This window comes from Streptomyces sp. PR69, from assembly GCF_026420845.1.
GTDB lineage: Bacteria > Actinomycetota > Actinomycetes > Streptomycetales > Streptomycetaceae > Streptomyces.
Genome location: NZ_JAOWCB010000002.1, coordinates 1 through 115,343, shown reverse-complemented (window position 1 = coordinate 115,343; position 115,343 = coordinate 1). Strand labels below are relative to the sequence as shown.

Genomic DNA, 115,343 nt, shown 5'->3' with positions numbered 1-115,343 from the left:
CCCTGGCCGTACTCCGGCCGCGTCACCCAGACCGTCGAGCTGACCGAGCAGTCCCTGACGCTGGCCCTCGGCATCGAGACATACGACACCTCCTTCCCGGCCCAGGCGGGCTGGCACCCCTGGTTCCGGCGCAGGCTGGACGCCCAGGGCGAGGAGGCGCGGATCGACTTCACCCCCGCGTGGCAGGAGAAGCGCGGCAGCGACCAACTGCCGACCGGAGAGCGCATCGCACCTCTGCCCGGCCCCTGGGACGACTGCTTCGGCATGCCCGACGGTGTGGCGGTCACCCTCACCTGGCCGGGGCAGCTGGAGCTGACGGTCACCAGCCCCGCCCGCTGGGTCGTGATCTACGACGAGCAGGAGGAGGCGGTCTGCGTCGAGCCGCAGTCCGGTCCGCCGAACGGCCTCAACACCGACCCCCGGCTGGTCACCCCGCTGGAACCGCTGGAGCTCACCGCCACCTGGAGCTGGCGGCGCCTGTGAGGCGTCGCCCCGCAGCGGGGGCCGCTTAAGCTGGCCCGCATGAGTGATGTACGCGCTGACCTGCTCCAGCAGATCAAGGACAAGGCCGTGGTGCACGGCAAGGTGACCCTCTCCTCGGGTCTTGAGGCCGACTACTACGTGGACCTGCGCCGGATCACACTGGACGGCGCGGCCGCGCCGCTCGTCGGCCAGGTGATGCTGGATCTCACCGCCGGTCTGGACTTCGACTGCGTGGGCGGTCTCACGCTCGGCGCCGACCCGGTCGCCACCTCGATGCTGCACGCCTCCGCGGCCCGCGGACGCCGGCTCGACGCCTTCGTCGTACGCAAGGCGGCCAAGGCGCACGGCATGCAGCGCCAGGTCGAGGGCCCCGACATCACGGGCCGCCGCTGTCTGGTCGTCGAGGACACCTCCACCACGGGCGGCTCTCCGCTGACCGCCGTGGAGGCGGTGCGCGCCGCCGGCGGGGAGGTCGTCGCGGTGGCCACGATCGTGGACCGGGCGACCGGCGCGGGCGAGAAGATCAGCACTGCCGCGGGGGTGCCGTATCTGTACGCGTACGCGCTCGACGAGCTGGATCTTGCCTGATGAACCGGGTCTGACCTGGGCTGCCGCACGGGGCCGTGGTGTTTCACGTGAAACGCCACGGCCCCTGCGTCAATGGCCGGGACAGGCGGGGTGGAGCCTGCGTGAGAGTCTGCAAAGATAGGCCGCGACGATGACGTCGCCCACAGGTCAGGGCCAGCTCATATCGCACGTACCCGCACATCACAAGGAGCGGACAGATGCCCATCGCAACCCCCGAGGTCTACAACGAGATGCTCGACCGGGCGAAGGCAGGCAAGTTCGCCTACCCGGCCATCAATGTGACCTCGTCCCAGACCCTGCACGCGGCGCTGCGCGGCTTCGCAGAGGCCGAGAGCGACGGCATCATCCAGATTTCCACCGGCGGCGCCGAGTTCCTGGGCGGCCAGCACAGCAAGGACATGGTCACCGGCGCGGTGGCTCTGGCCGAGTTCGCGCACATCGTCGCCAAGAAGTACGACATCACCGTCGCGCTGCACACCGACCACTGCCCGAAGGACAAGCTGGACGGCTATGTCCGTCCGCTGCTCGACGTGTCCGCCGAGCGTGTGGCCCGCGGCGAGAACCCGCTCTTCCAGTCCCACATGTGGGACGGCTCCGCCGAGACCCTGGCCGACAACCTGGCCATCGGCCAGGAGCTGCTGGCGAAGGCCGCCGCCGCCAAGATCATCCTTGAGGTCGAGATCACCCCGACCGGCGGCGAGGAGGACGGCGTCAGCCACGAGATCAACGACGAGCTGTACACCACCGTCGACGACGCCATCCGCACCGCCGAGGCCCTCGGTCTGGGCGAGAAGGGCCGCTATCTGCTGGCCGCCTCCTTCGGCAATGTCCACGGCGTCTACAAGCCGGGCAATGTCGTGCTCCGCCCCGAGCTGCTCAAGGACCTCCAGGCGGGCGTCGCCGCGAAGTTCGGCAAGGCCGACCCGTTCGACTTCGTCTTCCACGGCGGCTCCGGCTCCACGGCCGAGGAGATCGCCACCGCGCTGGAGAACGGCGTGGTGAAGATGAACCTCGACACCGACACCCAGTACGCCTTCACCCGCCCCGTCGCGGACCATATGTTCAAGAACTACGACGGTGTGCTGAAGGTCGACGGCGAGGTCGGCTCCAAGAAGACCTACGACCCGCGCAGCTGGGGCAAGCTGGCCGAGGCCGGCATGGCCAAGCGTGTGGCCGAGGCCTGCGCCGCCCTGCGCTCCACCGGCACGAAGATCAAGTAAGCGTTGTCCGCCCGAGGGCCCGGCACCGATGGGATGGGTGCCGGGCCCTCGGCATGCCCTGGGGAGGGATACCGCATGGAGCACGACTTCGGCATGGAGCACGACTTCGGCTTCGACATCCCGGTGGACCGGCGCGGCACCTGGTCCGTCCAGTGGGACGGCGTCGCCGACCGCTTCGGAGCGGCCGGGCTGCTGCCGTTCACCATCTCCGACATGGACTTCGCCGCACCGCCCGCGGTGCTGGACGCCCTGCGCGAGCGGATCGCCCATGGCGTCTTCGGATACACGGACTGGCGGCTCGGCGGCTTCCGCGACGCCATCCGCCACTGGCATGCCACGCGCTATGGGACCGAGGCCGACCCGGAGCAGATCGTGTATGCCCCCTCCGTGCTCAGCCAGCTCTCCCAGCTGCTGCAGATGTGGACCGCGCCGGGCGACGGGGTGGTCGTCCACACCCCCACATACGACGGCTTCCGCAAGGCGGTCGACGGCCTCGGGCGTGAGCTGCTCGGGGCGCCCGTCGGGGACATGCGGCAGCTGGAGCGGCAGCTCGCCCGTCCGGAGGCGAAGGTGCTGATCCTCTGCTCCCCGCACAATCCGACGGGCCGGGTGTGGACGGAGCGCGAGCTGACCGAGACCGCGAAGCTGGCAGAGGCGTACGGAGTCGCGGTGATCAGCGACGAGATCCATGCGGACCTGGCGCACGAAGGGCACCGGCATCTCCCGTGGACGCGGTTCGCGGGCACGGGGGCGGGCGGGGGCGCGGGCGGAGGCCGGGGCGGGAGGTGGGCGCTGATCACATCCGGCTCGAAGGCGTTCAACTTCCCGGCGCTGAACGGCTCGTACGGCATCATCGCCGACCCGGAGGAACACGCGGCGTTCGTCCGCCGTATGGAGACCGGCGAGGGTCTCGCCTCGCCGTCCGTCCTCTCGCTCGCCGCCCATATCGCCGCGTACCGGGAGTCGGCGCCCTGGCTGGACGCGCTGCGCGGCTACGTCGCCGGCAATCTCGCGCTGGCCGCCGACCGGCTGAACGGGGCCTTCCCCGCGCTGGACTGGTCGCCGCCGCAGGCCGGGTATCTCGCCTGGATCGATCTGCGGCCGCTGGGCGTGGACGACGAGGCGCTCCAGCAGGAGCTGATCCAGCGGGAGCGGGTCGCGATCATGCGGGGTGCGGTGTACGGCTGCGAGGGCTTCGTACGCCTCAACCTCGGCTGCCCGCGGGCCAAGGCGGAGCGCGGGGTCGACGCTCTGGTGCGCGCCGTGCGCCGGCTGGCCGGGTGAGTCGGCCGCGGGGCATGATCCCGGTATGAGCGGTGCGCACGACGGTACGGACGGCGAGCCGGGTCCGGGGTCCGAGGCGGCCGGTCCTGGGGCCGGGCCGAGCGACGGCGACGCGTCGCCTGCCCGGCGTCCGGGTCCGGACGCCGGGGCCCACTGGCCGGACCCGCCCGCGCCGGGCGGGGGCGGTTATGAGGCCAGCCCCGGACTGGAGGCGGGCCGTACGGAGGCGGCGACCGGGCCGGAGGCCGACGCGGAGGCCGACGCGGAGGCCGATGCGGCGGCGGACCCGGCGGCGGACCCGGAGGCCGGGCCGGTGCCGGAGGGCGGGGCCGGGGGGCTCCGGCTGGCGTCGGCCGTCGGGCGCTGGGTGGTGCTCACGACCGTCCTCGGCTCCGCGATGGCGCTGCTGGACTCCACCGTCGTCACCGTCGCCCTGCCCCGCATCGGCGAGGACCTCGACGCCGACCTGGGCGCCCTCCAGTGGACCGTCAACGCCTATATGCTCACCCTCGCCTCGCTCATTCTGCTCGGCGGGGCGCTCGGTGACCGCTACGGACGGCGGAAGATCTTCGTCCTGGGGACGGTCTGGTTCGCCGTCGGCTCGCTGCTGTGCGGGCTGGCCCCGGACGAGTCGGTGCTCATCGCCGCCCGCGCCCTCCAGGGAATCGGGGGCGCGCTGCTGACGCCTGGCTCACTTGCGATCATCCAGGCGAGTTTCCACCCGGAGGACCGGGCGCGTGCCGTGGGGCTCTGGTCCGGCTTCGGCGGGGTGGGCGCGGCGGTCGGGCCGTTCGTGGGCGGCTGGCTGGTGGACGGGCCCGGCTGGCGCTGGGTGTTCCTGATCAATGTGCCGCTGGCGGCGCTGTGTGTGCCGGTGGCGCTCAGGCATGTGCCCGAGTCCCGCGACCCCCGGGCGCGCGGCCGTTTCGACGTCCTGGGCGCGGCGCTGGGGGCGCTGGCGCTTGGCCTGGTGACCTATGCGCTGATCGCGCCGGCGGTGTGGGCGGGAGCGGCGGGCGCCGCGGCGGGGGTGGCGTTCGTCCTTGTGGAGCGGCGGCGGCCGGAGCCGATGCTGCCGCCGTCGATTTTCGCGGTGCGGCAGTTCACCGTGGTCAACCTGGTGACGCTGTGCGTGTACGCGGCGTTCGGCGGGTTCTTCTTCCTGGCGGTGCTTCAGCTTCAGGTGGTGGCGGGGTACTCGGCGCTCGCGGCGGGCACCGCGCTGCTGCCCACCACGGTGCTGATGCTGCTGCTGTCCGCGAAGTCCGGCGAACTGGGCGACCGCATCGGGCCGCGCATCCCGCTGACCGTCGGCCCGCTGCTGTGCGCGACGGGGATGCTGCTGATGATGCGGGTGGGCGAGGACGCCTCGTACGCGGCCGATGTGCTGCCCGCGATGGCGGTGCTGGGCGCGGGGATGGTGACCCTGGTCGCGCCGCTGACCGCGACCGTGCTGGCGTCGGTCGACCCCGGACGGGCGGGCCTGGCCAGCGGCATCAACAACGCGGCGGCCCGCGCGGCGGGGCTTGTCGCGGTGGCCGCGCTGCCGCTGCTGGCGGGGATGGGCCCGGAGGCGTACCGCTCGGCGGCGGACTTCGGCGAGGCGTTCCGGCGGGCGATGCCGCTGCTCGCGGGGGTGCTGGCGGCGGGGGCGGCGATCGCGTGGTGGGCGGTGCGCCCGAAGGAGGCGGAGCTGGAGCGCTGCCACCCGGAGTGCCGTGTCAACTGCGGCGTCGCCGCGCCGCCCCTCGAACCCCCGGAGTCGGGCCGGGAGCCGTGACCCGGAAGCCCACGCTCCGGCGCGGTCGCGGTCGCGGTCGCGGTCGCGGTCGCCCGCCGACCGCCAGGCGTCATGGCGTCTCTCCCCGCGGAGGGCTGCCCGGCCCCGGCGGTGACCGGTGTGCAGGGCTGGGAGACTGGGGCCATGGCCATTCATGAGAATCTGCTCGGGGGCCCGCCCCCGACCCAGCTGCCCGACGACCCCGAGCCCCGCGAGCTCCTCGCCGGCGGCGCCGCACCGGCGGACGTCGCGGCGAAGTACCCCACCTCCTCGCTGGCCTGGGCGCAGCTCGCCGACGACGCGTTCGAGAACGGCCGGGTCGTCGAGTCGTACGCCTACGCCCGCACCGGCTACCACCGCGGCCTGGACGCGCTGCGCCGCAGCGGCTGGAAGGGCCACGGCCCCGTGCCGTGGGAGCACGAGCCGAACCGCGGCTTCCTGCGGGCCCTGCACGCACTGGCCCGCGCCGCGCAGGCGATCGGCGAGCAGGAGGAGTACGAGCGCTGCTCGACGTTCCTGCGCGACTCCTCCGAGACCGCGGCCGACACCCTGAGCTGACCCGCGGGCACGGCGCGCGGGCCGCAGCGGGGTCCGCGCGCCGAGCCCCGTACCCCCGTGCATCCGCCTGCGCGCGCCCGGCCGGTACGATCGAACGCGCTGCTGGAACACGCTGTCGAACAACACAGAAGCGCGCGGGGGGACTGTGCGCGACGGGGGATGAGGTCTGTCGTGGGCAAACGCGCTGCCCCTCGCCGAGGACGCTCCCGCGCCAGGACCCGCCGCCGTCCCCTCGCACCGACCGTGCCGACCGTGCTGTCCGGCGTCGCCCTCGCCGTGCTGTCCCTCGGAGGCGGGGCCGCCCTCGCCCACTGGCAGGGCACGGCCGGCACAGTGGGCGACGACGCTTCCCGTGCGGCGGCCCCGCAGGGCCCGCCCGGGGCGACCGCGTCCGCGGGGACCTCGCCGTCCGCGTCGTCCGGCAGCCCGGCCGCGTCCGGCCCGTCCGGCTACACGTCGGACCCGTCGGACCCGTCCGACCCGTCGAAGAGCCCGGACTCCCCGCCGCCCGCACACACGAGCAGCGAGCCGCCGCCCTCCGTACCCGACAAGGCGAAGGGCACCTTCACCACCGCGCGGTCGTCCGGCAGCCCCGCGGGCAAGGGCCCGCTGCGCCGCTACCGGGTGCTGGTCGAGGACGGTCTCGACCTCTCCGCCTCCCAGGCCGCCGCCGAGGTCGAGGCGATCCTCGCGCACCCCAGGGGCTGGGGCGCGAACGGCCGCGGCACTTTCCAGCTCGTCTCCGCGGGCGAGCCCGCCGACTTCGTCATAAAGATCGCCACCCCGGACACGGCCGACCGGCTCTGCCTCGCCGTGGGACTGGACACCGGCGGCGAGCTGAACTGCGAGACGGCCGAAGGCGTCGTGGTGAACCTCAAGCGCTGGCTGCTGGGCTCGCCGACGTTCTCCGGCACCCCCGCCGAGTACCGGCATCTGATCATCAACCATGAGGTCGGGCATGAGATCGGCATCCGGCAGCACCTGGGCTGCCCGGGTCCCCAAAAGCCCGCCCCGGTGATGATGCAGCAGATCAAGGGCCTCAACGGCTGTGTTTCCAACGCCTGGCCGTACGACGAGAATGGGACGTACATCACAGGCCCAACCGTCTGAGGACCCCGGCTTATGATGCCGGTGGGGACCGGGGCTCCCGTACCGGATCAGGAAGGAGCGGACCGCTACCCGGAGTGTCGAGGAGACAGCGATGTCACATGACGCCGCCCCGAATCTGGATTTCGCGGGCACCACTCCGTATGAGGACTACGTCCAGGCGGACGTCCTCACCCACCTCCAGCATCCCCGCTCGGAAGACCCCGGAGAGATGGTCTTCCTGGTCACCACCCAGGTGATGGAGCTGTGGTTCACGGTCATCGTCCATGAGTGGGAGACCGCGACGCGCGCCCTGCGCGAGGACCGGCTGCCCGTCGCGATGGACGCGCTCAAGCGGTCCATGCGGGAACTGGACGCGCTGAACGCCTCCTGGAGGCCGCTCGCCCAGCTGACGCCCGCTCAGTTCAACGCCTACCGCAGCGCCCTGGGCGAGGGCTCCGGCTTCCAGTCGGCCATGTACCGGCGTATGGAGTTCCTGCTCGGCGAGAAGTCGGCGTCGATGCTGGTGCCCCACCGGGGCGCGCCGCGCGTCCACGCCGAACTGGAGAAGGCCCTCCACGAGCCGAGCCTGTACGACGAGACCCTGCGGCTGCTCGCGCGGCGCGGGCTGCCCGTGCCGCAGGCCGTGCTGACCCGTGACGTGTCGCGGAAGTACGAGCCGTCGGCCGAGGTCGAGGCGGTCTGGGCGAGCCTGTACGAGGGCGACCAGCAGGGCGAACTCGTCCGGCTCGGCGAGGCGCTGACCGACGTCGGGGAACTGGTCTGGCGCTGGCGCAACGACCATCTCCTCGCCACCCGCCGCGCGATGGGCTCCAAGACCGGCACCGGCGGGTCCGCCGGCGTCGCCTGGCTGGAGAAGCGGGCCCAGAAGAACGTCTTCCCCGAGCTGTGGACGGCGCGCAGCCATGTCTGAAGCCATGTCTGAAGCCATGTTCGAGCAGCAGGCCGACAGGGCCGCGGCGCTGGACGCCGCAGACGAACTCGCCGGACGCCGCAAGCTGTTCGCGCTCGACGACGCCACCGTGTACCTGGACGGCAACTCGCTGGGCGCCCTGCCCGCGCATGTGCCCGGCCGGGTCGCCGACGTCGTACGGCGTGAATGGGGCGAGCTGCGCATCCGCTCATGGGACGAGAGCGGCTGGTGGACCGCGCCCGAGCGGATCGGCGACCGGATCGCCCCGCTGGTCGGGGCACGGGCCGGGCAGGTGGTGGTCGGCGACTCCACCAGCGTCAACGTCTTCAAGGCGGTGGTGGCCGCGGTGCGGCTGGCCGACCCGTCCCGTACGGAGATCGTCGTCGATGCGACGACCTTCCCCACCGACGGGTATATCGCCGAGTCCGCAGCCCGGATGACCGGGAAGCGGATCGTGCCCGTCGCCCCCGGCCAGCTGCCCGACGCGGTCGGCCCGGCCACGGCCGCGGCGCTGGTCAACCACGTCGACTACCGCACCGGGCGGCTCCACGACCTGCCGTCCCTGACCGCGGCGATCCACCGGGCGGGGGCGCTCGCCGTCTGGGACCTGTGCCACAGCGCGGGCGCGCTGCCGGTGGGCCTCGACGAACACCGGGTCGACCTGGCGGTCGGCTGCACCTACAAGTACCTCAACGGCGGGCCCGGCTCGCCCGCCTATCTGTACGTCGCCGAACGCCACCAAGCCGCCTTCGACTCCCCCCTGCCGGGGTGGAACTCCCACTCCGACCCCTTCGCCATGACCCCCGGCTACCGGCCCGCCGACGGCGCGGCACGCGGCCGCGTCGGAACCCCCGACATCCTGTCGATGCTCGCCCTTGAGGCCGCCCTCGACGTCTGGGACGGGGTCTCGCTCGCCGCCGTACGCGCCAAGAGCCTCGCGCTCACCGACTTCTTCCTTGAGTGCGTGGAGGCGTACGCGCCGCCCGGGCGGGTCGAGTGCCTCACCCCCCGCGAGCACGCGCGGCGCGGCAGCCAGATCGCACTGCGCTGCGAGGACGCGCCGCGGGTGATGTCCGCGCTGATCGCGGAGGGCGTCGTGGGGGATCTGCGGCGGCCGGACGTCCTGCGGTTCGGCTTCACGCCGCTGTACGTCTCCTTCGCGGACGCGGAACGCGCGGCGCGGGCGCTCTCCGCGGTCCTGGGGTGACCCCGGGGCGCGGGCGCCCTGCGGGGTGCGGGGGCCGGGGCCCTCGCCCGTGCGGGTCGCCCGCGGCCCGGGGAAACCCGCACGGCGCGCAGCGCCGCACGGGGTGCGAGGGGCGAAGCCCCCGCACGCGAGAGGGCTGGAGCCCCTACGCCCTCAGGGCGTAGGGGGAGGGTGGGAAAGAACCCGGAACCCCGCGGGAGGCGCCTGGTAGCGTCGCGGAATCGCAGCCAGAAGTCCCCTTGTCCCTGGGAGGTTTGGAAATGCCGGACCCCGTCGCCCGGGATGCCGCCGAAGCCAAGTCGCTGTTCTCGCATCCGGCCGTCGCGCCGGACGCGTCCGGCGCATACGGCGCGCACCCGGATCAGGTGGTCGACTTCTATGCGCCTCGGGACGGCCGCGAGTCCGCGCCGCTCGTCGTCGTGTTCCACGGCGGGGCCTGGCGGGCCCCGTACGACCGACGCCATGTGTCCCCGTTCGCGGACTATCTGGCGCGTACGGGCCTGGCCGTGGCCAGTGTGGAGTACCGCCGCGGGCGGGACATCCCGCATCAGGGGCGGCCGGAGGGCGGGGGCGGGGGGCCCGGCCCGGTCGCCGGCCGGTGGCCGGAGACGTTCGACGATGTCGCCGCCGCGCTGGACGCGCTGCCCGGCCTGGTCCGGGACGCACTGCCGCAGGCCGATCCGCGCCGCACGGTCCTCACCGGGCACTCGGCCGGAGGGCATCTCGCGCTGTGGGCGGCGGCCCGCCATGTGCTGCCCGCCGAGTCGCCCTGGCGGCTGGACGGCCCGCCCCCGCTCCGCGGCGTCGTCGCGCTCTCCCCGATCGCGGACTTCGAGCGCGCGGTCGAGCTTGACGTCTGCTCCGGCGCGGCGGTGCAGCTGCTCGGCGGGGAGGGCGAGTTCAAGGAGCGGCGCGTCCACGCGGACCCCGCCGTGCTGCTGCCCACCGGCATCGCGACGGCCGTCGTGCACGGCCGTACGGACATCGTCGTGCCGCCCGCCGTCGTCGAGGCGTTTGTGGAGGCGGCGGCCCGGGCGGGGGAGACGGTGGGGCTGACGTTCCTGGAGGACGTGGGGCACTTCCCGCTGGTGGACCCGGCGGCCGACGCCTGCGCCGTGGTCGCGGAGGAGATCGCCCAACTCGCCTGGTGAGCCCGTCTGGTGACCCCGCCTGGTGAACCCGCCCGGTGACCCCGCCCGGTGACCCCGTCTGGTGAATCACCCGCGGGCTTGCGGACGGGAACTGACCGCAATCCCCCCTAGCCTCGCCGCCATGGACACCACACAGACCATCCTTGTCACCGGGGCCACCGGCACCGTCGGCCGCCGCATCGCGGACGAGCTTGTGCGGCGCGGCCACCGGGTACGCGCCCTGACCCGCGACCCCGCGTCGGCCGCGGCCGCACGCCTGCCCGACGCCGTCGACGCCGTACGGGGCGATCTCACCGATCCGGCGGGCCTCGCCCCCGCCCTCGCCGGAGTCGACGCGCTGCATCTGATCACCTTCGGGGGCGAGATGTTCGCCCCGCTGCAGACCGGACCGGAGATCGTCGGCCTGGCGCGCGCCGCGGGCGTCCGGCGGATCACCGTGCTGCACGGCGGCGGGCCGAGCCCCCTGGAGACCGCCGTCCGGGACAGTGCCCTGGACTGGACCGTCGTCATGCCGGTGGAGTTCATGGCGAACGCCCTGGAGTGGGCCGAGCCGATCCGCACGGCGGACACCGTGGAGGAGCCGTTCACCGGGCGGCTCAGCGCGATGGTCCACGAGGCGGACATCGGCGCGGTGACCGCGGTCGCGCTCACCGAGGACGGCCATGCCGGCCGGGAGTATCTGATCACCGGGCCGCAGTCGCTCACCCTCCAGGACAAGGTCGACGCCCTCGCCGCGGCCCGCGGCCGGGCGATCCGGCTGGTGGAGCTGTCCGAGGAGGAGGCGCGCAAGCGCTGGGCGGCCGCGGGCCAGCCGCAGGAGGTGATCGACTTTCTGATCCAGGTGTACCGGGACACCCCGCCCGAGGGGAAGAACGTCACCGATGTCGTGGAGAAGGTCACCGGACGCCCCGCCCGCACCTTCACCGACTGGGCCCGGGAGCACGCGGCCGCGTTCCGCGTATGAGTGTGCGCGCCATGTAGTCCTCAAGGGGGACGCGGCAGGATCCGCATCGCTGGTGACGCCCGCGTCCCCTCGTGCCCGTACCGTTCGTGGGGTGACCGAGAAGACCCGCAGCACACGCGGCGCCAGAAGCCCCGAGTACGACCTGGTCAAGGGCGCGCTCGACGGGCTGCGCCAGGACCTGTTCCACGATGCCTTCGCCTACCGCCCGCTGCCGCCCCTGCCCGTAGACGGGCCCCTGATACGCCGGCTGCCTGAGCGGCTGCGGACGGCGGCGCGCTGGTTTCCGCACGCCGTCGTGGGCGCTCTCGCGGTGATCGTGCTGCTGATCGCGTTCGGCGAGGGCAGATACGGGCACTCGCTGTCCGTCGCCCTGACCGGGCTCATACCGGCGGCCGCGGTCATGATGACGCTGGTCAGGCCGGTGGGCGCCTGGTGGCTGTCCCTGGGCAGCGTGCCCGTCGTCAGCCTGCTCTCCGAATACGGCGGGGACTGGCCGTGGGCGCCCAGCTCACTGGCCGCGCATCTGGTGGTGATGACGGTGGTGGCGGCCAGGACCCGGCCGCGCATCGCCGGCTGGATGTGGGCGCTGACGGCCGTGTACGGACTGTTCGTGGAGGATTTCCTGGGCCGTGGCGCAGGCCGGGCGGCCACCGCCGAGGTGCTGTTCACCGCCGCGCTCGCGCTGCTTGTGGTCACGGTGTGGCAGGTGCGCAGGGACGCGCGGCAGGAGGTCGCCGCCCAGCAGACCGTCACCGCCGTCGAGCGGGACCGGCGCACGCTGCTGGAGGAGCGCACCACGATCGCCCGGGAGCTGCACGACGTGGTCGCTCACCATATGTCCGTGGTGGCGATCCAGGCGGAGGCCGCCCCGTACCGGGTGGAGAATCCGCCGCCCGAGCTGGAGCAGGCCTTCGCCACGATCCGGGAGAACGCGGTGGCGGCCCTCGCCGAGCTGCGCCGGGTCCTCGGTGTCGTACGGGCGGAGGACTACGAGGCCCCGGACGCGCCGCAGCCGGTGCTCGACGATGTCGACGGGCTGCTGTCGAACGTCCGGGACGCGGGTCTCGAAGTGGCGAAGACGGTCACGGGCGCGGTCCGCGAACTGCCGCAGGGCGTGGAGCTGTCCGCGTACCGGATCATTCAGGAGGCCCTCAGCAACACGCTGCGCCACGCTCCGGGGGCGACGGCGAAGGTGGAGATCAGCTATGTCCTCGGGGGGCTCGGCCTGCGGATCGCCAACACCGCGCCGCGGGGTCTGGTCAAGCCGTCGCCGGGCGCCGGGCACGGCATCACGGGCATGCGGGAGCGGGTGACCATGCTGAACGGCGAGATGACCGCGGAGCCGACGCGGGACGGCGGCTATGAGGTGACCGCCTTTATCCCCGTACCGGCGGACGGGCGTGAGGAGCGGCAGCGGTCATGACGATCCGGGTGCTGGTCGTCGACGACCAGATGATGGTGCGTGAGGGCTTCTCGGTCCTGCTGAACGCGATGCCGGACATCGAGGTCGTCGGCGAGGCGGTGAACGGCCGCGAGGCGGTCGCCAGGGTCGCCGAGCTGAGGCCCGACGTGGTGCTGATGGACATCCGCATGCCGGAGCTCAACGGCATCGAGGCCACCCGGGAGATCACGGCGCTGCACGCCGACTCCAAGGTGCTGGTGCTGACCACCTTCGATCTCGACGAGTATGTGTACCAGGCGCTGCGCGCCGGGGCGTCGGGCTTTCTGCTCAAGGACGCCTCGGCGCGCCAGCTCGCCGACGGGGTGCGGGTGGTGGCGGCGGGCGAGGCGCTGCTCGCCCCGACGGTCACCCGCCGTCTGATCACCGAGTTCTCCAAGCTGTCGCAGACGCCCAGACCGCCGGCGATGGCGCAGATCGGCGATCTGACGGAGCGTGAGACGGAGGTGCTGGTGCTGATCGCGCAGGGCCTGTCGAACGCGGAGATCGCGGAGCATCTGGTCGTCGCGGAGTCGACCATCAAGACGCATGTGAGCCGGGTGCTGGTGAAGCTGGGCCTGCGGGACCGCACCCAGGCGGCGGTGTTCGCGTACGAGGCCCGGCTGGTCACGCCGGGGTAGCGGGTCACGCCGGGGGCGGCCGTCACACCAGGCAGCGGGTCGCGCCGGGGTGACCGGCCACCCCGGGATGGCCCGTCACACCCGGCCGGCGGGTCACCTGGGGGGAGGTCACGTCCGGCTGGCGGGTCACCCGGGGGCGGGAGGTCACGTCTGGGACAGGGGGCTCCCGGCCGCCCCGTCCGCTCCGCTAGCGTCAGCCCATGGCAGACACGTTCGACCCGTGGTCACCGTCCTTCGTCGCCGACCCCTACCCCGCGTACGCCGCGCTACGCGCCCGCGGCCGGGTCCACCGCTTCGAGCCCACCGGGCAGTGGCTCGTGCCGCACCACGCCGACGTCTCCGCGCTGCTGCGCGACCGGCGGCTCGGGCGGACGTATCGGCACCGGTTCACCCACGAGGAGTTCGGGCGGACGCCGCCGCCCGCCGCGCACGAGCCGTTCCACACGCTCAACGACAACGGGCTGCTCGATCTGGAAGCGCCCGACCACACCCGTATCCGCCGTCTCGTGTCGAAGGCATTCACCCCGAAGACCGTGGAGGCGCTCGCGCCGACCGTGCACCCGCTGGCCGCTGAGCTGGTCGGCCGGATGGTCGACGCGGGCGGCGGCGATCTGCTCGCCGAGGTCGCCGAGCCGCTGCCGGTCGCGGTGATCGCCGAGATGCTGGGGGTGCCGGAGGCGGACCGGGGGCTGCTGCGGCCCTGGTCGGCCGCCATCTGCGGGATGTACGAGCTGAACCCCGGCGAGTCGGTCGCGGCCCGCGCCGTCGCGGCGTCCGCAGAGTTCAGCGCGTATCTGCGGGAGCTGATCGCCGAGCGCCGCGCCGCGCCCGGCGAGGACCTGATCTCCGGACTCATCGCCGCGTACGACGAGGGGGACCGGCTCTCCGAACAGGAGATGATCTCCACCTGTGTGCTGCTGCTGAACGCGGGGCACGAGGCGACCGTCAACACCGCCGCCAACGGCTGGCAGACCCTCTTCCGCCGCCCCGAGCAGCTGGCCGCCCTGCGCGCCGCAGGCCCCGAGGGTCCTCCGCAGGCGCTGTTGTCCACAGCTGTGGAAGAGCTGATGCGCTACGACACCCCGCTCCAGCTCTTCGAGCGCTGGGTGCTCGACGACATCGAGATCGACGGGACGGCGATTCCGCGCGGCAGCGAGCTCGCGCTGCTCTTCGGCTCCGCCAACCGCGACCCGGACCGCTTCGAGAACCCGGACGCCCTCGATCTGACCCGCGCGGACAACCCGCACATCAGCTTTGGCGCGGGCATCCACTACTGCCTCGGCGCACCGCTCGCCCGCGTCGAACTCGCCGCGTCCTTCGGCGAACTGCTGCGCCGGGCGCCGACGATGAAGCTCGCCGCCGAACCGGAGTGGAAGCCGGGCTTCGTCATCCGGGGGCTGCGCGAGCTGCTCGTCGAGCTCTGACCCCCAGAGTCCTAGAGCCCCAGCGGGTCTCCGCCCCCCCCATACCGCCCGTCTCCGCCCCGTACGCCGCCTTGGCTGTACGCCGTCTCCGCCGTGCGCCGTCTTGGCCGTACGCCGCTTCCGCCGTACCGCCGTCCCGGTCCGTCAGCGGCGGCGGCCCGCCCGGCGTCCGGGACATCCCAATCGGGGCGCGGCAGCCCGCCGGTCCGGGCGCGGCGGCCCGTCCCGGGCGTCCCGGGACCGTCCCAACCGGTGGTGGGACGCCGACCGGGCCGGAAACCATGACGGGGCGCCGCCGGGGACCCGCCGACCAGCCGCTCCCCGGCGCCGCCCGCCAGGCCCATGACCAGGGCCCGGCGGTCCACCGAAATCCGGGCCCGCCCGCCGACGCGGGACACGGCGGCCCGTGAACCGTGAGGAGCATTCGTGAACCGCATTCTCGGCAAGGCAGTCGCCACGCTCGGGGGCACGGCGCTGGCCGCCGGAGCCCTGCTCGCCACCGCCGCCCCGGCCAACGCGGCCTGGGACAACTGCCCGAAGGGCTACCTCTGCGCCTACCTGGGCATCAACGGCACCGGAGGCAACCCCGGCAAGGTGGAGGGGAACAACACCAACCTGACCCAGTACAACAAGTTCCGGAACGCCGACTCCATCTGGAACAACGGCAAGAGCTGCAACGTCCGCATCTACGGCAAGCGCAACTACACGGGCGCGTACTGGACGCTCAACCGCGGCGCCGGGGTGTACAACCTGAACACCGTCGGCAACGGCGGCCTGAAGAACGGCGTCCACTCCAACAAGTGGTGCGTCTGAGCCCAGGCGCCCCGCGTCCCGCCGCCCTGACCGGGCTGGCGCTGTGCCTGCTGGCGGTCGGCTGCTCCTCCCAGGGGGCGGCCGACCGCCTGCCGGACGGCCCCGAAGTGCGGCCGTGGTCCGGGGCCGCCCACTTCCCGGCCGCGGAGGCGACACGTCTGCACGACGCGGTGCAGCGGGCCGTGGCGGCGTGCATGGACGAGCGCGGGTTCGCCTACCGGCCGCAGCCCGCCGCCGACTCGCGCCGGGCCGCCGCCGCCAGCCCCTACGGTCTGCTGAGCCGGGCCTTGGCGAAGAGCGACGGATACGGCGTCGTCGGCGGGATGCTGGCCGGGGCGGGCGAGCCGCCTGCCGACGTCAACGCCGAGGCGGTGGCCGGACTGGGAGAGAAGCAGGGCGAGCGGTGGCGGGAAGCGCTCCTCGGCAGCCGGGACGACATGCGCGAGGTGACCGTGCCGGACGGGCCGTCCGTGCGGTACGACCCCGGCTCCTGCGAAGTACGCGGACGCGAGGCCGTGTACGGCAAGGGGTGGGACGAGGCTCTGCTGGCCGCCGAGACCGCTGTGAACCGCGTCATCGAGGCGGTTGAACAGGATGCCGGATACCGCGAGTCGGTGCGTGAGTGGTCGGCCTGTATGGCCGGGCACGGCTATGACTACGCGGATCTCCAGGCGCCGCGCGCCGCCCTGGCGGCCCGCGCGGAGCAGGCCGGCCAGGAGGCGTCGGCGCTGCGGGACGTGGGCGAGGAGGAGATCGAGATCGCGTCCCGGGACTGGCGGTGCGAACGCGAAGTGAAGCTGCACGAGGCCGCGGCCGACGCCCAGCGCCGGGTGGAGCGGGCCGAACTGCGCCGTGACCCGGAGCTGGCGCAGCGGCTGGACCGGATGCGCGCCATGAAGCGCCGTGCGCTCAGCGCCGCCAGCGCCAGCGCCAGCGCCAGCGCCGGTGCCGGTGCCGGTGCCAGCGCCGACGAGGCTGCCGGGACCGTCGCCGGGTCGCCGTCCGGGACCGGCTGAGCCCGGCTGAGCCCGGTGGGGCGGGCGTGGACGCCATGCCCGCCCCGCCACGGCACACGGGCTCCCCGCCTGTGTCCTCTGCTACTTCGTCTCCAGATCCCGCCTGCGGAACCCCGCGAGCCCCAGCCATGCCAGCCCGGCCGCCAGCAGCGTCAGCAGCGCCGGCGGCGTCCAGTCGAACTCCGCGGCCGGAGGCCGCGGGATGTGCCCGAACGGCGAGAGGTTGTTCATCCAGTCCGGGAACTGGAGCAACTGCCCCAGATAGCCCACGGCGAACGCGTACACCGGGCACGATCCACGCCGCCGCGGCCGCCTTCGGGAACCACCCGAAGAGCGCGAGCGCGACCCCGGCGGTGACCCACAGCGCCGGGGCGTACGCCAGGGCCGCGACGGTCAGCTTGCCGAAGAGCGCGCCGTCGCCGGTCGAGGCGGCCCCGACGCGCCGAAGCCGATCCCGGCCGCGAGCAGCAGCGCCGTGCCGCCGGCGGTCGCCACGGCGAGATGGCTGCCCGCCCGGCGGGCCCGGGACAGCCCGGTCGCCAGCAGCGGCTCGGCGCGCCCCGCGGTCTCCTCGGAACGCGGCCGCAGCGCCGCCATCACCACAAACACCGCCGCCACAACAGAGATCACGATCATCACGATCGAGGCGAGGGACTCCGCGACCGCTACCGGGTGCACAGCAACCAGTGGTACGAGGCCATGACCAACCGCGACCAGATCCTCAAGCGCTGGGAGGAGACCATGCGCGAGGGCGTCACCACGCTGGGGCCGGAGTCCGCCGCGGGCCGCCGGGTGGCCGAGACGCTGGGAGTTCCTCCAGTTCATGGAGCGCGAGATGGCGGCCCTCCGCGACCGCTGGCGCGAACACCGCGAGCGCCTCTTCAAACCCGGGTAGACGTCCAGGGGCTCCGCCCCCGGACCCCCTGTACGGCCTTCGGCCGTGCTGGAATTTAAAAGGCGCGCCGCAGGCGCCCTACGTCTCCGCCCCCGCCTCCGCCCGCTGCCGCGGCAACACCAGCGCCCACCCCTCCGCCCGCAGCGTCCACGTGCGCCGCCGCACCGGCCCGGTGATCTGCGTATCCGCGCGGTAGCGGAAGGCCGTCCCCGAGACCGTCACCGCCCGCGCCCGCACCCGCACCGGCTCGCCCTCCGCGCCACGGCACACGGTCACCTCGGCGTGTCCCTCGCCGGCCCGGACCCGTATGTCCTCCACCGGGTCGTGGAGATCGCTCAGCACCACCCCGTCCGCCTCCACCCGCAGCCGCGGGGCGGCACGCCTGGTGCCGCCTTCGGCCGGGGCCGGGGCCGGACGGACCAGGGTGCGCACCAGCGACCGGCAGGCATCCCAGACGGAGGGGCCCCCTCCGGCGGCGGCCGCGGCCCTCGCCGCGGCCGGGGTGGCCGCCCCGACGGATCCGGCGGCGCCGTCGGCCGCACACGCAGGCGCTGCGGGGATGCTCAGATCGCCCAGGACCACGCCGTCGCTGTCGTCGACGAGCAGATCGAGCCGGTGCGTGACCCCGTCCAGCGCGGCGCGCGCCGCCGCCACCGCGCCGGTCGGCACTCCGAGCGACCGCACAAGCTCCAACGAGGCCCCGGGCGCGCCGACGGGCACCACGGCCAGCGTCTGGTCCGCCAGCTCGCGCCCCCGGTGCAGCAGCGCCACCGTGCGCAGCAGCGCCCGGTCGTCCCCCACCACCACTGGCCTGCGTGAACCTTTCCGCGCCAGGGCCCGGGAAAACTCCTCGGGCCCCTCCGGCAGGCAGATCTTCGCCGCCGCGCCGGCGCACAGCACATCCTTCGCGATCCGTACGGACTCGCCGTCGATACGGCGGGCGACCGGGTCGATGACCACCAGGAGCTGGTCGTGAGCCGACACCTCGGTCCTTCCTCGGGTAGCATCTTTGTGCAAGAGCCCCTTGCGCTATTGCGCCAGGGGCTTCGTCTATTCCGGGGCACACCGGGTCACGGCCACAGGCCCCCTGACCTTGGTCTTGCCCCGCCCGGAAGGGGTGTACGCCTGTGCCCGCACTTGTGCTGCTCGGTGCTCAGTGGGGTGACGAGGGCAAGGGAAAGGCCACCGACCTCCTCGGTGGGTCCGTCGATTACGTGGTGCGTTACCAGGGCGGCAACAACGCCGGCCACACGGTCGTCGTCGGCGACCAGAAGTATGCGCTGCATCTCCTCCCCTCCGGAATCCTCTCACCGGGATGTACCCCGGTCATCGGCAACGGCGTCGTCGTCGACCCGGCCGTCCTGCTCTCCGAGCTGAGCGGGCTGAACGACCGCGGCGTCGACACCTCCAAGCTGCTGATCAGCGGTAACGCGCATCTGATCACCCCGTACAACGTCACCCTCGACAAGGTGACGGAACGGTTCCTCGGCAAGCGCAAGATCGGCACCACCGGCCGCGGCATCGGCCCCACCTACGCCGACAAGATCAACCGCGTGGGCATCCGCGTCCAGGATCTCTACGACGAGTCGATCCTGACCCAGAAGGTCGAGGCCGCGCTGGAGCAGAAGAACCAGCTCCTCGCCAAGGTCTTCAACCGCCGCGCGATCGAGGCCGACAAGATCGTCGAGGAGATGCTCGGCTACGCCGACCAGATCAGGCCGTACGTCGCCGACACCACCCTGATCCTCAACAACGCCATCGACGAGGGCAAGGTCGTCCTCTTCGAGGGCGGCCAGGGCACCCTCCTGGACGTCGACCACGGCACGTACCCCTTCGTCACCTCCTCCAACCCGACCTCCGGCGGTGCCTGCACCGGCGCCGGCGTCGGCCCGACGAAGATCAGCCGGGTCATCGGCATCCTCAAGGCCTACACCACCCGCGTCGGCGCGGGCCCGTTCCCCACGGAGCTCTTCGACAAGGACGGCGAGGCGCTGCGCACCATCGGCGGCGAGCGCGGTGTGACCACGGGCCGTGACCGCCGCTGCGGCTGGTTCGACGCGGTCATCGCCCGTTACGCGACCCGCGTCAACGGCCTGACCGACTTCTTCCTCACCAAGCTGGACGTGCTGACCGGCTGGGAGCAGATCCCGGTCTGCGTCGCGTACGAGATCGACGGCAAGCGCGTCGAGGAGCTGCCGTACTCGCAGACCGACTTCCACCACGCCAAGCCGGTGTACGAGTACCTCCCCGGCTGGTCCGAGGACATCACCAAGGCCAAGACCTTCTCCGACCTGCCGAAGAACGCGCAGGCGTACGTCAAGGCCCTGGAGGAGATGTCGGGCGCCCCGATCTCCGCGATCGGCGTGGGCCCGGGCCGCACCGAGACGATCGAGATCAACTCGTTCCTGTGACACCCCCGCCGTGTGGTGCGCGGCGCGCCCGCCCCGCGCACCACACGGCGAACGGCCCGGCTCGGGCCGATCGTGTTCAGCGCGTGCCGTCGTCTTTCTTCCACGGGCTGACCCCGAGCTTTCCCGTGGTGCCGAGGTCGAGTTCCGGCGTCAGCATGACCGGCCCGGCGCCGGGCTTGGGCCGTGCCCGGATGTACGGCGCGTTCACGGGGGCGCCGGCTTCCGTGGTGTTGCGCCACATCAGGGCGGCGGACGCGGTTTCGCCCGGCTTGAGGGTCACCGGCTGCGGAGGGTCGTCGAAGCCGGTCACGGTGGAGATGCCGCCGCTGCCCCGCAGGACTCTGACGCCGGAGACCGGGGTGCGGGCCTCGTCCAGGACCTCCAGAAGCGGGTAGCCGTCCAGGCGGAAGTCGCCGGTTCCGCAGTTCTCCAGGTGCAGCCCGACGACGCGGAGCCCCATGGCCGCGTCCCCGTCGTCCGCGGTGAGCCGCACGCCGGAGGAGGGACAGGGGCCGGTCTCGGCCGGCGCCTCGTCCGTGGGGACCCGTCTGACCTCCGCGATCCGCGCCTGCACGCCGTCGATCGCGTCCGGACGGTGCTCGGCGTCCAGTGCGACGGTTCCCGTCACGGTCCGGCCGGCGCCCACGGCGGGCACCGTGTGATCGGTGTTGATCAGCACCGCGCCGGACTCCGAGACGAGCGAGAAGGTGACGGTGTACGTGAATGACTCGGCCTCGCCGTTGGCGACCTCGAACGTGACGGTCGCCGGGGCCGGGTCGCCGGACCGGGGCGGTTCGCTCAGGCCGGTGATCCGCACCCCGTCCTTCTCCAGGCCGTCCGGGTCGCCGGGGAGCCCCTGGGGAGGGGACATGCGGGGCTGCCCGGCGGCGTCATCCGGCGCGCCGCCGCCGGGCGCACCGGATGTCTGCGATCCGCACGCCGTCAGAAGCACGACGCCGGCGAGAACGGCGACAACGGCGGGAACGGCTGGGAGGACGCGGGGCATGGCGGTACGCATCGGACCACCCCACCAGGATCACGGCTGTCCGGGCCATGACCGGGACCACGCCGTCTGTCACAGGTGTGTAACGGGCCGTCATAAGACCCCGCCCTGTTTACCGGGTTCCTTGCAGAAAGTCGCGGCGTTCACGCCGGGGATGAATGCATCTCAAGAGTGCTTTGAAGTGCATTGTTAGAGCGGATGTTTCTGCTGCTCGATGTACTGGCGGACGATCGCCAAGGGCGCCCCGCCGCACGATGCGGAGAGGTAGGAGGGCGACCACAGGTGTCCGTGCATGAGTGCGCGGTTGACCCGGCCGGTGAAATCCTGCCGTATCCGGCGGCGGAGGCGTCCTTGAGGCTGTTGACCAGCTTGGAGACGGCGACCCTCGGCGGGTAGTGCACCAGCAGGTGGACGTGATCGCGTTCGCCGTTGAACTCCTTCAGCTCCGCTTCGAAGTCCTCGCACACCTTGCGCATGATCTCTTCGCAGCGCGTCAGCATCTCGTCGTTGAACACCCGCGCCGGTACTTCGTCACGAAGACCAAGTGCATATGCATCGCCGAAACAACGTCTCTGCCGCGTCTGTAGTCGTTCTGCCCGTACATGAGACCAATCGTAAGTAGGATCTCTGGTCATGCGGCTCCGCTACAACTACCGGGCCTACCCGGACGCCACCCAGCGCCGTGCGCTGGCGCGTGCGTTCGGGTGCGCCCGCGTGGTGTGGAACGACTGCCTGCGCGACCGGAAGGAAGCGCACGCGGCGGGGCTGCCGTACGTGACGTCGGCCGAGCTGTCCCGGCTGCGCATCACCCAGGCCAAGCGCACCGAGGAACGTGGCTGGCTCGCGGATGTGTCGGCGGTTGTCCTGCAACAGTCCCTGCGGGACCTGGACACCGCCTACAAGAACTTCTTCGACGGCCTCAAGGGCAAGCGGCAGGGCCGGAAGGTCGGGCCGCCCCGGTACAAGTCGAAGAAGGACACCCGGCAGTCGATCCGCCTCAACGCCAACGCCTTCTGCCTCCACAGCGACGGCACGGTGTACGTGGTCAAGGTCGGCAACCTCAAGGTCAAGTGGTCCCGCCGGCTTCCGGCCGCACCCACGTCCCTGACCGTCACCAAGGACAGCTCCGGCCGGTACTTCCTCAGCTTTGTCGTGGACACCGAGCCGGACGTCCTCCCCGAGGCGGAGACCGAGGCCGGCATTGACCTCGGCCTGTCCGCCTTCGCTGTCCTGTCCGACGGCCGGAAGATCGACAGCCCGCGCTTTTTGCGCCGGGCCGAGAAGAAGCTCAAGCGCCTTCAGCGGGAGCTGTCCCGCAAGGCCAAGGGATCGAAGAACCGGGCCAAGGCCCGCATCAAGGTCGCACGCCAGCACGCCAAGGTGGCGGGCCGGCGCCGGGACTGGCACCACAAGGCTTCCACACAGATCATTCGCGACAACCAAGCGGTGTACGTGGAAGACCTCGCGGTGTCCGGTCTCGGACGCACCCGGCTCGCCAAGTCCGTGCACGACGCGGGATGGTCCGCGTTCGTCGGCATGCTGGAGTACAAGGCGGCTCTGCACGGCCGTATCTTCGCCAAGGTGGACCGTGCTTTCCCGTCCTCTCAGGTCTGCTCGGCCTGCGGATTCCGGGACGGCCCCAAGCCCCTGCACGTCCGAGAGTGGACGTGCAGGGCCTGCGGCACCGTGCACGACCGCGACCACAACGCAGCCCGCAACGTCCTCTTCGAAGGACGCCGTACCGTCGCCGCCGGACGGGCGGAGACGCTAAACGCCTGTGGAGCGCCGGTAAGACGGGCACCCGTGCCCGCACAGCGCGGTGAAGCAGGAAGCCCCCGGAAGGGGCAGACGACCCAGGCCGGAATCCCTGGACTTTAGGCCAGGGAGCACGTCAAGGCTATGTCACGCAGTTCGGCTCGGCGACTGGCAGGACCAGCCTGCGCGCCAACACGGGTGCCGGCAAACGCTGGCCGGCCTACGGCCATATCTCCGCCTACGACACGAACACCATCCTCACCGGCACGGCGGACACCCTGGACGCGGTGGTGGAGGACGACGTGTTCGAAGCGCGCGTCCGGGTCCTCGGCGCTGAGACCTACTCCACGGCCATGGGCGGCGAGATGACCGTCCCGAAGTTCCAGGTCGACAAGATCACCCGGTACAGCCGTGTGAAGTGACGCTCCGTGTGCGACGGCAGTGGCCGTCGGTGTCAGTGAGACAACACGCATCGAAAGTCCGTTCGTTATCGGGGTGATGTGCGGTAGCGTCCTCGCCAGACAGCGATCACGCCTGCCGTCGCCGCCAACGACCTTGAGGTGGCAGGCAGTTGTTCCGACTGTGCAAGGGGGATTCGATGAACAGAAGGAAGCGCGGGGCCGTCCTGGCCGTCGCTGCTGTCGCCTTCACGGGGATCGGCACGGCCGCCTTCTCGGCGACCATCACCGACAACATGTATCCGACGAAGAACACATCGTGGTCCTGCAAGGACGGGAACCTCGGTGACGGCTTCTGCAAGACCGACAACAAGACGCTGACCGTCTATCTCCAGGGGAGCCTGTCGAGCGCGGGCAAGAAGAAGGTGAAGAACGCGCTCAACAAGCAGTACAAGCCCACCGATCTGACGGTGACCTACCACAAGAAGGCCAGCTACAGCGGCAGCAAGGAAACGGACATCATCTACCAGAAGGGCTCCGTTCCGTCCGGCTACCGCGGGTTCGCCTGGTGCAATGACTCGGTGGGCAACAACAAGTGCGACCAGCACTATGTGCGGTTCGCCAAGGCAGACCCGCCGGCCAGCACCGCCTGCCATGAGACCGGCCACGCGGTCGGGCTGACGCATGGCCAGAACGCCTCGCCCAAGCTGAAGCAGAACGACTCCCGGCTGGGCTGCATGGTGACGCCGTCGTCTTCGTCGTCCCTGGGCAAGCACAACAAGTCCATGATCAACAAGACCTACTGATCCGAGGGGTGTCACAGATGCAGCTCACACGCGGCAAAATGCTCGGCGCCCTGGCCGCCACGGCGGCAGCGGGTTCGCTGGCGGGCGTATGGATCGGACTCCCGGGCGGTGAACAGGCCCGCGCGTCGGCCGGATCAGGTGCCGACGAGGTGGTCGTCGCTCACGCCGACGACGCTCTGCCGTCGGTGACCAGCACGGACTGGGTCACCCACGCCGACCAGGTCGCCGTCGTCCGCCCCACCGGAGAGAAGGAAATCCCGGCCAGCGCGGAGGAAAAGGAGGCCGGCGAGGGGTATATCGGACGGTCCGCGACCCTGAGCCTGGAACGGGTGCTGTGGTCCCGGGCGGGCGCGCCCGCCGCACCCGAGTCGGTCACACTGGATGTGGCCGGATGGACCTTCAAGGGCGACGAACGCCACAAGTTCGCCGTGCACGACGCACCGAGGCTGGAGCAGGGCCACACGTACATCGTGGCCCTGGCCCGGGAGGACGACGGCTCATGGGCGCTCCTGGGCAGCGGCGGCGTGCTGCCGTACGACGGCGGGACCGTCGGCAACGGCGAGTCCGAGGGGGCCGTTCACACCGTCCCCAACACGGACAAGGGCAGCCGGCCGCTGTCCGTCGCGGCGCGGGCGGGCGCGGAGTCCGACAAGAGCCTGGAAGAACTGGCACAGGGACGCTCGGCGGACACCCTGGTCTCCCTGCTGAACAGTGCCAAGCCGGAGCCAGGGGCGCGCTGACCCACCGGTGACACGTCCCTTCCAGTGGCCCGGCTCCCGCTCCTCTGAAGCGGGAGCCGGGCCCTTTCGCCGGCCGCGACGCCACGTGCTCCGCGGGAAGCGCGGCGATGGGCCGTCGAGTGTGCACGGGGCGCTGTGGCTGGTCGCGCCCACGTGGCGGAGCCGCACATCGATCCAGCCCCGCGCCCCTTCGGGGCGTTGGCGAACCGTGCCGGACGTCACCGTGCCCGCTCAGCCCGTGGTCGCGGCGGGAGCGGGACGCGCCTTCCGCAGCAGCTCTGTCAGCTCCCTCTCGGTCTTGCCGGTCATCTGCTCCTCGACGCTGCCCTCCACATGGTCCCCGCTCGGTGCGCTGTGGATCGTGCCTTCGGATTCCCCGGTCCCGATGGTTCCGCCGTCATACGGCAGCATCCCGCTGCTGCCGAGTGTGGACCATGAGCCGTCGTCCTCCCGGGCCAGGGCCACGATGTAGGTGTGCCCTATCTCTATGCGGGGCGCATCCCGCAGGGCGAACTTGTGGCGTTCCTCGCCCTTGAACGTCCAGCCCGCCACATCCAGCGTGACCGACTCCGGCGCGGCGGGCGCACCCGCACGGGACCACAGCACCCGTTCCAGGCTCAGGGTCGCGGAGCGTCCGATATACCCCTCGCCGGCCTCCTTTTCCTCCGCGCTGGCCGGGATTTCCTTCTCTCCGGTGGGGCGGACGACGGCGACCTGGTCGGCGTGGGTGACCCAGTCCGTGCTGGTCACCGACGGCAGAGCGTCGTCCGCCTCCGACCCCACCGTCACCTCGCTGCCGTCGCCCGTGCCGCCGCCCTCGCCATCGGCCAGGACCACCACGGCGGTGGCGACAGCGCCCGCCGCCAGCGCCGTGCCTGCCCACAGCAGTGGAGTCCGCCTCCGCCGTACGGCGCCCGTCATAGCGGTCACCGGGGACCTTGCCGCCTGCTCGCGCAGCAGCCCCTCAAGCTCGCGCTCGACTCTGCTGACGCCGACCGCCGGATCGTGAGCCGACAGCAGCTCCCGCACCTTTTGCGCGTCCCGTCCCATCCGCCGCTCCTTCGTCGTCGTCGCTTTCTTCTTCTCTGACTTCGTCCGCCGCCGATTCGGCCAAGGCCCGGTCCAGCAGCTTCCGCGCGCGGTGCAGCCGCACGGTGAAGGCCGCGCGGCTGCAGCCCATCACCTGGGCCGCCTGCGGGACGTCCAGCCCCTCCCAGGCGACCAGCAGCAGCGCCTCCCGTGCGCGCTCCGGCAGCCGGTCGAGCGCCTCGGCTGCCGCCATGCGGTCCAGCGCGCTGTGCTCCGCCGCGGCGGCGGGGCGCTCATCCGCTGACGCGAGCATCAGCTCACGCAGCCGCACCGAACGGCCCGTGGCCCGCATCGAGTTGGCCACGCTCATCCTCGCGATCCCGTACAGCCAGGGCAGAGGCTCGCCCCGGACCTCCGCCCGGCGTCTCCACGCCGTCAGATACACCTCGGACAGAGCGTCCTCCGCCTGATCGCGCGGCAGTCTGCGCCGCAGATACCGGAGCACGGACACGCTGGTGTCCCGGTACACCGCTTCAAACCCGGCCCAGTCGTCCACCGGCCTGCCCTCCCCTGTCCGAATGCCCTGCACCCTGTCTGTGTCCGGCGGAGGCGTCGGATTACAGTCCCACCTTCATGAGGTCGCGCCGAGTTCCGCGGATCCCGGCGGGGCGCGCCGGAGGGCGGCTGCCGCGCGGTGGCGCGCCCCTCGCGGGCTGCCGTACGCCGGGTTCCCCGCGACACGGACAGGAAAGGTGTCCGAAGGGCCAACAGCGCCCGGAACCCGGCACGTCGACCGGAGGTGTCCCGCCGTGACCACGACCCCCATCCCCCGCAAAGGAACGGCCCCCGGCGGCTGGCCGCTGCTCGGCCACGCCTGGCAGCTCCACTCCCGCCCGCTGGAGTTCCTCAACTCGCTCACGGCCCACGGCGACCTCGTGCGCATCGGCATGGGGCCGCACCCGGCGTACGTCGTGTGCCATCCGGACGCGGTCCACCAGATGCTGGCCGACTCCCGCACCTTCGACAAGGGCGGCCCGTTCTTCGACAAGGCCCGTGTGCTCTTCGGCAGCAGTCTGCCCATGGCCGGCTGGCGGGAGCACCGCTGGCAGCGCCGCCAGATGCAGCCCGCCTTCCAGCCCGACCGGATCGAGCGGTACGCCGTGGTCATGGGCGAGGAGATCGACCGTATGACCGACCGCTGGCGGCCCGGCCAGCGCCTGGACGTCTCCGCCGCGCTGACCACCCTGACCCTGCGCATCGTCACCCGCAGCGTGCTGGCCGCCGAGGCGGAAGACGAGGCCGTGGCCGATGTGCAGCACAGCCTGCACACCGTCATCGACGGCATCTACCAGCGGGTGATGCTGCCCCTCGGCCCGCTCTACCGGCTGCCCACCCCCGGCAACCGCCGCTACCGCCGCGCCTGCGACCGGCTGCACCGCGCCATCGACGGCATCATCGCCGAGCGCCGGGCCCGGCCCGGCGACGGAGACGATCTGGTCGCCATGCTGCTGGCGGCGCACGACGACGACACCGGCGAGCCGATGTCGGACGAGGACATCCGCGACCAGCTCATGGTCATGATCGGCGCCGGGTTCGAGACCACCGCCAACACGCTGTCGTTCGCCTTCTGGCTGATCAGCCAGCACCCGGAGGTCGAGGAACGCCTGCACGCCGAGGCCGACCGGACCCTGGCAGGCCGCACCGCCACGCCCGGCGACCTCGGCGGCCTGACCTTCGCCCAGCGCGTCATCAGCGAGGTGCTGCGGCTGTATCCGCCGGGCTGGTTCTTCACCCGCGTCACCACCGCCGAAACCACCCTCGCCGGGTGCCAGCTCCCCGCGGGCACCGCCCTCCTCTACAGCGCCTATCTGCTCCAGCACCGGCCCGAGCTGTTCCCCGACCCCGAGCGGTTCGACCCCGACCGCTGGCTCGACCGGCCCGCTGACAGCCTTCCCCGGGGCACGCATGTCCCCTTCGGCGGCGGTAACCGCAAGTGCATCGGCGACCAGTTCGCCCTGATCGAGATGACCATGGCCCTGGCCTCCGTCTGCGGGCGCTGGAGGCTGTGCCCCGACCCCGGAGCCACCCTGCACGTCCGGGCCCGGGGCACGCTCGGCCCCGGCCGCCTGACCATGACCTGCGAGCCGCGCGGCAAGGCGGCCGACGGCTGAGGCCCGCGGGCCCCTGAGCCTCACCCGAGCGGGTGAACCACCCTCGATAGGCCGGATGGCGGAGCGGCTGCGCTGGCATAGTCCATTGGCATGTGCGCCATACGGGCGCATATGCCAACGAGGAAGTGAAGAATGACTTTGCTGCTTGAGCCGCCCGTTGCTGAACCCACAGCGGTATACCGTCGGTATACTGTCCTGATGGCTGACACCACCGTCAAGGTTGACCCCGCTGTCCGCGACCGGCTCCTGGTGCTCGCCCGCGAGCGCGGAATGACCATGCGCGACCTCATCGCAGAGCTGGCCGGAGCCACGCCGACCAAGGAGGAGCTCAAGAAGCGGTACGAGGCGACGAAGGCGTACTGCGAGACGCACTTCGGCGTCACGTTCACGGACGAAGACCACGACAGGGCCGAGAAGGTCTGGCAGGAGCTGGAGGCCGCCCGGCCTGTGGACAGCCTGTGAGCCGCTCCACCGCCGTCGTGTACGACGACACCGCCCTGCTCGCGCTCGGCGCGGGCAACTCGCTTGCCTCGCAGTTCATCGCGAACACGCACCGCGGGCCCACTCGGCACGTCTTCGTGCCCGCCATGTGCCTTGCGGCGGCAGACGGCGCACGCAAGGGACTGGCCGACCACATCGGCGCTCTTCCGGCCGCGGAGATCGTCGAGCTGGACTTCGCGGGTGCGCATGCGGTCGGGGCGCTGATCCGTGACGGCGTGGAGTGGCGGATCGGCCACGCCGTCCATCTGTCCCGCCCGACCGTCGACTGGCCGGACGGACGGCCCGTGGTGACGACTCTCCCGGACCTGTACGCGGAGATGCCGCTCGTACGGACCATCCGGCTGCCCGAGCAGAACTGACACGGCCTGAGCAGAACTGACACGGACCGCGCGCGGGCCCCGGACGGCCGCCGGGGCCCGCGCCGACGCGCGCGCCGGAGGTCAGGCCGTGGGGCGGAGCACGACGCGGGCCGGGCCCGTGGCGCGCAGGGTGATGCCCGTGTCGACCGGGACGGACAGATCGACCGCGTCCAGCTCGAACTCCTGGAGGATCATCGCCAGCGCCAGCACCGACTCCAGCATCGAGAAGTGCTGGCCGATGCAGGCGCGCGGCCCGCCGCCGAAGGGGAACCAGGCGTACCGGGGACGTTCCTTCTCCCGTTCCGGGGTGAAGCGGTCGGGGTCAAAGCGCTCCGGGTCGTCCCAGTAGCGGGTGTGCCGGTGCGTCACCCACGGCGAGATGATCACATCAGCCCCGGCGGGGATCGTATGCCCGTCGATCTCCATCGCCTCCACCGACCGCCGGCCGATGACCGGGCCCGCCGGATAGAGCCGCATCGCCTCCTTCAGCACCTGTGTGATGTACGGCAGCGAGTCCAGGTCCGCGGCCGTCGGGATGCGGCCCTTGAGCACATCCGCCGCCTCCTGCCGCGCCCGTGCCTGGACATCGCGGTGCCGGGCCAGGAGGTGGAGGGAGAAGGCGAGTGAGGTCGCCGTCGTCTCATGACCGGCCAGCAGGAAGATCAGCACCTGGTCGCGGATCTCGGACGCGCCGAGTGAGCCGTCCTCCGCGCTCTCCGCCTGGGAGAGGAGAGTGAGCAGGTCATTGCCCTTGGCCTCGTCGCCCATCGCACGACGCCTGGCGATGATCGCGTCGCACACCCCGTACAGCTCGTCCGTCGCCGCCGCGGCCTTGCGGTTGAACGGCGTCGGCCAGGAACGCGGCACATTCGCGGGCGAATAGCCGCGGGTGAGGGTGTAGTCCCCGATGACGGGGAAGCAGCGCTCCACCACGTCCACCGCCTCGTCGACGTCCGCGCCGCCGAAGAGGATGCGGGTGACGGCGCGGAGAGTGAGCCGCGTCATCTCGTCGACGACGTCCACCTTGCCGCCGGGCGCGCCATGCCAGCCTGCCGTGATGACGGCCGTCTCTGCGGTTATCGCCTCGGCGTACCCGTCCACCCGCCGCCGGGTGAACAGCGGCTGCACAAGGCGGCGCTGCCGCATGTAGTCGGCGTCCTGGGCGGTCAGCAGCCCGTTCCCGAAGGACTCCCGCACCTCCTGATAAAAGGTGTTGTCCTTGCGGAAGTTGGCCGAATCCGTGGCCAGGACACGCTGTGCTCCCTCCGCCGAGAACACCGCGTACAGCTCGAACCGCAGCCCCGGGGGGCCCGCCGTGATGCGGACGACGTCCCCGTGCTCGCGGTAGGCGCTGAGGAAGGTCCCGAGCGAGTCCTTCTTGAGGTCGAACATCGAGCCCAGCAAGGGCAGCCCCGAGGGGCCTGGTACCTGCCTGCCTGTCGTACCTGTGATCGTCATGGGGCCTCCTGCGTCGGAGAGGTCAGTCCGCCCAGCGAAGGAAGGTGCTCCAGGCGGAGGGAGTGACGGTGAAGACAGGGCCGTCGGGGGTCTTGGAGTCGCGGAGGTGGACGGTGTGGGGGCAGGCGGCGACCTCCACGCAATTGCCGCCGCTGCTGTCGCTGTACGAGGACTTGCGCCAGTCGAAGGCCACTTCGATGCAGTCGCCGCCGCTGGAGCTGCTGTAGCTGGACTTGAACCACCGGAGGGTGCTGCTCATTGCTCTTCTCCTGCCAACTGCCGGATGAGGCCGAGTGATTCACGAGGGCCCAGGGCCTGTGCTCGGATCTTCGCATACCGGTGCGCGAATGTACTCACCTTCGAGGCGTCGGTGATCAGCAGGCTCTCATACTGGATCTCCAGGTAGACGAGATGGTCATGCTCCGGCGTCTCGACGATGTTCATCTCACCGTTGTCACCAGCGTGCTCGCCACCGGTGCCGCAGTCCAGCGGCAGCACCTGGAGCGTCACATTGCGTCGCTGCGCGCATTCCGTCAGATGCCGTAGCTGCTCCCGCATGATCTCGTCGCTGCCGATCGTGCGCCGCAGCACAGACTCCTCCAGGACCAGCTCGATCAGCGCCGTCGGCTCCCGGTCGAACAGCGCCTTCCGGTCCATCCGCGCTTCGACCAGTTCCTCTAGCCGTGCTTCCGAGACCGGCGGGTATCCTCCGCCGATCAGCGCCCGTGCATACGCCTCCGTCTGGAACAAGCCGTGCACGACGAACGTGGAGTAGAGCTGGAGCCGTACGGCCTTCTGCTCCAGCACCGAGTAGTTCTTGAACTGATCCGGGTACTTGTCGATGCGGACGTACGTCCGCGCCTCCTCGAAGATCCCCGTCCCGTCCCCCAGTACCCGCTCCAGCGCCACGAGCATCTCGTCGCTCGGCGGCTGCGCGCATGTCTCCATCGCGCTCACCGCCGCCGCCGAGAAGCCGAGTTTGCCGCCGAGTTCCTCTTGCGTCCACTGCTTTCGGAGGCGCATATTCCGCGCCACCTTCGCCACGAGACGCGTCGCCGGACCGGCCGTTACCTTGTTTTCCGACTTTGCCATCTGCGATCACCCCTTTGACTCAACCGGACTCAACCGGTCTCAACTGATCCCCACTCAATTCAACTCGCCCTCAGGTGAGTTACCGCAGGTCAACGACAGTGCGACGCCCTCCCGCAGTCATGGGAAACGCTAGCTCCGCGGCTTCAAACTGTCCCCGTGGATACGCAAATCAGCGACGTAAACATGGACTGGATTCCCGCGTCCGGATTTCAGCTCAGAAAGGCCGGTGTGCAATTCGACGCCGTGCGGGTCGACGGGGACGACGGTCACCGGCTCGCGGACCTTCTGGAGGAACTGACCGGGGGCGATCCCGGGCCCATCGTCATAGAGGCGTACGGGCGTCGGCCCGTCTACTTCCTCTGCCCGCCGGGTTCCACCTCCCACCGCGCCTGGCCGCGCGGCGTCACCCGCTTCAACTCCGGGCCGGGGTGCGTCAGCTACGTCCCCGTCCCCGCCCTGCGCGGCCGGACCTGGCCCCTGGCGTGGCGCGTTCCGCCGAGCGCCGCCGACCGCTTTGTGCATCCCGTCCTGCTCCGGAGCGCGGCCACGGCGGTGCTGCCAGGGGGTGGCGGGGACGCGGTCGGCTGATCAGGGGCGCTTGGTGTAGGTGATCGGGACGCCCTTCGTGCCCACCAGTTCGCGGACCAGCGACATGGAGTCCGCGGACAGCTCAAGTCGGCTCAGCTGGCCCGGCGCGCAGCTTCTCGGGTCGCCGGATGCCACCTTCGTCGGGCCGAGGACCAGCGGCGGGCCGGGGGCGGTGAGGGTGGCGGACCAGCGGCAGTCGTGGTTGGGGCCCTTGCCGACGAGGGTCATGACCTGCTCGCCCGGCTGGCCCTGAACGATCGTCATCGTCCGGGTGCTGACGCCGTCGGCGGTCTCGAAGGAACCCTCCCAGGTGCCGACGTAACTCTCCGGGACCGCGCCGCCCGACACGGGGGAGTGCGGCGGCGGGGACGACGGCGCATCCGGCCCGGGCGTCGGGCCGGATGCCGTCGTCCGGGCGGCGGCCGCGTCGTCCCGGTCCATGAAGGCGTACACGCCGACGCCCGTGCCGACCGCCACCGCCACCGCCGTCGCGAGGGCGGCGAGTGCCGCCGTCGCGCCCCGGCGGCGTGGCCGCTCAGCGGGGGGCGGCGCTGTGGGCGGGACCACCGCGGTCGGCTGCTCCGCCTCCAGCAGCTGGACGGCGTGGCGGCCCAGCTCGGCGACCAGCGCGCCCGGGAGCCAGGGCTCGGGGTCCGCCCCCGGCTCCGTACGCTCCAGGATCTCCTTCACCGTCGGACGCTCCGCCGGGTCCTTGCGCAGACAGTCCCGTATGAGCGGCAGCAGGCCCTCGGGGACGCCGGTCAGGTCCGGCTCGTCCGAGACGATGCGGAACAGCTGGGCGTGGATGCCGCTGTCCGCCGGGCCGAAGGGGAGGCGGCCGGTCGCCGCGTACGCCAGGACGGAGCCGAGGCAGAAGACGTCGGCGGCGGGGGTGACGCGTTCGCCGCGCACCTGCTCCGGGGACATAAAGCCGGGGGAGCCGACGAGCGCCCCGGTGTGGGTGAGTCCGCCTGCGCCCGAGCCGTCCGCGGCCGTGGAGGTGTCCAGGGCGCGCGCGATGCCGAAGTCGATCAGTCGGGGGCCGTCGATGGTGAGCAGGACGTTCGAGGGCTTGAGGTCGCGGTGGACGATCCCGGCGGCGTGTATGTCGCACAGTGCGTGTGCGAGGCCCGAGGCGAGGATGCGGACGGTGCGTTCCGGCAGGGGGCCGTGGCCGCGGGAGACGACGGAGTGCAGGGCCGGGCCCGCGACATAGCCGGTCGCGACCCAGGGCACGTCCGCCTCCGTGTCGGCGTCGAGCAGCGGGGCCGTCCATGCGCCGCCGACCCGGCGCATGGCGCTGACCTCCTGGCGGAAGCGGTTGCGGAACTCCTCCTGCTCGGCGAGCTCGCGGCGGACCAGCTTGACCGCGACCGTGCGGCCGCGGTCGGAGCGGGCGAGATAGACCTGGCCCATGCCGCCGGAGCCGAGGCGGCCGAGGAGGCGGTAGCCGCCGATGTGCTGCGGGTCGCCCGCTGTCAGCTGTTCCATGACCGCGCCCCCCTTCCGCTCCTCGTGTCCTCGTACCGGTCCTCGTACCGGCCTCGTACCGGCTGTCTGCTCGATCTGCGCGACCCACAGAGGATAGTGCGAGGGGCCTCGGCGGCCGAGAAGAAGGGGGGTCAGGGCCTCAGGCAGCGGCGTTCGCCGTCCCCGGCGGGGATCAGGCAGGCCGCCAGCCCCTCGGGTCCGCCGCCGATCATGGGCGTGACCACATAGCCCTCCGCGTCGAAGGAGTCCTTGATCTCCACGCGCTGGGTGCTCTGCCCGGGGAGGCTGATCTCAAGGCGGTCGCCGACCTCGCCGAACCACATCCGTGCCCAGCTCGCATCGCAGGTCGGGCTGTAGCGGATCTCCATCGAGGGGCCCCGTTCGGGACGGTGCTCGACGACCGTGCGCGTACCGGAACCGGTGATGCCGCAGGCCAGGGGGAGGGAGAGGCGGCCTGTGCACGCCTCGCCGTGGCATCCCGGCCGCAGCTTCTCCGCTGAGGCGGAGGCGGAGGCAGAGGCTGAGGTGGCGGCTGAGGCGGCGGCGCTGTCGGCGTCTTCGCCGCGGAGCAGGCCCCGCCCTGCGATGACCGCCGTGGCCGTCGCCGCGGCCGTCGCGGCCAGCAGGACAGCGGCCAGGGGAGCGGTGAGCGGCCGCCGGAAACGCGTGCGCAGGGGTGGGGGCAGGGGCGGTCTCTGCTGCGAGGGCCCGGTGCCGGCGTCGTCGGTGTCACCGGCTCCATCGGCCTCACCGGCTCCGCTGGTTCCGTTGGCTCCGTCGGTTCCGTTGGCCTCCTTCGCTGCGTCGTCCGCTTCCCTCGCGAGGTCGATGAGCGCCAGCAGCCGCCCCGGAGGCTCATCCGCCAGGCGGCACAGCTCGCGGACCAGCTCGTGAGGAGGCAGCTGGGCGCCGCTCAGCCAGCGGTGCCAGGCGGAGCTGCTCGCCGAGGTGCGGTCGGCGAGTGCGGGCAGGCTCAGCCCCGTACGGCAGCGGAGCTCCGTCAGCTCCCTTGCCAGAAGCCGGCGCGCCGTGCCGGCCGCGTCCGTTCCGCCGGTCATTTACGCAGGACTTCCCAGGTGTGCGGGCCCATGATGCCGTCGGGCACCAGTCCCGCGTCATCCTGAAGCCGCTTGACGGCCTTCTCCGTCGACGGCCCGTACGCGCCGTCGATCTCACCGGGCAGATAACCGCGGTAGCGCAGCAGGCATTGTGCCTCCACCACCTCCCAGCTGGTGGAGACCTGCTGGAGCAGCGCCTCGACCGTGTCGCTGCGTCCGGCATGCAGCAGGCCGCCCGCGCGGTGGATGTCGCAGGTGTACGTCCGGCCCGGCTCGAAGACGAAGGCGGAGGACGCGACCTCGCGGCTCTTGTCGGCCTGCGGGGCGCGGCGGGGGCCGTCGGACGCCGAGTCGGACCCGTCGTCGGAGCCAACGGCCCACAGAAGGAGAGCGGTCGCCGCCGCCACCGCCGCGGCCATGCCTGCCAGGACCATGACCGGGACGGAACGGCGCGCCGGGCGGGACGGGCGGGACGGGCGGGACGGGTCGGCGGGCGACGCGTCCGGCGAGGTCTGGCCCCGCTCAGGCGAGGTCCGCCCCGGCTGCGGCGGAGTGTCCCCGGGCCGCGACGCGTCCCCGGGCCGCGGCTCCTCGCCCGGAGCCTCGCCGGGGGCCTCGGCGCTCGCCGGGGCATCCCTGCGCGCGGCCGTGCGCCGCTCCTCCTCCGCGAGCGAGCGGAGCGCCAGCAACCGGTCCGCGTCTCCTCCGCAGGCATGGGCGAACTGCCGAAGCGCCGCGGCAGGCGGGAGTCCGCGGCCGTTGAGGTAGCGGTCCCAGGACGACCTGCTCGCATGGGTGCGGGCTGCCAGCGCGGTGAGGCTCAGGCCGCTGCGGTCCTTCAACAGGCGCAGCTCCGAGACGAACTGCCGTCCGTGGGTGTCGAGTCCGTCCGGCGGCTGTTTCTCCTGAACGCCGTCCATGCGGAGTCACTTCCCCCTGTCGCCGCGGGCCTTCGCGCTTGTCGATCAGCGGGCGCGGTCCGGCACCCGTAAGGCGAGCCTAACTGATCTGTCCCGAACGCCGGATCGGGCGGTGCGCGTGGCCCGCGGCATCCCGGCACGCCCCAACTGCCGCTGCTCCGCCGCAGGTCAGGAACTGGGGGCGTCCCATGTGCCGAGGGCGACGGAGCTGAACGGAGCTGAATGATGCTGCCCGGCGGGGCGTTTCAGCCGCCGCCCGCTTCCGAGGCGTCCGTGGCCTCCGTTGTGTCTGCGGCGTCCGTTGCGTCTGTGGCGTCTGCGAGGCTGTCCAGCGCCCGGGAGAGACGCTCCAGGACGTGGGCCGTCTCGGCGAAGGCGTCCGGGCCGCCGAGGGCGTCGCGGAGGCGGCGGGCGAGGTCGGCGTGGCCGGGGCCGATCTGCTCGACCGCCGCGCGGCCCTCGGGGGTCGCCTGGAGGAGCTTGGCACGGCGGTGGGCGGGGTTGGGGGCGTAGACCGCCAGGCCCTGGTCGACCAGCAGATCCGCGATGCGCTGCACGCTCTGGCGGGTGATGCCCATGGCGCGGGCGATCCCGGCGACGGTCTGAGCGCGGCGCAGTACGGCTCCGAGGACCTGCCAGCGGGCGGCGGTGAGCCCGGCGGGGCGGGCCAGGGCCTCGGAGGCGGTGAGAAACTGGCCGTTGAGCCGGAAGACGCCCAGCGCGGTGCGGGTGAGCAGGTCCTGGGCGGCACGGGTGGCGGCATCGGGCGGGTGCGGGATGCCCGGCGTGCGCGGGGTCTGGTCGCTCACGCCCGGCGTACCTCGTCGGCATTCGTCTCGTGCACGGCGAGATGGACGGTTGTCGAGGCGGCGGGCTTCGAGGCGGCGGGCTTCGAGGCGGCGGTTTTCGCGGTTGCGGGCGTCGAGGACGGGGCGTTCATGAGGCCCTCCCGGGGAGCGCTGCGATATGACAACACGTTGTCACTTGGTCAGGATGCTGTCAATGCTCTGGCGACGCCGCGCCGCCCCGACACCCTGCCGATGAAAGTGGCCCAGGCCATACAAGGTGGCCATGTCCGCCCCCGCCCGCCCGTCCTTACCCTGGGCCGCATGACCCCTCATGCCGACCTCCATGCCGACCGCTACGCCGACCCGCAGACCGGCGCCGCGGTGAAGGCCGCCGACCGTGCGCATGTGTTCCACTCCTGGTCCGCCCAGGGCCTGATCGACCCGCTCGCCGTCGCCGGCGCCGAGGGCTCGTACTTCTGGGACTACGACGGCAACCGCTATCTCGACTTCACCAGCGGTCTCGTCTACACCAACGTCGGATACCAGCACCCGAAGATCGTCGCCGCGATCCAGGAGCAGGCCGGGAAGCTGGCGACCTTCGCGCCCGCCTTCGCCGTGGAGGCGCGGTCCGAGGCGGCCCGGCTGATCGCCGAGCGGACGCCCGGCGACCTCGACAAGATCTTCTTCACCAACGGCGGGGCCGAGGCCGTCGAGAACGCCATCCGGATGGCCCGGCTGCACACGGGCCGCCCCAAGGTGCTCTCCGCGTACCGCTCGTACCACGGCGGCACCGCGACGGCCATCAATGTGACGGGCGACCCGCGGCGCTGGGCGTCCGACAGCGGCACGGCGGGCGTCGTGCACTTCTGGGGGCCGTTCCGCTACCGCTCGCCCTTCTACTCCGCCACGGAGGAGGAGGAGTGCGCACGGGCGCTGACGCACCTTCAGGACACGATCGCCTTCGAGGGGCCGGGCACCATCGCGGCGATCGTCCTGGAGACGATTCCGGGGACGGCCGGCATCATGCCCCCGCCGCCGGGCTATCTCGCGGGCGTCCGGGAGATCTGCGACCGGTACGGGATCGTCTTCGTCCTTGACGAGGTGATGGCGGGCTTCGGGCGTACGGGCGCGTGGTTCGCGGCCGACCACTACGGCGTGGTGCCCGACCTGCTGACCTTCGCCAAGGGCGTGAACTCCGGGTATGTCCCGCTGGGCGGGGTGGCGATCTCCGGCGCGATCGCCGAGACCTTCGAGACCCGGCCGTACCCCGGCGGACTGACGTACTCCGGCCATCCACTGGCCTGCGCGGCCGCCGTCGCCACCATCAACGCCATGGCGGAGGAGGGCGTCGTCGAGCACGCCGCCCGCATCGGCGAGACGGTCCTCGGCCCCGGGCTGCGTGAACTGGCCGAGCGCCACCCGTCGGTGGGCGAGGTGCGCGGCCTGGGCGTCTTCTGGGCGCTGGAGCTGGTCCGGGACCGCGACACCCGCGAGCCCCTGGTCCCGTACAACGCCTCGGGCGAGGCGAACGCGCCGATGGCCGCGTTCGCCGCCGCCTGCAAGCAGAACGGCCTGTGGCCCTTCGTCAACATGAACCGCACCCACGCCGTCCCCGCCTGCACCGTCTCCGAGGCGGAGGCCAAGGAGGGCCTGGCGGCGCTGGACGCGGCGCTGGCCGTGGCGGACGAGCACACCACCGAGGCCGAGACGGCGCGCTAGCCGTATTACGGCGTATTACGCTGCTGTGGTGGCGAAGACGCGTATCTCCATCAGCCTGGAGCCCGAGGACGCCGAGGCGATCAAGGCCGTTGCCGCTGAGCACGGTCTGGACGTCTCGGCGTTTCTCGTCATGGCGGGCCGCAAGGAGGCGGCCAGGCTGGCCCGTATAGCGGCGGCGTTCGCGGACATCGACGCCGCGCTCGCCGAAGCCGAGGCGGAAGGGGACGCCTTGGCCTGGCCGCCCGCCACCGGGCCGGATGTGGACGCCGACGAGGCGGCACGGGTCAGGTCCGAGATCGCCGCGGCGCGGGCGCGCTCCGCGGAGCGCCGCCGCGGCAGCGCCGCATGAATCTCGGTTGTCCCAGCTGCCCGGATCTCGACACGCTGGGAGATGTGGTCTACGACGCCGGGATGCTGATCTCGCTCGCCGACAAGCGGCCCGGGACGGCGCTGATCCGGCACCGGGAGTTCGCCAGGAACGGGCTTCCGGTGGTTCCCGCTCCAGTGATCGCCCAGGCATGGCGCGGCGGCGCCACACGAGCCCATCTCGCCCGCGCTCTCAAGGAGTGCGCTGTCGTCAGCTGCTACACGGAGACGGAGTGGCGGCGCGTCGGCGAGCTCATCGGCCGCGCCGACCGCGCCGGCCGCGCCGGCCTCTTGGCCAAGAAGCGGCCCGACCCGGTCGACGGACTGGTGGCCCTCACAGCCGTTCAGATCGGCGCGGCCTTGGTGGCCACGTCGGACCCCGAGGCCATCCAGGCGTATCTGGACCAGATTCCGGGGGCCGACGTCGTGGTGCCCGTGCGGGTGTAGAACCGGCCCGCTCCGGGGCTGCGACTACGCCACGGCGAGGACGATCTTCCCCTTCGTCCGGCCCGACTCACCCAGCTCATGGGCCTTCGCCGCCTCCTCCAGCGGCAGCACCGCGTCGACCGCCACGCGCAGGTGGCCCGACTCCACCAGGGCCGTGAGGGCGTTGAGGCCGCCGTGGTCCGGTTCGACGATGGTGAAGCCCGCACGGAGGCCCAGCCCGGCCGCGGTGTCGGCGAGCGCGGCCTCGGCGGGGGAGGCGATGGAGACGACACGGCCCCCGGAGCGCAGGGTCTTCAGCGAGCGCGGGCCGTACTCGCCGCCGACTGCATCCAGGACGACGTCGATGTCACGGGCCGCCGTGACGAAATCCGTCGTCCGGTAGTCGATGACCTCGTCCGCGCCGAGGTCCCGGACGAAGTCGTGCTTCTCGGCGCTCGCCGTGCCGATGACATACGCGCCCCGCGCCTTGGCGATCTGCACGGCGAGATGGCCCACTCCGCCCGCCGCCGCGTGGATCAGCACCCGCTGGCCCTCGGCGACCCGGGCCGTGTCGACGAGGCACTGCCAGGCGGTGAGCCCGGCGACGGGCAGGGCCGCCGCCTCGACATGGGTGAGCCCGGCCGGCTTGCGTGCCAGATGGCGGGCGGGCGCGGTGAGGAACTCGGCGTACGCGCCCGCCGGTTCGGGCAGCCGGGGCATGCCGAAGACCTCGTCGCCCGCCTCGTACATCGTCACCCCGAGGCCGACAGTCTCTACCGTGCCGGAGACGTCCCAGCCGAGTGGGACCGGGCGGCCCGGCGTCAGCAGGCCGCCGGTTGCCCGGTGCCACCAGTCCGTCGGGTTGACGCCGGCCGCATGCACCCTGACGAGGATCTCGCCGGGCCTCGGCTCGGGGCGGTCGATCTCGACGATCTTCAGGACTTCGGGGCCGCCGAGGACGTCCTGGCCGATGGCGCGCATGGTCATAGCTCCTTGCTGTTCAGGGGGAGTCGCTTGCCGCGATTGCGTACGGAGCCAGCCTGCGGGAGGAGATCCGGCGCTTCGAGTGGCCAGATGGACAGGATATGCAAGGATCTGGCCATGCATCGTGTGGTTGTTCTCGCCCTTGACGGCGTGTATCCCTTCGAAATGAGCATCCCGGTACGGATCTTCGGCACTGCGGAAGGGCCCGACGGCAAGCCCCTGTACGAGGTGATCACCTGCGGGCTGGACCGGGGCGCGGTCCGCACCAGCGCGGACTTCACGGTGAACGTCGAGCACGCGGCGGCCGAGGCGTTCGCGGCCGCCGACACGATCGTGATCCCGCCGTTCGACTGCGACCTCGAAGAACTCGCCGACCCCGCACGGGAGTTCCTGCCGGACGCGCTCGCCGAGGCGTTCGCGCGGGTCAAGCCCGGGACGCGTACGGTCTCGATCTGCACGGCCTCGTACGTGCTGGCCGCGGCCGGGCTGCTGGACGGGCGTCCCGCGACCACACACTGGGTGGGCGCGGACGTCTTCCAGCGGCGGTTTCCGTCCGTCCGGGTCGACCCGGACGTGCTGTTCGTCGACGACGGAGACGTGCTCACCGCGGCGGGGGTCGCGGCCGGGGTCGATCTGTGTCTGCACCTCGTGCGGCGCGACCACGGCAGCGAGGTCGCGAACCGGGTGGCGCGGCTGTGCGTGGTGCCGCCGTGGCGGGACGGCGGCCAGGCGCAGTTCATCGAGCGCCCGGTGCCGGAGCCGGCCGCCGCGGCCACCTCGGCGACTCGTGCGTGGGCGCTGGCCCGCCTCGACCGCCCGCTCACCCTCGCGGAGCTGGCCTCCCACGCGGGGATGAGCGTACGGACCTTCTCCCGGCGCTTCCGTGACGAGGTGGGCATGACGCCCGTCCAGTGGCTCACCCGGCAGCGTGTCGAGCACGCCCGCCGGCTGCTGGAGACCACGGACTGGCCGGTGGACCGGGTGGCGTCGGCGGCGGGGTTTGGGACGGGGGCGTCGTTGCGGGGGCACTTGGGGGCGGTGGTGGGGGTCTCGCCGAAGGTGTACCGGCGGACGTTCAAGCGGGTTGCTTCCCCGCCCCTCCCCCTACGGCCTGGGGCGTAGAGGGAGGGGCGAGGGAGGCTCCACCTCCAGGAAGCGCCTGCCCCGCCGCCCCTTGTACAGCAGCGCGTCCCAGCCCAGGCCGGTGAGCGCCGCGGCGCAGGCCGTGAGGCGGGAGGTCTCCTCGTAGGCGGCGGCGCTGCCCGCGGGGCCGAGCCAGTCGACGAGGACGAGGGCGGGGCGCTCGCCGGGGCGGACGCGGTAGCCGGTGGCCGTGCGGCGGCCGGAGGCGTCGACGGCGGAGGGCGGGAAGCCGGAGGCCTCCAGGGCGAGGGAGACGGCGCGGACCATACGGCCGCGCTCCCAGGGCGCGGGCGCCGAGACATCGCCCCCGCAGGTCAGCCGGCGGATCTGGAGCAGCGACTCGAAGGCCGTACGCACCTCGGCCGCCCGCGGTGCCCGTGCCCCGTCCGGCGTCGCGGGCCCGTCCCCCGTCGCGGGTTCGAAGGTCTGCGGTGAACCGTTTGAACCGTCTGAACCGTTCGGCATGGTGTGACCCTCCTCCCTGTCGTAGACCGTAGCCGCGGACCCTGGCCTATCGTGTCGGGGACCTGAATGCCTCGGTCGCCGGGACCGGCGGAGAAGGAGAACGTCACGATGCGCGGCACCGGCAGCCCCAGCGCTGTCACCCGCAACACCCTGCGGCAGCAGATAGCCGAGGCGCTGCGCGACGAGGTCCTGGCGGGGCGGCTGCGGCCGGGGCAGGCGTTCACGGTCAAGGAGATCGCCGAGCAGTACGGCGTCTCCTCCACCCCGGTCCGCGAGGCGCTCGTCGACCTGTGCGCCCAGGGGCTCCTCGACTCCGACCAGCACCGGGGCTTCAAGGTCCACCGGTTCTCCGTGGACGACTACCGCGGCATGGTCGAGGCCCGCGCCCTCATCGCGGACGGCCTCTTCCGAGCGCTGGCCCGCCGCGGCCCCGACGCCGCTCCGCACGGCCAGGCCCTGGTGTCCGTACGCCGCCGCGCCGAGGAGGCCGCCCGCGCCGCCCGCGGCGGGGACCTGGACATCCTCATCGGATACGACCTGCGGTTCTGGCGGGAGCTCGGCGCGATCGTCGCCAACCGCTACATCGGGGACTTCCTGCACCGGCTGCGTGTGCAGTCCTGGGTCTTCGCCGTGCCCTATCTGCGGGGGGACGCCAGTCTGTCCGACTGGCTGTGGGGCGGGCACGAGCAGCTCATCGACGCGGTCGCCCGCGGTGACGCCGCCACCGCGGGAGCGGTGGTGCGCGCGTACAACGACCACGCCCTGTCCTGGGCGGACCGCCTGGAGGCCCGCCACGTCCGGCAGCCCGGCCCCGCGCCGCGCTCGGCCACCGCTGGGCCGCCGTGTCCGGCGAGCGGTCCGGGGCCGGATGCTGCCGGGCCGCCGCGTCCGGCCGACGTCGGTCTGCGAGATGCCGCGGTCGAGCCGCCGTGTCCGGCGGCCGGTCCGGGGTCGGATGCTGCCGAGTCGCCGCGCCTGGCCGCCGGGTCGCGGGACGCCGCGGTCGAGCCGCCGTGTCCGGCGGACGGTCCGAGGCCGGATGCTGCTGGGCCGCCGTGTCCGGCGGCTGGTTCGGGGCTGGATGCTGCCGGTCCGCCGCGCCTGGCCGACGTCGGGTCGCGGGACGCCGCGGTCGAGCCGCTGTGTCCGGCGGACGGTTCGGGGCCGGAGGCTACTGAGCCGCCGTGCTCGGCGGCCGGTTCGGGGCTGGATGCTGCCGGGCCGCCGCGCCTGGCCGCCGGGCAGCGGGAAGCCGCGGCCGGTCCGCCGCGCCTGGCCGACGTCGGTCTGCGAGATGCCGCGGCTGGGCCGCCGTGTCCGGCGGACGGTCCGGGGCCGGATGCTGCCGAGTCGCCGCGCCTGGTCGACACCGGGCCGCGAGATGCCGCGGCCGAGCCGCCGCGCCCGGTCGCAGGGCCGCGGGAAGCCGACCGGCCCCAGCCGCCGCGGCCGGCCGACGGCGGTCCGTGCGAGGCGGCCGAGCAGTGAGCGTCGTCGACCTGTCCGTCGTCGTGCCCGCCTACAACGAGGAAACCCGGCTCCGCCCCACCCTCGACGCCATCTGCGCCCATCTGCGCGCCGAACCCGGCCGCTGGGGCGAGTGGGAGCTGATCGTCGTCGACGACGGCTCCACCGACGCCACCGCGGCGGTCGCCCGCGAGGCCGCCGCCGAGGAGCCCCGCATCCACCTGATCGGCGGCAGCCGCAACCGCGGCAAGGGCGACGCCCTGCGCCGGGGCGTCCTGGCCAGCTACGGCCGCCGGGTGCTGGTCACGGACGCCGATCTCGCCACCCCCATCGAGGAGCTCGACCGCCTCGACAAGCAGCTCGCCGCCGAGGACAGCGCCGCGGCGATCGGCTCGCGCGCCCATCCCGAGTCCCGGATCGAGGTGCACCAGCGCCGCAGCCGCGAGTGGCTCGGCCGGCTGGGCAACCGGCTGATACGCGCCGTCGCCGTCCCCGGCATCCATGACACGCAGTGCGGCTTCAAGCTGCTGGAGGGGGAGCGGGCGCGTGCCGCGTTCGCGGAGTCGCGGCTCGACGGCTGGGGCATCGACATCGAGATACTGCGGGTCTTCCACCGCGAGGGCTGGCCCGTCACGGAGGTCCCGGTGCGCTGGTCGCACCAGTCCGGCTCCAAGGTCCGGCCGCTGGACTACGTGCGCGTCCTCGTCGAGCTGGCCCGTCTCAGGGCCCGCGGCGTCCGCCGCGTCCGCCGCGCGGACCTCGCCGTCGCCGGGCTGTTCCTCCTCGCCTCCGTCCTGCTCTACAAGGGCCTGTGGGCCGACCTCGACCGCGGCTATCTCGCCGACGCCGGACAGGACCAGAACCAGTGGGAGTGGTTCTTCGCGGTCACCGCGGACAACGTCAGCCACCTCAGAAATCCGCTGTTCACCACCCTGCAGAACAACCCCGACGGTGTGAACCTGATGGCCAACACCGTCATGCTGGGTCTCTCCGTCCCGCTGACCCCCGTGACGCTCCTGCTGGGGCCCACGGTCACCTGGGCGCTTGTGCTCACCCTGGGCCTCGCCGCCACCGCCGCCGCCTGGTACTGGCTCTTCGTCCGCAGAGTCACCCGCAGCCTGCCGGCCGCCGCCCTCGGCGCGGCCTTCGCCGCCTTCGCGCCGCCGATGATCTCCCACGGCAACGCGCACCCCAACTTCCTCGTCCTGTTCCTGATCCCGGTGATCGCAGACCGGGCGCTGCGGCTCGCCGACCCGCGTCCGCGCGTCATACGGGACGGCGCGCTGCTCGGCCTGTTCGCCGCGTACCAGATCTTCCTCGGCGAAGAGCCGCTGCTGCTCGCCGCCATGGGCATGCTGCTGTTCGCCCTCGCCTACGCCGCCGTGCGGCGGGATGTGGCACGGGCCGTGTGGCGGCCGATGCTGCGCGGTCTCGGCGTCGCCCTCGCCGTCTGTCTGCCGCTGGTCGCCTTCCCCCTGGGCTGGCAGTTCTTCGGCCCGCAGAGCTATACGGGGGTGCTGCACGGCGACAACACCGGCAACAGCCCCCTCGCCTTCCTCCAGTTCGCCGGGCGTTCGCTCGCGGGCTCCGACGCGGGCGCGGACCCGCTCGCCATGAACCGCACCGAGCAGAACGCCTTCTACGGCTGGCCGCTGCTCGCCCTCGCCGCCGCGATCGCCATCCGGCTGTGGAAGCTCGCCGTCGTCAAGGCGGTGACGTTCACGGCGCTCGCCGCCGCGCTGCTGTCGCTGGGCGTGCGCTTCCGGATTCCGTACACCGACATCGTGCTGACCGGCCCCTGGCGTGCGCTCGCCCACCAGCCGCTGTTCGAGTCGGTCATCGAGTCCCGGGTGGCGATGATCTGCGCCCCGGCGCTTGGCGTGCTGCTGGCGCTGGCCGCGGACCGGTTGGCCGCCACGCGGGTGCGGCTGCACCGCGCCGTCGGCTGTGCGGCCCTGGCGGCCGCGCTCACGCCGGTGCTGCCGACGCCGTACCCGGTGCGGGAGCGGCCGGAGGTCCCCGCCTTCTTCGCGTACGGCGCGTACCGCGGTTACGTCTCCGAGGGCGAGTCGGTCGTGACCGTGCCGCTGCCCGATCCGGGCAGCGCGGACGCCCTGCACTGGCAGACCTCGACCGGCCTCGGCTTCTCCCTCGCCGGGGGCTACTTCAACGGCCCGTGGGGCCCGGACCGCATCGGCATCTACGGGGCCGTCCCCCGCCACACCTCGAATCTCCTCAACGATGTGCGCGCCACCGGCCAGGTTCCGCAGCTCGGCCCCGAGTGGCAGGCGCAGGCGCGGCGCGATCTGGCGGCATGGCGCGCGGGCGTGGTCGTGCTGCCGCCCACTTACCGCGAACAGGCCCTGTACGAGACCGTGGAGAAGCTGCTCGGCCGTCCCGGGGAGCGGGTGGCCGGGGTGTGGGTATGGGACCTGTGAGGGCGGGGCGGGCGCGATGGCCGCCCTTCGCCCGGCATGCCGGGGGCACTACGCTGTCCGTCCCCTTGAACGATCCTGCAACTCCGTTGGAGAGCGAGCTTTCCGTTGGCCTGTGACCTGTGGCTGGTGCCCCTTGTCGATGTGCTGTGCCACAGCCCCGACAACCCCTTCGCCGAAGAGATCGCGTCCTATGACAAGGCGCTGACGGAATCCGGGCTGCCCACCGTCCCCGTCTTCGCGTATATGCCGGGCCTTTCCGGGGACGTCGCGCCGGTCGCGGGCTTCGACTACGACGCGCTGCACTTCCTGCGCCGCGCCTATCTGCTCCAGCTCTGCGGGCTCGCGGTCACACCGGTGGACGAACTGGGCGGCGACTATGAGCAGTTGCTTGAGATGTTCGAGTCGACGGCCCAGCAGTCGCACCTGGTGTGGCACTACGACCACGCGGGCGCGTATGTGCCGGTCGACTTCCCGGCCCCGCTGTCCAACGAGGAGCTGCTCGCGGGCGGCGGACCGCTGGGCTCCACCCAGGGGTTGCTGCGCGAACTGGAGTACGTCGCCCCCTCGATCGGCATCGATCCGGTGAATCCGCCGGACGCGCCGTTGCCGCCGGAGCGGCCGACCACGCTGGAGGAGCCCGCGGGGCCGATCCCGTACGACGAGAGCCCATTCGCGCGGGAACGTCATGTGTGGCTGGGGCTGCACGCGGCCGCGACCCGGAGCCTCGGCCAGGGATCCATGATCATCTTCAGCTGACCGAAGGATCGCCGACACGTTCCGTACGCGCAGTCGCACACAGAGTCCGCACATTCTCTTCAGATGCGCGACACCTGCCGCCGATAGGACCGGCGCATGCCGCAAACGACCACACCCTCCGCAAACGGGGCAGTCGACGGAGCCGACGGAGCCGACGCATCGCCTGCGCCGGCCGCGCCGACGTGCTTCGACGACGTCAAAGGCTGGTTCTGGCCCGCCGACCAGCTGCTCTTCGACTGGTTCCTGACCCGCCAGCGCGACCAGGACATCCGCGGGGACCTGCTGGAACTCGGCGCGTACCTCGGCAAGAGCGCCGTGTTCCTCGGCCGGTACCTCCGCGACGGGGAGCAGTTCACCGTCTGCGACCTGTGGGACTCGCCCGCGCCCGACGCCTCCAACACCAAGGAGATGAACCGCTCGTACGCCACGCTCACGCGCCGCGCCTTCGAGACGAACTATCTGGCCTTCCACGACGAACTGCCCACCATGGTGCAGGCCCCCACGTCGGTCATCGCCTCACGGGTGCGGTCCGGCAGCTGCCGCTTCATCCACGTCGACGCCTCGCATCTGTACGAGCACGTCCACGGCGATGTGCGGGCCGCACGCCAACTGCTGCTGCCCGAAGGCGTCGTGGCCTTCGACGACTTCCGCGCCGAGCACTGCCCCGGCGTGGCGGCGGCCGTGTGGGGCGCGGTCGCGGACGGCGGGCTGAAGCCCGTCGTGATCAGCGGCAGCAAGCTGTACGGGACCTGGGGCGACCCCGATCCCGTACGGGAGGAGCTGCGGGGGTGGCTGAAGACGCGGGCGGATCTGTGGCACGGGGTGGAGGAGGTCGCGGGGCGGCCGCTGATCCGGGTGGGCGGCAAGAAGGCGGTTGCGCCGGAGCCGCCGGCGTCCCGGCACGCGCCGAAGCGCCGGGAGCCCGTGGCGGCGTCCCCTCCGGCGCAGGCGTCCCCGTCCGGGCCCTCCTGGCCCCGCCGCGTGGCCCGTGAGCTGCTTCCCCCGGCCCTCACCAGGGCCCTCAGAGCGCTGCGGCGCTGACCCTTCCCGAAACTGGGGGCTCCGCCCCCAGACCCCCGGTCCTCAATCTCCCCCAGCTACCTCCTCCAGACTCCGTCCGGGGGTGCCCCCACGGAGGCACCCCCAGCGGGCTGGATTTTCCAGCCCCGCCTGGGGGTACCCCCAGCGGTAGCTGGGGGAGTTTGGGACGCGGGGACCAGATCCCCTGCCCCGCCCGGCACTTGAGGCACAGGGGCTGCACGTTTCAGCCCCCTCGGCGTTTGCGGCGCGGGGACCAGAAACTCAGCTCCGCCTGGGGTGCCCCCAGCGGTAGCTGGGGGAGTTTGAGGCGCAAGAACCCGCACAATCAAGCCTCGCCGGCGATTGAGGCGGGAGGGCCAGAAACTCAGCCCCGCCGGCGATTGAGGCGCGGGGGCCGGGGGCGGAGCCCCGGGTTACCGCGGGGGCTCCGGCGGCCTCTGCCGCGGCATGTTCGGCCGGGTCACCGGCGGCAACGGCATCCGGCCGGCCGGATGCCCGTTCTCCGCCCGCGGCGGCACCGTGCCGTTCGTCTGCATCACCAGCGGCGTCGGGCCCGACCGGAACGCCACCATCCAGTCCGCCGTCTCCGCCCGCACCAGCTCCGTCACATCCTCGGAGAACCGCCGCAGCACCGTCAGACAGCGCTCCGCCGCCTCGCCCGCCGTGCCCTCCGTGGGGCCCAGCACCTCGCGTACGCTCTCCGACGCCCAGTCGAACTGGAGGGTCTGCAGCCTGCGGTACACCGCCTGAGCCGTCGCGACGTCCCGCATCCACCCCGAGGTGAAGCCGAACCAGCGGTCGCACCCCAGACAGGCCGCCGCGAGCAGCAGCGACACATAGCCCCAGCCCGCCGCGCCGTCGAGGCCCGTCGTCACTTCGAGGAGCGGCAGCGCGGCTCCCACGACCGTGCCGGCGGCGGTGCCCGCGCGCAGGATCCGGGCGGCGCGGCGTTTGCGGTCGCGGTCGGCCAGATACCAGGAGGCCGTGCGCAGCGCACCCGTCTCGACCCAGCGGTACAGCTCGTCGAGGCGCTCCGCGGGCTCGCCCCAGTCGCCGAGCGGAAGCGGCCTTCCGGTCAGGTCGCCGGGCGACGGCATGCCGTCCTTGCCGTCCTCATCCCGGGCGGATCCCCCGGGCTGCATCTCCGGCTGGCTCACCGGTGCACTCCTTACGCTCTGCGCTCCGCCGTGCATCTGCGTCCGCGCATCTCTGTCTGCTGCCAAGCTGGTGCGTTCCGCCACTGTGCGTGACGCGAAGACGCGCGTGCGTATCGATGCGCGCGCTCTTCCTACCGCCGAATGGTGGGCCATGACCCCGGAATCCCAGTAATTCCGCCCGCAAGAGGCCGTTGATCAGGTATGGGAGCAGCAGGTTACTCACTCGAAAGAGTCAGTCGCCGTGTGTGGCGCATGACGACCGCCGACCACGTAGGCTCGCCCTACCGAACATCGTCGTCGAACGTGCCAGGAGTGACCGTGATTCCCGGTGGTGGCCAGCCGAACATGCAGCAGCTGCTCCAGCAGGCCCAGAAGATGCAGCAGGACCTCGCCAAAGCCCAGGAGGAGCTGGCGCAGACGGAGGTGGACGGCCAGGCGGGCGGCGGTCTGGTGAAGGCCACCGTCACCGGCTCCGGCGAGCTGCGGGGCCTGGTGATCGACCCCAAGGCCGTGGACCCGGAGGACACCGAGACCCTGGCGGATCTGGTCGTCGCCGCGGTGCAGGCGGCTACGGAGAACGCGCAGCAGCTGCAGCAGGCCAAGCTGGGCCCGCTGGCGCAGGGGCTGGGCGGCATGCCGGGGCTTCCCTTCTAACGGGAGCCCGCAGGAACTACCGTACGTACCAGAGATCTGAGCAGGGCAGGAAAGGCGTTCCGTGTACGAAGGCGTGGTTCAGGACCTCATCGACGAATTGGGCAGGCTGCCCGGCGTCGGTCCCAAGAGCGCCCAGCGGATCGCCTTCCACATCCTCCAGGCCGAGCCGGCGGACGTCCGGCGGCTCGCGCACGCCCTGCTGGAGGTCAAGGACAAGGTGCGCTTCTGCGCGGTGTGCGGCAACGTCGCCCAGCAGGAGCAGTGCGGCATCTGCCGTGACGCCCGCCGCGACCCGGCGGTCATCTGCGTCGTGGAGGAGCCGAAGGACGTCGTCGCGATCGAGCGGACCCGGGAGTTCCGGGGCCGCTATCACGTCCTGGGCGGGGCGATCAGCCCCATCGAGGGCGTCGGCCCCGACGACCTGCGGATTCGCGAGCTGCTTGCCCGGCTCGCGGACGGGACGGTCACCGAGCTGATCCTCGCCACCGACCCCAATCTGGAGGGCGAGGCCACCGCCACGTATCTGGCACGCATGGTCAAGCCGATGGGACTGAAGGTCACACGGCTGGCCAGCGGTCTCCCTGTGGGGGGAGACTTGGAATACGCCGACGAGGTCACGCTGGGACGTGCCTTCGAGGGGAGACGACTTCTCGATGTCTGACGCCATGCTGCACGCCGTAGGCCAGAACCCCGACGACTTCGCTGTCCAGATCGCCGACTCCATCGAGTCGTTCATCGTCGCGACCACCGAGGTCGCCAAGGGCGACGAGCCCGACAGCGCCGTGCCCTTCCTGCTGCTTGAGGTCTCCCAGCTGCTGCTGACCGGCGGCCGGCTGGGCGCGCACGAGGACATCGTCCCCGATGAGCGCTATGAGCCCGACGCGGGCCCCGACCCGGACATGGACGACCTGCGGGAGCGCTTCGCCGCGCTGCTGGACCCGGTGGACGTCTTCTCCGAGGTCTTCGACCCGTACGAGCCGCGCAAGGCGCCGGTCGCCTGCCGGATCTCGGACAACCTCGCCGACGTCATCACCGATCTGCGCCATGGCCTGGCGCACTACCGCGCGGGCCGCACCAGCGAGGCGCTGTGGTGGTGGCAGTTCTCGTACTTCTCCAACTGGGGCCCGACGGCCTCGGCCACGCTGCGCGCCCTGCAGTCCCTGGTCGCCCATGTCCGCCTGGACCAGCCCCTCCAGGAGCTGGACGGTCTGGACACGGACGAGGACCTGAGCGAGGACGCGCTGGCGGAGGAGGCCGGGCGGGTCATGGCGGAGGAGATCGCGGCCCCGCTGGGCCTGCGCACACCCGCGAGCTGATCCGCGATCCGAATCGACGGGCCCGCGCCCGCCCGCGGCCTGCCGGGCGGCGGGCGCCGGGGTGGGGAGGGCGTATGCGCGCATGGTGGAGACGGTTCCGGGCCCCTGCGGCAGAGGAGTTCCTCGACGCTCCCGACGATGAGCTGGCCGCCGCGGCCGAGCGCTATGTGCAGCGGTTACGGCGTTTCTACGACGTCCGTGCGCGCTGGCACCGCCGGGGCTACCGGCTCACCGGCGTCGTCGTGATCCTTGTCGGCGCGCTGCTGCCGTTTCTGGCGACGGCGGAGTACGCGAACAAGGAGCTGACCCTCGCCCTGGCGGGGGTGACCATCTCCGTGGTGACCGGGGTGCGTTCGTTCTTCCGCTTCGACCAGTCGTGGGTGCTGCTGCGCAACACCGAGATCGCGATCACCGAGGAGTATCTGCGCTGGAAGCTCAACCGCCGCCGCGGCGGCGGCGAGGAGCCGGTGGCCGCGGCCCGGCGGCTGATCGAGGCGGTGACGCGCATCCGCCGCGACGAGGCCGGCGAGTACTTCAAAGAGCTGCCCTCGCCTCAGCCTGGCGTCGACGGCCAGGTGTCCATTCCCGCACCGGGCAGGGGACGGGGCTGAGCGTCCGGAGCAGACTGGAAGCGGGCAGCGCGGGACTGCTGAGCGGGACTGTGGCTCAGAACCGCGGCGCGTGACTGTGGCGGGGAACTGCGGCGGGGAACTGTGGCTTGGGACACATCGAGGCGTGGGTCCGGCGGGGCAGGGCAGGCGCAGCCCCGGAGCGGACCGGCTCCGGCGCGTGATCGCACAGTGAGCGGGACATCTCACGATGTGGTATCTGAGGGCCGGAGTCCGGTCGCTCGTTAGACTGAGCCGACCGCGGCAGACTGCCGCGAACTGAACCGAGCGAGGAGCGCACGTGGGCCTTGTCGTGCAGAAGTACGGAGGCTCCTCCGTTGCCGATGCCGAAGGCATCAAGCGCGTCGCCAAGCGGATCGTCGATGCCAAGAAGAACGGCCACCAGGTCGTTGTGGTGGTATCCGCGATGGGCGACACGACGGACGAGCTGATCGATCTCGCCGGGCAGGTATCCCCGATGCCTACCGGGCGCGAATTCGACATGCTGCTGACCGCGGGAGAGCGCATCTCCATGGCCCTGCTGGCCATGGCGATCAAAAACCTGGGCCACGAGGCCCAGTCGTTCACCGGCAGCCAGGCAGGCGTCATCACCGACTCGGTCCACAACAAGGCGCGCATCATCGATGTGACGCCGGGCCGGATCCGCACGGCGCTGGACGAGGGCAATATCGCCATCGTCGCCGGCTTCCAGGGCGTGTCGCAGGACAAGAAGGACATCACCACGCTCGGCCGCGGCGGCTCCGACACCACGGCCGTCGCCCTCGCCGCCGCGCTCGACGCCGAGGTCTGTGAGATCTACACCGACGTCGACGGCGTCTTCACCGCCGACCCGCGGGTCGTGAAGAAGGCGAAGAAGATCGACTGGATCTCCTTCGAGGACATGCTGGAGCTTGCCGCCTCCGGCTCCAAGGTGCTGCTGCACCGCTGCGTCGAGTACGCGCGCCGCTACAACATCCCGATCCACGTCCGGTCCTCCTTCTCGGGGCTCCAGGGCACATGGGTCAGCAACGAACCCCGTATCGAGCAGGGAGCCCAGAAGGTGGAGCACGCCCTCATCTCCGGAGTCGCCCACGATGTCTCCGAGGCCAAGGTCACGGTCGTCGGAGTGCCGGACAAGCCGGGCGAGGCCGCGGCCATCTTCCGGGCGATCGCCGACGCCGAGATCAACATCGACATGGTGGTCCAGAACGTCTCCGCCGCCACCACCCACCTCACCGACATCTCCTTCACCCTCCCCAAGACCGACGGCCGCAAGGCCATCGACGCCCTGGAGAAGGCGAAGGCCGCGGTCGGCTTCGAGTCGCTGCGCTACGACGACCAGATCGGCAAGATCTCCCTCGTCGGCGCGGGCATGAAGACCAACCCCGGCGTCACCGCCTCCTTCTTCGAGGCCCTGTCCGACGCGGGCGTGAACATCGAGCTGATCTCCACCTCCGAGATCCGCATCTCCGTGGTCACCCGCGCCGAGGACGTCAACAACGCCGTGCGCGCCGTGCACACCGCCTTCGGGCTCGACTCCGACTCCGATGAGGCGGTCGTCTACGGAGGCACCGGGCGATGACCCGCAAGCCGGCGCTCGCGGTCGTCGGAGCGACCGGGGCCGCCGGCGCGGTCATGCTCCAGATCCTGTCGCAGCACGCGGACGTCTGGGGCGAGATCAGGCTGCTCTCCTCGCCTCGTTCGGCCGGCCGCAAGCTGGCCGTGCGCGGCGAGGAGTGCGAGGTCGCGGCGCTCGCCGAGGAAGCCCTCGACGGGGTCGGCGTGGCCGTCTTCCTGGCGCCGCGCGAGGTGTCCGAGCGCTGGGCGCCCATCGCCGCCGCCAAGGGCGCGGTGGTGGTGGACACCTCCCCGGCCTTCCGGCTGGAGGCGGACGTCCCGCTGGTGGTGCCGGAGGTCAATCCGCACGCCGTGCGGGTCCGCCCGCGCGGCATCGTCGCCAGCCCGCACGACACCACGCTCGCGCTGCTGCCCGCGATCGGCGCGCTGCACGCCGCGTTCGGGCTGCGGGAGCTGGTCGTCTCCACCTATCAGGCGGCCAGCGGCGCCGGCCGGGACGCGGTGGCCGCGCTGCGCGCCCAGCTCTCCCTGGTCGCCGGCACGGAGCTGGGCGCGGCCCCCGGAGACGTACGCCGGGCCGTGGGCGACGGCCCCGGCCCGTTTCCCGCGCCGCTCGCGCTCAATGTCGTGCCCTTCACCGGCACGCTCCAGGAGGGCGGCTGGTCCTCCGAAGAGCTGGGGCTGCGCGCCGAGACCCGCAAGGTCCTCGATCTGCCGGGGCTGCCGGTGACCGCCACCTGCGTCCGGGTCCCGGTCGTCACCACCCACTCCCTGGCCGTGCACGCGCGCTTCGAGAACGAGGTGACGGTGGAGCGGGCGCATGAGGTCCTGGCCACCTCGCCGGGCGTCGTGCTGTACGACAGCCCTCAGGCCGGTGACTTCCCGACCCCGGCGGACGCCGTGGGCACCGATCCGACCTGGGTGGGGCGGGTCCGGCGGTCCCCGGACGACCCCGCCGCGCTGTCGCTGTTCGTCTGCGGCGACAATCTGCGCAAGGGAGCCGCGCTCAACTCGGTGCAGATCGCGGAGGCCGTGGCGGCCGAGCTGGGTTCCGGCTGCTGAGGGGCCCTGGGCGGCCCAGGGCCCGGCAGGCATATGCCGGGCTTTGTAAGATCCGTGTAAGTACGGCTGCAACCGGCAGTTGGCTGGGGGACGTCTTTGCGGTCGCGTCTGTGCAGTGCCGCGAACGAGCGGGGCATTGGGGAAGAGCGAGTACGCATGAACACATGCACAGCACCGTCGAAAACGGTGGCGTACGCGTACAACCCTGACGGGGGGAAGCGTGTCCAACCAGCGTGGCAGAGGTTCTCGAGTTCACCAGGGTGTTCCCGGCGCGCGGCATACGCGGCGCCGGGCCACGGCGCGGCGCGGCGGCTCTGCCGCCGCGCAGACCGCGCCCGCCCGGCGGCATGCCGGTGATCGCGCCCATGCCGTTCACCCGGACCTCCCACACCGCCGCGCAGCTGCCGTCGCAGCGCGGGGGCGCTGACGACGCCATGGCTGCGGGCACCACCGTCGACCATCTCACCGAGACCTACCGCGCCCACTACCGCTCCCTGCTCGGCCTCGCGGCCCTGCTGCTCGACGACACCGCCTCCTGCGAGGACGTCGTCCAGGAGGCGTTCATCCGCGTCCACTCGGCCCGCAACCGCGTCCGGGACCCGGAGAAGACGCTGGCCTATCTTCGCCAGACCGTGGTGAACCTCTCCCGGTCCGCACTGCGCCGCCGCATACTCGGCCTCAAGCTGCTCTCGAAGCCCATGCCCGACATGGCGAGCGCGGAGGAGGGGGCGTACGAGCAGCTGGAGCGGGACGCGCTGATCAAGGCGATGCGCGGGCTGCAGCGCCGCCAGCGCGAGGTGCTGGTGCTGCGGTACTTCGCCGATATGACCGAGGCTCAGGTCGCCCAGACGCTGGGCATATCCCTGGGCTCCGTGAAGGCGTACGGATCACGGGGCATCGCGGCGCTGCGCGTCGCCATGGAGGCCACGGCGTGAACGGGCACCACAGCCGCCGGGACGGCTGCCAGGGCCGCGGCGGCCGCGAAGGCTACGAGGTTTACGAGGGTCACGGCGGTCGCGAAGGTTACGGCGGTCGCGACGGCCGTCATGGGCCAAACGGTCAGCGGTTCGGGTTCTTCGGACCGGACGGACCGATGAGCAACGCAAACACGGACAAGGGGTCGGATCAGCATGCGAGCGAGGGGCATGTGAGCGACTTGGGCGGCGACGGCCTCGGCGCCGACGAGCTGGCGCTGCGCCGGCTGCTGCACGGCGCGGTACAGGACATCCAGCCGGCCGAGGGCGCTCTCGACCAGCTGCGCCGGGCGGTGCCCGCACGGCGCGCCCGCAAGCGGCAGGCGCTGGTGGGCGTGGCCGCTGCCGCGCTGCTGGTGGGCGCCGCGGTGCCCGCCTTCGTCCACGCGGCGGACGCCTCCGGCAGCGGCGAGGACACCCGTGCGGTCAACGCCGGGCACGGGGAGCAGACTCAGGGCGGCCTCGGCGCTGAGACCTCCGGCGAGACCGGCGGAGACACCGGAACGCAGGGGGCCGGCGGGGACGGCGGCGGAGGCGGGCACAGCCGCAACGCCCCGTCCCAGACGTCCGGCGAGGAGCAGACCGCGGGCAGCGCGGACGGCGCGACCGGGGAGCCGGCCGCCCCTCCCGGCACCGCGGCCTCCCCCTCCCCGGCGTGCGAGGCGGCCCAGCTCGGCGTCGCCGCCGTCCGGACGGCCGAGCCCGACGCCGAAGGCGCGGTGTACGGCACATTCCGCATCGCCAATGTCTCCGACGCACAATGCACGGTCAGCACCCCGGGCGCCGTCGCCTTCAAGGCGGCCGGCGCGGCCGACCCCGCGAAGATCAACGTCGTCGCGCACACGGCGGGCGATGCGGCGACCGGACTGCCGGACCCCGCACGGGAGCCCGGCGCCCTCCGGCTGAAGCCCCAGGACGCCTACGAGGTGCGGTTCGCCTGGATTCCCGCGGACACCTGCCCGAAGGAGAGCGAGCCGACCCCCGACCCCACCCCGACGGGCGGCGGCTCCACCGGCGGCGCCGGGACCTCGGGCAGCACCTCCGGCACAGGCGGCGGCGGTGAGACGACGACGTCGACCACCACCACGACATCGGCGCAGACATCGGACAAGTCCGGCCAGTCGGCGGACACGGCCGACGGCGCCGAGCCGCAGCTCACGCTGGAGGACGGCACTCCCCGGGAAGGGAGCGTCACCGTCGTCCACACCCCGGAGGCCGGAGCGCCGGCGGCACAGGCGACCGTGCCGAACGCCTGCTCGGGCACCGTCTACTACACGGGCGTGCTGCCCGCCGAGTAGCCGGAGGGGTGCGGAGGGGCGTCAGGGGGGCCGTCCGCGGACTCCAGCAGCGCAAGGACGGCCTTTGGGGTCCAGGCCTCACGAGCCCCGGAGCAGCCGGCCAGATAGCCCGCGGCACGCGCGGCGCTCCAGCCGTGAGCCTGCATCAGCCCGGCGGCCAGATGCCGCAGATACGGGGCCGAGGGGGCGTTCCCCGGCACATCGGCGCGCCCCCACGGAGCCGTGAAGGTCACCACCGGCAGGCCGTCCAGCAGACCCGGACACACCAGCGTCTCGTACCGTCCTGGGCCGAGCCGTGCGCGCCCGCGCGTGAGCACCTCCGTCAGATCGAGATCCGCGCCGGGCGTCCGGTACATCTCCTGCGCGGCGATGTCCGAGAACTGGGCCGCCGTCAGCAGATGGGCGCGGGCCGGGGCCACGCCGGGCTCCGCGGGGTCGTAGAACGCCCGGCCGCCGCCCCACAGCGCCGACTCCGTGGCGAAATACAGGCCGCCGGGCAGCAGCACCGGCACGGAGCGCTCCGGGGGCCGCGGGTCGCGGCAGCCGGGGCAGGTGCGGGCGCCGCCGGGGGGCGTGCCGCCGGAGAGGTAGTACCTCAGGCGGCGCAGATCCATGTTCGACCCGTAGGCCGCGTACCAGACGCGGTCCGGCGGCCGCTCCGGCGGCGCCGCCGTCCGCCCGAGCGGGGTGAGGACGCCGCCCGCGTCGCCGGTCACGCCGGATCCAGCCCCAGCGCCCGGTCCCTGGCCGCCTCCGCGTCCCTGCGCAGCAGACGAAACCACATGAAGAGCACAAAGCCCGCGAAGACGAACCACTCGCCCGTGTAGCCCAGATTCTGGAACGCCTTCAGATCCAGTCCGCTGCCCTCCGGCGCGGCGGCCGGGACCGGCTTCAGACCTGGGTCGGCGGAGGTCAGCGTGACCCAGGCGTCGTACACGTCGTCCGGGACCAGATTCACCAGCGACGCCGCGCTGATCATGCCGAGCCGGCCGGGCGGCAGACCGCCGGCCGTGTGCGCGCCGTCCGCGCCGGCGGTCTCCGACGCCTGGAGCGCGCCCGTGACGGTCACCTCGCCGGCCGGGGCGGCCGGGGCCCGCTCCCCGTCCGCGAGCCAGCCGCGCACCACCGGCAGCGACCGGCCGCCGTCGGTCTTCAGCAGCGTCAGCACATAGCTGCCGCGCTCCCCGTCCAGCTCCCGCCCCGGCACCAGGAACTGCTCCCCGTACCGGCCGGTCGCCGTCGCCGCCCGGCCGGACGTCTCCTTGTCCACCGGCAGCAGCGTGTCCACCGGCACGGCCTGCTCGCCGGACGGGTCCGCGGCCTTCCGCTCGGCCTCCTGGTGGGTGTCGACGCGGTCCTCGAACTTCCCGAGCTGCCAGGAGCCCATGAAGACGCAGAAGGGGATCGCCAGCGCGACGAAGACGTTGATCCCCCACCAGCGGGGAGTCAGCAGGAACCGGTACACGCCTCCACGGTACGGAACGGCGCCGGGGCGGCGAGACCCGGGGCTCCGCCCCCGAACCCCGCTTTCCGGGGGCTCCGCCCCCGAACCCCCGCGCCTCAATCGCCGGCGGGGCTGGGTTGTGCTGGCCCTCCCGCCTCAATCGCCGGCGGGGCTGGGTTGTGCAGGCACTCCCGCCCCTCAAGTGCCGGCGGGGCTGGGTTCGACAGGGGGTCCGGGGGCGGAGCCCCCGGTTAACGTCTCCCCAGGTGGCGCTCGGTGAAGTCGATCTCCTTGGCCACCTGCTTGATCCGCTCCTCCACCACCAGCGAACCGTGCCCCGCCTCATAGCGGTACACCTCGTGCACCGCCCCCCGTGCCGCCAGCCGGTCGACGTAGTTCTCGACCTGGCGGATCGGGCAGCGGGGGTCGTTGACGCCCGCGGAGATATAGACGGGGGCGCGGACCTCGTCGACGTACGTCAGGGGGGAAGAGACGCGGAACCGCTCGGGGACCTCCTCGGGGGTGCCGCCGAAGAGGGTGCGGTCCATGGCCTTCAGGGCCTCCATCTCGTCGTGGTACGCGGTGACATAGTCGGCGACCGGCACCGCGGCGAGGCCGACCGCCCAGGCGTCGGGCTGGGTGCCCAGGCCGAGGAGGGTGAGATAGCCACCCCATGAGCCGCCGGACAGGACGAGCCGCGCGGGGTCGGCGAGGCCCGAGGAGACGGCCCATGCGCGCACCGCAGCGATGTCCTCCAGCTCGATCAGCCCGACCCGGTGCTTCAGGGCGTCGGTCCACTCGCGCCCGTAGCCGGTCGAGCCGCGGTAGTTGACCCGTACGACCGCGTACCCGTGGTCGACCCAGGCCGCGGGACCGGCGGCGAAGGAGTCGCTGTCGTGCCAGGTCGGGCCGCCGTGGATCTCGAAGACGGTCGGCAGCGGGCGGTCCGCCGGGGCGTCGGCCGGGCGCTGGACGAGGGTGTGGATACGGCCGCCGGGGCCGTCCACCCAGACGTCCTCGACCGGCACGGACGCGGGGGCCTTCGCACCCGGCGGGTCGAGCACCACACCACCCGCGGCGGAGCGCACGGCGGGCGGCTGGGCGGCCGAGGACCACAGATACTCGACCGCTCCGCCGGGGCGGGCCGTCGCGCCCGACACGGAGCCCCTGGGGGTCTCGATGCGGGTGAGGGCGTGGCTGCCCAGGTCGTAGCGCCACAGCTCGCCGCGGGCCTCGAAGCTGTGGCCGATCAGCAGCGCGGAGCCGTCGGCGTACCACTCGGCGCTGACATCGCCGGGCAGGTCGATCGCCAGCGCGGTCTCCTCGCCGGTGGCGACGTCCCAGATCACCGGCTCCCAGCGGCCGCGCCGCTGGTGCGCGATCAGCAGCCGGGCGTCCCCGGCGACCGGGGCGAAGCCGAGCACCTCAAGGCCCAGCTCCCTGGCGCCGCCCTCGGTGTCGTCGAGTTCCGCGACGAGCGAGCCGTCGAGCGTGACCACCCGGATCGCGGAGTGCATCGCGTCCCCGTGCTCGGTGTGCTCCAGCGCGATGAGCGTGCCGTCGTGTGAGAGGTCGCCGACCCCGGCCGACTCCCGGTGCCGGTAGATCTCGACCGGCTCCGCACCCTCCCGTACGACGTGGACGGTCGTCCCGTCCTCGTCCGTGGAGCGGCCGATCACGGCGAGGCCGTCGCGCCCGACCGCCAGCCCCGCGGGGTAGGACGGCGCGAGCCCCGGCGCGGCGGGCACGTCCTCGCCGCCGCCGAAGGGCTGGCGCATCCACAGCCCGAACTCGTCGCCATCGGTGTCTGAGAACCACCACACCCACTCGCCGTCCGGGGACAGCACGCCGTCCGTGGTGCCGTTGGGGCGGTCGGTGACCTGACGCTGCTCCCCGGCTGCCCGGTCCCAGGCGTACAGCTCATAGGTCCCGGTCGCGTTCGACACGAAGAGGGAACGGTCGGGTGCGTCCTCCGCCCACTCGGGCAGGGAGACGCGGGGGGCGCGGAATCGCTTCTCCCAGTCGGGCATGGGGAGGCTCATGGCATCGCTCATGCCCCCCATGTAACCCGATCGAAACCCGATCAGAGCAGTCAGTGCTCCTCAGAGGCCTCCCCGGACGCCTCCCCGGACGCCTCCCCGGACGCCTCCTCAGGCCCGTCACGCCGTGCCGCGGCGGCAGGCCGGGCGTTGCGGCCGCTCGGCGGGCCCGCCAGCAGATGGCGCGGGTCCGCCGCCCGCACGATCGCGGACTCGACCGCCGCCACCCGGTCCGCCAGCAGCCCGAGCGCGGCCACGGCGCGCGCCATCGGGTCGTCGTCCGCCCCGCCGAGAGCGCGGGCGCGCACATACAGCGCCTTGAGCTCCGCCCAGCGCGCCGCCTGCCGCGGGGTGAGCGAGCCGCGCAGCTCGGCCAGCTTGAGGAGGTTGGCCTCCGCGCCGCTGGTGAGGGTCTGCGCCTCGCTCGTGTAGTGGTCGTCGACGACGGCGGACAGCTCGGCCGCGTTCATCACCGGGCTGATCCGCTCCGCGATCTTGTTCATATTGCGGTAGGAGCCCTGGAGCTGGAACGGCGGCTCGGTGCGGGTGGCCTCGCTCTGCGCGGCGGAGGCGATATACGCCTCGTTGACGGCGAGCACCGTGCGCCGGGCGGTGAGCAGATGGCGCAGCACGGCGAGGACGCGCTCCAGCTCGGCGGGCGGGTACGGGTGGACCAGCCGGTCCCGCCGCGCCGTCGGGTCGCCGGAGGCGAGGCGCACCAGCAGGTCCAGGTCCGCGCGGTCGCGTCCGGCGAGCGGGGCGAGCACCGGGTTGGCGGTCAGGGCGTTCTCGACGAAGCTCAGCGCGAAGACGTCCTCCTTGCCGGTGAGCACCTCGCCGAGATTCCATACGTCGGCGCGGTTGGCGAGCATGTCGGGGATGCGGAAGCGCTGCCCTGACTCGGTGTACGGGTTGCCCGCCATGCACACGGCGAAGCGCTTGCCGCGCAGGTCGTAGGTGCGGCTCGCCCCGTTCCACACGCCCTCCATCCGGCGCTGCGCGTCGCACAGCAAGATGAACTTCTGCAGCAGTTCCGGCGAGGTGTGCTGGATGTCGTCCAGGTACAGCAGGATGTTGTTGCCCGCCTCCAGCGCGAAGTTGACCTTCTCGATCTCCTGGCGTGCGGTGGCGTTCGGGGCCTCGGCCGGGTCAAGGGAGGTGACCCGGTGGCCCAGAGCCGGGCCGTTGACCTTGACCAGGACGAGGCCGAGGCGGTCGGCCACATACTCCATCAGCGTCGTCTTGCCGTAGCCGGGCGGCGAGACGAGCAGCAGCAGGCCGTTGCTGTCGGTGCGCCTGGACTCTCCCGCCGTGCCGAGCTGCTTGGCCAGGTTGTCGCCGATCAGCGGCAGATACACCTCGTCGATGAGCCGGTTCCGCACGAACGCCGGCATCACCCGCGGCCGGTGCTCGTCCAGCCGCAGCCGCTCCCGCTCGGCGGCGGCCAGCGCGGTGCGGCGCTGCTGGTACGCGCGGAAGCCGGGCGTGACCCGCTCACGGAAGTGCCGGGTGCGGGCCAGCAGTTCATCCAGCCGGACGGTCATCCGGCCGCCCTGGCCGATCCTCGGGTGGCTGCCGAGGAGCCCCTCGACCGTCTCGGTCAGCGGGGCGTGGGACTCATAGCGGACGAGGTCGGGGCAGAGCTCGACGGCGACGGCCTCGGGGAGGTCGTCCGCCCCCGCGCCGCCGTGGGCGGTGGTGTACGCGGTGAGCCAGTTCTCCACCAGCTGGCGGCGGGCGTCGAGTCCGTCGAGCCCGTCGAGGTCCTTCTCGTACGCCGGAGTGCCCACGGCCCGGCGGAAGTCCGCTAGCAGCGTGCGGGCGGACGCGGCCGTGACGAAGCCCTCGGGGCCGGTCGTCAGCTCCTCGAAGAGATACTCGGCGCAGAGCGCGGCGTCGGCGCCGGCGTCCGTGTGCGTGCGGCGGCCGATCGCCTCCGCCAGTTCCCCGCGCAGCGCGTCGATCGCCGGGGCGAGTCCGAAGGTCTCACGGGCGCGTGCCATGGAGACCGCGCGGCGTGTGAAGTCCGCCCGCCCGGCCTCGTCCGTGCCGTGGGACCAGAACAGCTGGGCGGCCGCCCGCACGGCCGGCGGGTAGCGCAGCAGGCCCGCGGTCCGGGTCAGCCGCAGCAGGGCGGCCAGTATCAGCGTCGCGTCGTGGTCGTGGACGCCCCGCTCATAGCCCTCGTCGTACGCGGACTGGGCCGCCTCGCGCACCAGGGCGGCCAGATCCCCGGCCGCGGCGAGCGGCTGTGCGTCGTGCTCGGCCAGCAGCCGGGCCGCCAGATGCTCGGCGCGGTAGACGTCCGCGTTCTCCGACGGCAGGGACTGGCTCCAGTACGGGCGGGTGTCCGCGAACGCCGGGTCGCAGACGGGCGACCGGTAGTCCGTCCCCGTCAGGGCGAAGGCGAGGCCGTCGTCGCCGTGCGGCACCAGCGTCAGGTCGAACGGCTGGGTGTTCACCGCGAAGCGGTGGCGGCCCAGCCGGAGGGACGCGCCGCCGTCCGCGTACAGGTCGGCGCGGTCGCGCAGCGCCCGCGCCGCCTCCTGCCGGGCCGCCGTCAGCCGGCCGGCCAGCTCCTCCGCCCGTACGCCGTCGCCCAGTTCCCGCAGCTCCTCCGCGGTGCGGCGGACCTTGGCGACCATCGGGTCGGAGGCGAAGTAGGCGCTGACCGCCTCGGCGCCGTCCAGCGCGGCGGCCCGCCGGCCGATCGTCTCCAGCACCCGCGCCGCCGACTCCGCGAGCCGCTCCGCGCGCCGGGCACGGGCGTCCTGAAGCGTCTGCTTGCGCGCCGAGAACGCCTCGTACAGCTCGGTGCGGCGGCCGCCCAGCTCGCTGAGGAAGTCGTCGTGCTCGGCGAAGCGGGACTCCAGATTCTCCAGCTGGAGCAGCAGCGCGGACAGCTGCTCGTCGCTCGCCTCCGGGGTGTCGGCGGCGGCCAGCGCGCCCGCCGCCGACTGGCCCAGCAGCGCCAGTTCGGCCGCGAACTCCGCCCGCCCCTCGCGCTCCAGCAGCTCCCGGCGGCGGCCGTCCAGCACGGCCCGCGCCCGGTTGACGCCCCCGAGGACCTCGGCGATCCGCTCCAGGATGGCGGTGCGCACCACGGCGTCGCCCATGTCCAGACCGGCCACCACGTCGGTGACCGTGCGCAGCGCCGCGGCCTGTCCGTCCAGCTCGTCGGCCACCGGGGCAGCCTCGGCGACCGTGTCGATCGCCCCCGCCCGCTCGGCCAGCGCCGCCACGTCCGTGTGGTAGTCGTCGAAGGCGTCCGCACGGCTGAGGAACGCTGCCGCGCGCTGGGCGAACGACGCGATGTCGGCGTCCGTGTCCGCGGACAGCGCGTCGATGCGGCCGGTGTCCGCGTACCGCATGTCCTTGAGGGTGAGCAGTGCGCCCTGGGCATGGCGCAGTTCGGTCAGCCCGGCGACCCAGCCGGCCGCGCCGCGCGGGGCTTCGCCGCGCATCCGGCGCACCAGCGCGGCGATCCGCCCGGCGCAGGCGTCCAGCGCCTCCGCGGCCTGCGCGGTCAGCGTCTGGACCGTCTCGAACTCCGCGAGCACCTGCTCGGCCGTCGCCCGCATCTCGGCGAGCGGGGTGCGCAGATCGCCCGCCTCCGCGTCGCCGAGCCAGTGGTAGGCGTCCGCGGTGCGGGTGCAGGCGGCGAGCAGCGCACGGTACACGCCGGTCGTCGGGGCGGTCTCGGCGACGGAGCGCGCGAGGGAGAGGCAGTCGGAGATGCCGCGTACCAGGTCGGCGTTGCCGATCCGGGCGAGCGGGCCCTCACCCGCCGGGCGCGCGGCGGCATAGGTGTCGGAGACGTACGGCGAGGTCCAGCGCTGCAGCGGGTGCACGCGCGCGGGCTCGTCGGAGTCGGCGCGCAGCACCAGCAGCGTGCCGTCGTCGAAGACCGCGTAGCCGTGGCAGGTCAGCGGGGCGGCGACCGCCTTGCGGATCACGTTGTACGGCAGGAGCAGACTGCGGCCCTCCACGCGCGCGTGGAACGCGTACAGCACGTCCTCGCCGTTGGGCGAGCGCACCGTCCGCTCGAATTCGAGGGAGGCGATCAGCTCCGCGTCGAGGTCGAAGGTGCGGGCCGTGGCGGTGGCGGCCAGATAGTAGCCGCCCGGGAAGACGATGCCCTGGTCCTCGGGGAGCCTGCGGCACGCCTGCCCGATCCCGTCGAGCCGTACGACCGTCTTGGTGGCGGTGTTGTAGACGAGGTGGCGGTGGGCCTCCTCCTTGTACGGGCGGATGCGCAGCAGCACCAGCGGGCCCACGCGCGCGTGGGCGACGTCCGCGTCGCCGAGGGACTGCAGCGGCTCGTCGACCGGCTCGGCGTAGACGCCCTCGCCGGTCTCGGTGTTGTCCTCGACCTTGACGGTGAGGGTGCCGCCGACGGTCTCGACGAACACCTCGCCGCCGATGGAGATATGCGGGTGGCGGCCCAGGACGTGGTCGTCGCGGGTGGCCGGGATCCACTCGAAGTCATGGGACGGCGGGAAGACATGGTCGCGCTCGCCGCGCGCGTCCAGGAACTCCGCCTCGCCGGACGGGCCGAGCGCCCAGCGCAGCACCCGGATGTCGCCGGCCTGCTCGCCGGTCTGGAAGACGGCGAGCAGCTTGCCGTCCACCCGGCGCAGCTGGAGCAGATGCGCCTGCCGGTAGTAGCGGTACAGCGCCTCGAACTCGCGCAGGAACGCCGGGTCGTCGAGCAGCCCGGGCACCGCGTCGTCGGGCAGCCGGTTCAGCTCGGCGTCATGCAGGGCGAAGACGTCGGCCACGGACGTCTGCGGCTTGAGGCCGAGGAAGACGTTGTACCCGAAGAGGAGTCGGTCCTCGCCGACGGAGACGATGTCGCGGGGCACGCAGCTGTTCTCGGTACGGATCCGCTCGGCGCCGGCCAGCTTCAGCTCCATCGAGCCGAACGTCTCGACGCGCCGCGCGTTCAGCTCCTCGGCCCGCCGCGCCAACTCCCCGGCCTGCGCCCCGAGCCGCTCGCGCAGCACCTCGTATGTGCCGGTGTCGAGCTGGGGCGCGGTCTGCGTGGTGGTCATGGTGGTGGTGGTCGCTTCCTGCGAGTCGGACCGTGTCAAAGGTGGTGGGGCGGGCGGGTTTGTTCCCCAGCCCCGCCCCCTACGCCCCGGGGGCGTGGGGGGACCCCACTTCCCGTAACTGGGGGCTCCGCCCCCAGACCCCCCTTCGGGGGGAGGGGAGGGGAAACCCCCGCCCCGCCCCTCCCCCCGTCGTCAGGGCCCGGCCCCACCCCCGTTGCGGGGGCCGGGCCCCGACCCCCGGCGTCAGACCTGAACCCTGCCGTTCAGGTCCGCCGGGGAGTCCGCACCCCCGTCACCGCCACCCTCCGCGGCCAGCTCCGCCACCGGCATGTCCGCCACCCCGAGCCGCTCCGCCGCCTGAAGCAGCTGCTGGAGCTGCCCGCCCAGCCGGCCGCCCGCGTCGCCGGACTTCATCAGCCGCATCAGCAGCGCGGACACGGTCAGGTTCTGCACATCGCCGGTGGTCACCGACCCGAGCACCCGCGTCAGGTCCGCGGTGAAGTCCGCGGTGCCGTCCAGCCACGGCTTGGCCAGGGTCTGCGCGGTCGACGAGTTCCGCACAAAGCCGTCCACGCTCTTGCCGAGGGAGATCGACGACATCAGCCGGTCGAAGAAGACGGACTCGCCGCCCACGATGGAGATGTCCGCGCCCTCCAGTCCGGTCGCGACCACCGACGCCTGCGCCTCGGCGATCTGGCGCTGTGCGTCGAGTCCGGCCAGCCGGATGTCCTTCTCGGCCTCCAGGCGCAGCCGGTACTCCTCGTGTCCGCGGGATGCCTCGTCGAGCGCGGCCATGGCGGCCGCCTTCTCGGTGAGGCCCGCGGCCTCGGCCTTCAGCTTCTCGGCGACCGCGGCGGCCTCCGCCGCGCCCTTGGCCCGTACGCCCTCGGCCTCGGCGAGCAGCCTTGCCTGCGCGGCCTCCGCCTCGGCGCGCCCGGCCTTCTCGATGGCGTCGGCCTCCTTCTCGCGTACCTGCACCGCCGCGAGGCCGGCCGCGGCCGCCTCCGCCTGGATGCCTTCGGCGAGGCGCAGCTTGGCCTGGGCGTCGAGGTCCGCGGACTTCACCCGGGCCTCGGCGAGGGTGACCTCTTCGGCCGCCCGGTGCACCGCGGCCTGCTCGGCCGCCTCCGCCGCCTTGATGTCCTTGACCAGCTTCTCCTGGGCCTCCGCCTCGGCCGCGATGATGACGGCCTGGCGCTCGCGCTCGGCTTCTTCGACCGCGCGGAGCTTCTTGATGGACTCCTCCTGCTCGGCGACCGTGCGGTCCACCGCGACCCGCTCCCGGATGACCTCCGCGATCTCGCGGCGCTCCGCCTCGACCTCCTTCTCCGCGGAGATCCGGGTGAGCTCCGTCTCCCGTTCGCGGGCGATGACTTCGAGCAGCCGGTCCTTCTCGATCCGCTCGTTCTCGATGGCGATGACGCGCTCGCGGTTCTTCGCGGCGACCTCGACCTCACGCGTCTGGTTCTCGCGCTGGACGCCGAGCTGCTCCTCGGTCTTGAGGAAGGCACTCTGGGCGCGCAGCCGCTCTTCCTCGACCACGCGGGCGGTCTCGGCCTCCTCGCGCGCCCGTACGGTCTCGATCTCCCGCCGCTGCTTGATCTCCGCGTCGGCCTGCCGGCGCTCCAGCTCCAGGATGGCCTCGCGGGCGTCGACGTTCTGCCGGGTGATCTCCTTCTGCTCGGTCTGCCGGAACTCGTTGGTGCGGACGTGCTCGGCGGAGGTCAGCTCGGTGATCTTCCGGATGCCCTGGGCGTCCAGGATGTTGTTGTCGTCGAGCTGGCCGATCGGCGTCTGCTCCAGGTAGTCGATCGCCGCGTCTTCGAGGCTGTAGCCGTTCAGATCGGTGCCGACGACCTGGATGATGCGGTCCCGCAGCTCATCGCGCTTGGTGTAGAGGTCGGTGAAGTCCATCTGCTTGCCGACGGTCTTCAGCGCCTCGGAGAACTTGGCGTTGAACAGCTCCTGCAGCGTGGCCTTGTCGCTGGCGCGGGCCGTGCCGATGGCCTGGGCGACCCGGATGACGTCCTCGACGGTCTTGTTGACCCGGACGAAGAAGGAGATCCGGATGTCGGCGCGGATGTTGTCGCGGCAGATCAGCCCGTCGCTGCCGGTCCGCGAGATGTCGATGGTCTTCACCGAGATGTCCATGACCTCGGCCTTGTGCAGGACGGGCAGCACGATCTGACCGGTGAAGGTGACGTCGACCTTGCGCATCTTGGAGACGATGAGCGCCTTGCCCTGCTCCACCTTGCGGAAGAGGCGGGTGATCACCAGCAGCAGACAGAAGGCGATGAGCAGGACGACGGCGGCGAACACGCCGACGCCCCAGGAGATGGCATCCATGAGGAATCCTCGGTGGTGAGGTGAGCGGAGAGCTTGAGAGGGGGACGGAGCCCGGTCGTCGCCGCCGTCTGCCGACGGCGGCAGGGGCGTTGGGGACCGGTCAGGGCTGTTGCGGCTCGGCTGCCTCAGGCGGCCGACTCGAGGGAGCCGTACGGCGAGACCCAGAAGAACTCGCCGTCCTCGTCGTATGCGTAGAGCAGCCCGGTGGACCCGGCGGCGAGCCCCGTGGGGTCCTCGCGCAGATCGTGTTCGGCCAGTCTGACCTGTACGAGGGCGGTGGCGCCGTCCTCGGCGACGACCTCTGCCTGGCCGAAGGCCGTATCCACCCGTCCGGTGCGGATGGTGCAGGTCCGGCCGATGAAGTCCTGGCGCGACGGCCCGCGTTCGTCGGGGAGGAGCTTCGCCAGCGGGCGCAGCAGCCCGCGGGTGAGCACCCAGGCGGCAAGCGCGGCGGCGAGGAGGAGACCGCAGGCGAGCGTGGCGTAGACGCCTCCGGTGAGCCCGGAGCGGCGCAGCGGCACGGCGCCCGCGAGGCTGACGAACCAGCCGGTCACAATCAGGAGGGAGGCGGCGACGGCGACCGGGACTCCGGCGAGCCCGGCCGCGGGGCCCGCGCCCACGTCGCCGTCGAAGGCGTCGTGTTCGGCGGCGCCGAGCAGGACCAGCAGCCAGAAGCCGGCGACGACGACGAGAGCGGCGCTGAACAGGACGGTGGGGAAGGCGAAGGAGGCCGACAGGAACTCGTTCACGTCACTCCCCTCATGCCATGGGCCTGCTCAGGCCATGGCAGACCGTTGCCGAATCACTGCATCGGGGGTTCCGTTTCCCCGCTGCCCTTCCATGGTGACAGCGGGGAACGGTCGTACGCATTGCCGGATACCGGCAATCTTTACGGGTGCTTAATGCCGGTCCCGCCGTACGGCGCACGGTGTGACGCCCCGTCCGGGGCGGTGTCCGGGGCGGCGACGGCGAGGGCCGCGGCACAGCCCGCCGGCGCGGGCAGATCGGCCAGCAGCCAGCCGTTCTGCGGGGCCGGCCGGGGGCCCGTGCCCACATACCTCAGCGTGAGGTCCTCGTTGAGGCCCGCGCCCGTCCCCTTCAGCAGCGCCTCCTTGCGGGTCCAGCAGCGCGCGAAGGCGGCCGTCAGCTCGGCGGGCCGGTCCAGGCGGTGGAGCAGCCTCAGTTCGCCGCGCTCCGCGGGGTGCAGCTGCTCGGCCACGTCGAGAGCCGTGGCAGGGGTGGGGAGCGTCTCGACGTCGATGCCCACGGCCCGTTCCGCGAGGGCGATCAGCACCGCGTCATGGGCGTGGGAGAGCGAGAAGTGGACGGGGTCGCCCGGCACATGGGGCCGTCCGTGCGGACCGCCGCAGCCGACGCAGGGGCGGCGCGCCAGCTTCACCTCCGCCGGGGGCAGGCCGAGCCGCTCGCCGAGCAGTTCACGCAGCGTCACATGGGCGACGGCGTAGGTGTCGCGGTCGCGGTCATGGACGAAGGCCGTCAGCCGGGCGGTCTCCTCGGCGTCGAGGATGTCCCGGCGAGCGAGGGCGTGCGCGCGGTGGTCGGCGGTCAGGCCCGACCACACCAGCTCGACGCCTGGCAGGGGGCGGGCCGGCTCAAGGGGGGTGCGCGTGCTCATGGCCGTACCCCCTCGCTCACGGTCTCGCCCTGTCCGTCCGCCCGTCCGTCCGCCTGGCCGCCTGTCTGTGCGCCGGCCTGTCCGGTGGCCTGCTCGACGGCCTGGGCGCTGGCTTGGGCGTCGGCCTGGGTGTCGGCCTGGGCGCCGGCCGCCGCCGCGGTCTGCGGCACGGCGGCCGCGCGCTGCCCGATCCGGGCGGTCAGCCGGGTGGCCACCGGCTCGGTGTAGCGGGCGGCCAGCGGCCCGGCGATCACCAGGATCAGCACATACGCGGTCGCCAGCGGGCCGAGCGACGGCTCGATCCCGGCGGTGACGGCGAGCCCCGCGATGACGATGGAGAACTCGCCGCGCGCGACCAGCGTTCCGCCGGCCCGCCACCGTCCCTTGGCGGAGATCCCGGCCCGGCGCGCCGCCCAGTATCCGGTGGCGATCTTCGTACCGGCCGTGACCACGGCGAGGGCGAGGGCGGGCAGCAGCACCGGGGGAATGCTGGCGGGGTCGGTGTGCAGCCCGAAGAAGACGAAGAACACCGCGGCGAACAGATCGCGCAGCGGGCTGAGCAGATTGTGCGCGCCCTCTGCCACCTCGCCGGACAGGGCGATGCCGACCAGGAACGCGCCGACGGCCGCGGAGACCTGGAGCTGCTGGGCGATCCCGGCGACCAGCAGCGTCAGACCCAGGACGACGAGCAGCAGCTTCTCCGGGTCGTCGCTGGAGACGAAGCGGGAGATGAGACGGCCGTAGCGGACGGCCAGGAACAGCACGAGCCCCGCCACGCCCAGCGCGATGGCGAGGGTGAGACTGCCCGCCGCCAGGCTCACCCCGGCGAGCAGGGCGGTGATGATCGGCAGATAGACGGCCATGGCCAGGTCTTCCAGGACCAGGATGCTCAGGATCACCGGGGTCTCCCGGTTGCCCAGCCGTCCCAGATCGCCCATCACCTTGGCGATGACGCCGGAGGACGAGATCCAGGTGACGCCGGCGAGTACGACGGCGGCGACCGGCCCCCACCCCAGGAGCAGAGCCATCGCCGCGCCGGGCAGGGCGTTGAGGCAGGCGTCGACGAGACCGGCGGGGTACTGGGTCTTGAGGTTGGTGACCAGGTCCGTGGCCGTGTACTCCAGGCCGAGCATCAGCAGCAGAAGGATGACGCCGATCTCGGCGCCGATCGCCACGAACTCCTCGCTCGCGCCCAGCGGCAGCAGACCGCCCTTGCCGAAGGCCAGCCCGGCGAGCAGATAGAGCGGGATGGGCGAGAACCGGAACCGCCCCGCGAGACGGCCGAGCAGCCCGAGACCGAGGATGATCGCACCGAACTCGATCAGAAAGACGGCGGATGAGTGCATGCGGTCACTCCCGCCCGAGTATCGCGGCGGCGGCCTCCGCGCCCTCGCGGGTGCCGATGACGATGAGGATGTCGCCGCCGGCCAGCCGGAAGTCCGGGCCGGGCGAGGGAACCGCCCCGGCCCGGCGGAGCACCGCGACGATCGACACCCCCGTCTCGGTCCGCATCCGCGTCTCGCCCAGCAGCCGCCCGTTCCAGTGCGAACCCGACGACAGCTCGACGCGCTCCGCCACCAGGCCGAGATCGGTGGTGGACAGCAGGTTCGGACTGTGATGAGACGGCATCAGCGCGTCGATCAGGGCCTCGGCCTCACCGGCGGTCAGCTTCACCGACAGCGCGCACTCATCCGGGTCGTCGCCGTGGTAGGCGTTGAGGATGCGCCCGCCGTCGCGGTGCGCGACCACGGAGAGCCGACGGTGCTCACGGGTCGTCAGGTCGTACCGTACGCCGATTCCCGGCAGAGGCGTACGGCTCAGTCTCGGCGCTCCCACCCGTGTCTCCCAGTCTCTGTGTGCCTGCGCCCGTGCTTGTGCTTGGGCATGTGTCTGTGCCGCTGTGCGTTTCCGCGCTTCGTCGCCCGGCAGAATGCCCTTCACCCTAACGGCGGACGCGTCGCAGGCCCCGGGAGGACGAGGGCTGCGGCTGGGCGGACGATGGCGGCATGCGCACTCCCGCCGTGTCCGCCGCCCTGAGGGACAGCCTCGCGACCCTCTACCGGGATCTGCACGCCCACCCAGAGCTGTCCTTCGAGGAGACGCGAACCGCCTCGGTCGTCGCGGAGCGGCTGGCACGGCTGGACGGGGTACGGGTGACCACCGGGGTCGGCGGTACAGGGGTGGTGGGAGAGCTGGCGAACGGCGACGGGCCGCACATCCTGCTGCGCGCCGACATCGACGCGCTCCCGGTCCAGGAGCGGACCGAGCTGCCGTACGCCAGTGAGACGGCGGGCGTGATGCACGCGTGCGGCCACGATGTGCACGTGGTGTGCCTGCTGGGCGCGCTTGAGCTGCTCGCAGGCACCCGCGACGGCTGGTCGGGCAGGGTCACGGCCGTCTTCCAGCCCGGGGAGGAGGTGGGCGGGGGAGCCCAGGCGGTGATCGACGACGGGCTGCTGGCCGGGACCACGGAGACCCCGGACATCGTGCTCGCGCAGCATGTGGCGCCGTTTCCGGCGGGCACCGTCGGCTGCCACGCGGGGCCGACCCTCGCCGCCGAGGACATTGTGAAGATCACCCTGTACGGGCGGGGCGCGCACGGTTCGCGCCCCGAGGCGTCGGTTGACCCCGTGGTGCTGGCGGCGGCGACCGTGATGCGGCTGCAGACGGTGGTGTCGCGGGAGATCGCGGGAGGGGACACGGCGGTCCTCACGGTCGGCGCGATCAACGCGGGCGTGCGGGCCAATGTGATCCCGGACGAGGCAGAGCTGAAGCTCAGCATCCGCACCTTTACGGCGCAGGTGCGCGAGCGGGTGCTCGCCGCCGTGGAACGCATCGCACGGGCCGAGGCGGCGGCGTCCGGCGCGGACCGCGAGCCGCTGGTCACACTCCTGCAGAGCTTTCCGGCGCTGGTGAACGACGAGCAGGCGACGGAGCGGACGGCGGGGGCGTTCCGCCGCCACTTCGGCGAGCTGAGCGTCTTTGACCCCGGCCCGGCGACGGGCAGCGAGGACTGCGGCGTGCTGGGCACGGCCCTCGCCGCGCCGGTCTGCTACTGGTTCATCGGCGGCACGGACCCGGAGGCGTACCGCAGGGCGGCCGCGGAGGGCACGACGGACCGCGATGTCCCGGCCAACCACTCGTCGCGCTTCGCGCCGGTCGTCGAGCCCACGCTCACCACGGGCGTCGAGGCGCTGACGACGGCGGCGCTGACCTGGCTGGCCCCGTCATGATCGGGCCGTCTCTGTGCCCGGCTGGGCCGTCTCTGTGCCCGGCTGGGCCGCCTCCGTACCCGGCCGGGTCGTCTCCGTACCCGGCTGAGGCGCCGCCGTGCGCGGCGTGACCCGCGAGCGTCTGATCGCCGCCTCGCCGGCGGTGCTGCTGGTGCTGTACTTCACCATGCCCTTCGACGGCCTCGGCCCGCGCCGCCCGGCGCTCAGCTGGACGCTGTTCGCGCTGTCGCTGACCCTGGTCGCCGTCCTGCTGACCGCCCACATCCGCGACATCCACCTGCAGCGCACGGGCGCCACCCACCCCGGCATCGCCATCCCGGCACTGATGGTTCTGACGGTCCTGGTCTTCGCAACCGCCTACCACGCCTTGGCCGACGACCCCCACGCGCTTCCGGGCCTTGGCACCCGCCTGGACGCCCTCTATTTCACAGTCGTCACCCTGGCCACGGTGGGCTACGGAGATATCTCCCCCGAGAGTCAGTCGGCGCGGCTGGTCGCCCTCCTGAACATCGTCTACAACCTGGTTTTCCTCACCGCGGCGGCCACCACCCTGACCCGCTACTACCGCACGCGCCTCGCCGCCCGCCGCGGCGCGCTGCCGCAGAACGAGTGAACCAGCGCGCGCGGCGTACGGCGTACGGCGTCAGTTCGCCTCGCAGCCGATCCCGTCGTTGTCACGGTCGAGTCCGTGCGGGTCATTCGACCCGACCCATACCGGCCCCGGGAGATCGGCGCAGTCCAGATCGGGACCCGGGGGCGGCCCCGGCGGCAGCCCGCCGGGATTCGAGGTCGCCGGCGGCTCGGGCTCAGGCTCAGGCACGGGAGCCGGTTCCGGGGGAGGTGGTGGCTCAGGCACGGGAGCCGGTTCCGGGGGAGGTGGTGGCTCAGGCACGGGAGCCGGTTCCGGCGGCGGCTTCGGCGGTGCGGCGGGGCAGGCCGACCAGAGACCGGCCTCCGCGGCGCGCGCTGCGTCACCGGCGTCGGAGATCTTGACCCAGTGCTTGTCGTTGGGCGGATAGCGGACGGCCTCGGCATGCCCGCTGCGAACCAGGGATTCGTTGACGAACTCGTCCTGTTCGTTCCACACGTACAGCACATAGCGGTCGTACGGGTCCTTGAGCTCGATGTCCTGCTCGATGCGGACGGTCTCGCCGACCGGCAGCAGCTCGGCGATGCGGTCGGTCGCCTCGTCGCCGAAGCAGGCGTCCTTCTCCGGCGCGTCGATGGAGGCGAGGCGCACCCGCGAGGTCTCGTCCTCCGGGAGGATGTCGCCGGTTCCGCGGAGGTCGACCGTGTCGCCGTCGATGATCCGCACGACGACGGGTCCCGCCGGTGCGCGGTCCTCGGCGGGCTGCTGTTCTTCGGCGGGCGGCTCCTCGACAGGCTCCGCCGGCTCGACGGCGGGCTCCTCCTGCCTGACGTTCTCCGTTCCGGAGCCGGAGTCGTCACCTCCGCCCAGGAGGGCTCCCAGCCCTCCGAGCGCCAGCACGGCGACGAGCCCGGCGATGATGGCCAGCAGCAGCGGGTGCCTGAACCGCCGGGGCTCCCCCGGCTCAGGCGACTGCGGTTGGCTGCGCCGCCAGGCTTCCGGGTCGGGACGGGATGAAGGGCCCATGACGCGCGCCCTGCCATCAGGGACGATCTGCCTGCACAGCCCATCCTACGACTGCGGCCCGTCCTCCTCCTCGTCGCCGTCCCCTTGGCCGCCCGCCGTCGTCTCCTCCACGTACAGCCGCCGGTACTTGGCGTTCCGGAGCTTGAGCAGCACGCTCGCGGCCACCGCGGCGGCGACCGAGCCCAGCAGGACGGCGGACTTGATCGGCTCGACCTCGCCGGGGCCGGGGTACGCCAGCTCGGCGATGAGCAGGGAGACGGTGAAGCCGATGCCCGCCAGTACGGAGATGGCGAAGACGTCCTCCCACTCCAGATCCGGGTTGAGGCGGGCACGGCTGAACCGCACGGCCAGATACGCGCCGATGAAGATGCCGAGCGTCTTGCCGACGGCCAGGCCGATCGTCACACCCAGCGGCTCCGGACTGCTGACGACATTCCACAGGCTCTCGCCAGAGATCGGCACCCCCGCCGAGAACAGGGCGAACACCGGAACCGCCAGCCCGGCGGAGACCGGCCGCACCAGACGCTCGATGTGTTCGGCCGTGCCGCGCTCCGGCCCCCCGTCACCGGGAACGGGGCTCCGGGTGCTCACCCGGAGCATCAGCCCCATCGCGACGCCCGCGACGGTGGCATGGACCCCGCTGGCGTACATCAGCGCCCAGGTGACGAGCGCCAGCGGCACATACCAGTACCAGCCGTGGACCCTCCGGCGGTGGTGCAGCCAGTAGAACAGCCCGAGCCCGGCCGCGGCCCCGGCGAGCGCCGCGAGGTCGATGCTCGCGGTGAAGAACAGGGCGATGATGATGATCGCGCCCAGATCGTCGACCACGGCGAGCGTGAGGAGGAAGGCGCGCAGCGCCGAGGGCAGATGGGTGTCGATCACCGCCAGCACGCCGAGGGCGAAGGCGATGTCGGTCGCCATCGGCACGGCCCAGCCGGCCCAGGTGCCGCCCGCCGGCACGGAGACCAGCCCGTACACCAGGGCCGGGACCGCCATCCCGCACACCGCGGCGACGACCGGCAGCACGGCCGTGGCCGGGCGGCTGAGATCGCCGGTCACCAGCTCGCGCTTCAGCTCCGCGCCCGCGACGAAGAAGAAGATGGTGAGCAGACCGTCCGAGGCCCAGTGCGCGACCGACAGATCGAGCCCCAGGGCCGGTATTCCGAAGTGGGCGTCGCGCACGGTCTCGTACGCGGCACTGGCCGGGGAGTTGGCCCAGATCAGCGCGGCTGCCGCGGCCGCAAGCAGCAGCATGCCGCCGAACGTCTCGGTGCGCAGGACGTCGGCCAGGAGCATCCGCTCCGCCTGCTCGGGCCGGCGGAGGAACAGCCCCCTCGAACCGTTCGCCCGGCTCATCGCCGCCTCGCGCGACTGCGGTATGCCGGGCGCCTGGCCCCGTCGGCGTACGGCTGGGCGAGATCGTGTGCACGCATGGCGGCTCCCCGACGCGTGGACGCCTGTCGACGCACTGCTCCCGGCTCCATGTGCCGTGAGTGGCCCTGGTGACGTTCGGTGTGCCTGGATCTGGACCGTACCCGCGCGGGCCCGCCTGATCCACCCCATGTCCGCGGCCTGTCGCCCGTCTGGACTCCAAAGCCGGTACCGACCGGTACCGGCCGCGCCCTGGTCGCTCATACAGGATTTCGTGAATTCATGATTCCGTGTACTGTCTGGGGGGTGCTGACCATCGCCCCTGACATCGAGGTGCTGGCCCGATTCGGCCGCGCGCTCGCCGACCCGATCCGCTGCCGGCTGTTGCTCGCACTGCGCGAGGCGCCGGCCCATCCGGCCGATCTGGCCGACCGCCTGGGGATCTCCCGCACCCGGCTCTCCAACCATCTGGCCTGTCTGCGCGACTGCGGACTGGTCGTCGCCGTCCCCGTCGGCCGCCGGACCCGCTACGAACTGGCCGACGAACGCCTCGGCCACGCCCTCGACGATCTGCGCACCGCCGTGGTCGCCGTCGAGACCGACCGTGCGACCTGCAAGGACGCGGCGGAGAAGGACTGCTGCTGATGGTCGCCACACCCCTGGGGCCCGGCCTCGACCGCCGGGACGCGCTGACCCGCCGGATACGCATCCTGGCCGCCGCCACGATCGCGTACAACGTCGTCGAGGCCGCCGTCGCCCTCACCGCGGGCGCCCTCGCCTCCTCCGCCGCCCTGATCGGCTTCGGGCTCGACTCCGTCGTCGAGGTCTCCTCCGGGGCGGCCGTCGTCTGGCAGTTCTCCGCCCGCGACCACGCGGTCCGCGAAGCCCGCGAGAAGCGCACGCTCCGCGTCATCGCCGTGTCGTTCTTCGCGCTCGCCGCCTATGTGTCGTTCGACGCCGTCCGCGCGCTGACCGGCGCAGCCGAGGCCGACCGCTCCATCCCCGGCATCGCGCTGGCCGCCCTCTCGCTCGTGATCATGCCCTTCCTGTCCGCCGCCCAGCGCCGAGCGGGCCGCGCCCTGGGTTCGGCCAGCGCGGTCGCCGACTCCAAACAGACCCTGCTGTGCACCTACCTCTCGGCGGTCCTCCTGCTTGGCCTGGTCGCCAACGCCACCCTCGGCTGGTCCTGGGCCGACCCGATCGCCGCCCTCGCCATCGCCGCGATCGCCCTGAAGGAAGGCCGCGACGCCTGGCGCGGCAAGGGCTGCTGCGCGGTTCCAGCGGCAGCCGGATGCGACTGCTGCTGACCTTCAGGGGCGGTGCACCTTCGCGACGGGATGTGCGGCAAGCCGGTGCGCCCCGGCCGATCACTCCCTGTCCGGGGTCTCCGCGGCGCGTGTGATGTCCGCGGCGCGCGTCATGTCGGCGGCGCGCGTCATGTCGAAGGTGAGGCCTGAGAAGTCCCGGCCCTGGAGCACCGGGCCGTTCTGGGTGCCGCCGGTGATGCTGTTGACCACATCGCCGCCCCTGGAGCCATCCTGCGTCCGCTGCCACCACTCATCGAGCAGGACGCGGAACTCCCCGTCCAGGGCCGCCCGTACGCCCAGGGCCGTGGCCAGCGCCTGTGCGCGCATCGGGTCGGCGGGGTCGCCCTCCAGCGCGGCGACTTCCAGCTCGCCGGAGCTGACCCGGGGTGTCCCTTCGTCCTCCGCTCCCTGTGCCGCGCCCCGCCCGAAAGGGCGGCGCACCAGTGCGGTGAGCCCTTGCCATGCCTGGCGTCCGGCTTCGCTGCCGAGACTGCCCGCCAGCGCGGCGAGGGCCGCTGCGGTGATCGGGTCCATGCTGGGACTCCCTCGATCGGCGTCGGATCGTCCCACCTTAGGCCTGCCGCAGGCCGGCCATACAGAGGCCGGCCATACAGAGGGCGGCTTTGCAGACGGGCGAAGCATCCCTGATCGCGGCGGCCGCGGAACGCCTCCCTCCACGCCCGGAGTTCCAGTACGGTGACCATGGGCTGGAGATCCCGGGAGGCGGTGGTTCATGAGCGCGCAGGACGGGTCTGAACGCCCAGTGCCGAGGGGGACCACAAACAGCCTTCCCGGCAATGTCGAGGGGCAGCTGGTCCAGGCCGGCGTCGTCCACGGCGGCATCACCTTCAACTATCACGCGGGACAGGAGGCGCTGCCGGGCGGTCGGCGGCCCGACCAGGTCCCGAGACCGCCGCGCGGCTTCGTCGACCGCAGGCAGGTGCTCGCCGAGCTGGACGACTTACTCGCGCACGGCGACCCCGTCGGCTGCCCGATCGGCGTCTTCAGCGGGCTCCCCGGAATCGGCAAGACGGCCGCCGCCTGCCAATGGGCCCACAACAACCAGCGGCGCTTCCCCGGCGGGCAGATCTTCGTCGACTTCGTCGGGCTTCGCGCGGGCGCAGGCGGGGACGTCTCCGAAGCGCTCGCCATCTGCCTGCGTGCCCTGGGCGTGCGGGACCAGTACCTCCCCGCGGGCCTCGCCGAGCGTACGGCCCTCTACCGCGATCTGTCGGCCGAGCGCCGGATGCTGGTGGTGCTGGACGATGTGACGCGCCCGGCCCAGGTCACCGCCCTCCTGCCGCAAGGGCCCGGCAGCGCGGTGCTGGCGACCAGCACATGGCGGCTGGGCGAGCTCGTCCTCGACGGAGCGGCCCTGCTCCAGCTCGACGTCCTCGATGCCGACAGCGCCCTGGAGCTGCTGTCGGCCCTCTGCGGGCCCCGGCGGACCGCGGATGAACCGGAGGCCGCGGCCCGGCTGGTCGAACTCTGCGGCGGCCTGCCGGTCGCCCTGCGCATCTGCGGCGCACGGCTGCTGACCCACCGTCGGCTCACGATCGGCGCGCTGGTCGCCGAGCTGTCCGACGAACAGAGCCGCCTCAGCCGCATCGCCGTGTCCTCAGCCCACGAGGAGCGCACCGTGTCCGCAGCGCTTGAGCTGGCCTACCGGGACCTCCCCGAAGCCGCCGCCCGCATGTACCGGGTCCTCGGCCATGTGCCCGGCCTGAGCTTCGACACCGCCGTCGCCGCCGTCGCCGCCGGACTGCACTCGACGGCCCAGGCCCAAGAGGCGCTGGACGTACTGGAAGCAGCCAGCCTGCTGTCGGTGACGGATGACCGCAGGTACGCACTGCACGGCCTGGTCCGGCTGCACGCCAGGGACACCGCTCGTACCGTCGATCCGCCCGGTGCGGAACGGGAGACGGTCCTCAGGGTGACCGGCCACTACCTCGCACTGACCGCAGCGGCGGACCTCGCCGTCCGGGCCGACCGTCTGCGGATCGCCGAACCGGCCGGCCTGACCGGCACATCCGGCTCGGGCGCCGGCCATGGACCGTTCGCCATGGCGACCGACCCCGGCCGCGACGCGATCAGCTGGCTGGAGGCCGAACGGGCCAACATCCTCGCCGTGCTGCGGGCCGCGTCCGGATTCGGCCTCGACCGCCCTGTATGGCAGACGGCCGAAGCGTTCACCGTCCTCTTCCTCCACCACCGGCACCTCGCCGACTGGCGCGAGTCGCTCGAACTGGGCGCCGAAGCAGCCCGGCGCGACGGCAACCCGGCCGCCGAGGCCCGGCTGCGCAGCCTCCTGTCCCGGCCGCTGCTCGACCTGGGACAGGACGAACAGGCGAAGGCGCAACTGGACGTGGCCGAGCAGCTGGCCGTGGAGTCGGGCCATCTGGTCCTCCAGGCCTCGGTGCAGGAGTTCCTCGGCCGTTACTGGGACCTGCACGACCCGGCCCGTGCCGTGGACGCGTACCGTACGTCGCTCGCTCTCAACGCCGAGGCCGGGGAGGAGCGGGGCGAGGCGCTGGCCCGGTACTTCCTGGGCTGCGCGCAGAGCGCGGCCGGCGACCACACCACGGCGCTCACCGCCCTCGACCGGGCCCGGGAGACGTTCCTCGCCCTGGGCGACGAGCGGATGGCGGCGCGGTCTCTGGCCGACACCGGCCGGATCCTGGCCCGCAGCGGTGCTCGCGCGGAGGCGGCGGCAGCCCTCGCCCGGGCCGCCGACGACCTGCACCGGGTCGGGGCCTCGCACTACGAAGCCCGGGCGCTGGAAGACCTGGCGGACCTGCTTGAGGACCCTGAGGCCGTCCGGAGCCGCCTCCGCCGCGCCCTCACGATTTACGAGGAAGGCGGCAGCCCCCGGGCGGCGGCGGTCCTGAACCGGCTCACCGCCGGCTGATCCGCGGACGGCGGCGCCGGGCGCAGCAGCAGCCTCTGCCGGCGCGTGCCGTGGACCAGGACCATCGGGGTGATGTCCAGCGGCGTGCCGAGGCGCAGGCACACATAGACGGCTGCCGCAGCTGAGCCGGGGTCAGGACCCGGCCCGTCTGCAGCGCCCCCGTCCGCAGCGCCCCCGTCTGCAGCGCCGACGTGCACCAGTCGTCCGTCGCGCAACCCGACCGTGCAGCCGTTCTCTCCGGGCACCGCGGCGATCCGTGCCCCGGGAAAGTCGGACAGGAGGGATGCCACGCGCTGCCGCCCTGCCTGGAGCGGGAAGACCTCCGAAGCCGAGCAGACGACGGCGGCGCTCTCGGTGAGACGTGTGTCCGGCTCGTCGACATCACAGGCCAGATGCCAGAACGCGGATTCGCCCTCTGCCGTCTCCCCGGCCAGCGCGGCGGGAAAGCGGCGGACCTCTACCCGGAGTTCGCCCCCGGCGCCCCGTGCGACGGAGGTGTGCACCATCAGCGACCGCGCCCGGTTGGTGTCCGGGGCCGGGATCGGAAAGGCGCGCGGACCACGGACCGACTGCTTCGGCTGGGGAAGGCCGAGAAGGCCGTAGACCAGCTCCCGCAGCCTTGGCAGAGCCTGCCCGGGCTCGGCGAAGGCCGCCGCACTGACCGCGGCGAACCGGTCCGCCCGGTGACCGGCCACCGCCGCCTCCAGCTGCGGCCGCATCGGCCGGCCCGCCTCCAGCCGCACTGCGGCCGAGCGAAGCGCGTACCCAGCCGTACCGGCAACGGCCTCCGACCCGAACGCGCCGAGCACGACGGGCCGCCCGAGCGCCGCCCCGTACAGCGTCACGGACCCGTGATCCCCGATCACCAGGTCCGAGGCCACCAGGGCCTGCTGCCAGCCGTCCGCGGGGTCGACGGCGATCAGTCCGGCCTCCAGGGCGCTCCGCTGCATGACCCGGACCTGCCAGGCTCCGTGGCCGGACCAGACATTCGGGTGCAGCACCAGCGCCACCCGGAACTCGTCGGCCGGGAGCTGGGCCAGCAGATCCGCCGGAAGCCCCGGCCACGATCCGGCCAGCGACTCCTCACCCCAGGTCGAGCTCACCAGGACCAGCCGCTGACCGGGAACCACGCCGAGGGCCGAACGGTAGCGCTCCCGCCAACGGACGCTCGCTCGGAGCCGGTCGAGGCAGGGGTCGCCGACCAGCACCGTGCTCCCGGCCGTGCCGGGATGGGCGGCCGCCAACTGGGACTCCTGGTCAGGATGGGAAACCGCGAGCCAGGCGCGCCGGGCCGCCAGCAGGTCGTCGTGGACCAGCCCGGAGAGCCGGGTGCCCGGACCGGCCGAGTCGGGGACCTGCTTGTGGAACCCGACCCCGTGCGGAAGCACCAGCACCGGATAGTCTCCGGGCGGCACCTTGATGTTCTCGGAGGCGGAAATCAGCAGGTCGGGCGCGATCTCCGCGAGCTGGGGCCACGGCAGGGTACGGCACCCCAGCGAGCGGAGCAGGTCGAGCACGCCGTCGTTGAAAGCGGACGTCGGGTCGTACGCGAACACCACGGTGATCCGCGGATCGTCGTGCAGGACCTCGGGCACCACGTCCAGCACGCGCACCAGCGACGTCACCGTTCGAGCGGCGACCACCACCGTTCGCTCGCTGCCGAAGGTCCGCCAGCGCGCGGCGTCGGGTCCCACAGGGACGAGAATGCGCTCGTCGGACTCCACCGCGTACCTCCGCCCGAGGGCAGGATCGCACACAACCTGGTCAGACGGCCTTCCGGCTTCCGGCTTCCGGCTTCCGGCTTCCGGCTTCCGGCTTCCGGCTTCCGGCTTCCGGCTTCCGGCTTCCGGCTTCCGGCTTCCGGCTTCCGGCTTCCGGCTTCCGGCTTCAAGCGTCCTAGCATGCCCATGGATGCATGGCAACCGTTTCACCACCTTCTTCCCCGCTGAAGGCTACTTGCCAGACGGGTGCTCGAACAGACGAAGCACTGGCGGCGTGACGGTGGGCCAGATCCGAGGCTCCCTCCCCAAGCCACTCGCCACTGGAGCTGCCCGTCCTGCTGGACGCGATGAACGCACAGGCAGTGGAGATCGAACCGCCGCGGGAGGACATGCAGGCGTCCAGCGCTTGGGGCGGCGTCCGGGGGACTGCGCCTTCAGGCTCCTCGACCCACCGGAGGAGGCCGCTCCTGGCCAGTAGCCAGCCGCTTGATCACACGAGGTCCGCCTGGGGGTACCTGCAAACGACTCAGGGGCCTGATCCGATGTCCCGGATCAGGCCCTGACCTGGTCTTGCGGCTGTCGGGGTGGCGGGATTTGAACCCACGACCTCTTCGTCCCGAATGAGGTTCGGTTGGTGAGCCTGCAAGCCTTGATGGCGTTTCCGCAGGTCAGATGGGTGGGCTCGGTTGGTGTCGCGGGGCCTGGAAAGGGTTCGAGGAGCGGATCGGCTCCCAGACGGCTCCCAGCACCGGGACTCCTCCCTCAGCACCTGCGCGTGTCCCGCGGCGTTCCTACGTCTGACCCGACAGGTCGTCCACCAGAAGGCCGAGGGTGATCTCCTCATGGAGCGCGACCCCGAGAGCGGTCATGGCAGGGGCGAGGCCCGGGTCCCAGGCCGCGCTGACGGGCTGGCCGTCGAGCGGCAGCTGAGGGATTCCCTCGGCCTGGCTTCGAGCGGCCAGGTGCTCGTAGTCCTCGGCGCCCATGCGCCATGGCTGGGCTCCATAACGGCGGATGATCCGGTTCGCCAGAGCGATGCCCGGCCAGTCGAAATCGCCGTGGTACGCGAAGCGGCAGCCGGTGGCGGCGAGGGCACCGAGGAGTGTGAGGACCACCGTGGCCGCGCTGCCGGACGTGCACACCAAGGGCCGGACGCAGGCCGCGTCCGCCGCAGCTTCCACGACGCGCGGATTCTCACAAATATGGACCACTGCTCCGGCAGGTAGTTGCAGCTGCAGTTCATACAGATCGCGCGGTGTGAGGTGGGCTTCTGCGTGATGCTCAGCCCGCTCTCGCAGGGCCCGCTCTCGCCAGCCACCGCCGACAGGCCGCAGCCCGTACGTCAGCACGGTGCTGGAGACCTCGTCCGGTGTGACGGAAACCAGACGCCACAGCGCGCGTCGGCCGGCCGCGTCGCCGGGGAACTCGGTGCCGTGGGCGAGGGCGATGCCGCGTTGGACGAGGCGTGCGAGCCAGGTGCCGTCGTCCAGGCCGTGTGCGGACCCGGTCGCCAGGGCGGCGAGTTCTCCTCGGCCTCGGCTACCACCCACCTCCGAGCCGAGCAGGACGGTGAGGACCTGAACAGCCTGCTGAAGCGTGCGTACCGCCGTTTCAGGTGCCACTCCTCTCGGGACGCCGGTGCGGCGCAGCAGGTCGTACCACTGCCCGGTCCAGTCCTGTCCGGCGAGCGGAGAGGCGTCCAGCGCCGAGGCGAGCGACGACCAGACGTGCTCGCGCCGTGCCGCGATACCCGCGCGGACGGCACGGTGGTCGATGAGCGGGGGGCCCAGTTCCTCCAGCACTTCTCTGAGTCCGAGTCCGGCCGCCGAGGCGCGCAGCCGCGTGTCGAGGCCGTCGAGTCGCACAGTTACGGCAGCACCCGTGACGGGTTTGCCCAGCAGGAGCGACAGGTCGTTGCGTTCCTGGGTGCTCACCGAGGTCAGCCGGAGGGAGCCGGTGGCCTGCACGCCGTTGCTTTCCAGGCGCTTGCGTACGGCTTCCCAGAGCCTGGTCAGCCCGGGACCGGCCAGCCAGTCCCGTGTCGCCGCGGGCAGCTTGCTCATACGGACACCAGACGCCGGTGCCGGCCGTTCCAGGTGTAGTGCAGCGTGGCTACCCCGCGCACATGGGGATCGCGGAGGCACTCGTAGATGTGGAGGGACGGCACCTCCGGCCAGTTGCCCATGAGCCGTTCGCTGGTGAGGACGAAGTCGAGGTCGAGATCGACGAGGATCCGTCCCAGTCGCCCGTGGGTGGGTTCGTCGACCTTGGCGAAGGCGTCGTCGAGCAGGATCAGCCGCGGCGCGTGGGGTGCCGACTCGGCGAGGCTGGTGAAGTGGGCGGCGGCCGCGGCGAAGAGCACGAGGTAGGAGAGCACCCGCTGCTCGCCCTGGCTGAGCCCGGTGCGGCCGGTCAGTTTCCGCCTGCGTCCCGGGGCGGCGTCCTCGACCACGAAGGTGTGGAAGCGGAACCAGTCGCGGTAGTCCAGTGCGGTCCGCAGATGGGCGGCGTAACCGGCTGAGGGATCGGCCCGCCGGGCGTCCTCGATCCGGCGTTGCAGCACCTCGCGGAGCTGCTCGGTCTGCTCACGCGTGCGCAGGCTCGACGGACTGCGCAGCAGCTCCACGGCAGCCCGCACGTCGGCGTCGACGTCCTCGTCCAGCTTCCACAGCAGTTCCACGCCGAGACCGTGTGAGGTGCGTACGGTGCGCAGGGTGTCGTTGAGTGCCGCGACCAGGTTCGCCGCGGTGATGACCTGGGCCGAGAGATGGTCGCCGAGCTCGCCGGTCAGGAACCGCTGGAACACCTCACGTTCGCGTTCCGTGAGCCGTCCCCGGGCCTCTGCCGCCTGGACGGCGATCCGCTCGCCCACGGCCGCGACGTCGTGGGAGCCGTGGTCGTCGATCAGGCGGCATACCTTGATTCCGTCGCGTTCGTCCAGTTGCGCGTCGTAACCGCCGGCCAGCTGGTCGCGCAGGTCGGTGTGCCGGTTGAGCAGGGTGTTGTCCGACACCTCGGCCTTCGGGCGGCCGAGGGCCTGCTGTACGGCGTCGGCCAGTGTTTGCAGCGCACGCAGTCGGCTGCGGACGTTCGAGCCGGGATCATCCGCCGTGTCCTCGGGCAGTGCGGACCTGTCCAGCCCGGCGCCGTGCACCACCTCCGGCCGGTCGAGTGCGCCGCGAAGGGCGCCGCCGGTTGCGATGACCGCCGTCTCCTGGACGGTCAGGTCCTCGCGCAGGCGTTTCTCCTCCACTTCGGCGCGCACGCGCCGGTCGTGCAGATCATTCCGGATACGTTGTGCTGCCGGGACGGCCTGGGCGGCGTGCGTGATGCGCTGTCTGGTTTCCTGCTCGCGGGCGAGGATCTCTTCTTCGGTCGCCCCGATGGCCTCCTCGCGGGTGCGCAGGTCCTGTTGTGCGGTACGCAGCCCGGTGAGGCGGAGCCGGTAGTTCTCCTCCGCGGCCAGGCGTTCTTCACGGGCGTGTTCGTATCGCTCGGCATCGGTGTGATGGGTGCCGAGCCGCTCGCCCGTGCTGCCGATCGCTCGGCGAAGATGCCCGATGCCGGTGAGGAGGGCGGCCAGCGCGGTGCGTACGCGTTCCAGCTCGGCGGGGTCGCTGCGCAGGTCATAAGCGGTGGCGGTGGCGTCCGCCTCGGTGCGTGCGGCTACGGCGAGGGCGCGGGCCTCCTCGGCCAGCCGCGCCGCGCTGGTGGCCTTGGCGGTCAGGTCACGCAGCGTCCTCTCGTCCGACTCGGCTCTGCTCCAGGCGTCGGCGAGACCGCGTGCCCGGGGGAAGTCCTGTTCCGCGAACCTGAGAGCCCGGCGCCGGGCGTCGGCCTCGGTGAGTTCGTGACGGGCGTGGGTCAGCCGCTGTTCCGTCTGCGTGAGCCGCTGTTCCAGCTCGGCCAGGATGCGCCGCCGGGTCTCGGCGCGTACGGCGGCTCCCACGTACTCGGCGTCGCTCTTGTGGTGCCGGCCGCTGAGGATGCCCAGACGCCAGGTTCCGTCATAGTGCACCGCGTCATGTGCGGTCGTTTCCCCGGCCGGTGCGAGCGCGATGGCGGTCAGCAGGTGCTCCACCTGCTCGGACGTGACCCCGCACCCCGGTTGTGATGCCGGGCGCAGGGCCGAGGCGAGGGTCGGCCCGTCCGGCGCCGCGGAACCGGGACGCAGCAGAGTGTCACGGGTGCCGGAATCGACAAGGGCGCCGTCCGCGCCGACCCACGCGTCCAGGATTCCGCTGGCTTCCAGCGCTGCTTCCAGACCGGCCCGGTACGCGGGGCTCAGCCCATCCACGAAGTCCACCAGCCGGTAGAAGGGCGCCCCGGTGCCTGGTGTCCTTTCGGTAACGCGGTGGTAGGGGACCGGCGGCTCGGGATCAGTACGTCGCTCCCAATTGCGCTTCTGACTCGCCAGACGACCGAGTTCCTCGTCGAGTCGGCCGACGGTGAGGGCGAGGGCGTCGCGGCGTCCGGTGAGTTCCTCGCCGTACGGCTCCAGTGCGGCATGGGCGGCCTGCCACGCCTGGCCGTCGACGTCGGGCGGGAGCGTCCGGTCCGCGAACGGGGCATCGGCGGAGTTCTCGCAGGTGACCACTGCGTGGACGGCGTCCAGCGGCGGGCAGCCGGATCCGAGGGCGGCCCGCGTGCGGGTGACCCACTCGGCGACCCGGCGGGCATAGGCACCGCTCTCCTCGGCGACCTTCTCGCGGCCGGCGTCGAGACGGTCGGCGGCCTCTTCCGCCTCGCTCTCCAGCCGTTCCCGCTCGGTGTCGGCCTGTTCCGCCCGGCTTCGGGCCTTCTCGGCCTGCGCTGTGAGGCGCGTCACCTCCTGTACCATCCGGGTCCGGTTCTTCACGACCGTCTCGGCGTTGTCCAACTGCCCCTGCCAGAAGACCAGTCCGTCGTGTACCGCCGCCGTGTCCACACGGACGACCGACCGGTGCTGCACGATGTGCGTCTCCCCGTCCGGAGCGGTCAGCTCCGTCTCGCCGGCCTGGGAGCAGACCGTGCGGGGCAGGGCGACTGCCTCGCCGAGATGGCCGGTGGGAAGCCCGGCCTTCTCCGCTTGCGTCAGCAGTTCCTTGCGTTCGGAGCTCAGTTCGGCGAGTCGGCTACCGAGGTGTTCGGCACCGTCGGCCAGCCGCTCAGCCGCGCCGTCCTCTGCGCTGTGTGCGTTGCTGAGGGCGGTGAAGGCGGCCACTGCGGCGGTGTGCAGTGCCTCGACCGTGGTGCGGCGTTCCGACAGTTCGCGCAGGCTGCGGTAGGCGTGGCTGGCGTGCAGGGCGGCGAGGTCGGTCCGGGCGGCTTCTTCCTCGTCGCGCAGGGTCTCCAGCCGGGCTTCCGCCTCCTCCTCCTGCGTCCTCAGCTCGCTGGTCCGCTGTGCGGCGTCTCCGGCCGCCCGGCGTCGCTGCGCGAGGACCTCCAGCTCCCCACTCACCGCCTGCGCGCGGGTGCGCAGGACTCCGGACAGGTATCCGCGGTAACTGGTGAGGAAGGTACGCAGCGCCGTATCGGTACGCTCCAGGCGGCCGAGTTCGTCACGTACGGCGTCGAGGTCGTGGAGGTTGCGCGCGACCTTCTCGACCACGTCCTCGTCGAGTCCCGGCAGGGTCTCGCTCAGCAGGGAGGCGAGTCCTCCGTGCTCGATCCGGTCTCCGACGGTGGGCCGCCGCAGCCGGTGGAGGAGCTGGGTGAGGTTGCGGTAGCGGGTCGCGTCGGTGATGCCGAACAGTTCCCGGGCCACCCGCGAGCGGTGGACGACCGCGCGGTCGGTAACGTTGTCGGAGCCGACGATCTCCTTGAGCCGGTCGACCGGCAGGGGCCTTCCGCTCTCGACCAGGTGCAGGTCCTCACCGACGCGCAGCGGCGTGACGAAGAACGTGGGCAGCGCCTTCTGCGTCGACTTCGAGGCGCGGATGGCGGCGCCGAGGGTGAGGTGGCGATGGTCGCCGCCGTCGGTCGTGCCCCGGAACTCCACCCACAGGTAGCCGAGACGGTTGGTCTGCTCGAACCCGTCCAGCATCAGCCAGGCGAGAGTGGTCCGGCCGGTGCCCGTCGCGTCCAGCGCCCGTGAGTCGCCGTCCAGCAGATACGGGAGCAGCATTTCCAGGGCCTTGGACTTGCCTGCGCCGTTCTTGCCGCGCAGGAGCAGCCGTCCGTCGCCGAAGGCGAACTCCTGCTCGTCGTACTGCCACACGTTCTGGATGCCCGCCCGGTGCAGCCGGAAGCGGGTGCCGGCGGTGGTCGTGGGGCCGGAACGCGGCAGCGGGACGAGGCCACGCGCATCGGTGGTCACAACGGCAACTCCTCTTGGACATCAGTGCCCTTGCCGGCTGCGGTGGCCGGGCGCACGGTCACGTGGGTGGCGTAGCGTGCCGCCGCGGCCAGCAGCACCCAGCCGTCACCGCCGGGACGTACCCCGCGGACATCGGTCACGGTGCGCCCCTCCGGCACCTCATCGGTGTACCCCTCCGGCAGGCCATAGCCCTCGGCGCGCAGACGGCCGGTCCGGGCCATCAGCCGCATGCGGGCCAGTAGGTCCAGCACGGCCTCCCGCAGGGCGCGGATGTCTTCCAGGTAGTCACGCTGCCAGTTGCTGCGCTGTCCGTACTCGGCGACCAGTTCGGCCAGCAACTCGTCCACCAGGCCGTCCGGAACAGCCACGCCGATAACGAGCGTCCCTCCGGTCGCCGGGTGCCCGGGTTCCTGCGGCCGAAGGCGCTCCACGAGCCGTTCCACCAGCAGCAGTGCGGCCTGCGCGACCGTCCCGGTGCCGGGCAGGTGCAGGTCCGTAAGCTCGTCCTCTGGATCCACCAGCGCCACTCCCTCGGCGCGGATCTCCATCTCCAGGCCCAGAAGTTCGGAGAACGCCTGCGCTTCGCGGCGCTGCCGGGTGCGCAACCAGTCGCGTTCGGCGTCGGTCAGCTCGTCCAGGTAGACGACGGGTGTCTCGACGAGCATCCGGCGCACATAGGTGCGAGGTCCGCCGAACCCCGGGTCCGCTGCCCGCCGGACCAGGTCGGCGCCATCACGGGCCTGGGCGAGCGGGCCGGCGACGACGACGCGGGCCAGCTCGCGGTCCACTGTGATCAGAGCCTCTCCGCCCGCATCCTGTGCGAGAGCGGCCACATGGCCCTCGGTCTCGATGAGGACGCCCCACCCGACCAGCAGGCGCAGAGCTGCTACCAAGGTCCGTTTCCCGGCAGCCCTACCCGTCTCGTCCAGCTCGATCTCGGCGTCGGCCGCGGCGGCCCTGATGTCGGCCACCAGCTGCGACAGCAGCAGTTGTTCGGGTGCGGTCACCAGCACGGACAGGGCCAACGCGAGACAGGCGTAGGTGTGCGGGGTGAAGGGGGTGCCGGTGGAGCGCTCCAGCCGGCGGCCCGCGCCTGCTCCCAGGCCCGCCTTGAAGAGCCGGGCGTAGGAGCTGTCGACCAGTAGGCGGTAGCCGAGCACCTGCTGGAACCGTTTGCCCAGCCAGTCGGCGTGCCTGCGGATCAGCGGGAAGAGGTCGGCGTGCGGGCCGTCCGAGGTGACCAGCGGATGTGCGAGCAGCAGCCGGGCGGCGCTGCGGCGCTCGGCGGCCAGGGCTACGTCGTGTGCCGAGGGGAGGGTCATGACACGCTCACCTCGGCATCGCCGTCGGCCGCGTCGGAGGAGGTACGGCCGATTTCCAGCTCCAGGTCGTCCAGCAGCAGGTCGCCGTCGGCTGAGTGCAGGACGCACCGCGCGCCCGTGCGTCGCACGGTGAGCCGGATGCCCAGCTCGGCGTCCTCGCTCTGCGCCTGCTCGAGGTCGAATCCCGTCGTGCCCTCCCTATCCGTGCCGGCGCGACGCCGGAGCTGCGCGTTCCCGAGTGCGGTGGCCAGCAGCTCCAGGAGCAGACCGAGCGCTGCGGAGGTGAGGCGCACCTCGGCGAACCGACCCGAGGCGCTGCGCAGTTCGTTCGCCGCCGCTGCCCTGGCCGCCGCCCGCTCACGGGCTGCCTCCCGCAGCCGCTGCTTCTGCACGGAGTGGTCCTCCACCGCCGACGACCGGCCACGCTGGGCGCGGCTGCCCCTTTCCCGCAGGGCCACCGGCACCTCGACCACTGGCCCGGTCCACCAGCTCGTGTAGGCGGGCACCACCTCGTCGGTAGCGGGGGGTATGCCCAGATGACGGGCGCCGTAGAGCCCGAAGGCGGCGACGGCGATGTCATGCGCGTCCTGCGGTGCCGCTTCGTCGAACCACCGGGCCAGCCTTAGCAGATCCCTGCGCCGGGACATCTCCCCAGTGGCCGACCGCAGCATCCGCTTGGCGTTGGCGAGCAGCGACTGCAACGCACGGAGGGTGGCGTCCCGCAGCTGGTCGACCTGGCTGCCCTGCCCGTCGGTGTCGCTGAACCAGCCCCGCAGGCCCTCCCAGTCCGTGAGCTCGCGTCCGCGGCTGCGCTGAACCCGTGTCTCCAGTCGGCCGTCGCCCTGCGGTGACAGCCCGGTGAGGCCCTGTGCGTGGGCGTCCAGCCGGGCGAGCAGACCCGGGACGTGCGGCCACAGCGTGTCCAGTGCTGCCGAGATCCGGGGTGCACGGAACGCCACATCCTCCGTGATCGCCTCGACGTAGTCCAGGAGTAGCTCCTTGAAGCCCTGGTACTCGGCGCTGTCTAGGTCGTACCGGGCCAGGACCTGGCCGAGGTAGGCGTAGAAGTCCCGGATGGAGTCCGCGAACTCGGTGAACTGCACGAACAGCGTGCTGACCCGCTCCAGCCCGTCCTGCGGTTCGATGCCACCGAGCGCGGTCACGAGCTCGGCCAGCTCCCTGAGCCCGCGCTCGACCAGAGCGAGCAGCTCGTTGCTCACCTCGCGGGCCGCGTCCGCCTCGGCCAGGACCCCATCGGCGTCCCGCTGAACGCGCTCACCCAGCTTCGACAGCTGGTAGCGCGAGCGGGACCGCTGGTACTCGCTGATGCTGGACGCCTTCAAGGTGTGGCTGCTGCGCAGCAGATTTCCCCACCGCACCAGCTGTTCCAGCCGGACAGTGAGGGTGTCGGCGTCGAGCCCGGCAGCAGGTCCGCCAGCCTGGCGCAGCTTGGCCATGACTTCCGACACGGAAAGGTCCGCCAACAAGGTCCCGCAGAAGACCCGCATGATCGCGACGTGCTCCAGTCGCTCGGGCGCGCTGAGGTAGGTGTACGCGTCCAGCCGCCGACGCGCCTCGCTGTGGGCGTCCTGCGTTGCGGCGTCTTGCGCTGCGCCGGGTGCGGGTGCCTCCATGCATGCGAGGTTACGCGGCGCGTTCGCCTGCCACCGGTGGGTGGCTGAAATTGCCCCCGGCCCCTGCTCGGCCGGGCTCTGCTCCCGTCCACAAACCGGTTTCGGCCGCTTCTCTCGCGATAGGCTCGACCAGGCACTTTTGCATCGTGGTCCGAGAGAAAAGCCTGGGGAGGCCGGACGGTGACAGCTCAGTCAGGCACGTCGGCACCGAGGCCCGGCACACCCAAGCCGGGCCCGCCGCGCCCCGCCCGGCAGTGGTTCCAGGAGCGCCCCTCGCCGTACCCGTGGGAGCAGGACGCGCTGGACCATGTGCGGGGGCTCATGCCGCAGGCCGAGCCGTTCCGCGCCTGGGCCACGTTCTCCTTCACCGCGATGTCCGGCCGCGTCAACGAGTGCGATCTGCTGATCGCCGTTCCCGCCGGCCTCTTCCTCATCGAGATCAAGGGGCATCCGGGGCAGCTGCGCAATACCGGGTCGACCTGGAACTTCCAGGGACCTGACCGCATGCGTACCATCAACAACCCCCTGCACCTGACCGACCTGAAGTCCAAGGAGCTGAAGAGCCAGTTCCAGTGGGCAGCTCGCAAACTGGGCCTGTCCGAGCGGGTGGTCCCCCGCGTCGAGCCCGCTGTGTTCCTGTCGTCGCCCGACCTCGAGAGCCACCTGGACGAGGTCCAGCAGATCAAGGTCTATGGCCGTGACGACGGCGGTAGCGGCCTGAAGCGGATCTGGCAGGACTTCCTCGGTCTGCCCCCGGACCGTCCCGACCGGCGCATCACGCCGGAGTTCTCCCGGCACACCCTGCCGCAGCTGCTCAAGGCGATTGGGATCCGTCAGTCCGCGGCCCACCTCCGCTTCGGCGACGCCTGGAAGATGGAGCCGCACCCGCTGGACGCCGGACCGTCTTGGGAGGACCGCCTGGCCACCCGGGACGACGGCCTCGTCCAGGAGGAGGGCCGGGTCCGCATCTATCTGGTGAGCCAGATGGCGACAGAGGCGGCCCGCAGAGCCACCGAACGCGCTGCGCGCCGCGAGTACCAGGTGCTGCAGGGCATCACCCACCGCGGCATCGTCGACGCGCTCGACTACCGCGAGCACCAGGGCGGACCGGCGATCCTCTTCCGCCACCGCCACGGCGATCTCCGCCTGGACCAGTACCTGGACACCTACGGCGGCAGGCTGACGCCCGAGATCCGCCTGGATCTGGTCCGGCAGCTCGCCGAGGCGGTCCGCTACGCGCACAACCGCTCGCTCTACCACCGGGCGCTCGCGGCCCGCTCTGTGTACGTGTCGTTCCGGGCCGACGGGACGGCTCCGGAGCTGCGGATCACCGACTGGCAGACCGCGGCGCGGGATTTCGACAGCAACGCCACGTTCTTCCGTTCCATCGGCGGCTCCGCCCTCGACGCCGCCCTGATCGAGGACGCGGCCCGGGTCTATCTCGCCCCCGAGTCGGACCAGCCGTACGCGGACCCGGCCGACCTGGACATCTTCGGCCTAGGCGCGGTCGCCTACCTGATCCTCACCGGCCGCCCGCCGGCCACCCAGCGCAGCGACCTGGCCGAACGGCTCCGCGGTGACGGAGGGCTGCACCTGTTCGCGGTGGCCGACGGCCTGCCCGATGTCCTCGACGACCTGGTCTTCCGGGCGACCCGCGCAGACGTCAACGAGCGGCTCGGCTCGGCCGAGGCGTTCCTGGACCTGCTGGACGAGGCGGAACGCGCCAGTATCCTCCCGGACTCACCGGCGGCGACCTGCGTCGACCCGCTCGAAGCGGTGCCCGGTCAGGCGCTCGACGCCGAGTGGACGGTACGCCGGGTCCTGGGCACCGGCGCCACCGCGCGCGCCCTGCTCGTGGAGCGGGCCACGGAGGACGAGGACGGTCGCACCCAGGTTGACGAGCACGTCTTCAAGGTCGCTCTCGACGAGGAGAAGGCGGGGCGGCTGCGTGCCGAGGCGCGGGCGCTGCGCAAGGTCGGCGGCGGCTCCGTCGTCCAGCTGCGCGGCGAGGGGCTGCGGGAGCTGGGCGGGCGGACCGTCCTGGAGCTGGAGTACGCCGGCGCGCAGTCGCTCGGCGAGCGGCTGCGTGGCAAAGGGCGACTCACCTACCACGAGCTGGAGCGCTTCGCGGACGACCTGTTCCACGCCCTGGACCAGCTCGCCGCGCAGGGCGTGCGCCACCGCGACATCAAACCGGATAACTTCGGCATCCAGCGCCGCAAGGACCGCACGTGGCAGCTCAAGTTGTTCGACTTCTCCCTGACGGACGCCTCCGACCGGGACGTGAAGGCCGGCACGCGCGGCTATCTCGACCCGTTCCTCGGTTCGATGCGCCGCGCCCACTACGACGACCACGCGGAGCGGTACGCAGCCGCCGTCACCCTTCACGAGATGGCGAGCGGCGAGCGACCGCTGTGGGGCGAGGGGCAGCTCGACCCGCTGACCAATGAGTCGGCCGAACTCCACGTCGCCACCGAGCTGTTCGAGCCCGCGCTGCGCGAGGGACTCAGCGCCTTCTTCCAGCGTGCGCTGCACCGCGACACCGAGCAGCGCTTCGACACGCTGCGGCAGATGTGGGACGTCTGGCGGGAGGTGTTCCGCGCTGCCGACGCGACCGCGCCCGCCACGACCCCCTCCACCGTGGGTACCTCGTCTGATGACCCGGAGGAGGCCCGCGACCGGGCCGCCGCGGCGGCCGACCTGACGACGCCGCTGGATGCCGCCGGCCTGTCCCCGCGTGCCGTGTCGGTCGCCGGCGGACTGGGCGCCACGACGGTCGGGGAGCTGCTGGACATCCAGCCGTACGCCATCTCCAAGGCGCGCGGCGCGGGCGCCTTGGTCCGCAAGGAACTCAACCGGCGCCGCAAGCAGTGGGCCACCGCGCTGCGCTCGACGGCGGCTTACGCGCCCCCCCGCCGGCAGGCGCCCGACGCCGCCGCCCCGCCGCATTCCGTCCCCGGCTCCGACGAGACCCGCATCCCGTCGATAGACGACATGGCCGCGCTCCTCGCCCCGGAGCCGGGCCGCAAGGGCTCCCACCGTGCCGACGTCGTACGCCTCACCCTTGGACTGCCCCTGGACGACGGCGGGCTGTCCCCGCTCGGCGTATGGCCCGTGCAGGCCCGGATCGCCGACCACCTGGGCATCAAGCAGACCTCCGTATCCCGCCACCACCGGAACGAGCTCAGGAGGTGGGCCGAGGCGGACTGGCTGACCCCAGTCCGCACCGAGCTGACCGAGATCGTCGAGGCTGTCGGCCGGGTGATGACCGCCGACGAGGCCGCGGCCGAACTGCGCGCTCGCCACGGCGCCGGGGCGGACACCCCTGCGAGGACGCTTGCCAGGGCTCTGGCCGTCGTCCGGGCCGCCGCCGACGCGGAGACCGCCGAACGCCAGGACGAGGACCCTGCCGGGCAGCACGAGCCCCGTTTCGCCGTGCACCGGCGCGGTGACACCGTCCTGCTTGCCGCCGAGTCACTGCCGGGCACCGACGACCCCAGCCCGCGCGAGCTGGCGGACTACGCGGCGCTCCTCGGCCAGGCCGCCGAACGACTGGCGCGGCAGGACCCCCTGCCCGGCCGGGGCGAGGTCCTGCGTGTCCTGCGGTCCGTGCCCGCGCCCGACGGACTGGCCCCGCTCGCCGACACCCGCCTGGTGTCCCTGGCCGCCGCGACGGCCCCCGGCGTCGCGGCCACGCCCCGGCTGGAGCTGTACCCGCGTGACCTGAGTCTGGAGCGGGCGCTGCGCATCTCCCAGGCGGGCGCGGGCGTCCGTCGCGACCGGGGGATCACCGTCACCGAGCTGGTGGCGCGGCTGCGCGCCCGTTTCCCGGGCCTGGACCTGGTGTCGGGCTCCCGGGAACCCACCCATGTGGAACTGCTGGACGCCCTGGAAGGGGCGCGCTTCGATCTCGTGTACGACGACGAGGCGGAGAAGTTCTTCCCCCGCGCGCCGGACTCACGGGGGCCGTGGAGCTCCACCGGCGTCCTCACCAGCTACCAGCCGCCCACTCCCGTAACCCGGGCCGACCGTCAGGACCCGCACGGCCCGCTGCGGGAGCGGCTGACCGCCGTGGCGGAGCGGGGCGGGTTCCTCGCCCTCACGGTGAAGCCGAACGCGTTCGCGGGAGCGGCGGAGACCGTGGCAGCCGCCTTCCCGGTCGAGGCCGTCGACCTGTCGGACGTGTTCCTCACCGCCTTCCACGCCCTGGCCGCGGAGAAGGGCCAGGACTGGCAGAAGGTCCTGCGCGCCGACAGCCTCTCCACCCCCGGCAGCATCAAGCCGGGGCTGGCGTCCTTCGTCCGGGTGGTCTGGCAGCGCGTCGAGCAGGTGGTGCTCGCCCGCGCCGACGCCCCGCGCACCGTGCTGTTCCTGCACGACGCCGGCCTGGTCGCCCGCTACTGGGACGAGGGCGGCCACGCCTTCCTCGTCCGGCTCCAGAACGCGGCACGCCGCCCCGCCGACGCTCCGAACGGCCTGTGGCTGCTGTGCACGGTCGAGACGCGCGCGCAGGAGCCGAAACTGGACGGCCGTACGGTGGAGGTGATCGGCGGTGACGGGGAACGGGCGCACTTGGACCAGGAGTTCCTGGACACGCTGCGGGTGCCGGTGGGCACCACCGGCTGACGGCTCAGGACTTGCGGGGCACCCCGCCCTTGCGGCCGATGTTGAACGCCAGCCGGTACACGTCGGGGAGGTCGAGTGCGCCGCTGGTGCGTTTGGTCAGGACGCCGAGTTCCACCAGCTCCTCTATGAGCGCGAAGGGATCGTCGGCGTCACGGGGGCCGCTGCCCCCATCGCGTCCTCGCTCAGGCCCCTCGGCACCTTCGTCGGCGGCGACCATGTCCCGAAGAATGCCAGTAAGACCACCCTGCTCCCACAGGAAGCGGACGTGTGACGGCTCCATGGGTACCTGTTCGCCCTCAAGCTGCCCGATCGCTGCGGCGGCCCAGCCGATGTCTTCCTTCAACTCGTCCACCCGGACCCGCGACGCCTCGTGCAGGCTCTCTCGGAGCGCCTCGTAGTGCAGCGGGTACGGCTGCATGGCGTACCGCGCCGCCGTCAGGTCCGCAGCCGTGCGCAGCGCGAGCAGCCAGGTCCTCGGGCTCACGCGTCCCTTGCCGTCCTGGAGATGGTTCGGCACCCAGGTGAAGGTGTGACCCTTGCGCCGGTCGGTTCCCATGTACGGCCCAGCCAGGGCGACGAAAGCCCGCTCCTGGCACTTCTCGTCGGCGATCAGGTCGACCGGCGCGATGAACCGCCCCTCACCTTGCACCTCCCACTTGCCGTACTGCGCCCGGAACTTCTCCGCCTCGGTAGTCGGATGGTTGCCCAGCCTGTGGAAAAGCAGCCCGTATAGGTTCTCTCGGCTCCACGTCAGGTCGGCCGCGTTCGCCCCCAGTTTCGAAGCGTCCGGGAACGTCTTGGGCGCGCTGTCGTACATGTCCGGGCGCACGAAGATCTTGGCGCGCAGAGCCCCTGTGGTCAGCCTTAGTTCCAGCGCCACTTGGAACAGCGCCGATACCAGCCCGTCGGCGGTTGTGCGGTCCGCGTGAAGATGGTCCAAGGCGTCGAAGAGCAGCACGCGCGTCTCGCCGCTGTCCCGGGCCTCCCGGTCGGCTTTGCCTAGCGCGTCGTCGTACGCGTCTTCGTTCGCCGCGGCCCAGCGGATACGGTCGGACCAGTCAGGAATGCTCCTGATCTCCGGTACGTCGAGCGCCATCATCACGACTGCGTGCCAGAAGATTTCATAGCCCTCGGGATCAACCACGTCCCGCAACAGCCTGGCGATCTTGCGCTTACCCGGGTAAGGGGTCTCACTGTTGCCGCCTGTCCTGAACCCGGTAGTGACCCGGACCCGCCGGAGTCGCGGCATCATGTAGGACCGCGCGGCCACTTCCCTCAGCTCGGGATCGGTCAGCGCCTTCGCCCAGTACGTCTTGCCTGTGCCGCGCGCTCCCCGGACCACGGTCACGTCCGGGTCGAGCGCGAGGCGGTGGCTGGACGGGGTGAACAGCCGCCGCAGGTCCGGGCCGTCCGTGTCCGCGTCGAGTGCGGCACCGAGGGCGCTGGCGATCAGGGTGCGGTACTCGTCGGTGGTCGGGGCGGCGGTCATGAGGACTCCGAGGCGGGGTTCAATTTCGGCAGCAGACGCTCCACCGTAGTAGTAAACGTCCGATAGGCGGCCTCGACGAAGGGCAGCTCAGGCCAGTCGCGGCTGCGCAAAGGGTCCAGCCCCACCAGGTCGTTGCCGAAGAGGATGGGAATGGGGGCGTGCGGCGCGTCGTCGTCCTCCAGGGGAGGGTGGTATAGCTCGTCGCTGTCCTCGTCCGTGTCGAGCTGGTCGTAGAGCGTCGAGGCGAAGAGCTCCTGGGCGCGGTCGCGCAGGGTGGGCAGCCGCTTCGCGTCCCCGGCGGAGTGGAACATGGCCGCCACGATCCGCAGCCGCTCCCGCAGCTCCCGCGCCAGGGCCGGACGCTGCTGCCACTGTGTGAACAGCATGCGGTAGCCCTCCCAGGTGGAGGGGTTGTCCACCGCGAACAGCAGTGCGAGCCCGCTAAGATGAGTCAGGGTGACCGCCGCGATGTCGTGCATGCCGGCCCTGCTGTCCAGCAGGACGACGTCCGGTGGCCGCGACAGCTCGGTCACCTGGTCCTCGCAGGCGGCGATGGCCTCTTCAAGCCGCGCGGCGAATGGCCGTTCGCCGTCACCGGGGTTGAGCCCGGCGAGGTCGCTGTAGATGCGGTTCAGTTTGGCGAGGTAGTCGTACGGCTCCCCTTCCAGCGGTGAGCCGCCCGCGGGTGCCAGCCACACCTCCCCGTTGCCCTTGAACGGCAGCGCGGAGCTGCGCGCCACCAGCTCCAGTCCGTCGGCGTTGCCGACGCCGCCCTCTATGAGGTGGTCCACGATGCCGTGGCGGGGGATGCCGGCGGCGTCCTCCAGCAGGTTGGACACGCCCGGGGACTCCAGGTCGAGGTCCACCACGAGCACGCAGCGGCCTGTTCCGGCCAGGTATCGGGCGAGGACGGCGGTGGCGGTGGTGCGCCCCACTCCGCCCTTGAAGCCGTACAGCGCCACCCGCCGGTCCCGGCGGCGGGACGCTCCGGCGTTCGGCGCGGGGGCGCTCCGGGCCCAGTCGGTGCCGATGACGGTCCGTTCCAGGGCGTGGACACTGCCGACCCCGGTGCCCGTGGCCTGCCGGGGGCTGACCTCCACGCGGTCGTCGGCATCGAAGTACAGCTCGGGTGCGAAGAGCTTGTCGCCGAAGAGCAGAGGTTCGAGCCCAGTGAAGGGGCGGGTGGCGGCCTTGAACGAGTCACGGAGGGCCACGACGTTCGCGTCGTCGTGCGCGAGGGGCCGTCCCTGGTCGTCGATGAGCAGGCAGGCCCGACCGAGCACATCCCGTGTGACGACGACGTCCATGCCGAACTGTGCGGCGGCCTGCCGGGCATGGTCGAGGGCGGCCTGCCAGGCGGTGTCGAACCGCGCGCGGGAACGGCTCATGCGCGGGTCCTCGTTCCCAGGATGCCGGCCTGCTCATGGGCGGCGATGAGGGCGTACGCGGCCTTCAGGTGCCGGTCTATGTCCGCCTCGGTGATCGCGGTGCCGTCGCAGTAGCGGTCCGCGACGTCCCAGCCGGCGAACGGGTTCTCCCATATGAGCTGCGTGAACAGCGCGCCCGATCCGCCTCCCCGGCGGCGGTGGGCGATGGCGGTGAGGTGTTCCCACAGCTCGGGGAGGTGCCCGTGCTGTTTCTTCCACTTCATAGTGTTGCCCACACGATAGAGAGCCTCTACTTCCGGATTCTCCGGCATGTTCCGAGCGTTGAGCCGGGAGCCGAGGAAGTCGATGAGAATCGCCTTCACGGCGCACTCAGCGGCCAGCCCGGCCAGATGGTCGGCGGATATCCGCAGGTCCCTCTCCGCGGCCAGAGTAGCCGCGCGATAGTGGTTCCTGCTCGCCGTCGCGAACGCGGGCGGCTGGGTCGCGGAGGGTGTCGAGGCCGTCACGACGATCACTTTAACGAGTCGATCAGGAGGGTCGCGCGGGCCTTTCCCGGATTGCGACTCCCCTGGGCCGCGGTCCGGGGGCGCGGGTGCGGCAGGATGGGAGGTCCGGTCCGCTCAGGACGCGGTGGGGCGCTGACGCGGTGCAGGGAGAAGGAAGCGAAGAGTGACGGTGACGACTACAGGCACGGACAAGGCGGGCCTGCTCAAGGACCTGAAGAAGCTGGTCGTCGACCTGGAGAACGATCTGCGGTCGCGCAGCGAGTCCGAGGAAGAGTTCCGCACCCGCCTGGACCGTGAGTGGCGCGAGGCGAAGGAGGCCCGGCGTACCGCCCTGTCCTACCCGGCCTGGCGCGACGAGCGTGTCACACAGGCCGCAGTGGCGTGGGTGCTGGGCTGTGTCTTCGTCCGCTTCTGCGAGGACAACGGCCTGATCGACGAGCCGTACCTCGCCGGACCCGGTGAACGTCTCGCCGAGGCGGAGGCCCGGCACGAGGCGCACTTCCGCACTTACCCGCACCACAACAACCGCGACTGGCTCATCGAGGCGTTCCGCCACCTGGCGAGCACCAACGAGACGGCCGCCGGCCTCTTCGACGAGCGGCACAATCCGCTGTGGGGACTGACCCCCGGCTACGAGATGGCGACGGAACTGCTGATGTTCTGGCGCCGCTGGGGCGCGGACGGCGAGATCCGCTACGACTTCACCGACGCCGAGTGGGACACCCGCTTCCTCGGCGACCTCTACCAGGACCTGAGCGAGCATGCCCGCAAGACGTACGCGCTGCTGCAAACCCCCGAGTTCGTCGAGGAGTTCATCCTCGACCTGACCCTGGAACCGGCGGTCGCCGACGACGGGCAGGGCTTCGGCCTCAACCCCGTGTGGACCGGCCCCGACGGCCGGGAGCGCCGCGGCCTGCGCACCATCGACCCGGCATGCGGCTCCGGCCACTTCCTGCTCGGCATCTTCCACCGCCTGCTGGACAAGTGGCGCCAGGCGGAACCCGGCACGGACGACTGGACGCTGGTCCGCCGGGTGCTGGAGTCCGTCCACGGCTGCGACAAGAACCCCTTCGCCGCGAGCATCGCCCGCTTCCGGCTCCTGGTTGCGGCGATGCGCGCGGCGGGCACGCGGCGGCTCGCGGACGCGCCGCCGTTCCCCATCAACGTGGCCGTGGGTGACTCACTGCTGCACGGCCGGGAAGCGGCCGGCATCCAGACCGACCTGGACACGCTGTTCGCGGAGTCGGTGGTGGGGCGCGAGGAGGGGGAGACGTACGCGTACGCCACGGAGGATGTGTGGGAGTACGCGAAGCGGGTGGACTTGCTGGGGCGGGGGTCGTATCACGTGGTGGTGGGGAACCCGCCGTACATCACGGTGAAGGACAAGCAGGAGAAGGAGAACTACAAGAAGGGCTACGACGCCTGTGTGGGTCTCTTCGCCTTGTCGGTGCCGTTCGCGCAGCGCATGTTCGAACTTGCGGTGAAGGGACCGGGCGGGCGCCAGGGCGGCGGTGGATTTGTCGGGCAGATCACTGCGAACTCCTTCATGAAGCGGGAGTTCGGACGCAACCTGATCGAGGTGGTCTTCCGGAACGAGGTCGAGCTGTCGCACGTGATCGACACCTCGGGCGCCTATATTCCCGGGCACGGTACTCCCACGGTCATTCTCGTGGGGCGCAACCGCGTGCCCAGCGGCAGCAGGACCATCCGGGCGGTGCTGGGTGTACGCGGAGAGCCGGAGCAGCCGGAAAACGCTGCCGAAGGGCGGGTCTGGAAGGAGATCGTCAGGTACGTCGACCGGCCGGGCAGCGAGACGGACTGGGTCTCGGTGGCGGACTTCGACCGCACTCACTTCGCTGAGGCACCCTGGTCGCTGAGCGGCGGCGGCGCCTCCGATGTGTTCGGTCAGCTCACCGCTGCGGGGGCGGAGCTGCTGGGCTCGCGCGTGAAGCTGATCGGGCGCACCGCGCACACGGGTGCGGACGAGGCGTACTTCGCTCCGCCGGGCACCTGGACCAGACACGGAGTGGCGGCGAGTCGGGTGGTGCCGTTGGTGGAGGGCACCGTCATCCGGGACTGGGACCTCGAACCCGAGACCGAGGCGCTGTTCCCATACGGTCGCGACCTGTCTGCCAGCATCTCCGACCCGGCTTCCGAGCGTCTGCTGTGGGCGCAGCGCAGCATGCTCAGGCTGCGCCGCGAGCCCGGCGGCACGCACGAGGAAATCGGGCTGACCTGGTACGAGTGGAGCCGTTGGCATCCGGAACGCTACTCGGTGCCCTTGGGCATTGCGTTCGCGTTCGTGGCGACGCACAACCACTTCGTGCTGGACCGGGGCGGGAAGGTGTTCAAGCAGTCCGCTCCTGTGATCAAGCTGCCCGAGGGGACCGGTGAGGATGAGCACCTGAAGCTGTTGGGCGTGCTCAATTCTTCGGCGGCTTGTTTCTGGCTGAAGCAGGTCAGTCAGGCCAAGGGAGGAACTGACAATTCGAGTGGTGGGGGTAATCGGTGGACCCCCGAAGCGTGGATCGACCGATATGAGTTCACTGGGACCAAGCTGCAAGAGTTCCCGCTCCCGGCCAAGCTTTCGCGTCACCTCGGCCGCGTACTCGACGCTCAGGCGCAGAAGCTCGCCGAGTCTGAGCCTTCGGCCGTGGCCGCAACTGCCGTGCCTACGCGGCAAGCGTTGGATGACGCGGGAGACGTGCACGCCAAGGTCCGCCGCCGCATGATCGCCTTGCAAGAGGAACTGGACTGGCAGGTCTACGGGCTCTACGGGCTGCTCACCGACCGTGAGGTCGTTCGGACCGGGACCCCGTCAGCCGACCTTGAGACTATCCCCGAGGTCAGGCTCGGTGAGCGCGCCTTCGAGATCGTCCTCGCGCGGAAGGTCGAAGCAGGGGAGGTGGAGACCGCCTGGTTCACGCGCCACGGCTCGGAGCCCGTCACCAAGATCCCCACCCGTTGGCCGGATTGGTACCGGAAGATCGTCCAGGCCCGTATAGACCTCATCACCAGCCGCAAGGACATCGCCCTCATCGAGCGCCCTGAGTGCAAGCGGCGTTGGGCTACCGACTCATGGGAGAAGAAGGAACGTGCCGCGCTGCGGAACTGGCTGTTGGACCGCTGCGAGGACGAGAACTTGTGGTTTGAAATGCATGAGGGGATGCGCCGACCCCGGACGCTGACCGTCAACAATGTTGCCGACCGGCTCGGTTCCGACCCCGACTTCACCTCGGTCGCCGCCCTCTACGCCGCCGACCACCTGAAGAAACCGGACCTCCCCCTCGCACAGGTCCTCAACGAGATCATCGCCGACGAGCACGTGCCCTACCTCGCCGCGATGCGCTACAAGGACTCCGGCCTGCGTACCCGCCGCGAGTGGGAGAAAGTCTGGGAGAAGCAGCGAGAGGAAGATCGTACGGGCACGAGGCTCGCCATCGACCCGCCGACCAAGTACAAGTCCTCCGATTTCCTCAAGCAGTCCTACTGGATCCACCGCGGCAAGCTCGACGTCCCCAAGGAACGCTTCATCTCCTACCCGGAGGCGGGTCCGGACAGCGACTCCACGCTGATGCTCGGCTGGGCTGGCTGGGACCCCAAAGACCAGGCATTGGCCCTCACGCAACTGATCGAGACGCGCGTGAGGAGCGATGCCTGGGGCGCCGAACGGCTCGTACCGCTGCTAGCCGGACTGCATGAGGTCATGCCGTGGGTACACCAGTGGTACAGCGCTTACGATGACGAGTGGGAGGGCTCGCCGGCCGAGGACCTGGAGGCGGAGTTCCAGCGGTACCTGCGCACACACGGCGTGAGCGAGGCGCAGATGAAGGACTGGCGTCCGGTACGGAAGACGCGTGGACGGAAGGCCGTACAGCGCCGGGAGACGACCGAACAGACCGAGCTGGGCGACGCGTAGCACAGGGCAAGAGGGGAGAGCCGCTGTGCTCTCCTCCGAGCTGCCGACCGGTGACTCAGCGGGCGGTGCCGGACGCGTGCGCGGTGAAGGCCGACCAGGCGGTGGGGGGACACGAGCAGGGGCTGGATTCGGGTGTCCTTGGAGTCGCGAACATGCACAGCTTGCGGGCTCAGGGCCTGGCTTTGCCTGACGGCGCCAACGGAGGCCGGAGCCTGCTTCTGGTCGGTGCTCTGGTCTCCCCCTGGGGTGACCGAACGCACCGGGCCGGGGATGACGGTGTGGGCGGAGCTGGATCTCCCGGCGGGCACCCGCGCCGGACACCGCACGTGAGCGCGCCCGGCGATCCGTCTGCGGACGGTCACCCACTGTGCTGCCCTGCCCCGAAGCGGTGGCGATCTCCCCTCCCACTGCCGGACCCACCTGGCAAGATGGACGTTGCGCCAACGCCTGAGGGGGGCGCTGTCCGGGCCGGCCGCCAGCACAGTGAGGGAATGATCGCCTGATGTCGACCACCGAGCTCTTTCTCCGCGATGTCATCGACATCAAGGAGGACGTCCACGCGGGCGATTTCAAGGTCGATCTCTCCCAGGGCTTCCACGAGGCCGACGAGCGGGTGGCGGAGTACGTCGTCACCGAGCAGTTGCAGAAGGCGTTCCGCAAGGCGCTCGGCATCGTCGCCAAGGCCGTTCGTACGGGGGACTCGCACGCCGCCTACCTGCACGGCTCGTTCGGTGCCGGTAAGAGCCACTTCCTCACCGTGCTGCACGCTGTGCTCAACGGCCACGAGGGGGCGCTGGACAAGCGGGGGCTGAAGGAGGTCGTCGCCGAGCACCGGGACTGGCTGGGCGGCAGCCGGTTCCTGATGATCCCGTACCACCTGGTCGGATCGACCGATCTCGACTCGGCGCTGCTCGGCGGGTACGTCCACACCGTGCGGGAGCTGCACCCGGAGGCGGCGACCCCCGCCGTCTACCGGTCGGACGCGCTGCTCGCCGACGCGGACAGGCAGCGGAAGTTCCTCGGCGATGACGACAAGTTTCGGCAGTGGCTCGGAGCCGGTGCGGCGGCCATCCCCGGCGGCGGGGCCGAGGACGACGAGGACGACCTGCCGGGCATCGACGGGGGAGCCGACCTGCCCGGTACGGGCGGCTGGAGCACCGCCGAGCTGGACCGGGCCTTCGCCGCGCCGCCCGGCAGCGAGGAGCGGGAGCGGCTGGTGTCGGCGCTGCTGACCGGGCCTATGGCCGCGTACACGCAGGCCGCCCGTGGTGACGCGCAGTCCTTCATCCCCTTGGAAAACGGCCTCAAGGTCGTCTCCCGCCACGCCCAGTCGCTCGGTTACGACGGCGTCGTCCTCTTCCTCGACGAGCTGATCCTGTGGCTCCAGGCGCACATGGGAGACCAGGACTTCGTCCGGGACCAGGTGCAGCGGCTGGTCAAGCTGATCGAGTCCGCCGACAGCGGCCGGCCCGTGCCGATCGTCTCCTTCATCTCCCGCCAGCGCGACCTGTCCCAGCTCATCGGCTCCGACGTGGCAGGCGCCGACGTGCAGAACCTGGAGCAGCAGGTCGACTACCTCGCGGGCCGGATCGACGTCGTGGAGCTGGAGGACAGCAATCTCGTCGAGATCATCAAGCATCGCGTGCTCGCGCCCCGTCCGGGCATGGAGCAGGCGCGCGACGACGCGTTCAAGCTCGTGGAGTCGTCGCGGGACGAGGTGCGGCAGGTGCTGCTCGATGCGCAGGGGCGCACCGAGGCGAGCTGGGACGACTTCCGCACGTTGTATCCGCTCTCCCCGGCGCTGCTCAACGTACTGGTCGATCTGTCCGGTGCGCTGCAGCGCGAGCGGACCGGTCTCAAGCTAGTGCAGGAGCTGCTGCGGCGGCACCGCGACGACCTGCGGCTCGGCCAGCTCGTTCCGATCGGCGACCTGTGGGACGTGATCGCCGAACGGACCGGTGAGGCGTTCACCGCGAAGCTCCGCAAGGAGTCGGAGATCGCGCACCGCTTCCACGCCCGCGTCCGCGAGCACCTGCTTACGAAGTACGGCTCGGCGGACGACAAGCGCTTCCAGACCGACGAGCGCCTGGTCAAGACGCTGCTGCTGGCCTCCCTCGCGCCCAACGTGCCCGCCCTGACCCGGCTCACCGGTGGCCGGCTCGCCGCGCTGAACCACGGCACCATCAGGACCCGGGTGGGGGACGCGGGGGCCGTCGCCGTCAAGCGCCTGCAGGAGCTCCAGGCCGAGGGCTTCGACGGCGAGCTGCGCAGCGAGGGCGACCCCGCCGACCCCGTCTTCCACCTGCACCTGTCCGACCTGGACGTCGAGCCGCTGCTGGAAGAGGTGCAGGGCGTCGCCGACCAGGACGGCTACCGCCGGCAGTGGATCAAGGACCAGTTGTGGGCGGCGCTGGGCATCCCCGACGCCCAGGCGTTCGTGTGCGAGCGGACGGTCGTCTGGCGCGGCACCAAGCGCACGGTCGAGTTCGTCTTCGGCAACGTCCGCGACCCGCACCTTCCCGACGCCGAGTTCACGCCGCAGACCGAGGGCAACATCCGCTTCGTCTTCGACTACCCCTTCGACGACCACGGCCGCTCGCCGATGGACGACGTGCAGCGGGTGGAGCGGATGAAGCGCGCAGGGAGGACGGCACCGACGATCGTTTGGCTGCCGCACTTCCTGTCCGAGCAGAAGGCCCGCAGCCTCGGCCGCCTCCTCAAGATCAACTATCTGCTGGAGCGTGACCGGCTTGACGACCACACCGCGACCCGCCCCGCCGAGGAGCGCGTCCAGATCCGCAACCAGCTCAAGGCGTCCCGCGACAGCCTGACCAGTCAGCTCACCGACGCGCTGCTCCAGCTCTACGGCATCAACAGGGCCGAGCCCGGCACCGCGGGCGCCGAGGTGCCCGAGAGCCACCACCTGATCTCGCTCCAGCCGGGCTTCACTCGCACCCGGCCCGAACCAGCAGTCGGCTTCGAGGGGAACCTCCTCCTGCTCGCCGACGGGCTCCTCAGCGCCCGCCATCCCAAGCACCCCGACTTCGACCCGCGGCTTACCCGCAAGGCCGTCACCACCCGCGAGCTGAAGACCACGCTCGAATGGATCACGAGGGCGATGGAGGACGGCTCTCGGCGCGTTGTGGTCGACAGCCAGCACCTCCCCGTCGTCCGCCGGATCGTGCACGCCCTCCAGCTCGGTGAGGTCCACGACGGGCCGCTGAACGTGACCACCGACTGGCGCCTGCGCATCAACAAGAAGGCTGCGGAAACCCCCGACGCCGGCCCGGAACTGTCCGTCGACGACATCCGCCGGTGGATCGAGGACCTCGGTTACACCGGCCTCGACCGCCACGTCAGCAACCTGATCATCGCCACGTACGCCCTGCTCGACGACCGCACCTGGGTGTACCAGACCTCGCCGCTGCCCAAGGCACCGGATCTGGAGCGGATCGGCCCCGGGTATGGCCTGAGGGCTGTGGAACTGCCCACCGAGGATGAGTTCCACACCGCGCTCGGCCGCGCCGGGACGATCTTCGGCAGGACCGTCTCGCGGGTCCTGTTCGCCCGCAACGTTGCTCGGCTCGCCGAAGGCGTGCGCGCGGTTGCGGAGGAACATCGCGTGGCCCTCGGCGAAGTGCGCACCCTCCTGACACAGCACGCCGCCCACCTCGGGCTGACCGGGCCCGGCGGCGTCGACGCGCCCCGCCTGAAGTCCACCAAGGCCGCCGCCGACCTCGTCGCCCGGCTACTGCGTACCACCGAACCAGCCGCGTGCGTGCGGGAGCTGGCCGCCGCCGCGTACGACGTGACCGACGAGGAGATCGCGGGCGCCTTGCGGCACGCCCCGGAAGTGGCCGCCGCGCTGCGCGGCACCGACTGGTCGCTGCTGGACACGGTCTGCCGCGACCTCGTCGGACGCGAGAGCGGCGTAGGCGAGCGAGCGGCCAGGTTCCTGGACGAGGTGCACCGCACCGCACGCGACCACGAGCAGGCCGTCTCGCTGGTGCCCGTGCTGGACCGGCTCCCGGACACCGTGATGGCGCTGCTGCGCGAGGCCACCCGCCTTGCCCAGGCGGCCCAGCCCAGCACCCCGGTCGCACCGGTCACACCGGAGCCGACCGCCGAGGACATCAGCCTCACCGACCACGGCAAGCCCTCCGTCCCCTCGACGCCCGCGCCGGACCAGCCCTCCACGCCGGACGACGTCTCCCGCGGGCAGGGCGGCGCGCAGACCGCCGTCCCGGGACAGGCCGGTCGCCAGCGTGCCGTCCACCTCATCGAGCCCACCCGGCTGGAGGTGTCGCTGGCCACCACGGTCGCCGAGCTCGACGCCGAGATTCGCGCCTACCTCGCTGCCCACCCCGGCACCCGCATCCAGGTCTCCTGGCAGCCGGTCACCGACACCGGGTCCGGTCCTGACGGTTCCGCCGGGACCGGGGCGGAACCGGGCGACGGGAACGCCTGCTGATGGCCCCGGTCCTGCCCCGGGTGGGCCGTCGTACCGTCGAGGCCCTGCTTGCCGCGAACGCCAAGGACCTGGGCGAGCGCAGCCTCGTGCTCGTCCACGGCCAGTACGCGTCCGGCGCCCCGCCCCGGTTCACCGTCACCCTGGACGGCGAGGCGCGGCGCGTCCACGTGCGGGACGAAGCCTCCGTCCTCGGCGTGGTCGCCGCCCTGCGCGAGCACCGGAGCGCAGCCGCTTCCTCCGACGTGCTCGTCGTCACGACGGGCGTCGACGACGAGCAGCTCGGCTGGGACGTGCGCGGCAGGGCCGTACGGCGCAAGACCCTCACCGTCGAGAACGCCGAGGTCGTCCTCCAGCGCTTCGGCGCCACCGCCCTCGACCCGCGCATGTACCGCGAACGGTGGCTCCTGGAAGCCCTGGTCGAAGCGGAGCCGGCCGAAGGCGGCTGGCCGCGCGTCGGTGGAGTACTCACCCGGGACGCGGCCCTGCGCGTCCTCAGCGCCGAACGGCTCGGCCTGCGCGCGGTGCACGGCTCCTCCGGCGAAGACGGGCAGGTCACCCTCGACGCCGACACGCTGCTCGCCTGGTCGCGCACACCCGCCGGACCCCGGCGGTTCGCCGAACTGGGCGCCACCGAGCGCGCCGAACTGAAGAAGTGGCTCGCGGAGGTCGCCGGACCGGCCGTCCCCGTCCTGCTGTCCCTCGCCGAGGCCGGACTCGGCCACGACGCCCTGCCCCTCGGACTGCTCGGCGCCGCACTGCGGGATCCGGCAGCCCAGCCCGACACCGTGCTCGCCCTCGGCGGGCTGTTCGGGCAGGTCATGCCCCGGCGGTCGGAACTCGCCGTGTTCACCGACGCCGTGGAGGGGATCCTCACCCGCTGGATCGCCGACGCCCGCACCAGCCAGGACGCCCGCCAGCGCGTCGACGCCGTACTGGCCCGGGCCGACGAGCTGGCTGACAGGGCGGGCCTCACCCTCGGCCTCATCGCGAGCCGCTTCCTCCCCTCCAGCTTCACCGCGCAACTGCGCCGGACCGTCGCGGAAGCCCGCCGTTCCCCGGCCGCTGGTGTGGCCGCGCTGGCCGACCTGCTCGGTCACGCCCTGGCCGGCCTCCGCCCCGACCAGGTCCAGGCCGCCGAGACGGCCGTACGAGTGGCGCGCCGGCTCAACGGCCCCGAGCCCGCCGTCACCGGCGTGGCCGCCGCCGTACGGGCCCACGTCTCCGACTGGGGTTGGGTGGACCGAGCGCTCACCGTGCTGTGGGCGGGCGACCCCGACGGTGATGTGGAGACCGGCCGGGACCTGCGAGCCCTCTACGAGCAGGCACGTGAGCGCAGGCAGCGCCTCGATCAGGAGTTCGCCCGGAGGCTCGCCGCCTGGGCAGCGCACGCCACCGCCCAGCACCCCGACGGCTGCCTCGTCGTCGAGAACGTGCTGGACACCGTCGTACGCCCGCTGACCGGCCAGGCCGCTCCGCTCCTCCTCGTCCTCGACGGCATGAGCAGCGCGGTCGCCGTCCAGCTCGGCGAGGAGGCGGAACGCGACGGCTGGCGCGAGATCGTGCCCCGCCCGGAGGCAGGCCAGACCCCGGCACGGCTCGCCGCCGTCTCCATGCTGCCCTCGATCACTCGCGTCAGCCGTGCCTCCCTGCTGGCGGGCGAGGCAGCCGAGGGCGGCCAGTCGGCCGAGACGAGCGGCTTCACCGCCTTCTGGAAGCGGCGGCGCAAGGCGGCAGCCCTCTTCCACAAGGCCGCCATCGGCGGCGAAGCGGGCCACGCGCTCTCGCACGAACTCATGACCGCCCTCGCCTCCGACGCCGTGGTGGGCGTGGTCCTCAACACCATCGACGAGGCACTGGACAACGGCCGGCACGGCCGTGGCACCACCTGGTCCCTGGCTGACGTCACGCACCTGCGGGAACTGCTCGCCGCCGCCCGCAGCTACGGCCGCCCGGTCATCCTCGTCGCCGACCACGGACACGTCCTGGAGCGCGGCAGCCGCACCGACGGCCCGACGGCCGCCGCAGAGGGCGCGGAGTCCGCCCGCTGGCGCACCGGGGACGTGGTGGGGGAAGGGGAGATTGCCGTCCACGGCCCGAGGGTGCGAGAGGGCGGGGGAGCAGTGGTCCTGCCGTGGCGCGAGGACATCCGCTACACCGGGCGGCGCGCCGGGTACCACGGCGGAGCCTCCCTGGCCGAAGTCACCGTCCCGGTGCTCGTCCTGCTGCCGGCCGGTGAGGAAGCCCCGAGGGACTGGGTGCCGCTGCCGCGCGAGCTGTCCACGCCGAGCTGGTGGCGGACGCAGGTCATCGGTGACGTTCCGGAGTCCGCCGACGTGCCCGCTGATCAGCCGGCGGTGCCCTCGCCCGCCCGACCCACGGCACCCTCCGAAAGCGCGCCGACCACCGACGCGCCGCCGGCCGCCCGGTCGGAAGCCGGACCGCCAGTGGCCGAGTCGCTGGGCAGCACGGTGGTGAGCAGCGAGGTGTACGCGGCCCAGAAGGAGTACGTCCGCAAAGCGCCCGAGGCGAAGGTGGTAGCCGCGGTTATCGACGCACTCGTCTCGGCGGGCGGGACGATGTCCCCGGCCGCTCTCGCCGCGGCGATCTCCGCGACCGGGCGGGTCCGCCGCAACATCGAGGGCTTCGTCGCCACGGTGCAGCGGCTGCTGAACGTCGAGGGGTATCCCGTCCTCGGGTTCATCGACGGCGGACACGCGGTCAAGCTCGACGTGCCGCTCCTGCGCGAGCAGTTCCTGCCGAAGGAGAGCGTGCCGGAGACGGACGAGGCCGAAGACGGACAGCGGGAGGAGGAGAAGGCGTGACCGACCCCGCTTCCGTGAGCGCGGTCCGCCGCCGCGAGGTCATCGACGCCCTGCGGCGAGGCACGGTCCCGCAGTCCGGCCTCGACCTGTTCGCGGTCGGACTGGACCGGTTCGCAGCCGCCCTGGAAGACGATCTGGCCACCGTCACCCGCGGCGGTGCCGCCTTCCACGCCGTCCGCGGCGACTACGGCTCCGGCAAGACCTTCTTCGCCCGCTGGCTGGCCGAGCGGGCCAAACGTGCCGGACTCGCCACCGCGGAAGTGCAGATCTCCGAGACTGAGACACCGCTGCACCGGCTGGAGACGGTCTACCGCCGGCTCACCGAGCGCCTGGCCACCGCCACACACCAGCCCAGCGCGCTGCGCGCGGTTGTTGACTCGTGGTTCTACACCCTCGAGGAGGAGGTCCTCGACGGCTCGGAGATCGACGAGGACGACGAGGAAGCCCTCGCCGACGCCGTGGACACGCTGATGGAACGCCGGCTCGCCGACGTCGCCCGCACCACGCCCGCGTTCGCCGCCGCCCTGCGCGGCTACCGCCGTGCCGTCACCGCCGGGGACGGCGCGACGTCGGAAGCCCTGATCGCCTGGCTCGGCGGCCAGAAGTCAGTTGCCGCCTCCGCCCGCCGGGCCGCCGGAGTGCGTGGAGACCTGGACCACTTCGCCGCGCTCGGCTTCCTCCAAGGTCTGCTGACCGTGCTGCGCGACTGCGGCCACCCGGGGCTGCTCCTCGTACTCGACGAGACGGAGACCCTGCAACGCGTCCGCGGCGATGTCCGGGAGAAGGGCCTCAACGCATTGCGCCAGCTCCTCGACGAGATCGACGCCGGCCGCTTCCCCGGCCTCTTCCTCGTCATCACCGGGACCCCGGCGTTCTACGACGGCCAGCAGGGCGTCCAGCGGCTCCCGCCCCTGGCCCAGCGGCTCGCCACTGACTTCACCACAGATGCGCGCTTCGACTCCCCCCGCGCCGTCCAGCTCCGCTTGCCCGGCTTCGACCTCCCGCGCCTGGGGGAACTCGGCCGGAAAGCGCGGGACCTCTACCGGGGCGTGGCCCGCCATCCCGAGCGTGTCACCGCCCGGGTCGACGACGCCTACGTCGGCGAACTCGCCACCGCCGTCACCGGAGGGCTGGGCGGCAACGTCGGCATCGCCCCCCGCGTCTTCCTGCGCAAGCTCGTCGCCGACGTCCTCGACCGTGTCGACGAGTTCGAGGACTTCGACCCGCGCAAGCACTACCAGCTCACCATCTCGGGCGGCGAGTTGACGGACACCGAACGTAACGCCGCCGCCGACCGGGCGGACGACATCGAGCTGGACCTGCAGTGACCGCCGCTGACGGCCTGGAACCGGCGCTGGTCCACCACATCGTCAACACCCTGGGCTGGAAGGACCTGCGCCCGCTCCAGAAGGCCGCCGTCGCGCCACTGACGGCAGGAGACGACGCCCTCCTCCTGGCCCCGACGGCCGGCGGCAAGACCGAAGCCGCCTGCTTCCCCCTGCTGTCCCGGATGCACGCCCAGGGCTGGTCCGGCACATCGGTGCTGTACGTGTGCCCCCTCAAGGCGCTGCTGAACAACCTGCTGCCGCGCGTGGAGACCTACACCGCCTGGCTCGGCCGGACCGCGGCCCTGTGGCACGGCGACACCCCGGCCGGCGCCCGGCGGCGCATCCTCGCCTCCCGGCCCGACGTGCTGCTCACCACCCCCGAGTCGCTGGAAGCCATGCTGGTCAGCGTCAACGTTGACCACGCATCCTTCTTCTCCGGCCTGCGGGCCGTGGTCGTCGACGAGGTCCACGCCTTCGCCGGCGACGACCGCGGCTGGCACCTGCTCGCCGTACTGGAGCGCCTGCAGCGCGTCGTGGGCCGCTCCCTGCAGCGCGTCGGCCTCTCCGCGACCGTCGGCAACCCCGAAGCCCTGCTCACCTGGCTCCAGGGATCGGGAGCAGGGCGGCGCCCGGGCCGCGTGATCGCGCCCCACCTGGCCGAGACCCAGCCGACGTCGGCTCCCCTACCACCAGGTGACATTCAGCTCGACTACGTCGGCTCGCTCGACAACGCGGCGACCGTCATCAGCGTCCTCCACCGTGGCGAGAAGCGGCTCGTCTTCTGCGAGTCACGGCGCCTGGTCGAGGAACTGGGCGCCAAGCTGCGGGCCAAGGGCGTGACCACGTTCCTCTCGCACGCCTCCCTCTCCCTCGACGAACGCAGACGCGCGGAGACCGCGTTTGCCGAAGCGCGTGACTGCGTCATCATCTCCACGAGCACACTCGAACTAGGCATCGACGTGGGCGACCTGGACCGTGTCATTCAAATCGACGCACCCACCTCCGTCGCCTCGTTCCTGCAGCGCCTGGGACGTACCGGGCGCCGCCCTGGAACGACACGCAACTGCCTCTTCCTCACACTCGACCAGGGCGGTCTGCTGAGTGCCGCCGGACTCCTGCTCCAGTGGTCGCGAGGCTGGGTGGAACCCGTGATCGCGCCGACCGATCCCCGGCACATCGTCGCCCAGCAACTGCTGGCACTCTGCCTTCAGGAACACCGCGTCGGAGACCGGCTGTGGCAGGAGTGGTGGAACGGCCTGGGGCCGTTCGGAGGGTCGGCGGAACCGATCGTCCGGCACCTCGTCGAGGAGGGTTACCTCGACCGGGACGGCGGATTGTTGTTCATCGGCCCGGAAGCCGAACGGCGATACGGGCACCGCCATTTCATGAACCTCACCGCCGTCTTCACCGCCCCACCGCAGTTCACCGTCCTCCAAGGCCGCACCGAGATCGGCCGTACCGACCCCGCCTTGCTCACCGAGCAGGTCGCCGGCCCCCGTCGGCTTCTCCTTGCCGGCCGCAGTTGGCAGGTCACCTACATCGACTGGCGGCGCAAGCGCTGCTTCGTTGAGCCGGCCGACGGTGGCGGCAAGGCGAAGTGGAGCGGCACTGGGTTCGGCCAGGGGGCATCCTTCGAAGTTACCCGTGCCGTGCGTGAGGTACTGCTTGGCGCCGATCCTCCTGTCACCCTGACCCGGCGCGCCACCGCGGCAATGGTGGAGGCACGTGAGCACTTTCTAGAGAGGGTCCATCCGGGAGGCACTCTGGTCGTGCGCGACACAGCAGGGCAGGCGCGCTGGTGGACCTGGGCGGGCCACCGTGCAAACGCGACGCTGGCCGCGACCCTGGAAAGCGTCGCGGTGCCCGCCCAGAGGATCAACGACCACTGGATCCGGCTTCGGGAGGACCTCACCCCCGTGTCATGGAAGGAGGCCGTGAGCGACGCTCCGGAGCGGCTTTGCCTTCCCGCCGTTGACGAGCGGGCGGTGCGGGGATTGAAATTCGGTGACGCGCTGCCGCCGAGGCTGGCTGAGGCAACGCTGTCCGCTCGGCTGGCCGACCTGGACTCCGCTGCTGCCATTCTCGCCGAGCCGGTACGTTTCATCACGAAGGGCGTGTAGGCCTTAGGAGTTATCGTCAAAGTGTCAGGCCCACATCAGGATTGATGCGAGGGTGATGGCTGCTTTGTAGGACTCTGCTGTCTTGTCGTAGCGGGTGGCGATGCCTCGCCACTGCTTGAGGCGGTTGAAGCACCGTTCGACGACGTTGCGGTGTTTGTAGACCTCCTTGTCGAAGACCGGAGGGCGGCCGCCGAGGCTGCCCTTGCGGGCTCGGTTGCGGACCTGGTCGGCTCGCTCGGGGATGGTGTGAGCGATGCCCCGCCGGCGGAGCCAGGTGCGGATCGCCTTCGAGCTGTAGCCCTTGTCGGCGATGACGTGATCGGGCCGCAGCCGTGGCCGGCCGGGTCCGAGGCGGGGCACCTTGATGGCGTCCATCACGGCGGTGAACTGAGTGCAGTCGTTTGTGTTGCCGCCGGTCAGCACGAAGGCGAGGGGTCGGCCGATCGCGTCGCAAGCGAGGTGGATTTTGCTGGTCAGACCGCCTCTGGACCGTCCGAGGGCCGGGCTGTGGCGCCCTCTTTTCGGGCCCCTGCCGCGTGCTGGTGGCCACGGATGATCGTGGAGTCGACCGACACCGTCAGTCGATGTCGCCTGCAGCGTCCGCCTGCGCCTGCACGGTTCACAGTATCCGGTCGAACGTGCCGTCCGCCGCCACCGGCGGAAGCGGGTGTGGAGTGTGGCCCACGGCCCATACTGCTTGGGCACGTCCCGCCAGGGGACGCCGGTGCGGAACTTCCACACGATCCCGTTGAGAACCATCCGGTCGTCCAGCCGCGGCCGCCCCAGCGCGGGCCGGGGCAGCAGCGGGCGTATGAGATCCCACTCGGCATCAGACAGCTCATGGCGACGTATCACCACACCATGGTCCACAATCCAAGATCACTTTGACGACAGGCTCTAGCCGCGTCGACCATGCAGAACTACAAGCGGCACATCGAGGAGCACCTGCTCCCCGAGTTCGAGGACAAGGCACTCGCCGGTATCCTGCGGACGGACGTCGACGTCTGGGAGAAGAAGGAGAAGGCCGTGTACGCGGCCTCCAGCGTCAAGACCTGGCGCTCGACGCTCCACTTGATCCTGGAGGACGCGATCGACGAGGGCCTGATCACGTCCAACCCGGCAGCCAGGCGGCGGGGGCGCGGCAAGCGCGCCGGCCGCTCCCGGGACCGTGGCCCGGAGAAGGTCGTCACCGATGCGCTCGGCATCCTGCTGACCGCCGAGCGGGCCGCCCTGCTGTCCGGCCGCGCCGTGGTCCTCAAGGGGTACACCGGCATGCGCTGGGGCGAGATCGTCGGCCTGGAGACCGAGTACGCCCGGCCCGGATCGGTCCGCGTCGAATGGCAGCTGTACGAACTCGACAGGGGCGAACTGATCCGGTGCCTGCCCAAGGACGACAGCTATCGCACCATCGACTCGATGGACTGGCTGTCGGCCCTGGTCGCCAACCACGTCGCCCGTACGAAGCCGACGCCGTGCTCCTGCCACGGCAAGACGTACGTCTTCCGAGGGCAGGGCACGGCTCGGACCGGCGGCCACCAGGGCGCGAAGCTCGTCGACGTCGCACGCCTCGCCGGGGTGTCCACGGGGACGGTGTCCAACGTCCTCAACCACCCCGACCGTGTCACCGAGACCAGGCGGGTGCGGGTCGAGAAGGCCATCGCGGACCTCGGGTTCGTGCGGGGCGGAGTGGTGTCAGGGCACGCGGCCCACTGGCGAAGAAACGGTTTCGCCACGTGGCTGTTCACCCCGGCGGTGTCCGGCTGGTACCCGAAGAAGGCTCCACAGCCAGCCTGGCCCGTGCCGTTGCTCGGCGAGCCCTGGCCCGGCATCCCGGCAAGAGGCCGCGGTGCCAGCGACCGGGCCGACGCCTGCTGGCTCCCGATCGCCAAGGGCCTCACGCCCCACGGCCTTCGCCACACCCACCGGACCATGATGGAGGACCTCGGCACCGAGAAGGTCCTCATGGACGAACGCATGGGCCACATCGACGGCTTCGTCTCCGCCCGCTACGCCCATGTCACCCCCGGCATGCGCCAGCGCCTCATGGATGGCCTGACAGAGCGCTGGGAAGCAGCGCTAGATGCCCGGCTGGCACCGACGGGTGTGTGATGACGCCGGGCGTGCACCGCACGAACGGGAACGGCGACGAGCCCTGGGCTCTGGCGAATCTGTCAAATGCCAGGTGAAGGCGTCGGCGGACCTGGCTCAATAGGCACATGGAGATTGGTGAGCACTGGGCGTACCGCGCGAGACCGAAGGAGCTGGGGAGCGCGGTCCGCCGGGTCGAGGTCGTACGGGCAGGCGAGCGCGGCAGGTCCGGTTGGCTCCATGTGCGGTTCCTCGAAGGAGACGACGCCGGACTGCAGGAGTGGGTCAACCCGAGTTCCCTTGTGGCACGGTGGGAGGAGGTCGAGGCGTTTCGTTCGGACGACGCGAGCGAGTTGGCGCTGGCCGAGGCGTCGCGGGACGTACGGGGGAGTGCCGACTTCGAGGCGGCGCGGCTGATCCTCGGCTTCGTCCGCCCGAAGAGCAAGCTGCGCCTGCGGCGCGGAGTCGCGGACGCCGGGATCCTGGAGATGGGCCGCCTCGACGAGAGCGCCTGGGTTGTCGGGATGGATCCCGCGGAGCTGCGCGGCGATCCGATGGTCTACGAGAACCGCGACGGCCTGTGCCTGGTCGGGTGGCCGGTCACCGAGCGCATCGCGCGCCACGTGGCCAGCCGCCTAGCCGACGACATCCTGCCGGAGGTGGACCGCAAGCAGCAGGCCATCGACGAGGAACGCACCCAGTCCTCCTGGTACTCCTACAGCCGCCGCGACGACCGCAAGCTGGACGCGGAAGCGGCCGTCCTACGGACCGTCCGTGAGTGGTGCGGCCAGGACAAGGCCGATCGCTACGACGAGCTGGTCGCCCTGCGTGCCGAGGTCATCCGGCTCGGGCAACTGGTCGAGCGGGCGGTGAAGGCCCTACGCGACCGCGGGCACGGCGTCATCGCCTCCACCATTGAGCGCGACCTCGGGGTCCATATCTCCAGCCTTGGTCCAGACGTTCGTCGGTGAAGCCGCGCCATGGATCCGGCGCTGGCTTGGCCGGCGTGGCTTCCGCCTGGGACTCTTCCTTCTCCGGTGGCTTCTCCTTCTCCGGCCGGTGCGGGTGCCAGCCGTCGAGGAACGGCCGTAGCTGGTCGCCTGTCGGCTTCGCGTGGAAGTCGTGGCCGGCCAGGCCCCTGCCGCGCACGGTCGGA

Annotated in this window: 88 protein-coding genes and 4 pseudogenes (1 of these 92 running past the window's edge); 54 read left to right on the top strand and 38 right to left on the bottom strand. The window is 71.9% G+C overall.

Features of this window, described 5'->3' with window-relative positions:
* The 16 genes from OF819_RS02255 to OF819_RS02180 form a co-directional block, all read left to right on the top strand.
* On the top strand, nucleotides 1-483 hold the 3' portion of the coding sequence (locus tag OF819_RS02255) for an aldose 1-epimerase (protein ID WP_267241573.1). 318 nt of this gene lie to the left of the window's left edge; 483 of the gene's 801 nt are visible here — the last part of the coding sequence; its start codon lies beyond the left edge, outside the window; it ends in the stop codon at nucleotides 481-483.
* Between the two features lie 39 nt (nucleotides 484-522).
* Nucleotides 523-1,071: an orotate phosphoribosyltransferase gene (gene pyrE / locus OF819_RS02250; RefSeq protein WP_267241572.1), complete on the top strand. Its 549-nt coding sequence runs from the start codon at nucleotides 523-525 to the stop codon at nucleotides 1,069-1,071.
* Nucleotides 1,072-1,268: 197 nt separating this feature from the next.
* Nucleotides 1,269-2,291: a class II fructose-bisphosphate aldolase gene (gene fbaA / locus OF819_RS02245; RefSeq protein ID WP_267241571.1), complete on the top strand. Its 1,023-nt coding sequence runs from the start codon at nucleotides 1,269-1,271 to the stop codon at nucleotides 2,289-2,291.
* A gap of 75 nt (nucleotides 2,292-2,366) precedes the next feature.
* Entirely contained in the window at nucleotides 2,367-3,575 is a 1,209-nt protein-coding gene (locus OF819_RS02240; RefSeq protein ID WP_416370459.1) for a MalY/PatB family protein, read from the top strand.
* Between the two features lie 25 nt (nucleotides 3,576-3,600).
* On the top strand, nucleotides 3,601-5,355 hold the full coding sequence (locus tag OF819_RS02235) for an MFS transporter (protein WP_267241570.1): 1,755 nt from the start codon (nucleotides 3,601-3,603) through the stop codon (nucleotides 5,353-5,355).
* A 144-nt stretch (nucleotides 5,356-5,499) separates the two neighbouring features.
* Nucleotides 5,500-5,913, top strand: a complete 414-nt coding sequence (locus OF819_RS02230) for a DUF3151 domain-containing protein (protein WP_267241569.1) — start codon at nucleotides 5,500-5,502, stop codon at nucleotides 5,911-5,913.
* A gap of 171 nt (nucleotides 5,914-6,084) precedes the next feature.
* Nucleotides 6,085-7,023, top strand: coding sequence for a DUF3152 domain-containing protein (locus OF819_RS02225; RefSeq protein WP_267241568.1), 939 nt, complete (start codon nucleotides 6,085-6,087; stop codon nucleotides 7,021-7,023).
* 91 nt (nucleotides 7,024-7,114) lie between these two features.
* On the top strand, nucleotides 7,115-7,933 hold the full coding sequence (locus OF819_RS02220; protein ID WP_267241567.1) for a tryptophan 2,3-dioxygenase family protein: 819 nt from the start codon (nucleotides 7,115-7,117) through the stop codon (nucleotides 7,931-7,933).
* 4 nt (nucleotides 7,934-7,937) lie between these two features.
* Complete coding sequence (gene kynU / locus OF819_RS02215) at nucleotides 7,938-9,140, top strand: kynureninase (RefSeq protein WP_267241566.1); 1,203 nt, start codon at nucleotides 7,938-7,940, stop codon at nucleotides 9,138-9,140.
* A gap of 260 nt (nucleotides 9,141-9,400) precedes the next feature.
* Entirely contained in the window at nucleotides 9,401-10,291 is an 891-nt protein-coding gene (locus OF819_RS02210; RefSeq protein WP_267241565.1) for an alpha/beta hydrolase, read from the top strand.
* Between the two features lie 121 nt (nucleotides 10,292-10,412).
* Nucleotides 10,413-11,255 carry an SDR family NAD(P)-dependent oxidoreductase gene (locus OF819_RS02205; RefSeq protein WP_267241564.1) on the top strand — a complete coding sequence of 281 codons (843 nt, stop codon included), beginning with the start codon at nucleotides 10,413-10,415 and terminating at the stop codon, nucleotides 11,253-11,255.
* Nucleotides 11,256-11,346: 91 nt separating this feature from the next.
* Nucleotides 11,347-12,678, top strand: a complete 1,332-nt coding sequence (locus OF819_RS02200) for a sensor histidine kinase (protein ID WP_267241563.1) — start codon at nucleotides 11,347-11,349, stop codon at nucleotides 12,676-12,678.
* Nucleotides 12,675-13,334: a response regulator gene (locus tag OF819_RS02195; protein WP_267241562.1), complete on the top strand. Its 660-nt coding sequence runs from the start codon at nucleotides 12,675-12,677 to the stop codon at nucleotides 13,332-13,334. The genes OF819_RS02200 and OF819_RS02195 overlap by 4 nt, the downstream gene beginning before the upstream one ends.
* A gap of 200 nt (nucleotides 13,335-13,534) precedes the next feature.
* The gene (locus OF819_RS02190) at nucleotides 13,535-14,758 is read left to right on the top strand and encodes a cytochrome P450 (RefSeq protein ID WP_267241561.1); all 1,224 of its coding nucleotides are present in this window, start codon (nucleotides 13,535-13,537) and stop codon (nucleotides 14,756-14,758) included.
* A gap of 426 nt (nucleotides 14,759-15,184) precedes the next feature.
* Nucleotides 15,185-15,571, top strand: a complete 387-nt coding sequence (locus OF819_RS02185; RefSeq protein ID WP_267241560.1) for a peptidase inhibitor family I36 protein — start codon at nucleotides 15,185-15,187, stop codon at nucleotides 15,569-15,571.
* A complete protein-coding gene (locus OF819_RS02180; RefSeq protein WP_267241559.1) occupies nucleotides 15,559-16,587 on the top strand; it encodes a hypothetical protein in 1,029 nt (342 codons plus the stop codon). Before OF819_RS02185 ends, OF819_RS02180 begins: the two co-directional genes overlap by 13 nt.
* Before the next feature lie 81 nt (nucleotides 16,588-16,668).
* Here OF819_RS02180 and OF819_RS02175 read toward each other — a convergent pair.
* Both OF819_RS02175 and OF819_RS02165 read right to left on the bottom strand, forming a co-directional pair.
* Nucleotides 16,669-17,250: pseudogene (locus OF819_RS02175) on the bottom strand (ABC transporter permease); the annotation flags it as partial.
* Nucleotides 17,251-17,560: 310 nt separating this feature from the next.
* Nucleotides 17,561-18,466 (bottom strand): diacylglycerol kinase, encoded by a 906-nt coding sequence (locus OF819_RS02165; RefSeq protein ID WP_267241558.1) that lies wholly within the window; start codon nucleotides 18,464-18,466, stop codon nucleotides 17,561-17,563.
* Between the two features lie 143 nt (nucleotides 18,467-18,609).
* Between OF819_RS02165 and OF819_RS02160 the strand changes: the two genes are divergently transcribed.
* Nucleotides 18,610-19,893: an adenylosuccinate synthase gene (locus OF819_RS02160; protein WP_267241557.1), complete on the top strand. Its 1,284-nt coding sequence runs from the start codon at nucleotides 18,610-18,612 to the stop codon at nucleotides 19,891-19,893.
* A 76-nt stretch (nucleotides 19,894-19,969) separates the two neighbouring features.
* On the opposite strand, the gene OF819_RS02155 is transcribed toward OF819_RS02160, so the two are convergent.
* Both OF819_RS02155 and tnpA read right to left on the bottom strand, forming a co-directional pair.
* A complete protein-coding gene (locus OF819_RS02155) occupies nucleotides 19,970-20,911 on the bottom strand; it encodes a DUF4232 domain-containing protein (RefSeq protein WP_267241556.1) in 942 nt (313 codons plus the stop codon).
* Nucleotides 20,912-21,085: 174 nt separating this feature from the next.
* A pseudogene (gene tnpA, locus OF819_RS02150) lies at nucleotides 21,086-21,500 on the bottom strand (IS200/IS605 family transposase).
* A 29-nt stretch (nucleotides 21,501-21,529) separates the two neighbouring features.
* Here tnpA and OF819_RS02145 point away from each other — a divergent pair.
* From OF819_RS02145 to OF819_RS02130, 4 genes are all read left to right on the top strand, one after another.
* On the top strand, nucleotides 21,530-22,774 hold the full coding sequence (locus tag OF819_RS02145; RefSeq protein ID WP_267241555.1) for an RNA-guided endonuclease InsQ/TnpB family protein: 1,245 nt from the start codon (nucleotides 21,530-21,532) through the stop codon (nucleotides 22,772-22,774).
* A gap of 164 nt (nucleotides 22,775-22,938) precedes the next feature.
* Nucleotides 22,939-23,073: a hypothetical protein gene (locus tag OF819_RS02140; RefSeq protein WP_267241554.1), complete on the top strand. Its 135-nt coding sequence runs from the start codon at nucleotides 22,939-22,941 to the stop codon at nucleotides 23,071-23,073.
* A gap of 176 nt (nucleotides 23,074-23,249) precedes the next feature.
* Nucleotides 23,250-23,855, top strand: a complete 606-nt coding sequence (locus tag OF819_RS02135; protein WP_267241553.1) for a hypothetical protein — start codon at nucleotides 23,250-23,252, stop codon at nucleotides 23,853-23,855.
* Between the two features lie 17 nt (nucleotides 23,856-23,872).
* On the top strand, nucleotides 23,873-24,595 hold the full coding sequence (locus OF819_RS02130; RefSeq protein ID WP_267241552.1) for a hypothetical protein: 723 nt from the start codon (nucleotides 23,873-23,875) through the stop codon (nucleotides 24,593-24,595).
* 231 nt (nucleotides 24,596-24,826) lie between these two features.
* On the opposite strand, the gene OF819_RS02125 is transcribed toward OF819_RS02130, so the two are convergent.
* Both OF819_RS02125 and OF819_RS02120 read right to left on the bottom strand, forming a co-directional pair.
* Entirely contained in the window at nucleotides 24,827-25,645 is an 819-nt protein-coding gene (locus OF819_RS02125) for a hypothetical protein (protein WP_267241551.1), read from the bottom strand.
* Nucleotides 25,560-26,180 carry an RNA polymerase sigma factor gene (locus tag OF819_RS02120; RefSeq protein WP_267241550.1) on the bottom strand — a complete coding sequence of 207 codons (621 nt, stop codon included), beginning with the start codon at nucleotides 26,178-26,180 and terminating at the stop codon, nucleotides 25,560-25,562. The genes OF819_RS02125 and OF819_RS02120 overlap by 86 nt, the downstream gene beginning before the upstream one ends.
* A gap of 253 nt (nucleotides 26,181-26,433) precedes the next feature.
* Between OF819_RS02120 and OF819_RS02115 the strand changes: the two genes are divergently transcribed.
* From OF819_RS02115 to OF819_RS02105, 3 genes are all read left to right on the top strand, one after another.
* The gene (locus OF819_RS02115) at nucleotides 26,434-27,795 is read left to right on the top strand and encodes a cytochrome P450 (RefSeq protein WP_267241549.1); all 1,362 of its coding nucleotides are present in this window, start codon (nucleotides 26,434-26,436) and stop codon (nucleotides 27,793-27,795) included.
* 198 nt (nucleotides 27,796-27,993) lie between these two features.
* Nucleotides 27,994-28,257 (top strand): hypothetical protein, encoded by a 264-nt coding sequence (locus OF819_RS02110; protein ID WP_267241548.1) that lies wholly within the window; start codon nucleotides 27,994-27,996, stop codon nucleotides 28,255-28,257.
* A complete protein-coding gene (locus OF819_RS02105) occupies nucleotides 28,254-28,655 on the top strand; it encodes a hypothetical protein (RefSeq protein WP_267241547.1) in 402 nt (133 codons plus the stop codon). Before OF819_RS02110 ends, OF819_RS02105 begins: the two co-directional genes overlap by 4 nt.
* 81 nt (nucleotides 28,656-28,736) lie before the next feature.
* Here OF819_RS02105 and OF819_RS02100 read toward each other — a convergent pair whose 3' ends face one another.
* Genes OF819_RS02100 through OF819_RS02090 form a run of 3 tightly spaced genes read right to left on the bottom strand, consistent with a single transcriptional unit; the run spans nucleotide 28,737 to nucleotide 31,205 of the window.
* Nucleotides 28,737-30,113: a cytochrome P450 gene (locus OF819_RS02100; RefSeq protein WP_267241546.1), complete on the bottom strand. Its 1,377-nt coding sequence runs from the start codon at nucleotides 30,111-30,113 to the stop codon at nucleotides 28,737-28,739.
* A 22-nt stretch (nucleotides 30,114-30,135) separates the two neighbouring features.
* A complete protein-coding gene (locus OF819_RS02095; RefSeq protein ID WP_267241545.1) occupies nucleotides 30,136-30,372 on the bottom strand; it encodes a DUF397 domain-containing protein in 237 nt (78 codons plus the stop codon).
* A complete protein-coding gene (locus tag OF819_RS02090) occupies nucleotides 30,369-31,205 on the bottom strand; it encodes a helix-turn-helix domain-containing protein (protein WP_267241544.1) in 837 nt (278 codons plus the stop codon). Before OF819_RS02090 ends, OF819_RS02095 begins: the two co-directional genes overlap by 4 nt.
* 183 nt (nucleotides 31,206-31,388) lie before the next feature.
* On the opposite strand from OF819_RS02090, the gene OF819_RS02085 reads away from it, so the two are divergent.
* On the top strand, nucleotides 31,389-31,793 hold the full coding sequence (locus OF819_RS02085) for a hypothetical protein (protein WP_267241785.1): 405 nt from the start codon (nucleotides 31,389-31,391) through the stop codon (nucleotides 31,791-31,793).
* On the opposite strand, the gene OF819_RS02080 is transcribed toward OF819_RS02085, so the two are convergent.
* The 5 genes from OF819_RS02080 to OF819_RS02060 all read right to left on the bottom strand — a co-directional run bounded on the left by OF819_RS02080 (nucleotide 31,794) and on the right by OF819_RS02060 (nucleotide 36,202).
* Nucleotides 31,794-33,284 carry a serine/threonine-protein kinase gene (locus OF819_RS02080; protein WP_267241543.1) on the bottom strand — a complete coding sequence of 497 codons (1,491 nt, stop codon included), beginning with the start codon at nucleotides 33,282-33,284 and terminating at the stop codon, nucleotides 31,794-31,796.
* 131 nt (nucleotides 33,285-33,415) lie between these two features.
* Nucleotides 33,416-34,342, bottom strand: coding sequence for a helix-turn-helix domain-containing protein (locus tag OF819_RS02075; protein ID WP_267241542.1), 927 nt, complete (start codon nucleotides 34,340-34,342; stop codon nucleotides 33,416-33,418).
* The gene (locus OF819_RS02070; protein WP_267241541.1) at nucleotides 34,339-35,262 is read right to left on the bottom strand and encodes a peptidoglycan-binding protein; all 924 of its coding nucleotides are present in this window, start codon (nucleotides 35,260-35,262) and stop codon (nucleotides 34,339-34,341) included. The genes OF819_RS02075 and OF819_RS02070 overlap by 4 nt, the downstream gene beginning before the upstream one ends.
* A gap of 245 nt (nucleotides 35,263-35,507) precedes the next feature.
* Nucleotides 35,508-36,071: a MarR family winged helix-turn-helix transcriptional regulator gene (locus tag OF819_RS02065; protein ID WP_416370458.1), complete on the bottom strand. Its 564-nt coding sequence runs from the start codon at nucleotides 36,069-36,071 to the stop codon at nucleotides 35,508-35,510.
* A complete protein-coding gene (locus OF819_RS02060; RefSeq protein WP_267241540.1) occupies nucleotides 36,068-36,202 on the bottom strand; it encodes a hypothetical protein in 135 nt (44 codons plus the stop codon). Before OF819_RS02060 ends, OF819_RS02065 begins: the two co-directional genes overlap by 4 nt.
* Before the next feature lie 169 nt (nucleotides 36,203-36,371).
* Between OF819_RS02060 and OF819_RS02055 the strand changes: the two genes are divergently transcribed.
* The 3 genes from OF819_RS02055 to OF819_RS02045 are packed head-to-tail and all read left to right on the top strand — an operon-like array spanning nucleotide 36,372 to nucleotide 38,582.
* On the top strand, nucleotides 36,372-37,769 hold the full coding sequence (locus tag OF819_RS02055; protein ID WP_267241539.1) for an aspartate aminotransferase family protein: 1,398 nt from the start codon (nucleotides 36,372-36,374) through the stop codon (nucleotides 37,767-37,769).
* A 28-nt stretch (nucleotides 37,770-37,797) separates the two neighbouring features.
* Nucleotides 37,798-38,118, top strand: a complete 321-nt coding sequence (locus tag OF819_RS02050; RefSeq protein WP_267241538.1) for a hypothetical protein — start codon at nucleotides 37,798-37,800, stop codon at nucleotides 38,116-38,118.
* 44 nt (nucleotides 38,119-38,162) lie between these two features.
* Nucleotides 38,163-38,582 (top strand): hypothetical protein, encoded by a 420-nt coding sequence (locus tag OF819_RS02045; protein WP_267241537.1) that lies wholly within the window; start codon nucleotides 38,163-38,165, stop codon nucleotides 38,580-38,582.
* 24 nt (nucleotides 38,583-38,606) lie between these two features.
* Here OF819_RS02045 and OF819_RS02040 read toward each other — a convergent pair whose 3' ends face one another.
* Nucleotides 38,607-39,548, bottom strand: a complete 942-nt coding sequence (locus tag OF819_RS02040; protein WP_416370457.1) for an NADP-dependent oxidoreductase — start codon at nucleotides 39,546-39,548, stop codon at nucleotides 38,607-38,609.
* 114 nt (nucleotides 39,549-39,662) lie between these two features.
* On the opposite strand from OF819_RS02040, the gene OF819_RS02035 reads away from it, so the two are divergent.
* Entirely contained in the window at nucleotides 39,663-40,667 is a 1,005-nt protein-coding gene (locus OF819_RS02035; protein WP_267241536.1) for a GlxA family transcriptional regulator, read from the top strand.
* Here OF819_RS02035 and OF819_RS02030 read toward each other — a convergent pair.
* Nucleotides 40,650-41,153, bottom strand: a complete 504-nt coding sequence (locus OF819_RS02030) for a hypothetical protein (RefSeq protein WP_267241535.1) — start codon at nucleotides 41,151-41,153, stop codon at nucleotides 40,650-40,652. The genes OF819_RS02035 and OF819_RS02030 overlap by 18 nt on opposite strands.
* A gap of 108 nt (nucleotides 41,154-41,261) precedes the next feature.
* Between OF819_RS02030 and OF819_RS02025 the strand changes: the two are divergent.
* The 4 genes and pseudogenes from OF819_RS02025 to OF819_RS02010 all read left to right on the top strand — a co-directional run.
* A pseudogene (locus OF819_RS02025) lies at nucleotides 41,262-41,945 on the top strand (GntR family transcriptional regulator); the annotation flags it as partial.
* Nucleotides 41,946-42,637: 692 nt separating this feature from the next.
* A complete protein-coding gene (locus OF819_RS02020) occupies nucleotides 42,638-45,058 on the top strand; it encodes a dolichyl-phosphate beta-glucosyltransferase (RefSeq protein WP_267241534.1) in 2,421 nt (806 codons plus the stop codon).
* Between the two features lie 105 nt (nucleotides 45,059-45,163).
* Nucleotides 45,164-45,814 (top strand): hypothetical protein, encoded by a 651-nt coding sequence (locus OF819_RS02015; RefSeq protein WP_267241533.1) that lies wholly within the window; start codon nucleotides 45,164-45,166, stop codon nucleotides 45,812-45,814.
* A gap of 96 nt (nucleotides 45,815-45,910) precedes the next feature.
* On the top strand, nucleotides 45,911-46,855 hold the full coding sequence (locus tag OF819_RS02010) for a class I SAM-dependent methyltransferase (protein ID WP_267241532.1): 945 nt from the start codon (nucleotides 45,911-45,913) through the stop codon (nucleotides 46,853-46,855).
* 413 nt (nucleotides 46,856-47,268) lie between these two features.
* Here OF819_RS02010 and OF819_RS02005 read toward each other — a convergent pair whose 3' ends face one another.
* Nucleotides 47,269-48,012 (bottom strand): SLATT domain-containing protein, encoded by a 744-nt coding sequence (locus OF819_RS02005; protein WP_267241531.1) that lies wholly within the window; start codon nucleotides 48,010-48,012, stop codon nucleotides 47,269-47,271.
* A gap of 318 nt (nucleotides 48,013-48,330) precedes the next feature.
* Between OF819_RS02005 and OF819_RS02000 the strand changes: the two genes are divergently transcribed.
* The 8 genes from OF819_RS02000 (at nucleotide 48,331) to OF819_RS01965 (ending at nucleotide 55,502) form a co-directional block, all read left to right on the top strand.
* Nucleotides 48,331-48,666 carry a YbaB/EbfC family nucleoid-associated protein gene (locus tag OF819_RS02000; protein WP_267241782.1) on the top strand — a complete coding sequence of 112 codons (336 nt, stop codon included), beginning with the start codon at nucleotides 48,331-48,333 and terminating at the stop codon, nucleotides 48,664-48,666.
* A 61-nt stretch (nucleotides 48,667-48,727) separates the two neighbouring features.
* Complete coding sequence (gene recR, locus OF819_RS01995) at nucleotides 48,728-49,327, top strand: recombination mediator RecR (protein ID WP_267241530.1); 600 nt, start codon at nucleotides 48,728-48,730, stop codon at nucleotides 49,325-49,327.
* The gene (locus tag OF819_RS01990; protein WP_267241529.1) at nucleotides 49,320-49,982 is read left to right on the top strand and encodes a DUF5063 domain-containing protein; all 663 of its coding nucleotides are present in this window, start codon (nucleotides 49,320-49,322) and stop codon (nucleotides 49,980-49,982) included. The genes recR and OF819_RS01990 overlap by 8 nt, the downstream gene beginning before the upstream one ends.
* 74 nt (nucleotides 49,983-50,056) lie before the next feature.
* Entirely contained in the window at nucleotides 50,057-50,593 is a 537-nt protein-coding gene (locus OF819_RS01985) for a DUF4231 domain-containing protein (protein ID WP_267241528.1), read from the top strand.
* Nucleotides 50,594-50,891: 298 nt separating this feature from the next.
* Entirely contained in the window at nucleotides 50,892-52,172 is a 1,281-nt protein-coding gene (locus OF819_RS01980; protein WP_267241527.1) for an aspartate kinase, read from the top strand.
* Nucleotides 52,169-53,230: an aspartate-semialdehyde dehydrogenase gene (locus tag OF819_RS01975; RefSeq protein ID WP_267241526.1), complete on the top strand. Its 1,062-nt coding sequence runs from the start codon at nucleotides 52,169-52,171 to the stop codon at nucleotides 53,228-53,230. The genes OF819_RS01980 and OF819_RS01975 overlap by 4 nt, the downstream gene beginning before the upstream one ends.
* A 233-nt stretch (nucleotides 53,231-53,463) precedes the next feature.
* Nucleotides 53,464-54,165 carry a SigE family RNA polymerase sigma factor gene (locus OF819_RS01970; protein ID WP_267241525.1) on the top strand — a complete coding sequence of 234 codons (702 nt, stop codon included), beginning with the start codon at nucleotides 53,464-53,466 and terminating at the stop codon, nucleotides 54,163-54,165.
* A gap of 158 nt (nucleotides 54,166-54,323) precedes the next feature.
* A complete protein-coding gene (locus OF819_RS01965) occupies nucleotides 54,324-55,502 on the top strand; it encodes a hypothetical protein (RefSeq protein WP_267241524.1) in 1,179 nt (392 codons plus the stop codon).
* Here OF819_RS01965 and OF819_RS01960 read toward each other — a convergent pair.
* The 9 genes from OF819_RS01960 to OF819_RS01920 form a co-directional block, all read right to left on the bottom strand.
* On the bottom strand, nucleotides 55,475-56,116 hold the full coding sequence (locus tag OF819_RS01960; protein ID WP_267241781.1) for a histone deacetylase: 642 nt from the start codon (nucleotides 56,114-56,116) through the stop codon (nucleotides 55,475-55,477). The two genes, OF819_RS01965 and OF819_RS01960, sit on opposite strands and share 28 nt — an antisense overlap.
* Nucleotides 56,117-56,214: 98 nt before the next feature.
* Nucleotides 56,215-56,967, bottom strand: coding sequence for an SURF1 family protein (locus OF819_RS01955; RefSeq protein ID WP_267241523.1), 753 nt, complete (start codon nucleotides 56,965-56,967; stop codon nucleotides 56,215-56,217).
* 230 nt (nucleotides 56,968-57,197) lie between these two features.
* A complete protein-coding gene (locus OF819_RS01950; protein WP_267241522.1) occupies nucleotides 57,198-59,009 on the bottom strand; it encodes a S9 family peptidase in 1,812 nt (603 codons plus the stop codon).
* 29 nt (nucleotides 59,010-59,038) lie between these two features.
* Entirely contained in the window at nucleotides 59,039-64,039 is a 5,001-nt protein-coding gene (locus OF819_RS01945; RefSeq protein WP_267241521.1) for a DNA repair ATPase, read from the bottom strand.
* Nucleotides 64,040-64,282: 243 nt separating this feature from the next.
* On the bottom strand, nucleotides 64,283-66,385 hold the full coding sequence (locus tag OF819_RS01940) for an SPFH domain-containing protein (RefSeq protein WP_267241520.1): 2,103 nt from the start codon (nucleotides 66,383-66,385) through the stop codon (nucleotides 64,283-64,285).
* A gap of 125 nt (nucleotides 66,386-66,510) precedes the next feature.
* Nucleotides 66,511-67,134, bottom strand: a complete 624-nt coding sequence (locus tag OF819_RS01935; protein WP_267241519.1) for a hypothetical protein — start codon at nucleotides 67,132-67,134, stop codon at nucleotides 66,511-66,513.
* Nucleotides 67,135-67,274: 140 nt separating this feature from the next.
* On the bottom strand, nucleotides 67,275-68,021 hold the full coding sequence (locus OF819_RS01930; protein WP_267241518.1) for a 4'-phosphopantetheinyl transferase family protein: 747 nt from the start codon (nucleotides 68,019-68,021) through the stop codon (nucleotides 67,275-67,277).
* Entirely contained in the window at nucleotides 68,018-69,367 is a 1,350-nt protein-coding gene (locus OF819_RS01925) for a cation:proton antiporter (protein WP_267241517.1), read from the bottom strand. The genes OF819_RS01930 and OF819_RS01925 overlap by 4 nt, the downstream gene beginning before the upstream one ends.
* Nucleotides 69,368-69,371: 4 nt before the next feature.
* On the bottom strand, nucleotides 69,372-69,857 hold the full coding sequence (locus tag OF819_RS01920; RefSeq protein ID WP_267241516.1) for a TrkA C-terminal domain-containing protein: 486 nt from the start codon (nucleotides 69,855-69,857) through the stop codon (nucleotides 69,372-69,374).
* A 170-nt stretch (nucleotides 69,858-70,027) separates the two neighbouring features.
* Between OF819_RS01920 and OF819_RS01915 the strand changes: the two genes are divergently transcribed.
* Complete coding sequence (locus OF819_RS01915) at nucleotides 70,028-71,254, top strand: amidohydrolase (protein ID WP_267241515.1); 1,227 nt, start codon at nucleotides 70,028-70,030, stop codon at nucleotides 71,252-71,254.
* 106 nt (nucleotides 71,255-71,360) lie between these two features.
* Entirely contained in the window at nucleotides 71,361-71,867 is a 507-nt protein-coding gene (locus tag OF819_RS01910; RefSeq protein WP_323748887.1) for a potassium channel family protein, read from the top strand.
* 30 nt (nucleotides 71,868-71,897) lie between these two features.
* On the opposite strand, the gene OF819_RS01905 is transcribed toward OF819_RS01910, so the two are convergent.
* Nucleotides 71,898-72,869, bottom strand: a complete 972-nt coding sequence (locus OF819_RS01905) for a thermonuclease family protein (RefSeq protein WP_267241514.1) — start codon at nucleotides 72,867-72,869, stop codon at nucleotides 71,898-71,900.
* A gap of 45 nt (nucleotides 72,870-72,914) precedes the next feature.
* Nucleotides 72,915-74,225, bottom strand: coding sequence for a Na+/H+ antiporter NhaA (gene nhaA / locus OF819_RS01900; protein ID WP_267241513.1), 1,311 nt, complete (start codon nucleotides 74,223-74,225; stop codon nucleotides 72,915-72,917).
* 321 nt (nucleotides 74,226-74,546) lie between these two features.
* On the opposite strand from nhaA, the gene OF819_RS01895 reads away from it, so the two are divergent.
* Together OF819_RS01895 and OF819_RS01890 are read left to right on the top strand one after the other, a co-directional pair.
* Nucleotides 74,547-74,885, top strand: coding sequence for an ArsR/SmtB family transcription factor (locus OF819_RS01895; RefSeq protein ID WP_267241512.1), 339 nt, complete (start codon nucleotides 74,547-74,549; stop codon nucleotides 74,883-74,885).
* The gene (locus OF819_RS01890; protein WP_267241511.1) at nucleotides 74,885-75,547 is read left to right on the top strand and encodes a cation transporter; all 663 of its coding nucleotides are present in this window, start codon (nucleotides 74,885-74,887) and stop codon (nucleotides 75,545-75,547) included. The genes OF819_RS01895 and OF819_RS01890 overlap by 1 nt, the downstream gene beginning before the upstream one ends.
* Nucleotides 75,548-75,607: 60 nt before the next feature.
* Here OF819_RS01890 and OF819_RS01885 read toward each other — a convergent pair whose 3' ends face one another.
* Nucleotides 75,608-76,081, bottom strand: a complete 474-nt coding sequence (locus tag OF819_RS01885; RefSeq protein ID WP_267241510.1) for a hypothetical protein — start codon at nucleotides 76,079-76,081, stop codon at nucleotides 75,608-75,610.
* A 199-nt stretch (nucleotides 76,082-76,280) separates the two neighbouring features.
* On the opposite strand from OF819_RS01885, the gene OF819_RS01880 reads away from it, so the two are divergent.
* Entirely contained in the window at nucleotides 76,281-78,455 is a 2,175-nt protein-coding gene (locus OF819_RS01880) for an NB-ARC domain-containing protein (protein WP_267241509.1), read from the top strand.
* On the opposite strand, the gene OF819_RS01875 is transcribed toward OF819_RS01880, so the two are convergent.
* The 5 genes from OF819_RS01875 to OF819_RS01855 all read right to left on the bottom strand — a co-directional run bounded on the left by OF819_RS01875 (nucleotide 78,395) and on the right by OF819_RS01855 (nucleotide 89,430).
* Nucleotides 78,395-80,149: a hypothetical protein gene (locus OF819_RS01875; RefSeq protein ID WP_267241508.1), complete on the bottom strand. Its 1,755-nt coding sequence runs from the start codon at nucleotides 80,147-80,149 to the stop codon at nucleotides 78,395-78,397. The genes OF819_RS01880 and OF819_RS01875 overlap by 61 nt on opposite strands.
* An 818-nt stretch (nucleotides 80,150-80,967) precedes the next feature.
* Entirely contained in the window at nucleotides 80,968-82,239 is a 1,272-nt protein-coding gene (locus tag OF819_RS01870) for a TIGR02679 family protein (protein ID WP_267241507.1), read from the bottom strand.
* Entirely contained in the window at nucleotides 82,236-86,474 is a 4,239-nt protein-coding gene (locus OF819_RS01865) for a TIGR02680 family protein (RefSeq protein WP_267241506.1), read from the bottom strand. The genes OF819_RS01870 and OF819_RS01865 overlap by 4 nt, the downstream gene beginning before the upstream one ends.
* Nucleotides 86,471-87,796, bottom strand: coding sequence for a TIGR02678 family protein (locus OF819_RS01860; RefSeq protein ID WP_267241505.1), 1,326 nt, complete (start codon nucleotides 87,794-87,796; stop codon nucleotides 86,471-86,473). Before OF819_RS01860 ends, OF819_RS01865 begins: the two co-directional genes overlap by 4 nt.
* Nucleotides 87,793-89,430 (bottom strand): TIGR02677 family protein, encoded by a 1,638-nt coding sequence (locus OF819_RS01855; protein ID WP_267241504.1) that lies wholly within the window; start codon nucleotides 89,428-89,430, stop codon nucleotides 87,793-87,795. Before OF819_RS01855 ends, OF819_RS01860 begins: the two co-directional genes overlap by 4 nt.
* Before the next feature lie 180 nt (nucleotides 89,431-89,610).
* Here OF819_RS01855 and pglW point away from each other — a divergent pair, with 180 nt between their 5' ends.
* Nucleotides 89,611-94,056 (top strand): BREX system serine/threonine kinase PglW, encoded by a 4,446-nt coding sequence (pglW, locus tag OF819_RS01850; RefSeq protein ID WP_267241503.1) that lies wholly within the window; start codon nucleotides 89,611-89,613, stop codon nucleotides 94,054-94,056.
* Between the two features lie 4 nt (nucleotides 94,057-94,060).
* On the opposite strand, the gene OF819_RS01845 is transcribed toward pglW, so the two are convergent.
* From OF819_RS01845 to OF819_RS01835, 3 genes are read right to left on the bottom strand one after another with little or no spacing between them, the layout of a single operon-like run.
* Nucleotides 94,061-95,545, bottom strand: a complete 1,485-nt coding sequence (locus OF819_RS01845) for a hypothetical protein (RefSeq protein WP_267241502.1) — start codon at nucleotides 95,543-95,545, stop codon at nucleotides 94,061-94,063.
* The gene (locus OF819_RS01840) at nucleotides 95,542-96,933 is read right to left on the bottom strand and encodes a KGGVGR-motif variant AAA ATPase (RefSeq protein ID WP_267241501.1); all 1,392 of its coding nucleotides are present in this window, start codon (nucleotides 96,931-96,933) and stop codon (nucleotides 95,542-95,544) included. Before OF819_RS01840 ends, OF819_RS01845 begins: the two co-directional genes overlap by 4 nt.
* Complete coding sequence (locus OF819_RS01835; RefSeq protein WP_267241500.1) at nucleotides 96,930-97,439, bottom strand: hypothetical protein; 510 nt, start codon at nucleotides 97,437-97,439, stop codon at nucleotides 96,930-96,932. The genes OF819_RS01840 and OF819_RS01835 overlap by 4 nt, the downstream gene beginning before the upstream one ends.
* 163 nt (nucleotides 97,440-97,602) lie before the next feature.
* Here OF819_RS01835 and pglX point away from each other — a divergent pair, with 163 nt between their 5' ends.
* The 5 genes from pglX (at nucleotide 97,603) to OF819_RS01810 (ending at nucleotide 112,099) form a co-directional block, all read left to right on the top strand.
* Nucleotides 97,603-101,358, top strand: a complete 3,756-nt coding sequence (pglX, locus tag OF819_RS01830) for a BREX-2 system adenine-specific DNA-methyltransferase PglX (RefSeq protein WP_267241499.1) — start codon at nucleotides 97,603-97,605, stop codon at nucleotides 101,356-101,358.
* Between the two features lie 502 nt (nucleotides 101,359-101,860).
* Nucleotides 101,861-105,829, top strand: coding sequence for a PglY protein (locus OF819_RS01825; protein WP_267241498.1), 3,969 nt, complete (start codon nucleotides 101,861-101,863; stop codon nucleotides 105,827-105,829).
* Nucleotides 105,829-108,651, top strand: coding sequence for a BREX-2 system phosphatase PglZ (pglZ, locus tag OF819_RS01820; RefSeq protein ID WP_267241497.1), 2,823 nt, complete (start codon nucleotides 105,829-105,831; stop codon nucleotides 108,649-108,651). Before OF819_RS01825 ends, pglZ begins: the two co-directional genes overlap by 1 nt.
* Entirely contained in the window at nucleotides 108,648-109,979 is a 1,332-nt protein-coding gene (brxD, locus tag OF819_RS01815) for a BREX system ATP-binding protein BrxD (protein ID WP_267241496.1), read from the top strand. The genes pglZ and brxD overlap by 4 nt, the downstream gene beginning before the upstream one ends.
* A complete protein-coding gene (locus OF819_RS01810; RefSeq protein WP_267241495.1) occupies nucleotides 109,976-112,099 on the top strand; it encodes a DEAD/DEAH box helicase in 2,124 nt (707 codons plus the stop codon). Before brxD ends, OF819_RS01810 begins: the two co-directional genes overlap by 4 nt.
* A 24-nt stretch (nucleotides 112,100-112,123) precedes the next feature.
* On the opposite strand, the gene OF819_RS01805 is transcribed toward OF819_RS01810, so the two are convergent.
* Nucleotides 112,124-112,954, bottom strand: coding sequence for an IS5 family transposase (locus tag OF819_RS01805; protein WP_267241494.1), 831 nt, complete (start codon nucleotides 112,952-112,954; stop codon nucleotides 112,124-112,126).
* Nucleotides 112,955-112,990: 36 nt separating this feature from the next.
* Between OF819_RS01805 and OF819_RS01800 the strand changes: the two are divergent.
* Together OF819_RS01800 and OF819_RS01795 are read left to right on the top strand one after the other, a co-directional pair.
* Nucleotides 112,991-114,208 (top strand): annotated as a pseudogene (locus OF819_RS01800) (LacI family DNA-binding transcriptional regulator); the annotation flags it as partial.
* Between the two features lie 107 nt (nucleotides 114,209-114,315).
* Entirely contained in the window at nucleotides 114,316-115,158 is an 843-nt protein-coding gene (locus OF819_RS01795) for a PE-PGRS family protein (RefSeq protein ID WP_267241493.1), read from the top strand.
* Nucleotides 115,159-115,343 lie beyond the last annotated feature (185 nt).

Excerpts from the sequence above, each read along its gene's own strand:
- pyrE (WP_267241572.1), top strand. The coding sequence starts at position 523 with ATGAGTGATGTACGCGCTGACCTGCTCCAGCAGATCAAGGACAAGGCC.
- fbaA (WP_267241571.1), top strand. The coding sequence starts at position 1,269 with ATGCCCATCGCAACCCCCGAGGTCTACAACGAGATGCTCGACCGGGCG.
- OF819_RS02240 (WP_416370459.1), top strand. The coding sequence starts at position 2,367 with ATGGAGCACGACTTCGGCATGGAGCACGACTTCGGCTTCGACATCCCG.
- OF819_RS02235 (WP_267241570.1), top strand. The coding sequence starts at position 3,601 with ATGAGCGGTGCGCACGACGGTACGGACGGCGAGCCGGGTCCGGGGTCC.
- OF819_RS02230 (WP_267241569.1), top strand. The coding sequence starts at position 5,500 with ATGGCCATTCATGAGAATCTGCTCGGGGGCCCGCCCCCGACCCAGCTG.
- OF819_RS02220 (WP_267241567.1), top strand. The coding sequence starts at position 7,115 with ATGTCACATGACGCCGCCCCGAATCTGGATTTCGCGGGCACCACTCCG.
- kynU (WP_267241566.1), top strand. The coding sequence starts at position 7,938 with ATGTCTGAAGCCATGTTCGAGCAGCAGGCCGACAGGGCCGCGGCGCTG.
- OF819_RS02210 (WP_267241565.1), top strand. The coding sequence starts at position 9,401 with ATGCCGGACCCCGTCGCCCGGGATGCCGCCGAAGCCAAGTCGCTGTTC.
- OF819_RS02205 (WP_267241564.1), top strand. The coding sequence starts at position 10,413 with ATGGACACCACACAGACCATCCTTGTCACCGGGGCCACCGGCACCGTC.
- OF819_RS02195 (WP_267241562.1), top strand. The coding sequence starts at position 12,675 with ATGACGATCCGGGTGCTGGTCGTCGACGACCAGATGATGGTGCGTGAG.
- OF819_RS02190 (WP_267241561.1), top strand. The coding sequence starts at position 13,535 with ATGGCAGACACGTTCGACCCGTGGTCACCGTCCTTCGTCGCCGACCCC.
- OF819_RS02155 (WP_267241556.1), bottom strand. The coding sequence starts at position 20,911 with ATGCGTACCGCCATGCCCCGCGTCCTCCCAGCCGTTCCCGCCGTTGTC.
- OF819_RS02145 (WP_267241555.1), top strand. The coding sequence starts at position 21,530 with ATGCGGCTCCGCTACAACTACCGGGCCTACCCGGACGCCACCCAGCGC.
- OF819_RS02135 (WP_267241553.1), top strand. The coding sequence starts at position 23,250 with ATGAACAGAAGGAAGCGCGGGGCCGTCCTGGCCGTCGCTGCTGTCGCC.
- OF819_RS02130 (WP_267241552.1), top strand. The coding sequence starts at position 23,873 with ATGCAGCTCACACGCGGCAAAATGCTCGGCGCCCTGGCCGCCACGGCG.
- OF819_RS02125 (WP_267241551.1), bottom strand. The coding sequence starts at position 25,645 with ATGGGACGGGACGCGCAAAAGGTGCGGGAGCTGCTGTCGGCTCACGAT.
- OF819_RS02110 (WP_267241548.1), top strand. The coding sequence starts at position 27,994 with ATGGCTGACACCACCGTCAAGGTTGACCCCGCTGTCCGCGACCGGCTC.
- OF819_RS02100 (WP_267241546.1), bottom strand. The coding sequence starts at position 30,113 with ATGACGATCACAGGTACGACAGGCAGGCAGGTACCAGGCCCCTCGGGG.
- OF819_RS02095 (WP_267241545.1), bottom strand. The coding sequence starts at position 30,372 with ATGAGCAGCACCCTCCGGTGGTTCAAGTCCAGCTACAGCAGCTCCAGC.
- OF819_RS02090 (WP_267241544.1), bottom strand. The coding sequence starts at position 31,205 with ATGGCAAAGTCGGAAAACAAGGTAACGGCCGGTCCGGCGACGCGTCTC.
- OF819_RS02085 (WP_267241785.1), top strand. The coding sequence starts at position 31,389 with ATGGACTGGATTCCCGCGTCCGGATTTCAGCTCAGAAAGGCCGGTGTG.
- OF819_RS02080 (WP_267241543.1), bottom strand. The coding sequence starts at position 33,284 with ATGGAACAGCTGACAGCGGGCGACCCGCAGCACATCGGCGGCTACCGC.
- OF819_RS02075 (WP_267241542.1), bottom strand. The coding sequence starts at position 34,342 with ATGACCGGCGGAACGGACGCGGCCGGCACGGCGCGCCGGCTTCTGGCA.
- OF819_RS02070 (WP_267241541.1), bottom strand. The coding sequence starts at position 35,262 with ATGGACGGCGTTCAGGAGAAACAGCCGCCGGACGGACTCGACACCCAC.
- OF819_RS02060 (WP_267241540.1), bottom strand. The coding sequence starts at position 36,202 with ATGAACGCCCCGTCCTCGACGCCCGCAACCGCGAAAACCGCCGCCTCG.
- OF819_RS02055 (WP_267241539.1), top strand. The coding sequence starts at position 36,372 with ATGACCCCTCATGCCGACCTCCATGCCGACCGCTACGCCGACCCGCAG.
- OF819_RS02040 (WP_416370457.1), bottom strand. The coding sequence starts at position 39,548 with ATGACCATGCGCGCCATCGGCCAGGACGTCCTCGGCGGCCCCGAAGTC.
- OF819_RS02035 (WP_267241536.1), top strand. The coding sequence starts at position 39,663 with ATGCATCGTGTGGTTGTTCTCGCCCTTGACGGCGTGTATCCCTTCGAA.
- OF819_RS02030 (WP_267241535.1), bottom strand. The coding sequence starts at position 41,153 with ATGCCGAACGGTTCAGACGGTTCAAACGGTTCACCGCAGACCTTCGAA.
- OF819_RS02010 (WP_267241532.1), top strand. The coding sequence starts at position 45,911 with ATGCCGCAAACGACCACACCCTCCGCAAACGGGGCAGTCGACGGAGCC.
- OF819_RS01990 (WP_267241529.1), top strand. The coding sequence starts at position 49,320 with ATGTCTGACGCCATGCTGCACGCCGTAGGCCAGAACCCCGACGACTTC.
- OF819_RS01985 (WP_267241528.1), top strand. The coding sequence starts at position 50,057 with ATGCGCGCATGGTGGAGACGGTTCCGGGCCCCTGCGGCAGAGGAGTTC.
- OF819_RS01975 (WP_267241526.1), top strand. The coding sequence starts at position 52,169 with ATGACCCGCAAGCCGGCGCTCGCGGTCGTCGGAGCGACCGGGGCCGCC.
- OF819_RS01965 (WP_267241524.1), top strand. The coding sequence starts at position 54,324 with ATGAGCAACGCAAACACGGACAAGGGGTCGGATCAGCATGCGAGCGAG.
- OF819_RS01960 (WP_267241781.1), bottom strand. The coding sequence starts at position 56,116 with ATGGATCTGCGCCGCCTGAGGTACTACCTCTCCGGCGGCACGCCCCCC.
- OF819_RS01950 (WP_267241522.1), bottom strand. The coding sequence starts at position 59,009 with ATGGGGGGCATGAGCGATGCCATGAGCCTCCCCATGCCCGACTGGGAG.
- OF819_RS01945 (WP_267241521.1), bottom strand. The coding sequence starts at position 64,039 with ATGACCACCACGCAGACCGCGCCCCAGCTCGACACCGGCACATACGAG.
- OF819_RS01940 (WP_267241520.1), bottom strand. The coding sequence starts at position 66,385 with ATGGATGCCATCTCCTGGGGCGTCGGCGTGTTCGCCGCCGTCGTCCTG.
- OF819_RS01930 (WP_267241518.1), bottom strand. The coding sequence starts at position 68,021 with ATGAGCACGCGCACCCCCCTTGAGCCGGCCCGCCCCCTGCCAGGCGTC.
- OF819_RS01925 (WP_267241517.1), bottom strand. The coding sequence starts at position 69,367 with ATGCACTCATCCGCCGTCTTTCTGATCGAGTTCGGTGCGATCATCCTC.
- OF819_RS01915 (WP_267241515.1), top strand. The coding sequence starts at position 70,028 with ATGCGCACTCCCGCCGTGTCCGCCGCCCTGAGGGACAGCCTCGCGACC.
- OF819_RS01905 (WP_267241514.1), bottom strand. The coding sequence starts at position 72,869 with ATGGGCCCTTCATCCCGTCCCGACCCGGAAGCCTGGCGGCGCAGCCAA.
- nhaA (WP_267241513.1), bottom strand. The coding sequence starts at position 74,225 with ATGAGCCGGGCGAACGGTTCGAGGGGGCTGTTCCTCCGCCGGCCCGAG.
- OF819_RS01890 (WP_267241511.1), top strand. The coding sequence starts at position 74,885 with ATGGTCGCCACACCCCTGGGGCCCGGCCTCGACCGCCGGGACGCGCTG.
- OF819_RS01885 (WP_267241510.1), bottom strand. The coding sequence starts at position 76,081 with ATGGACCCGATCACCGCAGCGGCCCTCGCCGCGCTGGCGGGCAGTCTC.
- OF819_RS01880 (WP_267241509.1), top strand. The coding sequence starts at position 76,281 with ATGAGCGCGCAGGACGGGTCTGAACGCCCAGTGCCGAGGGGGACCACA.
- OF819_RS01870 (WP_267241507.1), bottom strand. The coding sequence starts at position 82,239 with ATGAGCAAGCTGCCCGCGGCGACACGGGACTGGCTGGCCGGTCCCGGG.
- OF819_RS01860 (WP_267241505.1), bottom strand. The coding sequence starts at position 87,796 with ATGACCCTCCCCTCGGCACACGACGTAGCCCTGGCCGCCGAGCGCCGC.
- OF819_RS01855 (WP_267241504.1), bottom strand. The coding sequence starts at position 89,430 with ATGGAGGCACCCGCACCCGGCGCAGCGCAAGACGCCGCAACGCAGGAC.
- OF819_RS01845 (WP_267241502.1), bottom strand. The coding sequence starts at position 95,545 with ATGACCGCCGCCCCGACCACCGACGAGTACCGCACCCTGATCGCCAGC.
- OF819_RS01840 (WP_267241501.1), bottom strand. The coding sequence starts at position 96,933 with ATGAGCCGTTCCCGCGCGCGGTTCGACACCGCCTGGCAGGCCGCCCTC.
- OF819_RS01825 (WP_267241498.1), top strand. The coding sequence starts at position 101,861 with ATGTCGACCACCGAGCTCTTTCTCCGCGATGTCATCGACATCAAGGAG.
- pglZ (WP_267241497.1), top strand. The coding sequence starts at position 105,829 with ATGGCCCCGGTCCTGCCCCGGGTGGGCCGTCGTACCGTCGAGGCCCTG.
- OF819_RS01795 (WP_267241493.1), top strand. The coding sequence starts at position 114,316 with ATGGAGATTGGTGAGCACTGGGCGTACCGCGCGAGACCGAAGGAGCTG.